The organism is Microbacterium sp. PAMC22086 (genome assembly GCF_019443525.1).
Lineage (GTDB): Bacteria > Actinomycetota > Actinomycetes > Actinomycetales > Microbacteriaceae > Microbacterium > Microbacterium maritypicum.
Map to the genome: position 1 here is coordinate 2,038,133 of NZ_CP080380.1, position 112,853 is coordinate 2,150,985.

At 68.2% G+C, this 112,853-nt stretch carries 105 protein-coding genes, 1 tRNA gene, 1 other RNA gene and 4 pseudogenes (2 of these 111 running past the window's edge); 77 read left to right on the forward strand and 34 right to left on the reverse strand.

The annotated features are described in order from the left end of the window. The 3 genes from KY497_RS10170 to KY497_RS10180 form a co-directional block, all read right to left on the reverse strand. Nucleotides 1-302: the beginning of a Mur ligase family protein gene (locus KY497_RS10170; protein WP_055868844.1), read on the reverse strand. The gene continues 1,321 nt to the left of window position 1, outside the view; only the first 302 of its 1,623 coding nucleotides appear in the window; the start codon lies at nucleotides 300-302; the stop codon falls past the left edge of the window. Between the two features lie 93 nt (nucleotides 303-395). Then, nucleotides 396-1,079 (reverse strand): YcnI family protein, encoded by a 684-nt coding sequence (locus KY497_RS10175; protein WP_219868977.1) that lies wholly within the window; start codon nucleotides 1,077-1,079, stop codon nucleotides 396-398. Between the two features lie 104 nt (nucleotides 1,080-1,183). After that, nucleotides 1,184-1,768, reverse strand: coding sequence for a hypothetical protein (locus tag KY497_RS10180; protein ID WP_141386391.1), 585 nt, complete (start codon nucleotides 1,766-1,768; stop codon nucleotides 1,184-1,186). Between the two features lie 64 nt (nucleotides 1,769-1,832). On the opposite strand from KY497_RS10180, the gene KY497_RS10185 reads away from it, so the two are divergent. The 3 genes from KY497_RS10185 (at nucleotide 1,833) to KY497_RS10195 (ending at nucleotide 4,813) form a co-directional block, all read left to right on the forward strand. After that, nucleotides 1,833-3,146: an RIP metalloprotease gene (locus KY497_RS10185; RefSeq protein ID WP_219868978.1), complete on the forward strand. Its 1,314-nt coding sequence runs from the start codon at nucleotides 1,833-1,835 to the stop codon at nucleotides 3,144-3,146. Between the two features lie 69 nt (nucleotides 3,147-3,215). Then, entirely contained in the window at nucleotides 3,216-3,584 is a 369-nt protein-coding gene (locus tag KY497_RS10190; protein ID WP_055868837.1) for a YciI family protein, read from the forward strand. Further along, nucleotides 3,581-4,813 (forward strand): RNA polymerase sigma factor, encoded by a 1,233-nt coding sequence (locus KY497_RS10195; protein WP_219868979.1) that lies wholly within the window; start codon nucleotides 3,581-3,583, stop codon nucleotides 4,811-4,813. The genes KY497_RS10190 and KY497_RS10195 overlap by 4 nt, the downstream gene beginning before the upstream one ends. Nucleotides 4,814-4,832: 19 nt before the next feature. On the opposite strand, the gene KY497_RS10200 is transcribed toward KY497_RS10195, so the two are convergent. Continuing rightward, nucleotides 4,833-6,716 carry a chorismate-binding protein gene (locus KY497_RS10200; RefSeq protein WP_141386388.1) on the reverse strand — a complete coding sequence of 628 codons (1,884 nt, stop codon included), beginning with the start codon at nucleotides 6,714-6,716 and terminating at the stop codon, nucleotides 4,833-4,835. A gap of 172 nt (nucleotides 6,717-6,888) precedes the next feature. After that, the gene (locus tag KY497_RS10205) at nucleotides 6,889-7,515 is read right to left on the reverse strand and encodes a pyroglutamyl-peptidase I (protein WP_141386387.1); all 627 of its coding nucleotides are present in this window, start codon (nucleotides 7,513-7,515) and stop codon (nucleotides 6,889-6,891) included. A 60-nt stretch (nucleotides 7,516-7,575) separates the two neighbouring features. On the opposite strand from KY497_RS10205, the gene ispG reads away from it, so the two are divergent. The 3 genes from ispG (at nucleotide 7,576) to KY497_RS10220 (ending at nucleotide 10,007) form a co-directional block, all read left to right on the forward strand. Beyond that, nucleotides 7,576-8,727, forward strand: a complete 1,152-nt coding sequence (gene ispG, locus KY497_RS10210; protein ID WP_174233197.1) for a flavodoxin-dependent (E)-4-hydroxy-3-methylbut-2-enyl-diphosphate synthase — start codon at nucleotides 7,576-7,578, stop codon at nucleotides 8,725-8,727. A 17-nt stretch (nucleotides 8,728-8,744) separates the two neighbouring features. Then, on the forward strand, nucleotides 8,745-9,077 hold the full coding sequence (locus tag KY497_RS10215) for a nuclear transport factor 2 family protein (RefSeq protein ID WP_055868827.1): 333 nt from the start codon (nucleotides 8,745-8,747) through the stop codon (nucleotides 9,075-9,077). Between the two features lie 63 nt (nucleotides 9,078-9,140). Then, nucleotides 9,141-10,007, forward strand: a complete 867-nt coding sequence (locus KY497_RS10220) for a hypothetical protein (protein ID WP_219868980.1) — start codon at nucleotides 9,141-9,143, stop codon at nucleotides 10,005-10,007. On the opposite strand, the gene KY497_RS10225 is transcribed toward KY497_RS10220, so the two are convergent. Both KY497_RS10225 and KY497_RS10230 read right to left on the reverse strand, forming a co-directional pair. Then, nucleotides 9,976-10,482 (reverse strand): hypothetical protein, encoded by a 507-nt coding sequence (locus KY497_RS10225; RefSeq protein WP_218682447.1) that lies wholly within the window; start codon nucleotides 10,480-10,482, stop codon nucleotides 9,976-9,978. The two genes, KY497_RS10220 and KY497_RS10225, sit on opposite strands and share 32 nt — an antisense overlap. 213 nt (nucleotides 10,483-10,695) lie before the next feature. Continuing rightward, nucleotides 10,696-12,111: an RNB domain-containing ribonuclease gene (locus KY497_RS10230; protein WP_218682446.1), complete on the reverse strand. Its 1,416-nt coding sequence runs from the start codon at nucleotides 12,109-12,111 to the stop codon at nucleotides 10,696-10,698. 80 nt (nucleotides 12,112-12,191) lie between these two features. On the opposite strand from KY497_RS10230, the gene KY497_RS10235 reads away from it, so the two are divergent. Together KY497_RS10235 and KY497_RS10240 are read left to right on the forward strand one after the other, a co-directional pair. Beyond that, entirely contained in the window at nucleotides 12,192-12,962 is a 771-nt protein-coding gene (locus KY497_RS10235; protein WP_141386383.1) for an isocitrate lyase/phosphoenolpyruvate mutase family protein, read from the forward strand. A gap of 42 nt (nucleotides 12,963-13,004) precedes the next feature. Beyond that, entirely contained in the window at nucleotides 13,005-14,762 is a 1,758-nt protein-coding gene (locus tag KY497_RS10240; protein WP_219868981.1) for a proline--tRNA ligase, read from the forward strand. Nucleotides 14,763-14,780: 18 nt separating this feature from the next. Here KY497_RS10240 and KY497_RS10245 read toward each other — a convergent pair whose 3' ends face one another. Beyond that, entirely contained in the window at nucleotides 14,781-15,284 is a 504-nt protein-coding gene (locus KY497_RS10245) for a pyridoxamine 5'-phosphate oxidase family protein (protein WP_141386381.1), read from the reverse strand. A 141-nt stretch (nucleotides 15,285-15,425) separates the two neighbouring features. Between KY497_RS10245 and KY497_RS10250 the strand changes: the two genes are divergently transcribed. Continuing rightward, complete coding sequence (locus KY497_RS10250; RefSeq protein ID WP_218682280.1) at nucleotides 15,426-16,466, forward strand: TIGR00730 family Rossman fold protein; 1,041 nt, start codon at nucleotides 15,426-15,428, stop codon at nucleotides 16,464-16,466. On the opposite strand, the gene KY497_RS10255 is transcribed toward KY497_RS10250, so the two are convergent. Then, the gene (locus tag KY497_RS10255) at nucleotides 16,435-17,790 is read right to left on the reverse strand and encodes an FAD-dependent oxidoreductase (RefSeq protein WP_141386379.1); all 1,356 of its coding nucleotides are present in this window, start codon (nucleotides 17,788-17,790) and stop codon (nucleotides 16,435-16,437) included. The two genes, KY497_RS10250 and KY497_RS10255, sit on opposite strands and share 32 nt — an antisense overlap. Before the next feature lie 131 nt (nucleotides 17,791-17,921). Here KY497_RS10255 and nusA point away from each other — a divergent pair, with 131 nt between their 5' ends. From nusA to KY497_RS10280, 5 genes are all read left to right on the forward strand, one after another. Then, nucleotides 17,922-18,905 carry a transcription termination factor NusA gene (gene nusA, locus KY497_RS10260; protein ID WP_055868799.1) on the forward strand — a complete coding sequence of 328 codons (984 nt, stop codon included), beginning with the start codon at nucleotides 17,922-17,924 and terminating at the stop codon, nucleotides 18,903-18,905. Nucleotides 18,906-18,966: 61 nt separating this feature from the next. Then, on the forward strand, nucleotides 18,967-19,221 hold the full coding sequence (locus KY497_RS10265; RefSeq protein WP_081603931.1) for a YlxR family protein: 255 nt from the start codon (nucleotides 18,967-18,969) through the stop codon (nucleotides 19,219-19,221). 94 nt (nucleotides 19,222-19,315) lie between these two features. Beyond that, the gene (gene infB, locus KY497_RS10270; protein ID WP_219868982.1) at nucleotides 19,316-22,075 is read left to right on the forward strand and encodes a translation initiation factor IF-2; all 2,760 of its coding nucleotides are present in this window, start codon (nucleotides 19,316-19,318) and stop codon (nucleotides 22,073-22,075) included. Between the two features lie 95 nt (nucleotides 22,076-22,170). Beyond that, complete coding sequence (rbfA, locus tag KY497_RS10275; RefSeq protein ID WP_021199404.1) at nucleotides 22,171-22,596, forward strand: 30S ribosome-binding factor RbfA; 426 nt, start codon at nucleotides 22,171-22,173, stop codon at nucleotides 22,594-22,596. A 162-nt stretch (nucleotides 22,597-22,758) separates the two neighbouring features. Beyond that, nucleotides 22,759-24,837: a helix-turn-helix transcriptional regulator gene (locus KY497_RS10280; RefSeq protein ID WP_219868983.1), complete on the forward strand. Its 2,079-nt coding sequence runs from the start codon at nucleotides 22,759-22,761 to the stop codon at nucleotides 24,835-24,837. Between the two features lie 25 nt (nucleotides 24,838-24,862). Here the strand turns inward: KY497_RS10280 and KY497_RS10285 are convergent, their stop codons facing one another. Further along, nucleotides 24,863-25,729: an A/G-specific adenine glycosylase gene (locus tag KY497_RS10285; RefSeq protein ID WP_055868794.1), complete on the reverse strand. Its 867-nt coding sequence runs from the start codon at nucleotides 25,727-25,729 to the stop codon at nucleotides 24,863-24,865. A 127-nt stretch (nucleotides 25,730-25,856) separates the two neighbouring features. On the opposite strand from KY497_RS10285, the gene truB reads away from it, so the two are divergent. From truB to KY497_RS10315, 6 genes are all read left to right on the forward strand, one after another. Then, nucleotides 25,857-26,750, forward strand: coding sequence for a tRNA pseudouridine(55) synthase TruB (gene truB / locus KY497_RS10290; protein ID WP_219868984.1), 894 nt, complete (start codon nucleotides 25,857-25,859; stop codon nucleotides 26,748-26,750). Next, nucleotides 26,747-27,115, forward strand: coding sequence for a hypothetical protein (locus KY497_RS10295; protein WP_141386375.1), 369 nt, complete (start codon nucleotides 26,747-26,749; stop codon nucleotides 27,113-27,115). The genes truB and KY497_RS10295 overlap by 4 nt, the downstream gene beginning before the upstream one ends. Before the next feature lie 57 nt (nucleotides 27,116-27,172). Beyond that, the gene (locus tag KY497_RS10300) at nucleotides 27,173-27,610 is read left to right on the forward strand and encodes a hypothetical protein (protein ID WP_371861290.1); all 438 of its coding nucleotides are present in this window, start codon (nucleotides 27,173-27,175) and stop codon (nucleotides 27,608-27,610) included. Further along, on the forward strand, nucleotides 27,607-28,557 hold the full coding sequence (locus KY497_RS10305) for a bifunctional riboflavin kinase/FAD synthetase (RefSeq protein WP_055868787.1): 951 nt from the start codon (nucleotides 27,607-27,609) through the stop codon (nucleotides 28,555-28,557). The genes KY497_RS10300 and KY497_RS10305 overlap by 4 nt, the downstream gene beginning before the upstream one ends. 237 nt (nucleotides 28,558-28,794) lie before the next feature. Further along, nucleotides 28,795-30,939, forward strand: a complete 2,145-nt coding sequence (locus KY497_RS10310; RefSeq protein ID WP_055868785.1) for a DEAD/DEAH box helicase — start codon at nucleotides 28,795-28,797, stop codon at nucleotides 30,937-30,939. 202 nt (nucleotides 30,940-31,141) lie between these two features. Continuing rightward, nucleotides 31,142-32,170 carry a 6-phosphofructokinase gene (locus KY497_RS10315; RefSeq protein ID WP_017830949.1) on the forward strand — a complete coding sequence of 343 codons (1,029 nt, stop codon included), beginning with the start codon at nucleotides 31,142-31,144 and terminating at the stop codon, nucleotides 32,168-32,170. Between the two features lie 50 nt (nucleotides 32,171-32,220). Here the strand turns inward: KY497_RS10315 and KY497_RS10320 are convergent, their stop codons facing one another. Then, nucleotides 32,221-34,320 (reverse strand): S9 family peptidase, encoded by a 2,100-nt coding sequence (locus KY497_RS10320; RefSeq protein WP_219868985.1) that lies wholly within the window; start codon nucleotides 34,318-34,320, stop codon nucleotides 32,221-32,223. Nucleotides 34,321-34,476: 156 nt separating this feature from the next. Here KY497_RS10320 and KY497_RS10325 point away from each other — a divergent pair, with 156 nt between their 5' ends. From KY497_RS10325 to KY497_RS10340, 4 genes are all read left to right on the forward strand, one after another. After that, a complete protein-coding gene (locus KY497_RS10325) occupies nucleotides 34,477-35,856 on the forward strand; it encodes an inorganic phosphate transporter (RefSeq protein WP_219868986.1) in 1,380 nt (459 codons plus the stop codon). After that, entirely contained in the window at nucleotides 35,853-36,188 is a 336-nt protein-coding gene (locus tag KY497_RS10330) for a hypothetical protein (RefSeq protein WP_017830946.1), read from the forward strand. Before KY497_RS10325 ends, KY497_RS10330 begins: the two co-directional genes overlap by 4 nt. Nucleotides 36,189-36,241: 53 nt before the next feature. Beyond that, entirely contained in the window at nucleotides 36,242-37,162 is a 921-nt protein-coding gene (locus tag KY497_RS10335) for a phosphodiesterase (protein ID WP_218682700.1), read from the forward strand. A gap of 61 nt (nucleotides 37,163-37,223) precedes the next feature. Then, complete coding sequence (locus tag KY497_RS10340) at nucleotides 37,224-38,684, forward strand: aspartate ammonia-lyase (RefSeq protein ID WP_219868987.1); 1,461 nt, start codon at nucleotides 37,224-37,226, stop codon at nucleotides 38,682-38,684. Nucleotides 38,685-38,748: 64 nt separating this feature from the next. On the opposite strand, the gene KY497_RS10345 is transcribed toward KY497_RS10340, so the two are convergent. Then, the gene (locus KY497_RS10345; RefSeq protein WP_219868988.1) at nucleotides 38,749-39,618 is read right to left on the reverse strand and encodes a fumarylacetoacetate hydrolase family protein; all 870 of its coding nucleotides are present in this window, start codon (nucleotides 39,616-39,618) and stop codon (nucleotides 38,749-38,751) included. A gap of 322 nt (nucleotides 39,619-39,940) precedes the next feature. Between KY497_RS10345 and KY497_RS10350 the strand changes: the two genes are divergently transcribed. The 3 genes from KY497_RS10350 (at nucleotide 39,941) to KY497_RS10360 (ending at nucleotide 42,341) form a co-directional block, all read left to right on the forward strand. After that, nucleotides 39,941-41,011, forward strand: coding sequence for a PrsW family intramembrane metalloprotease (locus tag KY497_RS10350; protein WP_174799550.1), 1,071 nt, complete (start codon nucleotides 39,941-39,943; stop codon nucleotides 41,009-41,011). Nucleotides 41,012-41,238: 227 nt separating this feature from the next. Then, nucleotides 41,239-41,607 (forward strand): FKBP-type peptidyl-prolyl cis-trans isomerase, encoded by a 369-nt coding sequence (locus KY497_RS10355; RefSeq protein WP_141386367.1) that lies wholly within the window; start codon nucleotides 41,239-41,241, stop codon nucleotides 41,605-41,607. Between the two features lie 179 nt (nucleotides 41,608-41,786). Continuing rightward, a complete protein-coding gene (locus KY497_RS10360; RefSeq protein ID WP_017830940.1) occupies nucleotides 41,787-42,341 on the forward strand; it encodes a YceI family protein in 555 nt (184 codons plus the stop codon). A 34-nt stretch (nucleotides 42,342-42,375) separates the two neighbouring features. Here KY497_RS10360 and KY497_RS10365 read toward each other — a convergent pair whose 3' ends face one another. Continuing rightward, nucleotides 42,376-43,668: an MFS transporter gene (locus tag KY497_RS10365; protein WP_219868989.1), complete on the reverse strand. Its 1,293-nt coding sequence runs from the start codon at nucleotides 43,666-43,668 to the stop codon at nucleotides 42,376-42,378. A gap of 186 nt (nucleotides 43,669-43,854) precedes the next feature. Here KY497_RS10365 and rpsO point away from each other — a divergent pair, with 186 nt between their 5' ends. The 3 genes from rpsO (at nucleotide 43,855) to KY497_RS10380 (ending at nucleotide 45,394) form a co-directional block, all read left to right on the forward strand. Continuing rightward, entirely contained in the window at nucleotides 43,855-44,124 is a 270-nt protein-coding gene (rpsO, locus tag KY497_RS10370; RefSeq protein ID WP_017830938.1) for a 30S ribosomal protein S15, read from the forward strand. Nucleotides 44,125-44,280: 156 nt separating this feature from the next. Continuing rightward, complete coding sequence (locus tag KY497_RS10375) at nucleotides 44,281-45,072, forward strand: hypothetical protein (protein ID WP_219868990.1); 792 nt, start codon at nucleotides 44,281-44,283, stop codon at nucleotides 45,070-45,072. After that, nucleotides 45,065-45,394: a transcriptional regulator gene (locus KY497_RS10380; protein ID WP_219868991.1), complete on the forward strand. Its 330-nt coding sequence runs from the start codon at nucleotides 45,065-45,067 to the stop codon at nucleotides 45,392-45,394. Before KY497_RS10375 ends, KY497_RS10380 begins: the two co-directional genes overlap by 8 nt. An 8-nt stretch (nucleotides 45,395-45,402) precedes the next feature. Here the strand turns inward: KY497_RS10380 and KY497_RS10385 are convergent, their stop codons facing one another. Continuing rightward, entirely contained in the window at nucleotides 45,403-46,407 is a 1,005-nt protein-coding gene (locus tag KY497_RS10385) for an isopenicillin N synthase family oxygenase (RefSeq protein WP_219868992.1), read from the reverse strand. A 150-nt stretch (nucleotides 46,408-46,557) separates the two neighbouring features. On the opposite strand from KY497_RS10385, the gene efeU reads away from it, so the two are divergent. The 3 genes from efeU to efeB are packed head-to-tail and all read left to right on the forward strand — an operon-like array spanning nucleotide 46,558 to nucleotide 50,074. Next, a complete protein-coding gene (gene efeU / locus KY497_RS10390) occupies nucleotides 46,558-47,502 on the forward strand; it encodes an iron uptake transporter permease EfeU (protein WP_219868993.1) in 945 nt (314 codons plus the stop codon). Further along, a complete protein-coding gene (efeO, locus tag KY497_RS10395; protein ID WP_141386362.1) occupies nucleotides 47,499-48,731 on the forward strand; it encodes an iron uptake system protein EfeO in 1,233 nt (410 codons plus the stop codon). Before efeU ends, efeO begins: the two co-directional genes overlap by 4 nt. A 38-nt stretch (nucleotides 48,732-48,769) precedes the next feature. Continuing rightward, entirely contained in the window at nucleotides 48,770-50,074 is a 1,305-nt protein-coding gene (gene efeB / locus KY497_RS10400) for an iron uptake transporter deferrochelatase/peroxidase subunit (RefSeq protein ID WP_219868994.1), read from the forward strand. Between the two features lie 4 nt (nucleotides 50,075-50,078). Here the strand turns inward: efeB and KY497_RS10405 are convergent, their stop codons facing one another. Beyond that, nucleotides 50,079-50,948 (reverse strand): serine hydrolase, encoded by an 870-nt coding sequence (locus KY497_RS10405; protein ID WP_219868995.1) that lies wholly within the window; start codon nucleotides 50,946-50,948, stop codon nucleotides 50,079-50,081. A gap of 23 nt (nucleotides 50,949-50,971) precedes the next feature. Beyond that, nucleotides 50,972-52,102: an acyltransferase family protein gene (locus KY497_RS10410; protein WP_219868996.1), complete on the reverse strand. Its 1,131-nt coding sequence runs from the start codon at nucleotides 52,100-52,102 to the stop codon at nucleotides 50,972-50,974. A gap of 110 nt (nucleotides 52,103-52,212) precedes the next feature. Here KY497_RS10410 and KY497_RS10415 point away from each other — a divergent pair, with 110 nt between their 5' ends. From KY497_RS10415 to KY497_RS10430, 4 genes are all read left to right on the forward strand, one after another. Next, on the forward strand, nucleotides 52,213-53,439 hold the full coding sequence (locus KY497_RS10415; RefSeq protein ID WP_219868997.1) for an LLM class flavin-dependent oxidoreductase: 1,227 nt from the start codon (nucleotides 52,213-52,215) through the stop codon (nucleotides 53,437-53,439). A gap of 1 nt (nucleotide 53,440) precedes the next feature. Then, a complete protein-coding gene (locus KY497_RS10420) occupies nucleotides 53,441-54,085 on the forward strand; it encodes an FMN reductase (protein WP_151486242.1) in 645 nt (214 codons plus the stop codon). Between the two features lie 51 nt (nucleotides 54,086-54,136). Next, on the forward strand, nucleotides 54,137-54,505 hold the full coding sequence (locus KY497_RS10425; RefSeq protein WP_219868998.1) for an FAD-binding oxidoreductase: 369 nt from the start codon (nucleotides 54,137-54,139) through the stop codon (nucleotides 54,503-54,505). A 117-nt stretch (nucleotides 54,506-54,622) separates the two neighbouring features. After that, complete coding sequence (locus tag KY497_RS10430; protein ID WP_219868999.1) at nucleotides 54,623-55,489, forward strand: hypothetical protein; 867 nt, start codon at nucleotides 54,623-54,625, stop codon at nucleotides 55,487-55,489. Between the two features lie 3 nt (nucleotides 55,490-55,492). Here the strand turns inward: KY497_RS10430 and KY497_RS10435 are convergent, their stop codons facing one another. Together KY497_RS10435 and KY497_RS10440 are read right to left on the reverse strand one after the other, a co-directional pair. Next, a complete protein-coding gene (locus KY497_RS10435) occupies nucleotides 55,493-56,182 on the reverse strand; it encodes a response regulator (protein WP_055868751.1) in 690 nt (229 codons plus the stop codon). Continuing rightward, entirely contained in the window at nucleotides 56,179-57,462 is a 1,284-nt protein-coding gene (locus KY497_RS10440; protein WP_219869000.1) for an ATP-binding protein, read from the reverse strand. The genes KY497_RS10435 and KY497_RS10440 overlap by 4 nt, the downstream gene beginning before the upstream one ends. A gap of 146 nt (nucleotides 57,463-57,608) precedes the next feature. Between KY497_RS10440 and KY497_RS10445 the strand changes: the two genes are divergently transcribed. Then, the gene (locus tag KY497_RS10445; protein ID WP_258185661.1) at nucleotides 57,609-59,048 is read left to right on the forward strand and encodes a cation:dicarboxylate symporter family transporter; all 1,440 of its coding nucleotides are present in this window, start codon (nucleotides 57,609-57,611) and stop codon (nucleotides 59,046-59,048) included. 54 nt (nucleotides 59,049-59,102) lie between these two features. Here the strand turns inward: KY497_RS10445 and KY497_RS10450 are convergent, their stop codons facing one another. Both KY497_RS10450 and KY497_RS10455 read right to left on the reverse strand, forming a co-directional pair. Then, complete coding sequence (locus KY497_RS10450) at nucleotides 59,103-59,279, reverse strand: DUF5302 domain-containing protein (protein WP_017830923.1); 177 nt, start codon at nucleotides 59,277-59,279, stop codon at nucleotides 59,103-59,105. A gap of 31 nt (nucleotides 59,280-59,310) precedes the next feature. Then, nucleotides 59,311-59,889 carry a DedA family protein gene (locus tag KY497_RS10455; protein WP_218683153.1) on the reverse strand — a complete coding sequence of 193 codons (579 nt, stop codon included), beginning with the start codon at nucleotides 59,887-59,889 and terminating at the stop codon, nucleotides 59,311-59,313. Nucleotides 59,890-60,035: 146 nt separating this feature from the next. Between KY497_RS10455 and KY497_RS10460 the strand changes: the two genes are divergently transcribed. Continuing rightward, nucleotides 60,036-61,976 carry a GDSL-type esterase/lipase family protein gene (locus KY497_RS10460; RefSeq protein WP_219869001.1) on the forward strand — a complete coding sequence of 647 codons (1,941 nt, stop codon included), beginning with the start codon at nucleotides 60,036-60,038 and terminating at the stop codon, nucleotides 61,974-61,976. 19 nt (nucleotides 61,977-61,995) lie between these two features. Here the strand turns inward: KY497_RS10460 and KY497_RS10465 are convergent, their stop codons facing one another. Continuing rightward, nucleotides 61,996-63,306, reverse strand: coding sequence for a UDP-glucose/GDP-mannose dehydrogenase family protein (locus tag KY497_RS10465; RefSeq protein WP_141386352.1), 1,311 nt, complete (start codon nucleotides 63,304-63,306; stop codon nucleotides 61,996-61,998). 359 nt (nucleotides 63,307-63,665) lie between these two features. Between KY497_RS10465 and KY497_RS10470 the strand changes: the two genes are divergently transcribed. From KY497_RS10470 to KY497_RS10490, 5 genes are all read left to right on the forward strand, one after another. Continuing rightward, nucleotides 63,666-65,942 (forward strand): polyribonucleotide nucleotidyltransferase, encoded by a 2,277-nt coding sequence (locus KY497_RS10470; RefSeq protein WP_141386351.1) that lies wholly within the window; start codon nucleotides 63,666-63,668, stop codon nucleotides 65,940-65,942. 220 nt (nucleotides 65,943-66,162) lie between these two features. Beyond that, nucleotides 66,163-67,191 carry an aldo/keto reductase gene (locus KY497_RS10475; RefSeq protein ID WP_219869002.1) on the forward strand — a complete coding sequence of 343 codons (1,029 nt, stop codon included), beginning with the start codon at nucleotides 66,163-66,165 and terminating at the stop codon, nucleotides 67,189-67,191. A 69-nt stretch (nucleotides 67,192-67,260) separates the two neighbouring features. Continuing rightward, on the forward strand, nucleotides 67,261-67,863 hold the full coding sequence (locus KY497_RS10480; RefSeq protein ID WP_055868738.1) for a histidine phosphatase family protein: 603 nt from the start codon (nucleotides 67,261-67,263) through the stop codon (nucleotides 67,861-67,863). A gap of 83 nt (nucleotides 67,864-67,946) precedes the next feature. After that, a complete protein-coding gene (gene dapB / locus KY497_RS10485) occupies nucleotides 67,947-68,687 on the forward strand; it encodes a 4-hydroxy-tetrahydrodipicolinate reductase (RefSeq protein WP_055872742.1) in 741 nt (246 codons plus the stop codon). Beyond that, nucleotides 68,687-69,121: a hypothetical protein gene (locus KY497_RS10490; RefSeq protein ID WP_017830915.1), complete on the forward strand. Its 435-nt coding sequence runs from the start codon at nucleotides 68,687-68,689 to the stop codon at nucleotides 69,119-69,121. The genes dapB and KY497_RS10490 overlap by 1 nt, the downstream gene beginning before the upstream one ends. Before the next feature lie 14 nt (nucleotides 69,122-69,135). Here KY497_RS10490 and KY497_RS10495 read toward each other — a convergent pair whose 3' ends face one another. The 3 genes from KY497_RS10495 to KY497_RS10505 all read right to left on the reverse strand — a co-directional run bounded on the left by KY497_RS10495 (nucleotide 69,136) and on the right by KY497_RS10505 (nucleotide 70,643). Continuing rightward, nucleotides 69,136-69,561 carry an OsmC family peroxiredoxin gene (locus KY497_RS10495; RefSeq protein WP_017830914.1) on the reverse strand — a complete coding sequence of 142 codons (426 nt, stop codon included), beginning with the start codon at nucleotides 69,559-69,561 and terminating at the stop codon, nucleotides 69,136-69,138. An 81-nt stretch (nucleotides 69,562-69,642) separates the two neighbouring features. Further along, nucleotides 69,643-70,212 carry a DUF4395 domain-containing protein gene (locus KY497_RS10500; RefSeq protein ID WP_219869003.1) on the reverse strand — a complete coding sequence of 190 codons (570 nt, stop codon included), beginning with the start codon at nucleotides 70,210-70,212 and terminating at the stop codon, nucleotides 69,643-69,645. 20 nt (nucleotides 70,213-70,232) lie between these two features. Then, nucleotides 70,233-70,643 carry a thioredoxin family protein gene (locus tag KY497_RS10505; protein ID WP_055868733.1) on the reverse strand — a complete coding sequence of 137 codons (411 nt, stop codon included), beginning with the start codon at nucleotides 70,641-70,643 and terminating at the stop codon, nucleotides 70,233-70,235. A 119-nt stretch (nucleotides 70,644-70,762) separates the two neighbouring features. Between KY497_RS10505 and KY497_RS10510 the strand changes: the two genes are divergently transcribed. The 3 genes from KY497_RS10510 to KY497_RS10520 are packed head-to-tail and all read left to right on the forward strand — an operon-like array spanning nucleotide 70,763 to nucleotide 72,806. Further along, entirely contained in the window at nucleotides 70,763-71,572 is an 810-nt protein-coding gene (locus KY497_RS10510; protein WP_055873172.1) for a thymidylate synthase, read from the forward strand. Next, a complete protein-coding gene (locus KY497_RS10515) occupies nucleotides 71,569-72,045 on the forward strand; it encodes a dihydrofolate reductase (protein ID WP_219869004.1) in 477 nt (158 codons plus the stop codon). The genes KY497_RS10510 and KY497_RS10515 overlap by 4 nt, the downstream gene beginning before the upstream one ends. Beyond that, nucleotides 72,045-72,806 (forward strand): SDR family oxidoreductase, encoded by a 762-nt coding sequence (locus tag KY497_RS10520; RefSeq protein ID WP_141388003.1) that lies wholly within the window; start codon nucleotides 72,045-72,047, stop codon nucleotides 72,804-72,806. The genes KY497_RS10515 and KY497_RS10520 overlap by 1 nt, the downstream gene beginning before the upstream one ends. A 25-nt stretch (nucleotides 72,807-72,831) precedes the next feature. Here KY497_RS10520 and KY497_RS10525 read toward each other — a convergent pair whose 3' ends face one another. Then, nucleotides 72,832-73,407, reverse strand: a complete 576-nt coding sequence (locus tag KY497_RS10525) for an NUDIX hydrolase (protein WP_219869005.1) — start codon at nucleotides 73,405-73,407, stop codon at nucleotides 72,832-72,834. A gap of 83 nt (nucleotides 73,408-73,490) precedes the next feature. Here KY497_RS10525 and dapA point away from each other — a divergent pair, with 83 nt between their 5' ends. From dapA to dapF, 14 genes are all read left to right on the forward strand, one after another. Beyond that, a complete protein-coding gene (dapA, locus tag KY497_RS10530) occupies nucleotides 73,491-74,468 on the forward strand; it encodes a 4-hydroxy-tetrahydrodipicolinate synthase (RefSeq protein ID WP_017830907.1) in 978 nt (325 codons plus the stop codon). A 53-nt stretch (nucleotides 74,469-74,521) separates the two neighbouring features. Then, a complete protein-coding gene (locus KY497_RS10535; protein ID WP_055868726.1) occupies nucleotides 74,522-76,198 on the forward strand; it encodes a ribonuclease J in 1,677 nt (558 codons plus the stop codon). A gap of 73 nt (nucleotides 76,199-76,271) precedes the next feature. Then, nucleotides 76,272-76,766, forward strand: coding sequence for a GNAT family N-acetyltransferase (locus KY497_RS10540; protein ID WP_219869006.1), 495 nt, complete (start codon nucleotides 76,272-76,274; stop codon nucleotides 76,764-76,766). Between the two features lie 73 nt (nucleotides 76,767-76,839). After that, the gene (locus KY497_RS10545; protein ID WP_219869007.1) at nucleotides 76,840-79,575 is read left to right on the forward strand and encodes a DNA translocase FtsK; all 2,736 of its coding nucleotides are present in this window, start codon (nucleotides 76,840-76,842) and stop codon (nucleotides 79,573-79,575) included. Further along, nucleotides 79,575-80,150 carry a CDP-diacylglycerol--glycerol-3-phosphate 3-phosphatidyltransferase gene (gene pgsA / locus KY497_RS10550; protein ID WP_017830903.1) on the forward strand — a complete coding sequence of 192 codons (576 nt, stop codon included), beginning with the start codon at nucleotides 79,575-79,577 and terminating at the stop codon, nucleotides 80,148-80,150. The genes KY497_RS10545 and pgsA overlap by 1 nt, the downstream gene beginning before the upstream one ends. After that, a complete protein-coding gene (locus KY497_RS10555) occupies nucleotides 80,147-80,632 on the forward strand; it encodes a CinA family protein (RefSeq protein WP_141388011.1) in 486 nt (161 codons plus the stop codon). The genes pgsA and KY497_RS10555 overlap by 4 nt, the downstream gene beginning before the upstream one ends. Nucleotides 80,633-80,773: 141 nt before the next feature. Next, a complete protein-coding gene (locus KY497_RS10560) occupies nucleotides 80,774-81,082 on the forward strand; it encodes a helix-turn-helix domain-containing protein (protein ID WP_017830901.1) in 309 nt (102 codons plus the stop codon). A gap of 18 nt (nucleotides 81,083-81,100) precedes the next feature. Beyond that, nucleotides 81,101-81,325 (forward strand): DUF3046 domain-containing protein, encoded by a 225-nt coding sequence (locus KY497_RS10565; RefSeq protein WP_055868718.1) that lies wholly within the window; start codon nucleotides 81,101-81,103, stop codon nucleotides 81,323-81,325. Between the two features lie 269 nt (nucleotides 81,326-81,594). Further along, nucleotides 81,595-82,641: a recombinase RecA gene (gene recA / locus KY497_RS10570; RefSeq protein WP_055868716.1), complete on the forward strand. Its 1,047-nt coding sequence runs from the start codon at nucleotides 81,595-81,597 to the stop codon at nucleotides 82,639-82,641. Nucleotides 82,642-83,036: 395 nt separating this feature from the next. After that, complete coding sequence (locus KY497_RS16730; RefSeq protein ID WP_229779048.1) at nucleotides 83,037-83,510, forward strand: regulatory protein RecX; 474 nt, start codon at nucleotides 83,037-83,039, stop codon at nucleotides 83,508-83,510. Between the two features lie 48 nt (nucleotides 83,511-83,558). Further along, a complete protein-coding gene (gene miaB / locus KY497_RS10580; RefSeq protein ID WP_219869008.1) occupies nucleotides 83,559-85,106 on the forward strand; it encodes a tRNA (N6-isopentenyl adenosine(37)-C2)-methylthiotransferase MiaB in 1,548 nt (515 codons plus the stop codon). Next, complete coding sequence (gene miaA, locus KY497_RS10585; RefSeq protein WP_219869009.1) at nucleotides 85,103-86,014, forward strand: tRNA (adenosine(37)-N6)-dimethylallyltransferase MiaA; 912 nt, start codon at nucleotides 85,103-85,105, stop codon at nucleotides 86,012-86,014. The genes miaB and miaA overlap by 4 nt, the downstream gene beginning before the upstream one ends. A 37-nt stretch (nucleotides 86,015-86,051) precedes the next feature. After that, on the forward strand, nucleotides 86,052-86,582 hold the full coding sequence (locus tag KY497_RS10590; protein ID WP_219869010.1) for a dihydrofolate reductase family protein: 531 nt from the start codon (nucleotides 86,052-86,054) through the stop codon (nucleotides 86,580-86,582). A gap of 30 nt (nucleotides 86,583-86,612) precedes the next feature. Beyond that, nucleotides 86,613-87,485, forward strand: coding sequence for a diaminopimelate epimerase (gene dapF / locus KY497_RS10595; protein ID WP_055868710.1), 873 nt, complete (start codon nucleotides 86,613-86,615; stop codon nucleotides 87,483-87,485). A gap of 43 nt (nucleotides 87,486-87,528) precedes the next feature. Here dapF and KY497_RS10600 read toward each other — a convergent pair whose 3' ends face one another. Beyond that, nucleotides 87,529-88,170, reverse strand: a complete 642-nt coding sequence (locus KY497_RS10600) for a class I SAM-dependent methyltransferase (protein ID WP_055868707.1) — start codon at nucleotides 88,168-88,170, stop codon at nucleotides 87,529-87,531. 293 nt (nucleotides 88,171-88,463) lie between these two features. Here KY497_RS10600 and hflX point away from each other — a divergent pair. After that, nucleotides 88,464-89,750, forward strand: a pseudogene (hflX, locus tag KY497_RS10605) (GTPase HflX); the annotation flags it as partial. 7 nt (nucleotides 89,751-89,757) lie between these two features. On the opposite strand, the gene KY497_RS10610 reads toward hflX, so the two are convergent. Beyond that, complete coding sequence (locus KY497_RS10610; protein WP_141388020.1) at nucleotides 89,758-90,423, reverse strand: SIMPL domain-containing protein; 666 nt, start codon at nucleotides 90,421-90,423, stop codon at nucleotides 89,758-89,760. 141 nt (nucleotides 90,424-90,564) lie between these two features. Between KY497_RS10610 and ssrA the strand changes: the two genes are divergently transcribed. Next, nucleotides 90,565-90,934: a transfer-messenger RNA gene (gene ssrA / locus KY497_RS10615) on the forward strand. A gap of 152 nt (nucleotides 90,935-91,086) precedes the next feature. Continuing rightward, nucleotides 91,087-93,968, forward strand: a pseudogene (locus KY497_RS10620) (HAD-IC family P-type ATPase). Between the two features lie 23 nt (nucleotides 93,969-93,991). Here the strand turns inward: KY497_RS10620 and KY497_RS10625 are convergent. Then, on the reverse strand, nucleotides 93,992-94,558 hold the full coding sequence (locus KY497_RS10625) for a hypothetical protein (RefSeq protein ID WP_055868701.1): 567 nt from the start codon (nucleotides 94,556-94,558) through the stop codon (nucleotides 93,992-93,994). 20 nt (nucleotides 94,559-94,578) lie between these two features. Beyond that, nucleotides 94,579-95,376, reverse strand: coding sequence for an inositol monophosphatase family protein (locus KY497_RS10630; protein ID WP_127482461.1), 798 nt, complete (start codon nucleotides 95,374-95,376; stop codon nucleotides 94,579-94,581). Nucleotides 95,377-95,532: 156 nt separating this feature from the next. Between KY497_RS10630 and KY497_RS10635 the strand changes: the two genes are divergently transcribed. Together KY497_RS10635 and KY497_RS10640 are read left to right on the forward strand one after the other, a co-directional pair. Beyond that, nucleotides 95,533-95,605: transfer RNA gene (locus tag KY497_RS10635), tRNA-Lys, on the forward strand. A gap of 331 nt (nucleotides 95,606-95,936) precedes the next feature. Continuing rightward, nucleotides 95,937-97,436, forward strand: a complete 1,500-nt coding sequence (locus KY497_RS10640; protein WP_219869011.1) for an Ig-like domain-containing protein — start codon at nucleotides 95,937-95,939, stop codon at nucleotides 97,434-97,436. A 103-nt stretch (nucleotides 97,437-97,539) separates the two neighbouring features. On the opposite strand, the gene KY497_RS10645 is transcribed toward KY497_RS10640, so the two are convergent. The 4 genes and pseudogenes from KY497_RS10645 to KY497_RS10660 all read right to left on the reverse strand — a co-directional run bounded on the left by KY497_RS10645 (nucleotide 97,540) and on the right by KY497_RS10660 (nucleotide 100,545). Then, nucleotides 97,540-98,022, reverse strand: coding sequence for a YbaK/EbsC family protein (locus KY497_RS10645; protein ID WP_219869012.1), 483 nt, complete (start codon nucleotides 98,020-98,022; stop codon nucleotides 97,540-97,542). Between the two features lie 38 nt (nucleotides 98,023-98,060). Beyond that, nucleotides 98,061-99,209 (reverse strand): annotated as a pseudogene (locus tag KY497_RS10650) (MFS transporter). 77 nt (nucleotides 99,210-99,286) lie between these two features. Continuing rightward, nucleotides 99,287-99,724, reverse strand: coding sequence for a MarR family winged helix-turn-helix transcriptional regulator (locus KY497_RS10655; RefSeq protein WP_017830827.1), 438 nt, complete (start codon nucleotides 99,722-99,724; stop codon nucleotides 99,287-99,289). A 35-nt stretch (nucleotides 99,725-99,759) separates the two neighbouring features. Then, entirely contained in the window at nucleotides 99,760-100,545 is a 786-nt protein-coding gene (locus KY497_RS10660) for an IclR family transcriptional regulator (RefSeq protein WP_127482457.1), read from the reverse strand. Between the two features lie 104 nt (nucleotides 100,546-100,649). Here KY497_RS10660 and KY497_RS10665 point away from each other — a divergent pair, with 104 nt between their 5' ends. Genes KY497_RS10665 through KY497_RS10675 form a run of 3 tightly spaced genes read left to right on the forward strand, consistent with a single transcriptional unit; the run spans nucleotide 100,650 to nucleotide 103,270 of the window. Beyond that, nucleotides 100,650-101,423: a CoA transferase subunit A gene (locus KY497_RS10665; protein ID WP_141388032.1), complete on the forward strand. Its 774-nt coding sequence runs from the start codon at nucleotides 100,650-100,652 to the stop codon at nucleotides 101,421-101,423. Between the two features lies 1 nt (nucleotide 101,424). Further along, nucleotides 101,425-102,093 carry a CoA transferase subunit B gene (locus KY497_RS10670; protein WP_174799603.1) on the forward strand — a complete coding sequence of 223 codons (669 nt, stop codon included), beginning with the start codon at nucleotides 101,425-101,427 and terminating at the stop codon, nucleotides 102,091-102,093. Beyond that, nucleotides 102,086-103,270, forward strand: coding sequence for an acetyl-CoA C-acetyltransferase (locus KY497_RS10675; RefSeq protein WP_141388034.1), 1,185 nt, complete (start codon nucleotides 102,086-102,088; stop codon nucleotides 103,268-103,270). The genes KY497_RS10670 and KY497_RS10675 overlap by 8 nt, the downstream gene beginning before the upstream one ends. 24 nt (nucleotides 103,271-103,294) lie before the next feature. Here the strand turns inward: KY497_RS10675 and KY497_RS10680 are convergent, their stop codons facing one another. Then, nucleotides 103,295-103,594 (reverse strand): hypothetical protein, encoded by a 300-nt coding sequence (locus tag KY497_RS10680; RefSeq protein ID WP_141388036.1) that lies wholly within the window; start codon nucleotides 103,592-103,594, stop codon nucleotides 103,295-103,297. 300 nt (nucleotides 103,595-103,894) lie between these two features. On the opposite strand from KY497_RS10680, the gene KY497_RS10685 reads away from it, so the two are divergent. From KY497_RS10685 to KY497_RS16900, 8 genes and pseudogenes are all read left to right on the forward strand, one after another. After that, the gene (locus KY497_RS10685) at nucleotides 103,895-105,151 is read left to right on the forward strand and encodes an MFS transporter (RefSeq protein WP_219869013.1); all 1,257 of its coding nucleotides are present in this window, start codon (nucleotides 103,895-103,897) and stop codon (nucleotides 105,149-105,151) included. A 63-nt stretch (nucleotides 105,152-105,214) separates the two neighbouring features. Next, nucleotides 105,215-106,627 carry a trehalose-6-phosphate synthase gene (locus tag KY497_RS10690; RefSeq protein WP_219869014.1) on the forward strand — a complete coding sequence of 471 codons (1,413 nt, stop codon included), beginning with the start codon at nucleotides 105,215-105,217 and terminating at the stop codon, nucleotides 106,625-106,627. Nucleotides 106,628-106,677: 50 nt separating this feature from the next. Next, complete coding sequence (gene otsB / locus KY497_RS10695; RefSeq protein ID WP_219869015.1) at nucleotides 106,678-107,475, forward strand: trehalose-phosphatase; 798 nt, start codon at nucleotides 106,678-106,680, stop codon at nucleotides 107,473-107,475. Nucleotides 107,476-107,484: 9 nt separating this feature from the next. Further along, a complete protein-coding gene (gene ilvD, locus KY497_RS10700) occupies nucleotides 107,485-109,203 on the forward strand; it encodes a dihydroxy-acid dehydratase (RefSeq protein ID WP_017830818.1) in 1,719 nt (572 codons plus the stop codon). A 51-nt stretch (nucleotides 109,204-109,254) separates the two neighbouring features. Next, the gene (locus KY497_RS10705) at nucleotides 109,255-111,057 is read left to right on the forward strand and encodes an acetolactate synthase large subunit (RefSeq protein WP_219869016.1); all 1,803 of its coding nucleotides are present in this window, start codon (nucleotides 109,255-109,257) and stop codon (nucleotides 111,055-111,057) included. Between the two features lie 3 nt (nucleotides 111,058-111,060). Continuing rightward, nucleotides 111,061-111,570, forward strand: coding sequence for an acetolactate synthase small subunit (gene ilvN, locus KY497_RS10710; RefSeq protein WP_017830816.1), 510 nt, complete (start codon nucleotides 111,061-111,063; stop codon nucleotides 111,568-111,570). 79 nt (nucleotides 111,571-111,649) lie between these two features. Next, on the forward strand, nucleotides 111,650-112,678 hold the full coding sequence (ilvC, locus tag KY497_RS10715) for a ketol-acid reductoisomerase (protein WP_017830815.1): 1,029 nt from the start codon (nucleotides 111,650-111,652) through the stop codon (nucleotides 112,676-112,678). 139 nt (nucleotides 112,679-112,817) lie between these two features. Beyond that, nucleotides 112,818-112,853 (forward strand): annotated as a pseudogene (locus tag KY497_RS16900) (alpha-L-fucosidase); its annotated part runs 279 nt beyond the window's last position; the annotation flags it as partial.

Below are 112,853 nucleotides of genomic sequence, written 5' to 3' on the forward strand. Positions count from 1 at the left end.
ATCGGGAGTCCCGCCGCTTCTGCGATCTCCGCGCCGGCCTCGTCCGTGATGACGGCGACGGCGCCCTTCTCGGCGGCGGTGACGGCGAAGTCCGCACCGTGCCGATTGACGCCCTGGATCGCGACGAACGCCTCGCCGGGGCGGAGATCCGCCGTCGCGAGGGTGATGCCGGTGAGGGCGATCCCGTCGACGTCACCGCGAACGGTGCGGGCGAAACGGGAAGCGAGTTCGGACAGCTCACGCCGGGGCGGGTTCGCGGGGCGGAGCACGGGAGGCAAGCTCGGTTGTTGTTCAATCGACATGGCGGATCCATGATCTCACGACCGCGGTGGGAACCACTCGCGGCACGGCCCCTCGCGCTCCGGAGAGCGCAGCGCGAGGGGCCGTGCAGGCCGTCAGGCGCGGCGTCGGTAGGCGAGGATCGCGACCACGAGGGCGGCGAAGCCGGCGACGAGACCGCCGGCGCCGAGAGCCACCCCCAGGGGGTCGGAGACCGCGGACCTGGCGGTGGCCTCGTCGCCCTTGTCGGCATCTTCGGTCTCGGCGTGCTCGCCGTGCCCGCCGGCGGCGGCCGCGGTGACGGAGACGACCGGAGCGGGTGCGTCGAGGCTGTGCGGGTCCTCGCCGTTCTCGGCGAGCTGCGTCCACTCGGTCGAACCCTCGACGCACTCCTGCACGACGGGGAACGCCAGCGTGTCGGGCGTGTTCTCGTCCAGGCCGACTCCCATGCTCACCGCGCCGCGAAGGTCGGTGGGCACCGGCGTGACTGCAGTGTACGTCACGGCGCTGACGAGGCCGTCATCACCGCGTTCGACCTCGATGTTCCAATTGCTGTCCATGGTCGGTGCCACCGAGGCGAGGCCCTCGGGCATCGTGATGCGCAGAGCGGTGGTGGGGGAGTTCTCGCAGCCGTGGGAGAACGAGAAGGTGAGCACGCCGTGGTCTCCTGCGGCGAGCTCGTCGGGGCTGACGCCCACGTGGGCGCTGGCCATGGCGGGGACGGCGAGGGCGAGGGTGGCTCCGCCGAGGACGCCGAGGGCGGCGAGGCTGAGACGACGGGTACGGGTGTTGCGGGACATGAGAGATCTCCTGGTGCTCGAAGTGCGGGCGCGCCACGACGGCGCGTCTCCGCGAAAGGGGTGATGCCGCCCCGTCGGGGGTCGGCGGACTCCGGTGCGACGGATCAGTCGCGGGCGAGCGCAGGAGGACCGCGTCTGGGCACAGCGGCCGAGACGGCGGCGTCGAAGGAGACGACGGTGACCGAACGCAGTCGAGGCGGTCGGCGATGCATCGCGGGCGCCAGCGCGGATGCGCGTCGGAAGAGTGCGTCGACCCAGCGGGCGACGATCCGCACGACCGCTTCCGCATGCCACACCAGGATCGTGGTGAGCACGGCCGCGACGACGTGCGCGAACAGCATCAGTGCGCCGGGGGCCGCTGCGGGTGCCGTAGACCCGAGAAGCGCCACGTCGAGATGGTGGGAGTGTGCGCCGCCGGCGATCGGCGTCGTACCCGTCGGGGCGCCCAGCAGCTGGAACAGGACGTGGAAGGCGCCCTGGGCGAGGAAGACCGCCAGGGCTACATGGCCGCGCGACTGCCTGACGCCGACCAGCACGGCGGACAGCGGTGTGACCAGAGTCGCGATCGCGAGGATCAGCAGCGCATGCGGAGCCGCTCCGCCGCCCAGAGTGTGGGACAGTGCGGCGAGCAACGTCGCCACCGAGGATACGGCGGCAGCGCGCACGAGTCGCAGCTGCCGGGCATTCACCCTCTCAGCCTAGCTGCGCCGCGGCGCCGGGCGGATTCCTAGCTGGGGGCACTAACGTTGGCACGTGGAATTCCTGCTCTATCTGGCCGGCATCCTGTTCATGCTGATCGGCCTCGGGCTGTCGATCGGCCTGCATGAGGTCGGGCATCTCGTCCCCGCGAAGCTCTTCGGCGTGCGCGTCGGTCAGTACATGATCGGCTTCGGCCCGCGGCTGTGGTCTCGGCGCATCGGCGAGACGGAGTACGGGTTCAAGCTGCTTCCGCTGGGGGGCTTCATCTCGATGTCGGGCATGTACCCGGCGTCGAAGAGCTCCGGTCCGGCCTCCGGCGTCTTCCGCTCATTGATCCAGGATGCGCGTAGCGCGAACGACGAGACCATCGCGGAGGGCGCGGAAGATCGCGTCTTCTACCGCCTGCCCGTGTGGAAGCGCGTGGTCGTGATGCTCGGCGGTCCCGCCATGAACTTCGTGCTCGCCACGGTGATCTTCACCGTGCTGCTGTCGGGGATCGGCCTGGAGCAGGGAACCACCACCATCGCCTCGGTGACCGAATGCGTGGTGCCCGCGGGCTCGACGGCAACCGAGTGCACACCGGATGACCCGGCCTCACCCGCCGCGGAAGCCGGGATCAAGCCGGGAGATGTCATCGTGTCCGTCGACGGACAGCCGGTGTCGACGTTCGCCGAGGCCACCACGATCGTGCAGGCGGCACCGGGCGAGACGCTCGACATGGTGGTGCGACGTGATGGGGCGGAGAAGTCGCTGCGTCTCACGCCGATCGCGGCAGAGCGCACGATCACCGACGCCAGCGGCCAGCCGGTCCTCGACGACGCGGGAAAGCCTGTCGTCAAGGAGGTCGGCTATATCGGGATGGGGGCGCAGATGGGCTACGTTCAGCAGCCCCTCACCGCCGGCCCCGAGATGGCCGCGGACAGCACCGCTCGGGTCGCATCCATGATCGTCACGCTCCCTGTGCGTCTGTGGGACGTCGGCGTCTCCCTCGTCACCGGCGGAGAACGCGACCCGAATGGACCGCTGAGCGTCGTCGGGGTCGGACGCCTTGCAGGTGAGGTCGCCGCGACCGATGCGCCCATCCTCAACAGGTTCGCCTTCCTGCTCGGTCTGCTGGGCTCGCTGAACATCGCGCTGTTCGTCTTCAACCTCATCCCGCTGCTCCCGCTCGACGGTGGTCACATCGTCGTCGCGCTGTGGGACGGCATCAAGCGCGCGTGGGCCAAGCTCTACCGCAGGCCGCCCCCGGCGCCCGTCGATGCGACGAAGCTCGTGCCGCTGACCGTGGTCGTCGCGGTGCTTCTGATCGCGATGGGAGCGCTGCTGCTCGTCGCCGATCTGTTCAACCCGGTGAATCTTCTCGGCTGAGGTGTCGAATTCGTCCTTGCCCGTTCGCTGAAGGGGTGAAACGGTTCTCAAGACGAAAGGACGAACCTCATGAAGTACGTCATCATGTTTACATCCACCCCCGAGCACGACGCCGCCGTCTCGCCGGAGGTCGCTCAAGACGTGTACGCGCGTGTCTACCAGTGGTTCCAGGACAATGCCGACTCGATCGAGGACAGCGGCGCAGAACTGCAGCCGGTCGATGCGGCGACCACCGTGCGACACGGGGCCACGGGCGCAGTCGTCGTCGACGGTCCCTTCACGGAGGCGCGTGAGGCCGTCGGCGGCTTCACTCTCATCGATGTGGCCGACCTCGACGCCGCGATCGCCCTGGCGCGGACGTGGCCGATGCTCGAGCTCGAGGGCACCTCGGTCGAGATCCGTCCGATCGTGACGGACTACAGCCAGTTCGAGCAGTGAACGCCTCGGATGCCGCGTCATCGGGGGACGCGGCGTCCGATCGCGCCCTGGAGCGGGTGGTCCGAGCCGAATCCGCCCGGATCGTCGCGGCCCTCACCACGTCGCTCGGCAACCTCGATCTCGCGGAGGAGTCCGTGGCCGAGGCTGTCGCCGAAGCTCTGGTCGGATGGCGCGTGAGGGGAGTCCCGCCGAATCCGGCCGCGTGGCTCACTACGGCTGCGCGTCACAACGCACTCGATCGGCTGCGCCGCGACAAGCGCTACCGCCAGAAGCTCGCGATCCTCTCCGACCGGGCGCCGCTGGTCGACACCGAAATGGATGAGCGACTGCCTCTGCTGTTCGGATGCTGCCATCCGGTGCTGTCCGAGCCCGCACAGCTCGCGCTCACCCTGCGCGCGGTGTGCGGCCTCACGACCGAGCAGATCGCCAGGGCGACGATGAGCACTCCGACCGCTGTCGGACAGCGCATCGTGCGCGCCAAGCGCAGGATCGGCGCGGCAGGGATCCCGCTGCGTGTGCCGGAGGGCGGGGAGCGGGCACCGCGCCTGGACATGGTCCTCACCGTGATCTCGGTCATGTACAACATGGCGCATCTCCTGCCGGGCGCGGACTCCGGGGCGGATCGCGACGTCGCAGAAGACGCACTGTGGCTGGCGGAGGTCGTGGCGCACGCCCTCCCTGGTGAACCCGAAGCATGGGGGCTGGTGGCGCTGCTGAAGTTCCATCGCAGCAGGGAGCCCGCGCGAGCGCTCGAGGGTGAGATGGTGCTGCTCGCCGACCAGGACCGGACGCGGTGGGACGCCGCGCTTCAACGCGATGCCCATCGAGCGCTCTCGCGCGCTGCCGGGATGCGGCGGTCAGGTCGTTGGCAGTTGCATGCGGCCATCGCCGCGTGCCATTCCGATGCGCAGCACTTCGCCGACACGGACTGGGCCCAGATCGTCGCGCTCTACGATCTGCTTCTCGTCCACGATGCGTCGCCCGTGGTTCGTCTCAATCGCGCCGTCGCGGTCGGGCAGACCGGCGACGTGAAGCACGCGCTCGCAGAGGTGGAGGTCCTTCATGATGATCTGGTGCGCTTCCACCTCTGGCATGCCGTGCGCGGTGACCTGCTGCGGCGAACTGGACGGGAAGAGGAAGCTCTCGCGGCACTCCGCGATGCCCACGAGCTCGCGGTGAACGACGCGGAGCGACGCCTGCTCCGCTCCCGAGTATCGCTCGAGCTCTGACCGACCCCGGTTCGACGGATCAGGCGAGGGCGTGCGACACGAGGCGCTCGAGCGTGCGGATCCCGTCGCGCGAGAGGATCGACTCGAGATGTCCCTGCACCGAGGCGAAGTGCGCCCCGCGGAGCGCGTACACATCGCCGGAGTCGGGATCCGCTGACACGTCGGCATCCCCGACGGTCATCGTGCCAGGGCTGACCCGCGCGGTGAAGGTGTTATAGAAGCCGATCGATGCGTCCTCTCCGAACACCGGCACGGACTTCTGCAGACCCTGATGCGGGGTATCGAGCGGAGTCAGCGAGATGCCGAGCCTGTCGGCGAGGATCTGGTGGCTGAGGCACACCGCGAGCAGCGGTGCGTCGGAATCGAGCCGACGCGCGACCACGGCGCGCATCCTGGCGATGCGGGCGTTCTCCGTATCCCGCGGATCTCCGGGACCTGGGCCTGCGACGACGAGGTCTGCGGCATCCAGATCGGCGTCCCGCACCTCGCTCCAGGGGGCGATGGTCACCGCGAGACCCAGATGGCGCAGCTGGTGGGCGAGCATGGTCGTGAAACGGTCCTCGGCATCCACGACGAGGGCCGAGTGTCCGGCGAACGGGCCCGTGAACTCCTCGCCCTGCGGGTTGAGCCAGAACTCGGCCAGACGGGCGTTGCGCGACGAGAGCAGCTCGGAGATCGCGGGGTCGTCGGCGAGGGCACGTGCCGCGCCCGGAGCGTCCGCATCGCTGCGTGCCTCGGCGACGCGGTCACGGTCGATCGCTCCGATGGCACCCAGCACACCGGCGGCCTTGCCGTGCGTCTCGGACACCTCGCCCATCGGGTCGGAGTGCCGAACGAGCGTCGCACCGACCGGCACGCGGAGGGTGCCGTCCTGGAGGTACACGGTACGGATGAGGATCGGCGCGTCCAGGTCGTGGCCGCCGTCGGCGTTCGGGGTGAACAGGGCGGCGACTCCGGAGTAGTAGCCGCGGGGCTCGCGCTCGTGGCGACGGATGACGGCGCACGCGTTCTGCATGGGCGACCCGGTGACGGTCGGCGCGAACATGGTCTCGCGCAGGATGTCGCGCGGATCGAGGGAGCTGCGTCCGCGAAGCATGTACTCGGTGTGCGTGAGCCGCGACATCTCCTTGAGGTGGGGGCCGGTGATCCGCCCACCGTCGGAGCACACGGCGCTCATCATCTTGAGTTCCTCGTCGACGACCATGAACAGTTCCTCGGTCTCCTTGGTCGAGGCGAGGAAGTCGATCAGCGTCTCCTTCGTCGAACCACCGGCCGGGTGACGGAACGTTCCGGAGATCGGGTTCATCGTGACGATGCCTTCGCGGGCGACCACATGGGCCTCCGGGCTGGCGCCGACGGCGATGTGCCCGGGAGTGACGACGGCGAAAGTCCAGTAGGCGCCGCGTTCGTGCGTGAGCAGCGCACGGAACCAGGTGAGGGCGGCCGTCCGGTCGTCGACGTCGATGCCGGCGGTGAAATCGCGCCGGATGACGAAGTTCGCACCCTCCCCACGGCCGATCTCCTCGGCGATGACCTTCTCGACGATCGCGGCGTACTCGGCGTCGGCGATGTCGAAGCCGTCGTCGTGAAGCGCGACGGGTGTGCGGGGGAGGGCCGTGAGAAGTTCCGCGGTGGGCAGGTGCAGGTGCTCGTCGACGACCACGCACCGCAGCGGGGCACCGTCGTCCTGGGCGACGAACCCGCGTTCACGCACCTGGCGATAGGGGACCATCGAGAACACCTCGCGAGGGGTGCCGTCGATGGTCAGCGGGATGTCCGCGAGCAGATCGACGTCGACGACCTCCCCGCTGAGCAGCTCGACGGTGTCGGCGCCGTCACGTGCGATCAGCACGAAGGACGCCGTCGGATCGGCGCTGAGCTCGGCGAGTCGTGAGAGGGTCATCGATGTCTCCTGTGCTGTGCTCCGGCTCGGCGCAACGAAAAGACCGCCGAGGTCGGCGGTCTGAATTCGTGGGAACGCGAACACACCGCCTAGAAGGCGGGCCACCAGGTGAAGTTCGCGAGCATGGGGCCGAAACTACCACATCGCGCGTGGCGGCCCGAGCGCGATGACGTCACCAGATGCTGCCGCCCGGCTCTTTCGTCTCGGTGTCGAGGGCGTGATCGACGACGAGACGCACCGCGCGAGCCAGCTGCGCCTCGGCGACATGCGGAGCGTCTGCGGGAGCGGTGCCGGTCGACCAGGGGAGGTGCACGAACCCTGCGATGGCATTCGGCCCGATCGCACCCAGCGCGGTGTACAGCACGTGGTTGCACACGTACGCGCCCGCCGACAGCGAGAGCCGCGCCGGGAGTCCTTCGGCGATCAGCTCGTCGACGAGACGCTTGACGGGAAGCGTCGAGAACCGCGCCGCAGGGCCGCCGGCCTCGCTGGGCACGTCGACGGGCTGTGCGCCGTCGTTGTCGGGGATGCGCGCATCGATCAGGTTCACCCCGATGCGCTCGAGGGCGATGTGCGAGCTCCCACCGGCGAGTCCGGTGGCGATGACGACATCAGGGGAGTGGCGCTCGATCAGGGCGCGCAGGCGGCGCGCCGAGGCGTCGAATGCGACGGGAAGAGTCGCGACGACCAGGTCGTGCGGGCCGTCGTAGTCGGCCACGACGGCGTTCACCGCATCCGCAGAGGGGTTGCGCGCGGCGCCGTCGAAGGGTTCGAAGCCGGTGAGGAGGACGACTGCCATTCATCCAGCGTAGGTGCGTCCGTCCAGCCCACTTGCATCCTGGCGGCGTAGGCTTGAGGGGTGCCAGCAGTGAACCTCGGAATGCCGAAGATCCCCGAAGTCCTCGCCCCGCGCCGTAAGTCCCGGCAGATCAAAGTGGGCAAGGTGCTCGTGGGCGGCGACGCTCCGGTCAGCGTGCAGTCGATGACGACCACGAAGACGACCGACATCAACGGGACTCTCCAGCAGATCGCCGAGCTCACGGCCTCCGGCTGCGAAATCGTGCGCGTCGCCGTGCCGCATCAGGACGATGCCGACGCGCTGAAGATCATCGCGATGAAGAGCCAGATCCCTGTGATCGCCGACATCCACTTCCAGCCGCGCTACATCTACACGGCGATCGACGCCGGATGCGGCGCGGTTCGAGTGAACCCCGGGAACATCCGGGAGTTCGACGGCAACGTCGGCAAGATCGCGGAGGCGGCGAAGGCCGCGGGCGTTTCGCTGCGCATCGGTGTCAACGCCGGATCGCTCGACCGCCGCATCCTCACCAAGTACGGCAAGGCGACGGCCGAGGCGCTGGTCGAGAGCGCCGTCTGGGAGGCGTCGCTGTTCGAGGAGCACGACTTCCACGACTTCAAGATCTCGGTCAAGCACAATGACCCGATCGTGATGGTCAAGGCGTACCGGCTGCTGGCTGAGCGGGGCGATTGGCCTCTGCACCTCGGCGTGACCGAGGCCGGCCCGGCGTTCCAAGGCACGATCAAGAGCGCCACGGCGTTCGGCATCCTGCTCGGCGAGGGCATCGGCGACACGATCCGGGTGTCGCTGTCGGCGCCGCCGGCCGAAGAGGTCAAGGTGGGCCACCAGATCCTGCAGTCGCTGAACCTGCGCGAGCGCAAGCTCGAGATCGTCTCGTGCCCCTCGTGCGGTCGTGCGCAGGTCGACGTATACACGTTGGCCGAGAACGTCACCGAGGGACTCAAGGACATGACCGTCCCGCTTCGGGTCGCCGTGATGGGCTGCGTCGTCAACGGACCCGGTGAGGCCCGAGAGGCCGACCTCGGCGTCGCCTCGGGCAACGGCAAGGGGCAGATCTTCGTGAAGGGCGAGGTCATCAAGACCGTGCCTGAGGCGGACATCGTCGCCACGCTGATCGAAGAAGCCAACCGCATCGCCGCAGAGATGGGACCGGAAGCGCCGCTCGGCACCGCCCAGGTCGTCACGGTCTGAGCCAGGAGGAGCACCACATGTCCGATCACACACTTCCCGCTCCTGTGCAGGCGATGATCGACGCGATCAACGCCGCCGACACCGAGGCATTCGTGGATGCCTTCACCGCCGACGGTTTCGTCAGCGATTGGGGCACGGTCAAGGCCGGCCCCGCTGGGGTGCGCGACTGGGCGGGCAGTGACGCGATCGGCGCCGGTGCGCAGATGACCGTGCTCTCGGCCGAGACCGAGGGCGACACCACGCGCCTCCGTTTCGGATGGGCGAGTCGCGTCTTCAACGGTGAGTCCGACGGCATCTTCGTCGTCGAGGGCGACAAGCTCGCCAGCTTCACGATCCCCCCGTCCCACTGACACGTCAGCTGCGGGCTGTGGAGCCCGCGCGCCGACTGCGTGCCGTCGAATCCTAGGAGAACCATGTCGACGCCCACCATCGTGACCTTCGCGGCAGGGGCCATCGCCGGAGATGGCATCGTCACCCGTGTCGAGAACCACCCGGACGGCCCCGTCGTGGTCGTGGACACGACACCCTTTCACCCCGTCGACCACACCTGGCCGGATCAGCCGGGCGACACGGGGACCATCGCGGTCGCCGGCGACACCGTCCAGGTGACGGAGGCGCTGATGGCCGCGATCTCGGATGAGGGCGAGTTCGCCGTCGGGAGCGACATCCCCGTCAAGCGCGGGGCCGACGGCTGGACCTGGCTCGTCGGGCATCGGATCGAGGCTGCCGCTCCGGCTGCTCTCGTCGAGGGTGCGCGGGTGACGCTCTCGGTCGAGGGTGCGCGTCGTGTCGGCCTCAGCCGCGGCCACACCGCATGTCACCTCGCCTCTCTCGCGCTCGACCGGGCCCTGGCGGACCTCTGGCGCAAGGACCCCGGTGTCGACGCCCTCGGTGCCCCCGACTTCGAGGGCCGCGCCAATCAGTCGAGTCGGATCCACGAGGACGGGGCCGTCGACGAGTACCGTCTGGGCAAGAGCCTGCGCAGGGCCGGGTTCGACACCGAGACGTTCGCGGCGACGCTCACCGATCGGGAAGCACGCGTCAACGACCAGCTCGCGGCATGGGTCGCCGCCGGTGTCTCCAGCAGCGTCGAGACCGAGGGCCCGTCCATCGTCGACCGTCGTCGTTGGCACTGCGAACTCCCCGAGGGCGAGGCCGTGATCCTCTGCGGAGGAACGCACGTCGACTCGCTCGCCGCGTTCGCCTCGATCACGGTGTCGCTCGACCTGAGCGATCCTCAGCTCCTGGTCATGACGACCGTGGCGACGCCGGCCGACTGACGTCAGCCTCACGCCGCGCGACGGTGTGGCGATACGAGGCGTGACCGTAGGCGACCAGCACGACAGCCGCTGCCGTCATCGCGGAGAAGGACCGACCAGCTTGATGCAGATCGCTCGTCGGAGCGGTGGACAGGAACGGTGGTGTCATGATCAGCGCCATCCATCCCCAGAAAGCCGCCACCACCGCGGTGGTCGTGAGCAGGAGCAGGACCTGCGGGTCGCTGTTCACCCCCGGTGTCATGCCTGCTGCCACCGCTCCGAGAGCGAGCACGACGACGAAGAGGACGGAAAGCCCCAGCATCGCATTGCTGATCCAGTGGCGGACCCTTCGCGCGAACCGGGTCACCTTCGTGTAGGCATCGGCTGTCAGGAGCGTCAGCATGAGGATCACTGAGGCGACAGCGCAGGTGACTCCCGCACCGATGAACATCGTGACACCGGGCTCGCGCTGGCTCGGCGCCAGAGCGAAGACCACGACGGACGCACAGGAAAGGGGGACGGCGAGGCAAAGTCGAAAGAACCACCACGGTGCTGATCGCCAGGACGATACCGGGACTTCGATGAATGCAGACGCCAGTGCGAACAGATCGGGCTGGGTCTGTGACGAGGGATCGACGAGTGCGGACGGTGAAGGCATCCCGCCAGTATGGCCGTGGGGACAGACGACGTCAGCAGGCCGACAGGATGTTCAGATCGCGAACTCGACCTCTCCCTTCGCGATGTCAGCCCGAGCCACCCGGAGCTGGACGACATCGCCCGGCTTCGCCCCCATGGGCAGGGGTGCCGTCGCCGTGACCGCGGGGTCGGCGAGTTGGATCGCCGCACGCTCGCCCCGCAGCTCGATCACGGTCGCCTCCATCGTCGAGCCGACCAGCGGCGTCAGGAGCGCGGCTTCGACGCTGTTGATCGTGGCGGCGTTCAGTCGTGAGGCGCGCTGACCGGACTCCTGCATCAGCGCGGGCAGCTCTGCGAGTGAGGCGCGTGCCCATTCGGGGGCAGGCGTGCCGTTCGAGGCGGCGAGGCAGATCGCGAGGGCCCACCGATCGACCAGCCGGCGCAGGGGAGCGGTCGCGTGAGCATAGGGCGCGGCGATGGCGGCCTGCACAGCATCCTTCGGCGTCTCGCCGTCGAACACCAGATACCCCGCTCCGCGGAACAGTGACGAAGCGGCCTCCAGCACGGGGAGCGTCATCGGGTCGGCGCGGTCGAGGTTTCGCAGGTACTCGCCGTAGGTGCCCGTCGTCCACGGTCGACCGAGGGCTTCCGTCTGGTGCCGGAACGTCTCGAACGCAGCGTCATCCGGTTCCGGCATGGTCCGAAGGATCCCCACCCCGGCATCGAGCATCAGGGTCGCGGCTGCCATCCCCGTCATGAGCGAGAGCTGAGCGTTCCATTCCTCCACGGGCAGCGGACTGCGACGCTCGATCGCATAGGTGCCGTCCTGGGCGCGCACGACCTCTTCATCGGGCAGGTTCAGGCTCGCTCCGCCGCGCAGGCGCTCCTGCTCCATCCGCAGGGCGCCGATCTCGGGCAGCAGCGCGGCCGGCCCGTCTTCGCCGAGATCGAGCGACATCTGGGTCGTGGCGTAGTCGAGCTGGGCGCGCGAGCGGATCAACGCGCGCTCCAGACGGAAGGTCGAGACCACGCCGGCGGAGTCGAGGGCGAATGTCCACACCAATGCCGGTCGATCGACATCGGCGAGCAGCGACGCGCGATCCTCGCTCAGGACCCGCGGATGCAGGGGGATCGAGCCGTCGGCGGCGTACAGGGTCTGTCCGCGCCGCCGAGCCTCGGCGTCGACGGCGCCACCTGGGACGACAAAGCCGGGGACGTCGGCGATCGCGTAGCGAACCGTGTAGCCGCTGCCGTCGCGCTCGAGATGAAACGCCTGATCGAGGTCGCGAGAACCCTCGGGATCGAGCGTCGCGAAGGGGATGTCGCGAAGGTCGAGTTCGGGCACGGTCGCCGTCGATGCCTCAGCTTCGGCGATCACATCCTCAGGGAAGTCGACGGGGGCTTCGGCCGACTCGCGCAGAGCGGCGAGCGCCGTGGCCAGTTCGGTCTGGGCGGCAGACGGGGCGACGTGTGATCGGCGCTGAGGCATGGCTCCACCCTAGGCGCGAGTGATCGGGAGGAGGTCGGCGAACCGGCCCTGCGGATGGCAACCCGCGTTAGCGTGGACTCATGACCACTGCAGCCAAGGCCCAGACCCTTGTCGGACTCTATGACGCACCGGAGATCCTCCGCGTCGTGAATGTGTGGGACGTCGTCTCCGCACGGGCGGTCGCCGCTCTCCCCGAGACGAAGGCGATCGCCACGGCCGGCCACGGCATCGCCGCGTCGTTCGGGTATGACGACGGCGCCACCCCACGCGAGATCATGATCGACATGGTGGGTCGCATCGCGGCTGCCGTCGCGGTGCCGGTCTCGGCCGACCTCGATGACGGATACGGCGACGCGGGCGAGACCACGCGCCTCGCTATCGGCGTCGGGGTCGTCGGCGCGAACATCGAGGATCGCCTCAAGCCGCTCGACGAGTCCGTCGCCGCTGTCGCAGCGATCGTGAAGGCGGCGGAGGACGAGGGCGTCCCGTTCGCCCTCAACGCCCGCACCGACGCGTTCGTGCGCGCCGGAGGGCGCCCGGTGCCGGAGAGCATCGCCGACGCCATCCAGCGCGGTCGGGCGTACCTCGACGCGGGAGCGACGGCTGTGTTCATCCCCGGCATCCTCGACATGAACGTCACCCGTCAGCTCGTCGAGGGCATCGGAGAGCGCAAGGTCAGCGTCATCGGGCTCCCCGGTGCCCTCGCCGCCTCCGAGTACGAGAAGCTCGGCGTCGCGCGCATCTCGTACGGGCCGCTGCCGCAGCGCGTCGCGTTGACCGCGCTGCAGGAGCTCGCCGCCGACCTCTACGCGGGCGGTGTGGTCCCGGGAAACCTTCCGGCGCTGAACTGACACGGTCGAAGACGAGTGACCGCGGCTCACTAGACTTGCTCCGTGGTCACTCGTCTTTCGAACTTCTTCCTCCGCACGCTCCGTGAAGACCCTGCAGGCGCAGAGGTCGCCAGCCATCGGCTGCTGATCCGGGCCGGATACATCCGCCCGCAGGCCGCCGGCATCTTCGCGTGGCTGCCACTGGGGCTGCGCGTCAAGTCGAAGATCGAGACCGTCGTCCGCGAGGAGATGGCTGCTGCCGGCGCGCAGGAGGTGCACTTCCCGGCTCTCATGCCGCGTGAGGCCTACGAGGCCACCGGCCGCTGGGACGAGTACGGCGATCTGCTCTTCCGTCTTCAGGATCGCAAGGGAGGCGACTACCTCCTCGCGCCCACGCACGAGGAGGCCTTCACCATGCTGGTGAAGGACCTGTACTCGTCGTACAAAGACCTGCCGCTCACGATCTACCAGATCCAGGACAAGTACCGTGACGAGGCGCGCCCCCGGGCGGGCCTGCTCCGCGGCCGCGAGTTCACGATGAAGGACGCGTACTCCTTCGACTCGTCCGACGAGGGTCTCGACGCCAGCTACCAGGCGCAGCGCGACGCGTACGAGCGCATCTTCCAGCGGCTCGGACTCGAGTACGTGATCGTCCAGGCCGACGCCGGCGCCATGGGCGGATCCCGCAGCGAGGAGTTCCTGCACCCGACACCGGTCGGAGAAGACACCTTCGTGCGCAGCGCCGGTGGATACGCGGCCAACGTCGAGGCGTTCACCACTGCGGTTCCGGAGGCGATCGCCTACGACGCCGACGCGACCCCGGTGATCTTCGATTCCCCGGACACGCCGACCATCGAGACGCTGGTCGTGCACGCGAACCGTGAGCTCGAGGGCGAGTACACCGCGGCCGACACCCTCAAGAACGTCGTGCTCGCACTCACGCACGTCGACGGCACGCGCGAACTGGTCATCGTCGGCATCCCCGGCGATCGCGAGGTCGACGAGAAGCGCGCCGAGGTCGCCTTCGCGCCCGCCGAGGTCGAGACGGCGACCGCCGACGACTTCGAGAACAACCCGCTGCTCGTGAAGGGCTACATCGGCCCCTGGTCGCCCACAGGGGCGGTGCTCGGCGAGGAGTCCGCCACCGGGATCCGCTACCTGGTCGACCCGCGTGTGAGCGAGGGCACGAGCTGGATCACCGGGGCGAACATCGACCAGAAGCACGCGCACTCCGTCGTCGCCGGACGCGACTTCGCCGCCGACGGCGTCGTGGAGATCGCGAACGTGCGCGCGGGGGACCCGGCGCCCGACGGCTCGGGGCCGGTCGAGCTCGCGCGAGGCATGGAGATCGGACACGTCTTCCAGCTCGGCCGCAAGTACGCCGAGGCCCTGGGGCTGAAGGTGCTGAACGAGAACGGCAAGCTCGTCACTGTGACGATGGGTTCGTACGGCATCGGTGTGACCCGCATCCTCGCGATCATCGCCGAGCTCAACAACGACGACAAGGGCCTCATCTGGCCGGCGTCCGTCGCGCCGTTCGACGTGCAGGTCGTCGCCGCGGGTCGCGATCAGGTCGCGTTCGAGGTGGCGGAGAGCATCTCCGCGCAGCTCGAGGCCGCGGGACTCGACGTGCTCTACGACGACCGCCCCAAGGTATCGCCCGGTGTGAAGTTCGGCGACGCCGAACTCGTCGGCGTCCCGAAGATCGTCATCGTCGGACGTGGGGCCGCCGAAGGCCAGGTCGAGCTGTGGGACCGCGCCACGGGGGAGCGTGACGCGGTCAACGTCGACGAGGTCGTCGGGCGGCTCTCCACCCGCTGAGCCCGTGCGGCCGCGTCGTCAGCAGACGATGCGGCCGTGGTTCATGATGTCGTCGTCAGGCGTGTCGCGGGTGACGAGGGACTTGAGCGCACCCGCAGCGAGCGCGAGCCTGCCCTTCGCGGGTTCCCAGAACTCCGTGACCTTCGGGGTCACCTTCAGAAGCGCGATGCCGGGAGTGTCGAGGCCGTCGGCGAACCAGATCTCCAGAGACGCGGAGTAGAGCTCCTCCATCTTCGCGCGGTCATGCACGACCTCTGCCGTTCCCGCGACGGACACGTAGCGCATACCCTTCGCATCGCAGTAGGCGAGGCCGACGTCACGGTGCTTGCGCGCTTCATCGACCTTCTCGGTGTCTTCGGAGGTGAAGAACCAGATGTCGCCGGCATCGTCCATCTGCCGGGTCGACATCGGTCGACTCACGAGGTTGCCGTCGTCGTCGGTGGTGGTGAGCATCGTGATGTCGATGTCCTCCACGAGCTCGGCGACGCGGGCGAGGGCTTCGGGTCCTGTGATCTCGGTCATGGCATCAGCGTGCCGCCTGCCGTGGTGGTGGTCACGGGCATTGACACCGTGGCGGTGCCGTGACAGGGAGGTGCCGGCGTCTCGCAGCGACACCCCGGCGTTGCGGCCCGCGGTCGCACCGTCGCATGACACCCTGGTGACATGATCGACGAACCACTCCCCGAGGCCCTCAGCTCCGAGATCAACGCCGTGCTCGACGACGCGGGAGTGCACGCCGATCGACGATTGATCATGCGCATGGTGCGCACGGCGATCCTGCTCGGCGTGGACGGTGCCGATCGTCTCGACCTCAAGATCGCCTCGGCGGCTCTGGCTGAGATGCGCGATGCGTTCCGGCTGTTCGCGCCGTTCCGCGGAGTCCCCAAGGTGACCGTCTTCGGATCGGCCCGCACCCGGCATGACGATCCGCTCTACCTCACGGCTCGCGATGTGGCGGCGGCCCTGGCGGGCGACGGCTGGATGGTCGTCACGGGTGCCGGACCCGGCATCATGCAGGCGGCGTCGGAGGGAGCGGGCCCCGCTCTCTCGCTGGGCGTCTCCATCCGGCTGCCCTTCGAGGAGAAGCCGAACGGCTTCGTGACCGGTCAGGACCACGTCGTCGCGATGAAGTACTTCTTCACACGCAAACTCATGCTGATCAAGGAATCGCGTGGATTCATCTGCCTTCCCGGCGGATTCGGCACTCTCGACGAGATGTTCGAGCTGCTCACCCTTCAGCAGACGGGGAAGGCCGAGCCGACCCCCATCGTTCTCCTCGACGAGCCCGGGGGCACCTTCTGGCAGGGTCTGCGCAGCTTCATCGACGATCACCTCGCTCCGACCGGGGTGATTTCGGAGGGTGACTTCGACCGCGTCGTGATCACGGATTCGGTGGAGGCGGCGCGCGCGGAGATCACCGGGTTCTGGCACAACTACGACTCGTTGCGGTGGGTCGGCGACGCCTTGGTGCTGCGCCTGAAGGCCGTGCCGACGGATGACGAGATCGAAACGCTCAACCAGCAGTTCGCCTCGATGCTCTCGACGGGCCGGATCGAGCGGACGGCTCCGCTGCAACCCGAGGTCGCCGACGACGACAAGCTCGACCTGCCGCGTCTGATCCTGCACCTGGATCAGCGGCAGGTGGGCAACCTGTTCCGGCTGATCGGAGCGATCAACGCGCTTCCGTCTGCTCCCGCGCGGTGATGCGGGCCGCGAAGTCCGTGAGGTCGACGGGGCGATCGAGGATGCGCTCCGCGGCCCGGTGCCCGGAGTAGAACGCCGCACCGACCGTTGCCGGTTCGTCGCCCCAGGTGGCTTCGCCGGCGAAGTGCAGTACCCCGTCGACGGGCCCTGCGAGCACGTCGTGGTCGTGATGCGTGGAACCCAGTGCGAGGTGCGAGTAGGAGCCGTTCGAGAACTCGTCCTCACCCCAGCGGGTGACCCAGTGGGCGAGCGGCTCGCCCACGGCATCCGGGTAGAGGACCCGGAGCGCACTCACCGCGTCGGCGACGATCTCCGCATCGGGAAGCTCCTGAATACGGCGACCGAAGGGTCCGGCGGCGAAGGTCAGCAGTGTCGGGATGCCGCTGACGGCGGAGACGTCGTACCAGGAGTGCCAGTGCTCGCCGGCCTCGCCGAGGGCACGGATCACGTAGGTCCCCTCGTTCCAGAAGCGCTCGGGGAACTGGACGAACACCTTGTTGAAGACGCCCATCCCGAGCCGGGAGACGGGGCCTGCGACCGCGTCGGGCAGTGCCGGCTCGAACGCGATCGTCCCCGCCTTGAGCACCCCGAGGGGCACGGTCACGATCGCCCTGGCGGCCCGGTACTGCGTCTCGCCCGCGTGCACGACGACGCCGTCGCCCGACCGGCTCACCCGCGTCACGACCGTCTCCAGGCGCACATTGAGGCCGGAGCCGATGCGTCGGGGCAGTTCGTCGTACCCGCGGGGGAAGATCACCTCGTCGCCCTCGATCGCGTCCTCGTCGAGGCCATGGGCGTCGAGGTCGCCGATCCAGGCGCCGCACTGCTCCTCGACCCGATGGCGGAAGAACTCGCGGATGTCGTCGATGCGCTCCGGGGCGAATCCCGACCGGTCGAGGGCACGCTCGGTCACATCCAGGTAGGTGTCGCCGGGGGAGGAGGCGGCGATCTCCTCCACGAGCAGACGATCGGCCATGTCGACGTCGGCGATCCACTGCGCGGTGGCCCCCTCGTCCATCGGATGCCCGTCGCCGTCGAAGTTCTCGATCGGGCGCCCGCCCACCTGGAAGCTGCCCACGGTGTATTCGATCGCCGGGATCCTCAGCGCGTGGACGAGGTTCCACAGAGGCGAGTCCTCGATCCCATGGATCCACGACGCGCCGAGGTCGACCGGGAATCCGGCGCCGCGGTCGGTGTGCATCCGACCGCCGATGCGGTCGCGTCCTTCCAGGACCACGACGCTCTGGCCCGCGTCGGCGAGCATCCGGGCGCTCGTGAGCCCCGACATCCCGGCGCCGATCACGATCGTGTCGAATGTGCTCACGTGCTCCTCCTCGAGCGGCTCCCGTATCCCGACGACGCCGCCGCCGTGCGGGAGCCGGTGGGCACAGGGTATCGTGGTACGGATGTCGCGCGTGCGAACAGGCGCGACGAGAGCTGAATAGAGAGGCCGTCATGGACATCGAACTGAGTCTGCTGCGAGGGATCGAGAAGGAGAAGGCGATCCCCTTCGAAGAACTCGTCGCCATCATCGAGCAGGCGATCCTGACCGCGTACTCCAAGCACGTCGCCGCCGACGGCGTCACGCCCGAGGGCGTTCGCGTCGACCTCGACCGCAAGACCGGCCACGTCGCCGTGCTGCAGGTCGTCAAGGACGAAGAGGGCGCGATCATCGGCGAAGAGGACGCCACGCCGGACGATTTCGGGCGTATCGCGGCCTTCGCCGCCAAGCAGGTCATCAGCCAGCGTCTGCGCGACATCGCGGACGACGTCGTGCTCGGTGACTTCAAGGACAAAGAGGGCGACATCGTCGCCGGCGTGATCCAGCAGGGTCCGAACCCTCGCATGATCCACGTCGATCTCGGAGCCGTCGAGGCGATCCTGCCCCCCGAGGAGCAGGTGCCGGGCGAGGAGTACACCCACGGTTCACGCCTGCGCGTGTACGTCACGAGCGTCGCCAAGGGACTCAAGGGCCCGCAGATCACCGTCTCCCGCACCCACCCGGGGCTCGTGCGCAAGCTCTTCGCGCTCGAGGTGCCGGAGATCGCGGCGGGACTGGTCGAGATCGTCGCGCTCGCCCGCGAGGCCGGCCACCGCACGAAGATCGCGGTCAAGGCGAACGACCCGTCGATCAACGCCAAGGGCGCCTGCATCGGCGAGATGGGCCGTCGCGTGCGCGCCGTGACCGAGGAGCTCGCGGGGGAGAAGATCGACATCGTCGATTACGACGCCGATCTGCCGACCTTCGTCGCCCACGCCCTCTCGCCGGCGAAGGTCACGAGCTCCTTCGTGCTCGATGCCGGCACCAAGGCCGTCCGCGCCCTGGTGCCCGACTATCAGCTGTCGCTGGCGATCGGCAAGGAGGGTCAGAACGCGCGTCTGGCCGCCAAGCTCACCGGTGCGAAGATCGACATCCAGCCGGACAGCGTCCTCGACTGATCCCCTTCGGCCTTCCGCCGCGCCCGGGAACGGGCGAGGCGGGGTGAAACGCAGGTGTAAGATGGAACCCGTACGAACGTGCGTCGGTTGTCGCACGCGTGCTCCCCGCTCCGCCCTTCTTCGGGTGGTGGCCCAGAACGACACCCTCATCCCCGATGAGAGTGCTGTCCTGCCGGGGCGCGGCGCGTGGGTGCATCCGACACCTGATTGCATCCAGGCCGCTCTGCGGCGACGAGCTTTCGGACGAGCACTGCGTGTGACCACTCAGCTGGACACACGGACCTTCGAACAGCACCCACCAAGAAACAAAGGCTGAACAGCTATGGAAACAAAGTGAACGGCTCGAAATGAGACCCGTCCGCGACTAGTGGTCTGCCCTGTCTGGGTGGACCGACTCAGACAGGAGAATTGTGGCTGGTAAACCACGCGTACATGAGATCGCCGCCGAACTCGGCGTCGACAGCAAGATCGCACTTGCAAAGCTCAAGGAACTCGGCGAGTTCGTGAAGAGCCCGTCTTCGACCATCGAACCGCCGGTGGCGCGCAAGCTGCGCGCGGCGATCGAGGCCGACAGCTCGCTCAAGGGCGCAGCCCCCGCCGCTCCTGCGGCGAAGCCTGCCGCGGCGTCCGCGACGAAGCCCGGTACGGGCTCCGCTGCCAAGCCGGCGCCGACCCCGGGTCCGAAGCCTGGTCCCAAGCCTGCCCCGGAGGTTCCGGCCCCCGCGGCGCCCGCGCCTGCCGCGCCCGCTCCTGCCCCCGCGGCAGAGGCTCCTGCGCCGGCAGCCCCGGAGGCATCCGCGCCCGCTGAAGGCGGCGCACCCACCCCCGGCGCTCCGCGTCCGGGCAACAACCCCTTCTCATCCGCGCAGGGCATGGGCCAGCGTCCGGCCGGTCCCCGTCCGGGCAACAACCCCTTCGCGTCCGCACAGGGCATGGGCCAGCGTCCGACGCCTGGCAACATCCCCCGTCCGCAGGCTCCGCGTCCCGGCGCACCCCGTCCGGGTGCACCGCGTCCCGGCTCGCCTCGTCCCGGTGCACCTCGCGGTGGCCAGGGCGGTCGTCCCGGTGCTCCGTTCCAGCAGCGTCCCGGCGGCCCCGGTCGCCCCGGCGGTGCCGGTGGACCCGGCGGTGCCGGTGGTCCCGGAGCACGTCCCGGTGGCGGCGGCGGCTTCGCCGGTCGTCCTGGTGGCGGCGGCGGTCGTGGCCGCGGCCCCGGCGGTGGTACCGCAGGTGCCTTCGGTAAGGGCGGCGGCAAGAGCAAGCAGCGCAAGTCGCGGCGGGCGAAGCGGCAAGAGTTCGAGATGCGGAGTGCTCCGGTCGTCGGTGGCGTCAACGTCACCCGCGGTAACGGAGAGATCATCCGCATGCGTCGCGGCGCATCGATTGCGGACTTCGCCGACAAGATCGAGACGCTGACCGGCTACACGGTGCAGCCCGGAACCCTCGTGACGATCCTCTTCAACCTCGGCGAGATGGCCACGGCCACCGAGTCGCTGGACGAGGCGACGTTCGAGGTCCTCGGTGCCGAGCTCGGCTACAAGATCCAGATGGTCTCGCCCGAGGACGAGGACAAGGAGCTCCTCGAGGGCTTCGGTCTCGACCTCGAGGCCGAGCTGGAAGCCGAGAGCGAAGACGACCTCGAGATCCGTCCCCCGGTCGTCACCGTCATGGGTCACGTCGACCACGGTAAGACGCGACTGCTCGACGCGGTCCGTCAGACCAACGTCATCGAGGGAGAAGCCGGCGGCATCACCCAGCACATCGGTGCCTACCAGGTGTGGACCGAGCACGAGGGCATCGAGCGCGCCATCACGTTCATCGACACCCCGGGTCACGAGGCGTTCACCGCCATGCGTGCCCGTGGTGCGCAGGTCACCGACCTCGCGATCCTCGTGGTCGCAGCCGACGACGGCATCATGCCGCAGACGGTCGAGGCGTTGAACCACGCGCAGGCGGCGAACGTGCCGATCGTGGTCGCGGTGAACAAGGTCGACAAGCCCGACGCCAACCCCTCGAAGGTGCGTCAGCAGCTGACCGAGTACGGCCTGGTCGCCGAGGAGTTCGGTGGCGACGTCATGTTCGTCGACGTGTCCGCTCGTGCCGGCACCGGTATCCAGGAACTGCTGGATGCCGTGTTGCTCACCGCCGACGCTGGTCTCGACCTCACCGCCAACCCGAACAAGGGTGCTCGCGGTGTCGCCATCGAGGCGAAGCTCGACAAGGGCCGCGGTTCGGTCGCCACGGTGCTGATCCAGTCCGGAACGCTCCGGATCGGTGACGCGATCGTCGCAGGCACCGCCTATGGCCGCGTGCGTGCCATGGCGGACGAGAACGGCGAGCAGGTCCTCGAGGCCTACCCGTCGCGTCCGGTGCAGGTGCAGGGTCTGAACTCGGTGCCCCGTGCCGGTGACGTCTTCATCGTCACCGAGGAAGACCGCATGGCCCGCCAGATCGCTGAGAAGCGTGAAGCAGTCGAGCGCAACGCCCAGCTGGCCAAGGCCCGCAAGCGCATCTCGCTCGAGGACTTCACCCGTGCTCTCGAAGACGGCAAGGTCGAGTCGCTCAACCTCATCATCAAGGGTGACGTCTCCGGTGCCGTCGAGGCCCTGGAGGAGTCGCTGCTCAAGATCGAGGTCGATGATTCGGTGCAGCTGCGCATCATCCACCGCGGTGTCGGTGCGATCACCGAGTCCGACGTGAACCTGGCGACGATCGACAACGCGATCATCGTGGGCTTCAACGTGCGCCCCGACACGAAGGCACGCGAGCGTGCCGCCCGTGAAGGCGTGGACATCCGCTTCTACTCCGTCATCTACAACGCGATCGACGAGATCGAGAGCTCGCTCAAGGGCATGCTCAAGCCGGAGTACGAAGAGATCCAGTCGGGTGTGGCCGAGATCCGCGAGGTGTTCCGCTCCTCGAAGTTCGGCAACATCGCCGGTGTCATCGTGCGATCGGGAACGATCACGCGCAACGCCAAGGCCCGCGTCATCCGCGACGGCGTCGTGCTGGCCGATGGCCTTGCCATCGAGTCGCTGCGTCGTTTCAAGGACGATGTCACCGAGGTCCGTACGGACTACGAGGCCGGTATCGGACTCGGAAAGTACAACGACATCCAGATCGGTGATGAGATCGAGACGACCGAGCTCGTCGAGAAGCCTCGCGGCTGATCAATTCGAAACACCTTCGGGCGTCTCCCTCTCCTGCTCCTTCCGGAGCACGGAGACGGGGGACGCCCTGAGGGTTCCTGGACAGGGAGAGAACAATGGCAGGCGAAAGACAGGCCCGTCTCGCGGATCGAATCCGCGTGATCCTCGCCGAACGGCTGGAGAAGGGGCTGCGCGACCCGCGCCTCGGCTTCGTCACCATCACCGACGTCCGCGTGAGCGGCGACCTCCAGCACGCATCGGTGTTCTACACGGTGCTGGGCACGGAGGAGGAGCGCATCTCCAGCGGTGCGGCGCTCACCTCGGCGACCGGAATGCTGCGCAGCGAGGTCGGACGGCAGCTGAGCACCAGGCTCGTGCCGACCCTCGAGTTCATTCCCGACGCGCTTCCGGAGAACGCCGACCACATCGGCGCGCTGCTGCGTGAAGCGCAGCAGCGTGATGCCGATGTCGCCAAGCTCGCGTCCTCGGCTTCCCACGCCGGCGACGCCGACCCGTACCGTACCGACGACGACGCGGAGTAAGCGCCGTTTGATACGCTCGGCTTCGCGGGACGGCGTCCCGCGAAGCTGAGGGGGATCGGCATCGAGGGTGCGAACACGTCTGGGGGGCCGTTTATCGCGCCCGCTGCCGTCGGGCTCCTCCTGGAGCAGCTGCTCGAGCAGGATCTCGGTTGCGCGCCCCACGTGCTCGCTCGCCTCGCCGATGATCTGGACGCGGACGCGGCGACGATCCGTGAGGTCGTCCAGCGGTTGACGCCGGATCAACGACACGGTCTGCGCCCGGCGCCGACGCCCCTGCCGCTGGTGCCTGCGATCGCGCAGAGGTTCGAGGGAGTGGCATTCGACGAACGCGATCGCAGGCTGCTTCTCGCACTCGCCGTGTGCCTGGACGATGCTCTCGATCCGATTCTCGAATTCGATGGGCGCTCGGCGGCCGAGGTCACCTCCGCCCGCGTCGGTGCCCACCTCGCCGTGCACGCCGGCCGGGTGCGCTTCATCGACGCCCGACTAGCGATCTGGCTGCGGGCGACCACCAGTGCGGCAGAGACGGCGGCGGTGCACGGGCGACTGAGCGCGGTCTTCCGCCGTCGCGGCGAACGAGTGAGCGCGGACTGGCATCGGGCGCGGGCGTCGCTCGAGGCAGAGCCGACCACCGCGCCGGAACTCACCCTCATCGCCAGGGAGCTCAGCGAGGCGGGGTACCCGGATCGTGCGTTGCTGCTCGCCAGGGAGGCCTGCGAGCATGCGGTGGGCGAAGACCAGGACGAGGCGCGCCTCGTCGCCGGCGCGTCGGCGGTGGGCGCCGGGTTCGCTGCGGAGGCGGCCGCGTGGCTGGGGGCACTGTACCCGCACGGTACCGAGCGATACCGGTTGGCAGGTCTGGGGGCGCTGATCGTCGCCCAGACCGTCGTGCAGGGTGCTGTTCCCGAGATCGATCCGACGTCGCTGCGGCCGGAGACACCTGACGAGGACGACTGGCATCACTGGACCAGGGCGGCCGCCCTCGCCGCGATACTCTGCGCCGAACGCGGCGACCGTCGCGGTATGCGCACGTGGCTCGACGCGCTCCGCGATGGCGCATCCCGGATCGGTGCCGAGCATGAGCTGAGGGATCCCGTGGTGGCGCTGAGCTGGCTCCTCGTGGGGGACCACGACATCGAAGAAGTCGCGGGGTCCGGCCCGGTGAGCGGCGGGATGCTGCGCACCCTGCGCGCCGCCGTGGAGGGGGACGTCGATCTGGCGCTGCGTCTCATCGCGACCGACGAATCGGCGTTGTCCGGCGAGCCCGACCCGTTCGTGCCGGGATACGAGCACAGCCCGGTCGTTCAGGCGTATCGCGCCGTCGTCGAGGTACTGCTGCTCGTGTGGCGGGGCGACATCGGTGTCGCGCGGGACCGGCTGATCCAGGCGGCGCTCTCCTTTCCGATCGCGATGCCCTTTGCCGGATTGGGAGTGGTGCTCGCCAGACGCCTCGACCTGGCGGTGCTCGGCGAGCTGGGACCCTTCGCCCGATCACTCACCGTCGCCCTGCCCGGGGGAGCGAAGATCGACCTCCTCGTGGACCGCGGCATCCAGTCATTCCTCGCCGGCTCGTTCGACGATGCCGCCGCCACGGTTCGGCTGTGGTCCGATCTCGGTGGGCCGCAGACCACGATGGCGGTACCGGGTTTGGACGAGTTGGCCTTCATCTCTGCCGGTCGCACCACGACGGAGGCGTCCATCGAGCCTCCGGAGATCGCGCTCGCCCAGCGCCTGCGGGTCCGTGTCGCGACGGCAGGCGACGGGCGGTGGCGTGCCGAGAGCGATGAGGTCCGCGACATCGCACGCACGTTGACCTCGCCGTTCGCCAGGGCGCGAGTGGAGACGATGCTCGGAACACAGCATGCGATTCGCGACGATCACTCCTCGGCGAGGATCCACCTCCAGTACGCCGAACGGCTGTTCGAGCTCTCGGGTGCGACGGCGTGGGCGAGGGCGGTGCGCGGCAGACTGGATCGGCTCGAGGCGAGAGAGGGGAGCATCGTCTCCTCGGTCGGCGCTCTCTCCGCGTGCCGCGCGGCCTGGTCGCCTCAGCTCACGGCGCGCGAGCTGGAGGTGGCGATGCGCGCGGTCGGCGGTGCGGCGAACCGCGAGATCAGCGAAGCCTTGAACGTCTCCGTCCGCACCGTCGAAGTCCACCTCGGCCGGGTCTTCACCAAGCTCGGCGTGCGGAGCCGGGTCGAGCTGACTGTGCTCGCCCACCGCACAGAGCAGCACCTCTGAGCCGTCGCGCCTGAGCCGGTCGTCGTCACCGCGGCAGGAACAGAGAGACCCCATCGGCTTCGGCGAGTCCGTCGGCGATGAGCGAGTCGATAGCCCGATCACGCTGCCCGGGATCGGGCCAGTCCGGCAGGACGGCGTCGAGCGGGACGGCGTCTGGGTCGATGTTCCGCAGCAGCTTCAGCACCGCGCCGCGGGCCTGTCGGTCGGACCCCTCGTATGCGGCCTGGCGTCGGCGCTCATCACCCGTGTCCGGTCTCCCGGCGGCCAGCCATGCGCAGCTGCCGGCGAGAGGGCACAGCTCGCACCGCGGCGCCCGGGACGTGCACACCGTGGCGCCGAGCTCCATCGCTGCGGCATTGAACACCGCAGCTTCGGCGACATCGTCCGGCAGCAGGTCGGCCATCAGGTCGAGGTCCCGGCGCGAAGGGGGTCCCGGCTGTGCCCTGCCCTCGACGGCGCGCGCGAGCACCCGTCGGGTGTTCGTGTCGACCACGGGATGCCGGTCGCCGTAGGCGAACACCGCGACGGCGCGAGCGGTGTAGTCGCCGATACCGGAAAGGGCCAGCAGGGCGTCCACCTCGCGCGGAACGATCCCCCCGTGTCGCTCGGTGATCTCGACCGCGGCACGGTGCAACCACAGCGCGCGCCGGGGATATCCCAGGTTCGCCCACTGCTGCACGACGTCCGCTGTCGATGCGGTGGCCATCTCCGAGGGCGTCGGCCACCGCTCCAACCACGCCTCGAGGTGAGGGATGACCCTCGTGACGGGCGTCTGCTGCAACATGAACTCGCTCACCAAAACGCCCCAGGCGCCGAACTCGTCATGGAAGGAAGGTCGACGCCACGGCAGGTCGCGAGCGGTCGCTCGATACCACGTCGGCAGGGGCGACATCAGCTCGAGAGAGGCCGGTGGGAGAGGCACCCGTCCAGCCTATGCGAGCGGATCGACGGCCAGGAGAGGGGAGCCACCGGGCATCCGCACGCGCAGATCCCGCTCGCGCGCTCGGTAGGCTGGGGGGATGGTCTCGCCCGGCATCCTCCTCGTCGACAAGCCCGCAGGGCTGACCAGTCACGACGTCGTCGCCCGCACGCGACGCGCGTTCGGCACCCGCAAGGTGGGGCACGCCGGAACACTCGACCCGATGGCGACCGGACTGCTGGTGATCGGCATCGAGGGCGCGACCAGGCTCCTGACCTACATCGTCGGTGCGGACAAGACCTACGTGGCGACGATCCGTCTCGGCCAGACGACGGGCACGGACGATGCGGAAGGGGAGATCCTCACCACGGCCGCGCCCGAAGCGTGGGACGCGGTGACCGATGAGGCGGTGTCGGCCGGCATCACGCAGCTCACGGGTGAGATCTCCCAGGTTCCCAGTGCCGTCTCGGCGATCAAGGTGGACGGTCGTCGCGCTTATGAGCGCGTGCGCGCCGGCGAAGAGGTCGTGCTCGCCGCACGCGATGTCGTCGTGTCGCGCTTCGACCTGCTCGCAACCAGGCGAGGCGACGGCCATCTCGATCTCGACGTCGTCGTCGACTGCTCGTCCGGAACGTACATCCGCTCCCTCGCCCGCGATCTCGGGGCCTCGCTCGGCGTCGGCGGTCACCTCACCGCGCTGCGCCGCACGCGGGTCGGTCCGTTCGATGTGTCCGATGCGGTCGGTCTCGACGCGCTGGAGGGCGCCGCGACTCTGACCCCGGGCGAGGCGGCCGGCCGGATCCTCCCCGTGCTGGAGATGTCCGGTGACGAGGCACGCGACCTCCGTCACGGCAAGCGGCTGAGCGGCCAGGCCGCGCGCCTCGAAGAGACGATCGGTGCAGCGATCGACCCGGAGGGGCTCCTGATCGGCATCGTCGAGAAGCGCGGTGCCGACCTCAAGAGCGCCATGAACATGCCGGAGGGCGACCGATGATCCTGTGGCTCACGATCGCGCAGATCGTCATCGCCGTCGCCGCCGGCATCTTCTGTCTCGTCGCGGGTCTGATCGGCAGACGGCCGAGCGACTTCAGCGTCGGCGCCCTCGCCCTCGTCGAGGTGCTGCTCATCGTGCAGGTGATCGTCGCCATCGTTGCGCCGCTGATCGGGAACCCTCCGACCGGAGACCTGCTCGAGTACTGGGTCTACCTGGTCTCCGCGGTGCTCCTGCCCGTCGGCGCGGTGCTGTGGGCGCTCATGGAGCGCAGTCGCTGGAGCACGGTGATCCTCGGGGTGGCGGCGCTCGCGATCGCGGTGATGCTGTGGCGTATGCAGGTCATCTGGTCCGTCCAGATCGCGTGACGCGGCGGGTCGGAGCGCAGACCCGACCTCTTCTGCGGCTCTAGGATGGAATGCGCTATGAGCTCCACCGCCCCCTCCTCTCGGATGACCGGAATCGGTCGCGTCCTCGTGATCGTCTATGCCGTGATGGCGCTGGCCGCGACCGGACGCAGCTTCGTGCAGATCGTCCGTCGCTTCGACGAGGCGCCGCTGGCGTACGCGCTCTCCGCACTCGCCGCCGTCGTGTACATCCTCGCCACACTCGCCCTCGTCCTGGCCCGCCGCCGCGGCTGGTACTCGGTCGCTTGGGTCGCGATCGTCTTCGAGCTCACCGGCGTCCTCGTGGTGGGGGTGCTGAGCCTTCTGATGCCCGACCTGTTCCAGCATGAGACCGTGTGGTCGCTGTTCGGGCGCGGTTACCTGTTCATTCCGCTGGTCCTGCCCGTCTTCGGCATCTGGTGGCTGCGCACGCACCGCCCGGCCGACGTCGTGCGTCCGGTCGAGGTCGGCGCGTGATCGTCTTCCGCAGCCCGGAAGAGGTGCCGGACGACTTCGGACCGAGCGCGGTCGCGATCGGCAAGTTCGACGGCGTCCATGCCGGCCACCGAGCCGTGATCGAGCGCCTCGAGGAAGCGGCCGCAGCGACGGGCAGCCGGTCGGTCGCCGTCACGTTCGACCGCAACCCGCTGGCCGTGATCCGTCCCGACCGCTGCCCGGAGAACGTCGTCACGGTCGAGCGCAAGCTCGACCTCCTGGGCGAGCTCGGGCTCGACGCCACTCTGGTGCTCACGTTCGACGAGGAACTCGCCGCCCGCAGCGCTGAGGACTTCGTCGTCGACATCCTCGTCGGAGCCCTTCGGGTCTCCACGGTCCTCGTCGGGCAGGACTTCCGGTTCGGCGCTCGGGGAGCCGGCACCCCCGAGCTTCTGCGCGAGCTCGGTCCTCGTCACGGCTTCTCGGTCGAGGTCATCGACGACGTGTACCTCCCCGGCTCCACGCGACGCGTGTCGTCGAGCTGGATCCGCGAGCTGCTGATGGAGGGCGACGTCGCTGCGGCGACGACCGTGCTCGGACGCCATCCCGATGTGCGCGGAGTCGTCGTGCACGGACTCAAGCGCGGGCGGGAACTCGGGTTCCCCACGGCGAACCTCTCGACCATCGTCGATGCGTTCGTGCCGGCGGACGGCGTGTACGCGGGATGGCTCGTCGACCACGACACCGGGATCCGGCATCCGTCGGCGATCTCCGTCGGGACCAATCCCACCTTCGACGACGTCCTCGTGCGACAGGTCGAGGCTCACGTGCTGGGAGAGACGGGTCTCGACCTCTACGGGCACGACGTCACGGTCGAGTTCGTGGAGCGGCTGCGGGGCATGGTGGCCTTCGAGGGCATCGACAAGCTGATGGTGCAGATGGGTGCCGATGTCACGGATGCGGCGCGGGCTCTCGGGCTCTCGTCCTAGCCGAGAGCGGATCGCCGGTTCGACCGTGCGGGATGGACGGCTCGGCGTGGGCGATCTCCGCTGAGCGAGCGAGATGGCATAGAATGATCATCGGCTCCCGCCGAACTTCGCGACTCTCGCGTTCCCCGGCGGGAAGAAGATCCACTGTTCGCACGGTCCTGGCTCACGCCACACGCGGACAACGAGAACGGCTCATGGTTTCCTGGGGAAGCCGGAGCCTTCACGCTCAGGAGGAGCATGCCGACTACGGCAACCGCCGCCACGCGGCGCAAGAAGACGTCCCGTCGCGACGATGAGGCACCCCTCATCCCGATCCTCGCGCGCAAGGTGCGCGAGATCGAGGCGAAGTCGCAGCGAGGGAAGCTCGGTCCCACGAATCGAGTGAAGTTCCAGGTGATCGCCTTCCTGGTGCGCGAAGAGCGCGCCAGGGTGAAGGCGGATGCCGAGATCGGCGATCCCGCACGCGCCGAGTTGCTGAAGCGGCTCGACGGCGTGGCCACGATCCTCGCGAAGACGGCCGCCCGTGACACCTCACTGATCCAACTCCTGGAAGCCGACCAGGCGACATCGCCGGTGGCCAAGCGCATGCGCCGGGACTGGCTGCTCGAATCCGGAGCCGAACTCGCCCCGGAAGAGCTCATCATCGCCGACGCCGCACCGGTGCAGATCTCCGCGATCCCGGCGGCGATCGCGGAGCGCCAGGTCACTCCGCCGTCCGTCGAGGCGCGACAGTTGGCCAACCCCTTCCTCGCTCCCGACCTGACGCCGCGTTCGACGGCCACGCCGCGCCGCCGTCTCGACGGCTGGGAGCTCATGGGTCCGCTGTACAAGGCTTTCGAGACCGGGGCCGGTGGGTCCGCCGCGTCGATGGATCTGCCGCCGGCGCCGGAATTCGACCACATCTCGCCCAAGGGCCTCGAGGTCATGGTGCATCAGTCCCGGTTCCTCGAGGCCGTCAAGGCCGGACACCGCAGCTTCCTCCTCGCCGACGAGCCCGGTCTCGGCAAGACCGCGCAGTCGGTGCTCGCCGCTTCCGTCGCTGGTGCATATCCGCTGCTGGTGGTCGTGCCCAACGTCGTCAAGATGAACTGGGCGCGCGAGGTCGAGCGCTGGACGCCCCAGCGCCGGGCGACGGTGATCCAGGGCGACGGCGATGACATCGACGCGTTCGCCGACGTGTTCATCGTGAACTACGAGATCCTCGACCGGCACATGTCGTGGCTCGCCTCCATCGGTCTGCGCGGGATGGTCGTCGACGAGGCGCACTTCATCAAGAACCTCTCCTCGCAGCGGTCGCAGAACGTGCTGTCGCTGGCCGCCCAGGTGCGCGAGCGCACTCCGGGGCACGATCCTCTGATGCTCGCCCTCACCGGTACGCCGCTGATCAACGACGTCGAGGATTTCGACGCGATCTGGCGCTTCCTCGGCTGGACCACCGGTGAGAAGCCGGGCCCTGAGCTCATGGAGAAGCTCGACGCCACAGGATTCACCCCGGCAGACAAGGCGTTCTACCCCGAGGCCCGCGATGCGGTGATCTCCATGGGGATCGTCCGTCGCAAGAAGAAGGACGTCGCCGCCGATCTCCCGGACAAGCTGATCGCCGATCTGCCGGTGCAGCTCGACGACGAGTTCGGGCGCAGCATCCGCCAGGCCGAGCGCGAGCTGGGGGAGCGGCTCGCCGCTCGCTACCGCCGTATCATCGAGGCTCGCGGAGACCGTGGGCTCGCGTCGGGAGAGATCGACGAGGACATCGTGCGGCTGGTCGCCCAGAACGAGCTCGAGGAGTCCAAGGCCGCCGGCACCGGGGGAGACAACGTCTTCACCATGGTCCGTCGCATCGGTCAGGCCAAGGCGCCGCTGGCTGCAGACTATGCCGCTCAACTGCAGCGCTCGGTCGGCAAGGTCGTGTTCTTCGCGAAGCACATCGACGTCATGGACCAGGCCGAGGCGCACTTCGCCGCGGCAGGCATCCGCTCGGTGTCGATCCGTGGCGACCAGACCTCCACGGTCCGGCAGCAGGCCATCGACGATTTCAACGGCGACCCCGAAGTTGGCATCGCCGTCTGCTCGCTCACCGCGGCAGGCGTCGGGCTCAACCTGCAGGCCGCGTCGAACGTCGTGCTCGCCGAGCTGTCGTGGACGGCCGCCGAGCAGACGCAGGCGATCGACCGTGTGCACCGCATCGGCCAGGGCGAGCCGGTCACCGCGTGGCGGATCATCGCCGCGCACACGATCGACACGAAGATCGCGGAGCTGATCGACCAGAAGCAGGGGCTCGCGGCGCGCGCTCTCGACGGTGAAGCGGTCGAGGAGTCGGCCGCAGAGCCGGTGCAGCTGGCGGCACTCATGCACCTGCTGCGACAGGCACTGGGCGGAGCATAGGCGTCAAGAATCGCCGTTCTTAACGTCGGATCCGGTGCGAGAACACTCGAGACCGGGAAGTTCGACGATATCGGTGAATCAGGTCGTCAAGATCGACGTTTTTCGCCGCTCCCGAATGGCGCCCGAGCGTGCCGGGGCGCTAGTGTCGATCGAAGGCAGCGTCGCCTGTTCCCCCATCTCCCGAACGTCTGAAGGCACCAGCATGAAGATCGGCATCCTGACGAGCGGCGGCGACTGCCCCGGCCTCAACGCGGTCATCCGCGGCATCGTGCTCAAGGGCACGACGTCATACGACCTCGAGTTCGTCGGCATCCGCGACGGATGGCGGGGCCTGGTCGACGGTGACTTCATGCCGCTGACCCGACACGAGGTGAAGGGGCTGTCGAAGGTCGGCGGCACGATCCTCGGCACCAGCCGCACGAACCCGTACGAGGGCGAGCGTGGGGGAGCCGACAACATTGCCAAGACCCTCTACGGGCACAAGATCGACGGCATCATCGCGATCGGTGGTGAGGGCACGCTGGCCGCAGCGGACCGTCTCGCCAAGGACGGCATCAAGGTCATCGGGGTCCCCAAGACGATCGACAACGACCTGCAGGCGACCGACTACTCGTTCGGCTTCGACACCGCGGTGAACATCGCCACGGATGCGATGGATCGGCTGCGCACGACCGGCGACTCGCACCAGCGCTGCATGGTCGCAGAGGTCATGGGCCGTCACGTCGGCTGGATCGCACTGCACGCCGGAATGGCTGCCGGAGCTCACGTCGTCTGCATCCCCGAGGTGCCGATGTCGATCGACGAGATCACGGAGCTGGTGACCAGCGCGCATGATCGCGGTCGCGCGCCTCTGGTCGTCGTCTCCGAGGGGTTCAAGCTCCTCGGAATGGACGAGGCCTACAGCGACAAGGGCCTCGACGCCTTCAACCGCCCCCGCCTCGGCGGCATCGGCGACCTGCTCGCGCCCGAGATCGAGCGCATCACCGGCATCGAGACGCGGGCGACGATCCTCGGTCACATCCAGCGCGGCGGATCGCCCTCGGCGTTCGACCGCGTGCTCGCGACACGACTCGGTCTGCACGCTGCCGACGCGATCGTCGACGGCGCCTGGGGCCAGATGGTCGCCATGCAGGGCACGGATATCGTCCGGGTGCCGTTCGCCGACGCACTGGGCGAACTGAACACGGTCCCGCGCTACCGCTACGACGAGGCGGCGGCGCTCTTCGGCTGAGCCGCCTGAGGCTGAGTCCGCCCTCCGCGGACGAGCTCAGCCTCAGCGATTCACTCCGCGGCGAGGCCGAGAGTGTCCAGCAGCCAGGCGAGTTCGAACGCCCGCTCCTTCCAGGAGTTGTAGCGCCCGCTCACCCCACCGTGTCCGGCGACCATCTCGCACTTGAGGAGCACGTCCTTCGCCCCGGCCTCGCGCAGGCGTGCGACCCACTTCGCGGGCTCCACGTAGAGCACCCGCGTGTCGTTCAGGGACGTCACGGCGAGGATCCGTGGGTAGTCCACGCCGTCGCGGACGTTCTCGTAGGGGCTGTACGACTTCATGTAGGCGTAGACGTCCGGGTCATGGAGCGGGTCGCCCCACTCGTCCCATTCGATGACGGTCAGCGGCAACGACGGATCGAGGATCGTCGTCAGGGCGTCCACGAACGGCACGCCGGCGAGGATGCCGGCGAAGAGCTCGGGCGCGAGGTTCGTCACCGCGCCCATCAGCAGGCCGCCGGCGCTGCCTCCCTCGGCCACCATCCGACTCGGCGTGGTCACACCCGACTCGACCAGGTGCTCGCCGCAGGAGACGAAGTCCGTGAACGTGTTGCGCTTGTGCAGGAGTTTGCCGTCCTCGTACCACTGCCGGCCCATCTCGCCGCCTCCGCGCACGTGCGCGACCGCGAAGATCACACCCCTGTCGAGTTCGGAAAGGCGTGCCACGGAGAAGCCGGGGTCGATCGAGTGCTCGTACGATCCGTAGCCGTACAGGTGCACCGGACGCGGCTCGACGCCTGGTTCGCCGAACGAGCGCTTCCACACGAGCGAGATCGGCACGCGCACGCCGTCTGATGCGGTCGCCCACTCGCGTCGCTGGCCGTAGTCGGCGGGGTCGTAGCCCCCCAGCACCGGCACCTGCTTGCGCAGCACCAGCTCCCGGGTCGCGAGGTCGAGGTCGTACACGGTCCCCGGCGTCACGAACGAGGTGTAGCCCAGACGCAGGAACGGCGAGTGCCATTCGGGGTTCCCGCTCACGCCGGCCGAGTAGAGCGGTTCGTCGAACACCAGCTCGTCGACCGCATCCGTGGCGTAGTCGAGCAGACCGACGCGCTCGAGTCCCTCGCTGCGGTACTCCACGGTGGCGAAGTCGCGGAACGCATCGACACCGAGGAGTCGTCTGCCCTGCTCATGCGCGAGCACCAGGTGTCGCTCGCCCTGCGGCTCGGACGCTGACACCGAGACGAGCTCGAAGTCGAGCGCTCCGTCGTTGTGCAGCACGAGCAGGCGATCCTCGCCGTCTACGACCGCATGCTCGACCGAGTACTCCACGCCTTCGCGACGCGGCCACACGAGCTGCGGCTCCGCGGTCAGCTCGCCCGTCAGATCGACGAGGTACTCCTCGCTCGTGATGCTCGAACCGACCGCGATGACCAGATACCGGCGGCTACGGGTGATCCCGGCACCGAGCCAGAACTTCTCATCCGGCTCGTGGAAGAGCTTCACGTCGTCGGTGACGGGCGTGCCGAGGCGGTGCAGCCACAAAGTGTCGGGCCTCCACGCCTCGTCGCGGGTCGTGTAGATCACACCCCGACCGTCTGGTGTGAAGAAAGCGCCGCCCGTGTTCGGGATCTCGTCATCGAGCGTGGTGCCGGTGGTGAGGTCGCGCACGTGCACGGTGTACAGCTCGTCACCTTCGAAGTCGGTGGACCACAGCAGCTTCGTGGCGTCGTCGGACGTGTCGAACGCTCCGAGCGAGAAGAACTCGTGCCCCTCCGCCTCGATGTTGCCGTCGAGGAGCACGACCTCGCCGGGAACCGGGACACCGGGCTCGAGACGCGGAGGAGTCCAGTCGTCGGGCTCGGCCGCGGCGCGGCACTGGATGCCGTACTGCGCGCCCTCCTCGGTGCGGCTGTAGTACCACCAGTGGCCACGGCGGGTGGGAACGGAGAGGTCCGTCTCCTGCACGCGGCCCTTGATCTCTTCGAAGAGCCGCTCGCGCAGAGCGGCGAGGTGTGCCGTCTGGGCATCCGTGTGGGCGTTCTCGGCCTCGAGGTGGGACACGACCTCCGCCGACTCCTTTGCGCGGAGCCATTCGTACGGATCGTCGAAGGTGTCACCGTGGTGGGTGCGGAGGGAGGAGCGGCGGTCGGCGGTAGGAGCGTCAGTCACCGTCTCACGCTATCCCAGGTCGAGTTGACCGGCACGGGGGAGGGTGGGAGGATCTACCGGGGCCGGTTAACGGAAGTCAAACCCACGGTGAACTCTTCGTTCATCACATCGATCACGTCGACATCTCCTTCTTCCTCAAACGACCGAAAGCGAACGGTGGAAACCGCAGCCCTCATCGTCGTGCTTGTCATCGCGCTGGCACTCTTCTTCGACTTCACCAACGGCTTTCACGATACGGCGAACGCCATGGCGACGCCGATCGCCACCGGCGCGCTGAAGCCCAAGACAGCCGTCCTCCTCGCCGCCGTTCTCAACCTCGTCGGCGCCTTCCTGTCGACCGAGGTCTCCAAGACCATCTCCGGCGGGATCATCCGCGAGGATGCGATCATCGAGGCCGGGGCGGATCTGTTCCTGTCGTTGATCTTCGCCGGTCTGATCGGTGCGATCACCTGGAACATGCTCACGTGGCTTCTCGGTCTTCCCTCGAGCTCGTCGCACGCGCTCTTCGGTGGGCTCATCGGCGCCACCCTCGTCGGCGCAGGCATCGGCGGCATCGACTTCGGCATGGTGCTCTCCAAGATCGTGCTCCCCGCGCTGATCGCTCCGGCCACGGCAGGCCTGATCGCCTTCGCCGCGACGAAGATCGCCTACTCGATCACCCGTCGCTACGACGGAAAGCCCGACGGTCGCGACGGATTCCGGTGGGGGCAGATCTTCACCTCCTCGCTGGTCGCGCTGGCTCACGGCACCAACGACGCCCAGAAGACGATGGGTGTGATCACCCTCGCGATGATCACGATCGGCTGGCAGTCCGGCGCTCACCACGAGCCCGAGCTGTGGGTCATCATCGCGTGTGCGTTCACGATCGCGCTCGGCACCTACCTGGGCGGCTGGCGCATCATCCGCACCCTCGGCAAGGGCCTGACCGACGTCAAGCCCGCACAGGGCTTCGCGGCGGAGAGCTCGACAGCCGCCACCATCCTCGCCTCCAGCGCCCTCGGATTCGCACTCTCGACCACGCAGGTCGCCTCCGGATCGGTCATCGGATCCGGCCTCGGTCGCCGCGGGTCCACGGTGCGCTGGCGGACCGCCGGCCGCATCGGCATCGGCTGGCTGCTGACGCTTCCCGCCGCCGGTGGAGTGGGAGCGCTCGCTGCGCTGCTCGTGGTCTGGCTGGGCAACTGGGGCGTCGCGATCGACGCCGTGATCGCGGTCCTGATCATCCTCGGTCTGTACATGCGCTCGCGTCGCAACGCCGTCACGCCCGCCAACGCGATGAGTGATGTCGCCGAGTCCGGCATGGCCATCGAGCTTCCCGACACGCCCCCGCCGACGCGTCGTCAACAGCGCATCGAGCAGGCCAAGGCTGAGGCCAGGGCCCGTGCCGAGGCCAGGGAGAAGGCGAAGGCGCAGGCGAAGAAGGATGCCGCGGCCAAGGCCAAGAAGAAGGCGGAGGCCAAGGCGGGCGCCGGTGCGTCCAAGTCTGCGGCATCGAAGAAGAAGGCAGATGCCGATCGGAACGGGGAGTCCGCATGAACGTCGTGATCGACTGGTTCGCGTTCCTCCAGGTTTTCGCGGCAGCCCTCATCGGCGCCGCGGCCATCGTCACGTTCTACGCGCTGGGTCTGCGTCTGCTCGTGCGCAGCGGTCGGGCTCCGGTGGTGAGCCCGGCGGAGTTCACGGACGCCATCACGGTGATCACCGAGAAGGAGCTCAAGCGCGCCGAGAAGCAGGCGGCGAAGGCCGCGCGCAAGAGTCCGTTGACCGAGGGGCAGAAGTCGCTGGCCCTCGTCGGGGCCTACGGCTGCTTCGCGCTCTGCGCCGCCGCAGTGGTGAGCGGCATCCTGCTCCTCGTCATCGGTCACTGACGACGGCGGAACGGGGCCCGGTGCGGGGGCCGGTGCGGCCATAGGCTGATGTCATGTCCGCAGGAACCGGCACTCCCTACGTCTTCGGCAGGCACGAGCCCGCGTCGCACGTGCTCATCCACGTCAGCGACCCGCATTTCCTCGCCGGGGGAGTGCGGCTGGGCGGACGCTACGACGTCGAGGAGAACTTCGCCCGCACGTTGGAGGCGATCCGCACCGTGCATCCGCACCCCACGGCCATCGTCGTCACGGGGGACTTGGCCGACCTGGGGGAGCCCGACGCCTATCGTCGCCTTCGGGCCGCGGTCGAGCCGGTGGCCGAGGCGCTGCGGGCCCCGGTCATCTGGGTGGCAGGCAACCATGATGAGCGGCCGGCTCTGCGAGAGGGCCTGCTGGATCTGACGCCGACCGAGGAGCCGGTGACCGGTGTCTGGAACCTCGACGGCCTCCGACTCATCGCGCTGGACACCAGTGTCCCGGGGTGGCATTACGGAGATCTCGATGACGGTCAGCTCGCCTGGCTGGCGGAGGTGCTCGCCGAGCCCGCCCCGCACGGGACGCTGCTGGCGATGCACCATCCGCCGATCCCGAGCCATCTGCCGCTGTTCGACATCCTGGAGCTGCGGCATCAAGACGAGCTCGCAGACATCGTGCGGGGGAGCGATGTGCGCGGCATCCTCGCCGGGCATCTGCACTATTCCTCTCACGGCCTTTTCGCCGGGGTTCCCGTGAGCGTCGCCTCGGCGACGTGCTACACGATGAACGTCGCGTGTCCGTCGGCCGAGGTCAACGGCATGGACGCCGCGCAGGCCTTCCAGATCGTCCACGTCTACCCCGACACGATCACGCACACCGTGGTCCCGGTGACCGAGGCCCCGACCGGCGACTACTTCTCCGAGGCCTGGCTGGAGCGCATGGCGAAGCTCAGCCCGGAAGGGCGACTCGAGGCCTTCTCCCGCAAACCCGGACGCTGAGCGGCGTAGACTGGGGGCATCCCCCACCCTTCTCACCCGCCACGACCCACGAGGATGTGACATGGCTTCTGCCGCGCCTACCCCGACCCGCACCGAGACCGATTCGCTCGGGAGCATGGAGATTCCCGTCGACGCGTACTGGGGGATCCACACCGCCCGCGCCGACGCGAACTTCCCGATCACGAAGCGACCCATCTCGGTGTATCCCGACCTGGTGGTCGGCCTCGCGATGGTCAAGCAGGCCAGCGCCCGCGCGAACCGCGAGATCGGAGTGCTCGACCCCGAGCTCGCTGACCTGATCGATCGTGCCGCGCAGCGAGTGATCGACGGCGAGTTCCACGAGCAGTTCACGGTCGGTGTCATCCAGGGCGGCGCCGGCACCTCGACCAACATGAACGCGAACGAGGTCATCACCAACATCGCGCTCGAGATGGCCGGCCGCGAGAAGGGCGACTACGCCTTCCTGTCGCCGATCGATCACACCAACCGCAGCCAGTCCACCAACGACGTGTACCCGACGGCAGTGAAGATCGGCCTCTCGCTGACGCTGCGCTCGTTGCTCGAAGAGCTCGACCTGCTGCGGCTGTCGTTCCTGGGCAAGTCGCGCGAGTTCCACGACGTTCTGAAGGTCGGGCGCACCCAGCTGCAGGACGCCGTGCCCATGACGCTGGGCCAGGAGTTCAACGGCTTCGCCACCACGCTCGGCTACGACCACACGCGCCTCACCGAGAACGCCTCGCTGATGTTCGAGATCAACATGGGCGCCACGGCTATCGGCACCGGCATCACGACCCACCCCGGTTACGCGCCCGCTGTGCTCAAGCACCTGCGTGAGATCACCGAACTCGACCTGCGCACCGCCGGCGACCTCGTCGAGGCCACCAGCGACACCGGATCGTTCATGTCGTTCTCCTCGACGCTCAAGCGCAACGCGATGAAGCTGTCGAAGATCTGCAACGACCTCCGGCTGCTCTCGTCGGGCCCCCAGGCGGGCTTCGGCGAGATCAACCTCCCCGCCATGCAGGCGGGCTCCAGCATCATGCCCGGCAAGGTCAACCCGGTCATCCCCGAGGTCGTGAACCAGGTGGCGTTCGCCGTGGCCGGTGCCGACATGACGGTGACGATGGCGGCGGAAGCCGGGCAGCTGCAGCTGAACGCCTTCGAGCCGGTGATCGCGCACTCGATCTTCCAGTCGATCACCTGGATGCGTCAGGCCATGTGGACCCTGCGCGTGAACTGCGTCGACGGCATCACCGCCAACCGCGACCGCCTGGGGGCGATGGTGGGAGCCTCGGTCGGTGTCATCACCGCACTGACGCCCTTCATCGGCTACGCAGCAGCGGCAGCCCTGGCGAAGACCGCGCTGTTGACCAACCGCAGTGTCGCCGATCTGGTGGTGGAAGCCGGTCTGATGTCCCGCGAAGAGGTCGTCAAGCAGCTCTCGCCCGCACGCCTGTCCGGGCTCGAGACCATCACGGCGGCGATCCCGGTGATCGCGTCGGAGGACCTGATCGAGATCTGATCACGCGGATACGAAGAGAGGGACGGATGCTCCGGCATCCGTCCCTCTCTTCGTGCCGGTGAGGTCAGTCGGTGATCCGGCAGTGGGTGGTGAGTTCACCGATGCCGTCGATGCCGACCGTGACGGTGGAGTGGTCGCGGAGGAAGATCTGCGGGTCGCGCGAGTAGCCGGCACCTCCGGGGCTGCCGGTCGAGATGAGCGTGCCGGGGAGCAGAGTGAGCGACTGCGAGAGGTGCGTGATCAGCTTCGCCACCGAGCGCACCATCTGGTCGGTGCTCGCATCCTGCACGGTGTGACCGTCGACGACGGTCCAGATGTGGAGGTCCTGCGGGTCGGCGATCTCGTCCGCGGTCACGGCGAAGGGTCCGGTCGGGGTGAATCCGTCGAACGACTTGCAGCGGGACCACTGCGCCTCGGAGAACTGGATGTTCCTCGCGGTGATGTCGTTGACCACCGTGTATCCCCAGACGTGCGACAGTGCGTCGGCTTCGGCGGCGTCCTTCGCGGGCGAGCCGATGAGCACGCCGAGCTCGGCCTCGTAGTCGACGGCTTCGCTGAGAGCGCGCGGCCACGACGTGGTCTGCTCGTGTCCGGTGAGCGAGTTCGGCCAGAGCGTGAACACCGTGGGTGCGGCATCCGTCTTCAGGCCCAGCTCGCTGGAATGCGCGGCGTAGTTGAGGCCGACGGCCAGCACGGCCGGGGGAGCGAGCACGGCCGAGGCGAACGCCCAGCCGTCGAGAGGGTGCCGCCGGGCGGAACCGGTCGCCAGCGCTGCGCGCAGGGCCTCGAGCGCGTCGTCTCCTCCCTCGATCAGCTGCTGCAGCGTGGCAGGAGGGTCGTTCAGGAGGTCAGAGACGAGGATGGCGTCCGAGCCCTCGACCACGGCGAGAACCGCGAGAGGGGAGTCAGGACGGCGCAGGTGAGCGAACCGCATGCTTCTACGCTACCGGGTGGCTGGTGGTCGCCGGGTGGAGGGCGTCGCCATATCCGGACCGTCTGCGTTGTGCCCATAAGCTTTGCCTATGAGTTCCGGAGGACCGTCCCAGCCGCAGCAGCCCTCGCCCTACGCCCCTCCGCAGGCATCGCCGCAGGTGTCGCGGCAGCCCTACATGCCCGCGCCATCCGCGAGCCCCCTTCCCGCGCCTGCGACCGGGGCGCCTTCCACCGGGTACGCCTCGTCTCTCGCGCAACCGACCCCGTACACGCCACCGGCTCCCGTGGCCCCGTCGCCTGCGGAGTCTCTTCCCGCGTTGCCCGTGCCCACCAGGAAGGGGCGCACGGTGTCGCTCTGGCTCTTCGGAGTGCTCGGGTTCCTGCTGATCGCCCTCGTGGGGTATTTCGTCTGGGCGCTCGGATCCTTCGCATCGGTCGTCGGCCTTGTGCTCGCGCTGATTCCGCTGACGATCGTGTTCCTCGGCGTGCGCCTGATCGACCGATGGGAGCCCGAGCCCAAGCGACTCGTCGCGTTTGCCATCGCCTGGGGTGCGGTGGCGGCGGTCGGGCTCACCCTTCTCGTCGACACGGCACTGACCCTGCTGCTCGACATCCGATCGGAGGAGTTCACCGCCGTCGTGCAGGCGCCCATCGTGGAAGAGCTCTGGAAGGGGCTCGGCGTCTTCCTCATCTTCCTGCTCGCCCGACGAGCCTTCGACGGCCCCGTCGACGGCATCGTGTACGGGGCGCTGGTCGGGGCGGGATTCGCGTTCACCGAGAACATCCAGTACTTCGGGTTGAGCCTGATCGAGGGCGGCGGTGAACAGCTCACCGTCACGTTCGTGGTGCGTGGGCTCTTCTCGCCCTTCGCGCATGCCATGTTCACCGCGATCACCGGCTTCGCGATCGGTCTCGTCGCCCGCCGGCACGGTTCGGCCCAGGCGGCGCTCGGCGCCGGGGCGCTGGGCCTGGTCGGGGCGATCCTCCTGCACGCGCTCTGGAACGGCTCCGCGACGTTCGCGGACTTCTTCGGTCTCTACTTCACCCTCCAGGTGCCGCTGTTCATCGGGTTCATCCTGTGCATCGTCGCCCTGCGTCGCGAGGAGGCCAGGCTCACCAGAGCACGCCTGGAGGACTACGCCGCCGCGGGGTGGTTCACGCCCGAGGAGGTCACGATGCTCGCGACCCCCGCCGGACGAAAGGTGGGACTGGCCTGGGCCTCGCAGCTGCGCGGGGACCGACGGCCTCTGATGCGCGCGTTCATAAAGGACGCGACCGCACTCGCCGCCGTGCGCCAGCGCGCGATCACCGGTCGGGATCCTCTGGCCGTGGACGACGAGCGCGCTCTCCTGATCCGCACCAGGGCGACCAGGGCGGCTCTGCTCTCCTACTGACACGGAGCGAGGCAGCGGGCCCGCCCCCGGCAAGACTCAGCGCCCGGTGCTGCGGCGATGCCTGCGAGTCTCCCGGGCGCTGAGTTGATCTGTAAACAGGGTGCACCCGGCCCCGTGCGGGTGTCAAGAGCGTCTTGCCGAGGTTCTACGGTGCGTGCATGAGGTGTTCGCTGTGAGCAGGTGCGCGCGCGTTGACCCCGTCCGTCGGCCTCGGGTTTGATGGAGACATGACTGAACGCACAAAGCCTGAGTTCGACGCCCCCAGCACCCCCGCTCCGGCGGACCTCGTCATCCGCGACATCATCGAGGGTGACGGCACCGAGGCGAAGCCCGGCGACACGGTGACGGTCCACTACGCCGGTGTGGAGTTCGACTCCGGCGAGGAGTTCGACTCCTCCTGGGGCCGCGGCGAGACTATCCAGTTCCCCCTGCGCGGCCTGATCCAGGGCTGGCAGGACGGAATCCCCGGCATGAAGGTCGGCGGGCGCCGCGAGCTGATCATCCCCCCGCACCTCGCGTACGGCCCGGCCGGTGGAGGGCACTTCCTCTCCGGCAAGACGCTGATCTTCATCATCGATCTCGTCGCCGTCGGCTGACTTCGATCTTCTCCACGAGGCGCCCCTCTCCTTCGGGAAAGGGGCGCCTCGTGGCGTTCCGGAAGAGATTCTCCATTCAGGGGAATACATGCGACTGAATGTAGGTTGTCACAGTGGTCGCGGCAACGCGGCCCCTGTCCCTTGCCGCAGCAGCGGCTGAAGTCTCCAGAGGAGAAGCAATGACCAGCATCGACATCCCCGGCTACCGTCCCGGCACCTGGGTCCTGGACCCTTCGCACAGCGAGGTCACCTTCAGCGTGCGCCACATGATGATCTCGAAGGTGCGCGGCACGTTCGGCGTCAAGAGCGCGACGCTCGTGGCCCCGGAGAACCCCCTCGAGGCCAAGGTCGAGGCGACGGTCGACGTCACCTCGATCGACACCAACGACGAGGGCCGCGATGCGCACCTGCGCTCGGGCGACTTCTTCGACACGGAGAACTTCCCGACCATGGAGTTCGTCTCCACCGGTGCGCGCGTCAAGGGCGATGACCTGTACGTCGACGGAGACCTCACCATCCGCGGCATCACCAAGCCGGTCAGCTTCGAGCTCGACTTCGGTGGCTTCGGCACCGACCCGTACGGCAACTACAAGGCCGGTGCTTCGGCCAAGACGGTCATCAACCGTGAGGACTTCGGCCTCACCTGGAACGCGGCGCTGGAGACCGGCGGCGTGCTCGTCGGCAAGGACGTCACGATCAGCCTCGACCTGCAGGGCGCGCTGCAGCAGGACTGACCCCGTTCGCGCGGTCGCCAGAACCCCGAGCCCGTCAGGGCTCGGGGTTCTCTGCGTCGTAGTCGTGGAACCGACGGCTGCGGCGCGCGAGCATGGCGACGAGTGTGATGACCAGGACCCCGCCGAGAAGCGGCGGGAACCAAAGGGTGGTCAGGGTCGCGAGCGTCCCGGCGTAGAGAGCCCCGACTCGCGGGCCCCCGGCGACGACGACGATGAACAGGCCCTGGAGGCGTCCGCGCATCGCGTCGGGGACCGCGGCCTGCATCATCGTGTTGCGGTAGATGGAGCTGACGTTGTCCGAGGCGCCGGACAGGGCGAGCGCGACGCACGCGGCGACGATCAGCGCGACGTGCGGCGCGGTCTCGCTCGCCGGCGCGGAGAAGGCTCCGATGAGCAGCACCAGGCCGAACAGCAGGATGGACGCGCCGTACGCCTGCACCGCCCGAGCGATGCCGCGGCCGTGCCAGCGGTACTGCACGACGCGGCCCGAGAACAGGCTCGAGGCGAACGTGCCGACCGCGACGGCGGCGGTGAGGATGCCGGTGGTGAGCGCACCGCCACCGAGGAGCACCGTGCCGAGCGCAGGGAAGAGCACGAGAGGCTGTCCGAACGTCATCGCGATGATGTCGATGATGTACTGCATCCGGATGTTGCCGGCCTTGCGCAGGAATCGCCAGCCGTCGACGAGCGACTCGAGGCCCGGACGGACGACCGCGCCCTCCGGCCTCAGTGACGGCAGTGTCCACAGTCCGAGGAACATCGACAGCATCAGCACGACGTCGATCGTGTAGGTCCACCCGTAGCCGGTGAGGGCGACGAGCAGGCCGGCCAGCGCCGGCCCCGCCATCACCGTGAGTCCGAAGGCCACACCGTTGAGGGCGGATGCGGCCGCGAGTTTGTCGCGAGGGATGAGGCGAGGCACGATGGCGGTGCGAGTGGCCATGCCCACCGAGTTGGCGGCCGAGTTGATCATGCTCAGGACGTACAGCCACCAGATCGTCTCCATGCCCGTCCAGGTGAGCGCGGCGAGCAGGGCGGTGGATGCGAAGGTGATCGTCGCCGCGATCAGGGCCACACGGCGTCGGTCGAACGCGTCAGCGAGCATGCCGCCGTACAACCCGGCGAGGATCATCGGCACGAGGCCGGCGACCGCGATCATGGAGACGGCGAAGGTGTTCTGCGTCAGGGCGAACACATGGAGCATCACCGTGACGATGGTGAGCTGGCCGCCGATGCCGGCGAGGGTGGATCCGGTCCACATCCGGGCGAATGCCGGGCTGGACCTCAGGGGGGAGAGGTCGATCAGGTGGCCGCGGCGGGCGCTCACTCGTCGAACTTCTTCTGCACCTTTCGAGCCTAGTTGAACCGTGAGGGCCTCCCTCCCGGCCGGTGGCGCCGGAGGCAGTCGCCGGCTGGTAGACTCGTCAGGTTGCCGTTTGATCGGCCGCGGATAAAGAGAGCCCACGTATCAGGCGTCGGGCGCCGCGCAACAAGCAGAGAGGGGATCGAATCTATGGCACTGGAAGCAGACGTCAAGAAGGCGATCATCGAAGAGTACGCGACGCACCCCGGTGACACCGGATCCCCCGAGGTGCAGGTCGCAATGCTGACGCAGCGCATCAAGGACCTCACCGAGCACCTCAAGGAGCACAAGCACGACCACCACTCGCGTCGTGGGCTGTTCCTGCTCGTCGGTCAGCGCCGTCGTCTGCTCGGCTACCTCCAGGACATCGACATCGCGCGCTACCGCTCGCTGATCGAGCGTCTCGGACTCCGCCGCTAAGGCACTGCAGACCTGCGTACAATCGCGCAGAACATTCTTGAGAAGGCCGCCCCACGGTGTGGGGCGGCCTTCGTCATGTAACGAGGGGTTGATCCCCTCCCGGTTTTCCGATAGGAAAGTAGAAAGCTTTCCACACGGAAAGTGGAGGAGGTTCGCGTGGATGCGGTGGTGGAGCGCCGGGACCGTGCCACCGACCGACGCGCGCTCGCCGGGCTCCAGATGGTCAATGCGGCTGTCACGGCCGGGTATCTCGTGGCGTTCGCGCTCGTCCTCCGGCAGGACGACGTCCTCGCCTCCCAGGTGATCCTGTTCACGTTCCTGGTGTGGGGGCAGCTGGCGAGCGGGATGGCTCAGCGCCACGGGATGCAGTGGCGCTGGAGTGCTTCACGGTGGCCGCTTCTTCTGGGTGGCGGCGTCGTTCTCGTCGGCGCGGTCCTCGTGTTCGGATTCGTGGCGTTGGATACGAGGCTCCCCGTCGGCATGGTGCTCATCCCGGCGGGCTTGGTCCTGGTGGGTATAGGAGGTTACGGCGCGGTTCAGCTCGTGCGCGCGGCCGGTGATCCGCGACCCCCGCGGCCTTCACCCCTCGCGCTCCCCACCGCCCTTCGGTGGGGGACTGTTCTCGTCGGCGTCGTGCTCGGTGTGCTGACCATGCTCGCCGGAGCGCCCGACGGTGTGCTCAGGAGCGTGATCACGCTCCTGGTGATGCTGGCGCTGTTCACCTGGCTGGTGGTGTTCAACACACCCGTGGGCCTGCCCGCCGTCGGGGCCTCGTGGCGCTGGCCGCACGTCACGGCCGTCCTTCTGGCGGCCTGCGTCCCCGTGGCACTCGTGCTCGGCGGAGACGTGCTCGGTGATCGGGGGCTCGCGGGCGTCGTCGGCGGCGCGGTCGTGATGGTGCTCGTCATTGTCGCGTCCTTCATCCCCGGGCGGGCGAGCCGTGGCTGAGTCGCCCCCGAGGCCCCATCCGCGGACGCAGCTGGACGACAACTTCGCCTCACCGATCCGGTTCTCGCTCATGGCCGCGCTCGGTGACGGCATGGAGCTCGACTTCCCGGCGCTCCGCGACATCCTCCAGTGCGGCGACTCGCCGCTGAGCAAGGCCATCACGCATCTGCAGGCAGCCGGCTACGTGCTCGCGCGCAAGGGCACCGTCGGGGGCCGTTCGCGCACCTGGGTGCGGTCGACGAAGACGGGACGTGACGCCTTCGCGGCGCATCTCCAGGCGCTGCGCGAGATCGTCGCCCTCGGCGGCGCACAGATACTGTGACCCTTCGGTCAGACCGGGGCGCCCACGAGGTCAGCGTGGTGGATGGCGGCGACGTCGGGGTGCGCGCGCAGACGTGATTTGAGCGCGTTCTCCCCGTAGAGGGCGTGGATGGGGTTGCTCGGGTCCTCGGTCACCCCTTTCGCCTCCGCCGCCAGTTCCTCCGGCAGCTCGATCAGCGGCAGGCCCTTGTCGAGCGCAGGGTTGAAGAAGAACGGGATGGAGATCCGCTCGTCCGGTGCCTGCGGCGACACCACGCGGTGGTTCGTGGCCTTCAGGTAGCCGCCGGTGGCGTACTCCAGCAGCTCTCCGATGTTGACGACGAACGCGCCGGGCACCGGGGGAGCGTCGACCCACGCTCCGTCGCGTTCGACCTGCAGGCCGCCCTTGCCCGGCTCCACCCAGAGCAGGGTGAGCACGCCGGAATCCTTGTGTGCACCCACGCCCTGCTGCGGCTCCGGCTCGTGGGTTCCCGGGTAACGGACGATCTTGATGAGCGTCGACGGCTCACCGAAATGCTCGTCGAAGTAGGACTCTTCCGCGCCCAGAGTCTGCGCCCAGGCGCGCAGGAGCTTGCGCGCGACTTCGGACAGCGTTTCGTGCCACTCGGCGACGACGTCCTTGAGCTCGGGCTGCGCCGACGGCCAGAGATTGGGGCCGATGAGCCGGTTGAAGGCGGGGCCGTCGTCGACGGGCTGGCGCTCGGGGCCGATGTCGATCTGCTCGCGCCAGTCGACCTTCCCCTGTGTCCGCTCGCCGCCGATGCGGGTGTAGCCGCGGAAGTGCGGGCTGTTCACGTTCTCGATCGCGAGCTTCTCCTCGTCGGGAAGCGCGAAGAAGTCCAGGGCCGCCCGGTGCAGTCGCTCCTCGAGTTCGGGGGAGATCCCCGTTCCCGTGAGGTAGAAGAATCCGACGTCGTGCGTCGCCGCACGGAGGTCGTCGCGGAATCGTGCCGCGGCATCGGGGCCTTCGTCGAGCTGCGAGAGGTCGAGGATGGGGAGCGAGAGTTCAGCCATGGACAGAGGCTACGTCGCTCGCCCGGGGGTGCGATCCTCTGTTGCGCTCCGTTACTTCCGGTGCCTGCGTTCGGAGCGCTGTCGTGACGGTGCTAGAGTCTCTGAGGTAAGGGCTGCCTTACCTCAGTCACCGCCAGAGAGTGTTCTTCCGTGCTCGCCACTTTTCTCATCGGGCTCCGCGAGGGTCTCGAAGCCGCGCTCGTCGTCGGCATCCTCGTCGCCTACCTCCGTCGCCTCGGCCGGCAGGATGCGCTGCCGAAGATGTGGGCCGGGGTCGGCCTCGCGATCGCGCTGGCGCTGGGCATCGGTGCGGTACTGACCTTCGGCGCCTATGAGCTCACGTTCCAGGCGCAGGAGCTGATCGGGGGAGGGCTCTCGCTGCTGGCCGTCGCGATGGTCACCTGGATGATCTTCTGGATGCAGCGTGCCGGTCGCAGCATGAAGGCGACCCTGGAGGGCGGTATCGACCGCGCCCTCACCGCGGGCGGCCTGTGGGCACTCATCGCCATCGGCTTCGTGTCCGTCGCTCGCGAGGGCATCGAGACGACCCTGCTGCTGTGGTCGATGGTCCAGTCGTTCGGCGATGCCCCCTCGGCGCTCCTTGGCGCCCTGCTCGGGCTCGTCGCAGCCGTGATCATCGGCTGGCTGATCTCGCGCGGTGCGCTGCGCCTCGATCTGCGTCGCTTCTTCGCCTGGACCGGCGGCTTCCTCGTCATCGTCGCGGCCGGCGTCCTGGCTTACGCCTTGATGGACCTGCAGGAGGCGGGGGCCCTTCCCGGGCCGTTCACGGCGCTGGCGCCCATCGACGCCGTGAGCGGCGGCGTGGCCGTGGGCCGGGCCGCGTTCCCCTTCGGGTGGGCGTTCGACGTCTCGGCGACGATCGCCCCCGGTGGGCCGCTCGCCTCGATCCTGCAGGCGACCGTCGGCTTCATGCCCGCGATGACGTGGCTTCAGGTCATCGGATGGGTGCTCTACATCTCGATCGTCGGATGGCTCTACATCCGCGGTCTCCGCTCGATGCGTCCGTCGAAGCCGCGCGGCTCGACCGAACCCTCATCCGAATCCCCCTCTCTCTCACAACAAGGAGCAGCATGACCACCTCGCACCGGATCCTGGGGGTGCTCGCCGCCACGGGAGCAGCCGTCCTCGTCCTGAGCGGCTGCGTCGCGAAGAGTGACGCGCAGGCCACCGCGGCCTTCGACGTCTCGTCGACCGCCACCGACTGCGCCGTGTCCGCGGCGACGGCGAAGAGCGGGACGCTGACCTTCAATGTCAAGAACGACACCGATCAGGTCTCGGAGTTCTACCTGCTGGCCGAGGACGGGCTGCGTATCGTCGGAGAGGTCGAGAACATCGCCCCCGCGGCATCGCGCACGCTCACGGTCGTCGCGCAGCCGGGAGACTACTTCACCCTCTGCAAGCCGGGCATGATCGGCGACGGTGTCGGCAAGACGGCGTTCACCGTCACCGGAGACCGCGTCGCGGTGGACGGCCCTGATGCCGAGCAGAAGCAGAAGGCCGTCGATCTCTACGCCGCGTTCGTGAAGGACCAGGTGGGTCAGCTCGTCCCGGCCGTCGAGGACTTCGTCGCCGCCTACGAGTCCGGTGACGACGAGACCGCGCGCACGCTCTTCCCGCAGACCCGCGCGTTCTACGAGCGCATCGAGCCCGTGGCCGAGGCGCTGGGCGACCTCGACCCGCGCATCGACTACCGCGAGGTCGACGCGGTGGCCGAGGGGCTGGACTGGACGGGCTTCCACCGCATCGAGAAGGACCTGTGGGTCCCGGCGCAGGATGCGCTGAACGCCGACGGCGAGACCCCGGCATGGCAGGACTGGGCGCCGTCGACGCCGCAGGAGCGCGCCGACTACGGCGACCTGCTGCTTGCCGACGTGCAGGAGCTGTACGACTACGTGCACTCGGACGCCTTCACCACCGCGCTCGACGATCAGGGCATCGGCGGCATCTCGAACGGAGCGATCGCGCTGCTCGACGAGGTGGCCACCGGGAAGATCTCCGGTGAGGAGGACTGGTGGTCGGGCACCGACCTCTACGACTTCGCCGCGAACGTCGAGGGCTCGAAGATGGCGTTCTCGCTGGTGCAGGACTTCGCCGTCGCGCAGGGTGATGACGGCGAGGCTCTGGTCGCTCAGATCGAGTCGGGCTACGCCGCCCTCGAGGAGTCCCTCGCCGCCCATGGTTCCCTGACCGACGGTTTCGTGGGTTACTCGGAGCTGACCGAGGCGGACAAGCGCGAGTTCACCGATCTGATCAACGCCCTGGCCGAGCCGCTGTCGCAGCTCACCAGCACGGTCCTCGACTGACCAGCGTCGCGCTGGACTGACCGAGTACGATCACGGACGTGAACGAACCAGAAGCGGGTGCCGCACCCGAGGAATCATCGACGGGCGCGGCATCCGCTCCCTCCGGGCTGAGCAGGCGAGGCCTTCTGGGCCTCGCCATCGGCGGGGGCGTCGCAGGGCTTGCAGTCGGCGCCGGCGCCGGGCTCACCGGTGGGGTGGCGATCGGCCGGGCGCGCGCAGCGGAAGACGCGCATTCCGCGTACGAGTTCTTCGGCGCCCACCAGGCGGGCATCACCACTCCGGTGCAGGATCATCTGCACTTCGCGAGCTTCGACATGATGCCGCGGACCGATCGCGAAGACCTGATCTCGCTGCTGCAGGACTGGTCCTATGCCGCATCGCGCATGGTGCAGGGCCTCGAAGTGAGCGCGACGGGTGCGGTGGGCGGGCCGGCCGAGGCTCCGCCGGACGACACGGGAGAGGCTCTCGGGCTTCCGGCGGCCGGACTCACGCTCACCTTCGGCTTCGGGCCCGGACTCTTCGAGAACGAGGACGGCGACCGATACGGGATCGCCGCGAAGCGTCCGGCAGGCCTCGAACGTCTGCCCGCCTTCCTCGGAGACGATCTCGATCCGCAGACCTCCCACGGCGACCTCTGCATCCAGGCGTGCGCCGACGATCCGCAGGTCGCGGTGCACGCGATCCGCAACCTCAGCCGCATCGCCTTCGGGCGCGCACGCCTGCGCTGGTCGCAGCTCGGGTTCGGCAAGACCTCCCGCACCACAGCGGCGCAGGCGACGCCGCGCAACCTCTTCGGGTTCAAGGACGGCACGGCGAACATCCTGGCCGACGACACCGAAGCGCTCGCCGACCACGTCTGGGTGTCCTCGAACGACGAGCCGGCGTGGCTGGCCGGCGGCTCGTATCTCGTGGCGAGGAAGATCGCCATGCTCATCGAGACCTGGGATCGTGTTCGTCTCTCCGAGCAGGACAACATCATCGGTCGCGACAAAGGCGAGGGGGCGCCGCTCTCGGGCGGGGACGAGTTCACCGCCCCGGTCTTCGACTCCACCGCGATCGATGCGAACAGCCACGTGAGCCTCGCGCATCCCGATCAGAACGACGGCATCCGCATCCTCCGCCGGGGCTACAACTACGTCGACGGGAACAATGCGCTCGGCCGGCTCGACGCCGGACTCTTCTTCCTGTCCTATCAGCGCGACCCTGCGCAGTTCATCTCGTTGCAGCGGCGGCTCTCGACCGACCTGATGAACGAGTACATCCGCCACGTCGGCTCCGGGATCTGGGCTGTGCCGGCGGGGGCGAAGCCGGGATCCTTCGTGGGCGAGGCCCTGTTCGCCTGACGGGTCAAGACGCGCGGGTGAGCGTCTCGACCGCGAAGGCGGCGATGTCGTCGGCGCCGAAGTGGTCGTCGGCGGTGATCGTGACCACAGCGTCGTCGAGGAAGATCAGCAGCTGACCGTGGGCGCCGTGCAGTCGCCAGGCCGGGCCGGGGCCGCCCCATCCCGCGAGAGCGTATCTCTCATAGATCGCACCTTCGCCGGCGGCGCCCCAGTTGCTGTGCATCTGGTCGATCCACCCGGAAGCGACCAGCCGGCGCCCCTCCCATACGCCGCGATCGCGGATCAGCAGGCCGAGACGGGACAGTTCCTCCGTGCGCAGAGGAAGGCCGCCCCCGGCGACGATGCGACCGCGGGGGCTGCGCTCCCACTCCACGTCGTCGATGCCGAGCGGAGCGAACAGACGGGGGACCAGATAGTCGCCCACGTCGCCCACGCGTGCGGCCAGGGCGGCCATCGCGGTGTAGGTGCTCGCATTGGAGTACTGGAACGTCCGTCCGCGCGATGGCCGCCGCAGGAACTCGCGTGCGAGGTCGGGCCAGTCGGTCATCATCGTCTCGGACCAGGGCAGGTCGACGCCGCTCGTCATCGAGAGCAGGTGCCGCAGAGTGACCTCGTCGTTGCCCTCTCCGAGCTCGAAGCCGGGAAGATACGTCGACACGGGTTCGTCGAGGGACACGGCGCCATCGTCCGCGGCCATCCCCGCGGCGAGCACGCAGACGCCTTTCGCGATGGAGTGGACGTCTTCGCGCACATCGGCGGTCCACCGGTGCTGGGCGGTGTCGGACGCCACGCGCACATGCAGACCGTGGGCGACGAATCCCGAGGACTCCACCTGTTCGACGATGCGGTCTCGGACGGTCTGCGCGCGGGTCACGCTCTCGAGGTTATCGCCCGCCTCTAGCGCGGTCGCCGCGATCCGGTCGGGTCATTCCTGCGGCCCTCCTTGGAGGCGAGCTCCGGATCGGCGAACAGCCAGCCCGGCCGCGGTTCGACCAGCGGGCGGAACACCCGTCTCACCGGTCTCGTCGCCAACGCGAGCGCGATCACGACCGACAGGATGGTCACGAGCGGGAGCCAGATCCAGGTGGGCTCCAGGTCGCGCAGGATCCCGCTCTCCCGGAACGGGTAGAGCACGAACGAGTGCAGCAGGAACACGTACATCGTGTACTGACCGAACGTCGTCCACCAGTGCGCGCCTCGGGGGACCAGGCAGAAGAAGGCGGCGCTGAGGATGACGGCGAGCAGCATCAGGAGGATACGGACACCGCCGGCCCACCACTGCTCACCACCGAGGTCCGCATAGGAGTCCTCATAGAAGAGCCAATGGCGCAGGTCGATGGCCTGCCACACGGGAAGCCAGTTCCAGGCGGCCCAGCCGATCGCCGCGAAGATCGCGACGCTACCGGCGCGCAGCCACCACGGACGGAAGTCGAGGAGTCTGAACCTGTCGACGATGTCGTGCTCGCGAAGCCACCAGCCGAGTGCGAAGAACGGCAGCAGACCCAGGGTGCGCGAGAGCGAGAAGGTGCTGTCGATGTTGGGCAGGTAGCCCACGCCGACCGAGATCACGATGGTCCACAGCAGGGGCCAGCGCAGCAGGGCGAGGTAGGGGAGCACGAGTCGGAAGATGCCGAGGGCGAGCAGGAACCACAGCGTCCAGCTCGGCCGGGTGAGGTTCGGGTCGGCCTGGCCTTCCACGAGCCATTTCGTGAGCGTCCAGAGCGTCTCGAAGATGACGTAGGGGAGGATGATGTCGGTGATCACCCTGGCCATCTGCGTCTTGGTGGGGGAGCCGGACTTCGAGAAGTAGCCCGAGATGATCGCGAACGCCGGCATGTGGAACGCGTACAGCGCCAGGTAGAAGGCGAAGGCGATGTCGGAGTCGTAGATGAGGCGCTGGATGGCATGACCGAGGACGACGAGGACGATGCAGACGTAGCGGGCGTTGTCCCAGAACGGCACGCGCCTGCGCTTGCGGGGAACCGATCCTGTGGGGGGACCAGCGATGTCGGCGCCGGCACTGCTCATCGTTCGAGGGTACAGGCCGGGAATAAAGTTGCTGTGAGCGCGTTGACACAGATACATTCAAATGAATAGAAGCGGATGCGAGTCGTCCGGTTCGGAGACACGGAGCAATCATGAGCGAGCAGTCAGGCGCGCAGGCGATGCAGTTCGGCATCATGTCGGTCAGCGACATCACCCGCGATCCCACCACGGGGATCACCCCGAGCGAGCAGGAGCGCATCAAGGCCACGACGGCGATCGCGGTGCACGCGGAAGAGGTCGGGCTCGACGTCTTCGCGATCGGCGAGCACCACAATCCGCCTTTCTGGTCCTCCAGCCCCACGACCTTCCTCGCGGCCCTGGCCTCGCAGACCGAGCGTCTGATCGTGTCCACCTCCACGACGCTCATCACCACGAACGACCCGGTGCGCATCGCCGAGGAGTACGCGATGCTCCAGCACGTGTCCGACGGTCGCATGGACCTCATGCTCGGTCGTGGCAACACCGGCCCGGTGTATCCGTGGTTCGGCCAGGACATCCGCCAGGGACTGCCGCTCGCCATCGAGAACTACGCGTTGCTGCACAAGCTGTGGCGTGAGGACGTCGTCGACTGGGAGGGCAAGTTCCGCACGCCACTGCAGGGCTTCACCTCGACCCCGCGTCCGCTCGACGGCATCGCACCGTTCGTGTGGCACGGCTCGATCCGCACGCCCGAGATCGCCGAGCAGGCGGCCTACTACGGCGACGGCTTCTTCGCGAACAACATCTTCTGGCCGAAGGAGCACTACCAGCGTCTGATCGAGCTGTACCGTCAGCGCTACGCGCACTACGGACACGGCACGCCCGAGCAGGCGATCGTCGGGCTCGGCGGTCAGGTGTTCATGGCAGCGAAGTCGCAGGACGCCGTGAACCAGTTCCGGCCGTACTTCGACAACGCACCTGTGTACGGTCACGGTCCGAGCATGGAGGACTTCACCGAGATGACGCCCCTGACGGTGGGATCACCGCAGCAGGTCATCGACCGCTACGCCGCCATGCGCGAGCACTACGGCGACTACCAGCGTCAGCTGTTCCTCATCGACCACGCCGGTCTGCCGCTGAAGACGGTGCTCGAGCAGCTCGACATCCTCGGTTCGGAGGTCGTTCCGGTGCTCCGCAAGGAGCTGGCGAAGGACCGCCCGGCATCCGTGCCCGACGCGCCGACCCACGCGGCGCGGGTGACGGCCCAGTTCGGCGACGGCCCGACCCGACAGGCGCGTCCCGGTGTGAACCGCGGCGACAACCTGACCGGCGACTCGCCCTACCAGGACAGCCCGGCCCCCGCCGGTGCGGCGTTCGGGCTCGCCCGGAAGGAGGCGTGAGATGACCACGCGTCGCATCGCGGTCATCTCGGCCGGCCTATCGAACCCGTCCTCCACGCGGATGCTCGCTGATCGACTCGCGGCGGAGACCGTGAAGGCGCTCGCCGGGCACGACGTCGACGCGAGCGTTGACGTGATCGAGTTGCGCGACTACGCGCACGACATCACGAACAACATGCTCACGGGGTTCGCGCCCCCGGCGCTGGAGACGGCGATCAACACGGTGGTCTCCGCCGACGCTCTGATCGCGGTGACGCCGATCTTCTCGACGAGCTACTCGGGTCTGTTCAAGTCGTTCATCGATGTGCTCGACCCCGATGCTCTCACCGGCACACCCGTGCTGATCGGTGCGAACGCCGGCACCGCGCGGCACTCGTTGGCGATCGACTACGCGATCCGACCGCTCTTCGCCTATCTTCACGCGGAGGCCGTGTCGACCGGCGTGTTCGCGGCGTCGAGCGACTGGGGTGGCGCCGGTGACGACGTCGCCCCGCTGGCGAAGCGCGTTGAGAAGGGTGCCAGAGAGCTCGCGGAGGCGATCGTGCGTCGTGAGGCTTCGGCTGTCGTCGATCCGTACGATCCCGCGACGTACCTGGGCGAGGGACGCTCTTTCGGTCATCTGCTGGGCGGTCTCGCAGGCGAGTGAGTCGCGCATGACGCCATCGACGATGTCCGAGGGATGTCGTACGGTGGCGTCATGCCCACGCCCCCCGCGATCATCGCGCTCCAGGAACGATTCACCGGCACCCTCCTCCTTCCCGATGACGCCGGCTACGAAGAGGCTCGACGGCCGTGGAACCTCGTTGTCGAGCAGCGTCCGGAGGCGGTCGCGACGCCCGCCGACGTCGAAGACCTCCGCGCACTGCTGATCGCCGCCCGGGAGTCGGGCGTGCGGATCGCGATCCAGCCCGGCGGGCACGGAGCCCTCGACTCTCTGCGCGGCGCCGTGCTGGTGCGCATGGGGGCGTTCGACGCTCTGGAGGTCGACGTCGAGAGCGGCATCGCGAAGATCGGTGCCGGCGTGCGCTGGGGATCGGTCGTCGAGGCCCTGGAAGGCACCGGATGAGTCGCACCGGCCGGCACCAGCCCCGTCGTCAGCGTCGCCGGGTACACCCTGGGCGGCGGACACTCGTGGTTCAGTCGCACGGCGGGTCTCGGCTCGGACAACCTCCGTGCGGCCTGGGTGCTGCGCACAGACGGCACGCACGAACGCGTCGATGACGATGTCGACCCCGACCTCATGTGGGCACTGCGAGGAGCCGGCGGCCTCGTGGGCGTGGTGACCGCACTCGAGATCGACCTCATCAGCGCGCCCGCCGTCTGGGGTGCGAATCTCACCTTCGACGTCGCGGATGCCCCGGCGGTCGTCCGTGCCGTCCGCGACCTCGCCGCCTCCGCTCCGCCCACGCTGAACGTCTTCCTGGACTCGATGCGCATGCCCGATGCCCCCCAGCTCCCCGAGCAGATCAGGGGGCGCAGCTTCCTCACCGTGCAGGCCCTGTCTACGGACGGGCCGCAGGAGGAGCTGATCGACACGGTGCGCCGGGCCGGCGAGGTGCGCAGCGACGTCACCGGTCCGACCTCGCCGTCGGCTCTCGCTGCCGCCTCCGGCGAACCCACGGACCCGACGCCCGGGGGCGGCGCATCGATGGCGTTGAGCGTCCTCGACGATGCGACCATCGACGCGCTGCTCGAATTCCGCGAGCTCCCGGAGCAGTGGCCGATCATGGGCATCGGCATCCGCATGCTCGGCGGCGCGCTCGACGCACCGCGACGCCAGGGCCTCGCCTCTCTGGAGTCCGTGGGGTGGCTGCTGCACGCTCTCGTGCCGATCATCCCGGGAGTGCCCACCGCACCGGGAGAGGCGAGTCTGGTCGCGTTCCGGGAGCTGCTGGCACCGAACGAGGCCCCGCAGACCGTGACGACCTTCCTCGATCCGGAGCAGACGCTCCAGAACTGCGGGTCGGCCGACGAGATCGCCCGGCTTCGCGATCTGCGGATGCGCTTCGATCCTGGCGCCGTCCTGCACGACGGGCGCCTGCCGCGCTGAGGATCAGGTCGCGGGTCCGCGGCTCCGCTTCCAGTGGTACTCGGTCTCCGGCCGTCCGCGGGTGCCGTACCGTGCGGACCGGGTGAGCACGCCTTCCGCGACCAGATGCTCCAGGTAGCGGCGCACCGCCACCCTGGACATGCCCAGACGCTCGGCGGCCTCGCTCGCCGACAGGGGACCGTCGGTGCGCAGTTCTGCGGTGACCCTGTCCAACGAGGCCGCCGAGAGCCCCTTGGGAAGCACGATCGTTCCGGTGGAGCGGCCGAGCAACGCGTCGATCTCCGCCTGCGTGGCTTCGCCGTCTGTGGCCCGGGCCTGCTCCCGATGCGTGCGGTACTGCTCCATCCGCTCGCGGAACACCGCGAAGGGGAACGGTTTGACGAGGTACTGGAACACACCGAGCGCCGCCATCTGCCGCACGGCCTCCGCGTCGCGCACGCCGGTGATGGCGATCACGTCCACGGCGGCGGAGCGGCCGCGCAGCGCGCGGAGCACATCGATGCCGGAGCCGTCGGGCATCGTGATGTCGAGCAGAACGAGGTCGAACGTGCCAGGGCGCTCGAGCACGGCCGTCACGGCGGCACGGGCACCCGTGCATTCGCCGGCGACCTCGAACCCTTCGAGACGTGCCACATAGTCGCGATGCAGTTCGAGGGTCAGAGAATCGTCGTCGACGATGAGGGTGCGGATCATTGCTGCGACCTCCGCGGTGACGCGGCCGGAAGGATGACCCGGAATGTCGTCGGGTCGTCGCTCACCGTCACCGAGCCGCCCGCTCCGATCACCACGGAACGCACGAGCGCCAGGCCGACGCCGCGTCCCTGCGCATCGGCGGGCTTCGTGGAGTAGCCCTGGTCGAAGATCCGCTCACGCACGGCCGGCGGGATTCCGGGACCGCTGTCCGAAACCTCCAGCACGATCCCCGCACCCTCGTGCGAGCGGAGAGAGACCTGCACCCAGCGGTCGTCCGACTCGACGGCGGCATCCATGGCGTTGTCGACGAGGTTGCCGAGCACCGAGACGGCATCGACGGGCGACAGCGGCGTGCGGGGTGTGTCCGGCTCGATGTGCACCCGCCAGTCGATGCCGCGCTCCTTGGTCTGGGAGGCCTTGCCCAGCAGGAGCGCGCCGACAGCGGGATCACCGTGACGTCGCGCGGTCACCTGATCGACGAGCGACTGGCTCTGTCGAGACGTCTCCGTGAGGATCTCGATCGCCTCGTCACGGCGTCCGAGCTCGAGCAGCGCCACCGCCGCGTGCATCCGGTTCCCGTGCTCGTGGGTCTGTGCACGCAGGGCCTCTCCGAGGGTGCGGATCGACTCGTACGAGGACACCGCATCACGCACCTGCCCGGGCGGCAGGTCGCCGGCGATGCGACGGGTCACCCGACGGGCGATCACCGCGCCGCCGGCGCCGAGCGCGACGAGGCCCACCGTGATACCGAGCGTGAGCGGCAGGCGGCGGATCAGGGTATCGGTGATGGATTCTGTCGTCACACCGGCGGCGACCCAGCCGATCAGTTCTCCATCCGCTGCGGTGACGGGAGTGATCGTGCGCACGGAGGGTCCGAGGGTTCCGGTGAACTCCTCGGTCAGAGTCTGCGGTGACGCGGGGATCGTGCCCAGGTAGATCCCGCCGATCTGGTCGGCGTCGGGGTGGGTGATCCGCGTGCCGTCCGGGGTCATGACCGTGATGAAGTCGAGCCCCGCGCCGGCGATCACGTCGAGGGAGTACGGCTCGAGCACCTGGGTCGCCGCGCCCTGATCGTTCGAGCGCAGACCGTCGATCACCAGAGGCGAGGCGGCGAAGGAGGCCGAGGTGGCCGCCGTCACCCGTTCGGCCTCGGCGCGGATCGATCGTTGCGCTTCGATGACGAGGAAGACCGCCACGAGGGCGCCGATCACGACCGCCGCGACAAGCAGCACCACGAAGACGCGTGAGGCGGTGCTGCGGCTGCGGGAGGTGTGCGCCATCGCTTCCTCCGATCGTCGATGCTCAGGTGCCGTGACCAATACGACCACAACTCGCCCCGATGCGTGAAGTCGGACACCGTGATCACTGATCGGCGGCGAAGCAGCCGCCCACCCGGACGAAGACGTCGAAGATCGAGGAGGACGCGATGGCGCTCACAACAGGATTCTCACTGCCGAAGTTCAATTGGCGCCGAGGGAAGCAATCGTGGGATCGGCACACGTGGCTGTATGTGTCCGTGCTCCTCGCGGTCGTGCTCGGCGCCGTCGTCGGCCTCGTCTGGCCGGAGGTCGGACAGGCGTTCGAACCGCTGGGCAAGGGTTTCGTCGCGCTGATCAAGATGATGATCGCGCCGATCATCTTCTGCACGATCGTGGTCGGGGTGGGTTCCATCGCAAAGGCGGCCACCGTCGGCAAGATCGGGGGGCTGGCGCTGCTGTACTTCATGATCATGTCCACCTTCGCGCTCGCGATCGGACTCGTCGTCGGCAACATCATCCACCCCGGCGCGGGACTGGACATGGCCTCCTCCACCTACGACGCGGTCGAAGCGGAGGCCAAGACGACGCAGGAGTTCATCCTCGGCATCATCCCGACCACGTTCTTCTCGGCTTTCACCGGGGAGAGCGTGCTGCAGGTGCTGTTCATCGCGCTGCTCGTCGGCTTCGCCCTCCAGGGGCTCGGGGATCGCGGCGCCCCGATCATGGAGGCGGTCAAGCAGCTCCAGAAGCTGGTCTTCCGCATCCTCGGAATGATCCTGTGGCTCGCGCCGCTCGGAGCGTTCGGCGCGATCGCGGCCGTCGTGGGCAAGACCGGCGTCGCGGCGATCTGGAGCCTGGGCACGCTGATGATCGCGTTCTACATCACCTGCATCCTGTTCATCGTCGTGATCCTCGGGGTGCTGCTGTGGACGGTGACCCGCGTGAACATCTTCGCCCTCATGAAGTACCTGGCCAGGGAGTACCTGCTCATCGTCGGCACCTCCTCGTCGGAATCGGCGCTTCCTCGACTGATCGCGAAGATGGAGTTCGTCGGCGTCTCCAAGCCCGTGGTGGGCATCACCGTCCCGACCGGGTACTCGTTCAACCTCGACGGTACGGCGATCTACCTCACGATGGCCTCGCTGTTCATCGCCACGGGGATGGGGCAGCCGATGACGATCGGTGAGCAGATCGGTCTGCTGGTGTTCATGATCATCGCGAGCAAGGGCGCAGCGGGGGTTACCGGTGCCGGTCTTGCCACCCTCGCCGGTGGTCTCCAGGCCTATCGTCCCGATCTGGTTGACGGCGTCGGCGTGATCGTGGGCATCGACCGGTTCATGTCGGAAGGGCGCGCGCTCACGAACTTCACGGGCAACGCGGTGGCGACGCTCCTCATCGGCACCTGGACGAAGCAGATCGACCGCGCCCGCGTGCGTCGGGTGCTCAGCGGCGAAGTCCCCTTCGACGAGTCGCTGCTCGACGGCGTGGACGCCCACGGGCAGGTGGATGCCCCGCAGGCCGCTGACGTGCAGGAGCTTCGTGAGGCGGCCGTCGCAGAGATGGCGGCGAAGGAGGAACGGGCCAGAGCTCGCGCAGAACGCGCCTGAGGAGAGGGTGAGGGATGCGGGAGACCGGCTGAGCCGGCTCCCGCATCCGCGCGGTCAACCGCTCTTGCGTCGGAACTCGCGCCGGGTCTGCGGGGCGTTCGCACTGTGCACGGCGGAGTCGCCGTCGAGGTGTGCCTCGCCCTGCCGGTGGTGCGCGTTCTTCTTCTCGAGCGCTTCCTTGAACTTGCGCTTCATCTCCTCGGAGGAGGAGGCGCCTTCTTCGGTGCTCATGCCCCGAGCCTAGAGCACGCGCTCTGGCGGGTCACCCTCGCCGGTGTCGCACACACACGTCGATCAGCGCTCCGAGCCCGATCGCGAGCACGATCGACACGGGCACCGCGACGAGCGGTCCACCGGGGAGGATCGCCGCGACGGCCGCCCCTACGGCGGCCTGGTACAGCGCCCACCCGGTCGCAGCGAGGGCGACGAGGGCGAGGTAGCGGGAAGGAGGGATGCGCGAGGCCCCCGCGACCAGGTTGATCGCCAGTCGCGCGAAGGGCACGAACCGGGCGGTGAACAGCACCGTCGCCATCCCGCCGTCCAATCGGCGTCGGGCCCACGCCAGAGCCTGTTGCACGCGGGGGACCCGCATCCACCGCCATCGCTGCGTACCCACCGATCGCCCGATCAGGTAGCAGCACGCGTCTCCGACGGTCGCGGCGACCGCGGCACACAACACCACGGCCCAAAGTGGTGGTGAACCGGTCGTCACCGCGATGGCACCGAGTGCGGTCACCGCGACCTCGCCCGGCACCACGACGAAGAAGGCATCCCCGACCACCAGCAGGCTCATCAGCACCAGACTCCACGGGCTCGAGAGCGATGCGGTCAGCAGATCCATCGGCACGTCGCCCACTGTGCCCGCAACGGGTGAACGGGAACCAAAGACCGGATAGCCGGTGACCCGCTCTCCAGCATCCGGTGAACATCTGGTGCGCAGGGGCGTCTGCGGCGAACACGGCCCCCGAGGCCCGTCATCCTGGGGCTGTGAGAGTAGCGATCGTCACGGAGTCCTTTCTTCCGCACATGAACGGCGTCACCGGGTCGGTGCTGCAGATCCTTCGCCACCTCGAACGGCGAGGACACGAGGCGCACGTGATCGCGCCCGCCGCCGTCGGCGCACCGACCGAGATCAGCGGGGCCAGGATCGAAGCGATCCCCAGCCTCCCGCTCCCGGGGTACCGTCACGTCAGGGTCGGCACGTCGAGCGCTCGCCGCGTCGCCGCCTCGCTCGCGCGCTTCCAGCCCGATGTGGTGCACCTCGCCTCTCCGTTCGCTCTGGGCTGGCGAGGGGTGCTCGCGGCCGAACGCCTGGACCTCCCCGCCGTCGCCGCGTATCAGACCGACGTCGCGGCGTACACCGAGCGCTACGGGATCGCCGCCACCACAGGTATCGCCCACACTCACATCACCCGTCTTCACCGGCGCGCGACGATGACTCTGGCGCCATCGGCGGATGCGGCCCAACAACTCGCCGCGCTCGGCATCGATCGCGTCCGACGCTGGGGGAGAGGAGTCGATGCCGAGCGTTTCCACCCCTCCCGGCGAGAGAGCGCGCTCCGCGCGGGCTGGGGCGCCGAAGTCGTCATCGGCTACGTCGGACGCCTCGCTCCCGAGAAGCAGGTCGAGGACCTCGCCGCGCTCCGTGGCATCCCGGGGACGCGTCTGGTGATCGTCGGGGACGGACCCAGCAGAGCGCGGCTGGAGAGCCGGCTCCCCGATGCCCTGTTCCTCGGCCACCTCGAAGGCGGAGCGCTGGCGGCGGCGATGGCGTCGTTCGACCTGTTCGTGCACCCGGGAGAGAGCGAGACCTTCGGACAGACCCTGCAGGAAGCGCACGCGAGCGGCGTCCCCGTCGTCGCCACGGGTCGCGGCGGCCCGCTCGACCTCGTGCGCATGGGGATCGACGGATGGCTGTATCGGCCGGGAGACCTCGACGACCTGCGGATGCGCGTGGCCGACCTCGCCGGAGATACGCGCAAGCGACGCGCGTTCGGCGAGGCGGGCCGCGACGCCGTGCAGGAACGCAGCTGGGAGAGCGTCTGCGATCAGCTCCTCGACCACTTCGCGGAGGCACGACGGTTGCACGCGGCGGACACCGGGGCTCGCGCTCGCCGCATCGTGCGCCCCGAGTCGCCCGCACCGGTCGCCGCCCGCCGATGGCAGCGCTACGTCGCGCTCGGGGACTCCCTCACCGAAGGACTCTGCGACCCGGCCCCGGACGGAGCCCTGCGAGGGTGGGCCGACCGCCTCGCGCTGCTGCTCGCTGCCAGGGGAGGCCTGCACTACGCGAACCTGGCCATCCGCTCGAAGCGCGTGCAGGACCTGTCCGGCCCCCAACTGGCGAGGGCGCTCGAGCTGCGGCCCGACCTCGTGTCGATCCTGATCGGAGCCAACGACCTCGTGAAGCGCCGTGTCGATGTCGCCGCGCTCGCCGCCGAGGTCGAAGGGGCGGTGCGGCAGCTGCGGGGGATCGGCGCCGACGTGCTCCTGGTCACCCCGTTCCTGCCCGGCCGACGCGCTGCAGCCCTCTACACCCGGCGGTTCTCCGCCTTCGCCACCGCGCTGACGGGGATCGCGACCCGCACCGGGGCGATCCTGATCGATACGGATCTGCACCCCTCGCTGGCCGAGCGTCCGAACTGGGGGGAAGACCTCGTGCACCTGAGCAGCCGAGGCCACCGCTTCCTCGCCTACCGGGCCGGTGAGATGCTCGGGGTGCCCGATGCCGACGCGCTCGGAGCGCTCGATGCCGCGATGCACGAGCACGAGCCCATCGGCGCGGGGGTGTGGTGGCGTCGGCACGCGCTGCCCTGGGTCTGGCGTCGTCTGCACGGTCGGGCAGCCGGTGACGGGAGGGTCGCGAAGCACGACGACTACGTCTACCTCGGTCGGTCGTCCGCTGCGCGTTCCGCGTTCGTGGGGTGACCTCGGCCAGGGCGGGCGGTCAGCGTCGCCCCATGCCGTGGTACTGCCAACCGGCGGCGCGCCAGGCGGCGGAGTCGAGACAGTTGCGGCCGTCGACGATGATCCGTCCGCGCACGAGAGCGCCGGCATGTTCGGGGGAGAGGTCGCGGCGGTACTCGTCCCACTCGGTGACGACGACGACGGCATCGGCTTCCCTCAGGGCGTCGTCACGGTCGCGGGCATAGCCGAGCTGAGGGTGAAGAGCCGCCGCGTTGTCGAGTGCGGCCGGATCGGTCACGACGACGTCCGCGCCCAGCCCCCGCAGGCGGACGGCGACGTCGAGGGCAGGGGAGTCGCGGATGTCGTCGCTGAAGGGTTTGAAGGCGGCGCCGAGCACGGCGATCCTGCGGCCGAACACCAGTCCGCCCAGGGCGTCGACCACGATCTGCACCGCTCGGTCGCGACGCCGGAGGTTGATCGCGTCGACTTCGCGCAGGAAGCCGACCGCTTCCCCTCGACCGAGTTCCTCCGCCCGGGCGGTGAACGCTCGGATGTCCTTCGGGAGGCAGCCCCCGCCGAAGCCGATGCCCGCGCCCAGGTATCGTCGCCCGATCCGGGTGTCGTGGCCGAGCGCGTCGGCGAGCAGTGCGACGTCGGCGCCCGACGCTTCCGCGATCTCCGCCATCGCGTTGATGAACGAGATCTTGGTGGCGAGGAAGGCATTGGCAGCGCCCTTCACGAGTTCGGCCGTCGCGAGGTCCGTGACCAGGAAGGGCGTCCCGGCGTCGATGCTCGAGGCGTACACCTCTCGGAGCACACCGACGGCGCGCTCTCCGGCGGCATCCGCCTCGGCGCCGACCACGAGGCGATCCGGTGTCAGGGTGTCGTGCACCGCCCATCCCTCGCGGAGGAACTCGGGGTTCCACACGAGTGCGGCTCCGGCGGCGACGACGCGCTCCGCCAGTCCTGCGGCGGTTCCCACCGGCACGGTCGACTTGCCCGCCACCACGTCTCCCGCACGCAGGTGGGGGAGCAGGCCGTCGAGCGCCGCGTGGACGTAGTGGAGGTCCGCGGCGTGACCTCCAGGAATCTGAGGGGTCCCGACGGCGAGGAAGTGCACCTGCGCACCCGAGGCGTCCGCCATCCGGCTGCTGAAGCGCAGCCGTCCCGAGCTCAGGCCGTCGGCGAGGAGCTCCGAGAGCCGCGGCTCGAAGAACGGCGCCGATCCGGCGGCCAGAGCGCTCACCTTCTGCTCATCGACGTCGATGCCGATGACGTCGTGTCCGATCGAGGCCATGGCGGCGGCGTGCACGGCACCGAGGTACCCGCAGCCGATCACTGACAAGCGCATGGCTCCACCACAGCGGATGCTCCCCACGCTGGAGCATCCGCGCGGTGAACGGGCTGTGACCGGCCGATGTCGTATCCGCGATGCGTGACGACGCGCAGGATTCGAGGTCCGCGCTGGTAGGGTGAATGAGGTTGACGTGTGTCAACTGCACAATTTCACATCGACTCATGGAGCGATCGGCGGAGAAGCTGGTCCCCTGTGGTGGGTTCCTCGGCGCGTGTCGGGTGGCTTTCTACTGGTGGCCAGCGCAGGCGAGATTCGCGGGAGTGCCCGCGCGCCCGAACCCTTCCGTTCCGCTCCTTTGAACACGCTCGCGCGTCACATGGATTCGCGAGTCTAAACAAAGAAGGAGAGACCTCTTGGAAGGTCCTGAAATCACCGCCACCGAGGCCGTTCTCGACAACGGCCGCTTCGGCACCCGCACCATCCGCTTCGAGACCGGCCGCCTCGCGCAGCAGGCTCAGGGCGCAGTCGCCGCGTACCTCGACGGCGAGACCATGCTCCTCTCGGCCACCAGCGCAGGGAAGCACCCGCGCGAAGGCTTCGACTTCTTCCCGCTGACGGTCGACGTCGAGGAGCGTTCCTACGCTGCCGGCAAGATCCCGGGCTCGTTCTTCCGCCGTGAGGGTCGTCCCTCCACCGAGGCGATCCTGGTCTGCCGTCTGATCGACCGCCCGCTGCGCCCGTCGTTCGTCGACGGACTGCGCAATGAGGTCCAGGTCGTCATCACCGTCATGTCGATCGCACCGGGCGAGTTCTACGACGCGCTCGCGATCAACGCGGCTTCCGCGTCGACCCAGATCTCGGGTCTGCCGTTCTCCGGCCCCGTCGCCGGTGTGCGCCTCGCGTTCATCCCCGGCCAGGGCGAGCACGCCGACCAGTGGGTCGCGTTCCCGAACGCGGAGCAGGTCAGTGAGGCTGTGTTCGACCTGATCGTCGCCGGTCGCGTCGTCACCAAGTCCGATGGCTCGGAAGACGTCGCCATCATGATGGTCGAGGCTGAGGCCACCGAGGGCAGCTGGAACCTGATCAAGGCCGGCGCCACCAAGCCCGATGAGGCTGTCGTGGCCCAGGGCCTCGAGGCATCGAAGCCCTTCATCGCGCAGCTCGTCAAGGCTCAGGCCGAGCTCGCCGCCACCGCGTCGAAGGAGCCGGGCGTGTACCCGGTCTTCCCGGCATACAGCGACGAGGTCTACAGCTTCGTCTCCGAGCGCGCGTTCGCCGAGCTCAGCGACGTCTACCAGATCGCCGACAAGGTCGAGCGTCAGACCGCTGACGATGCGATCAAGGACCGTGTCAAGGCAGAGCTCATCGAGGCCACAGAGGCGGGTTCGCTCCCGGCTGCGGCTCCGCTCGAGTTCTCCGCCGCGTACAAGTCCGTCACGAAGAAGATCGTCCGCGGACGCATCCTCACCGAGGGCGCTCGCATCGACGGTCGCGGACTCGCGGACATCCGTCCGCTCGACGCCGAGGTGCAGGTCATCCCGCGCGTGCACGGCTCCGCGATCTTCCAGCGCGGCGAGACCCAGATCCTGGGTGTCACCACGCTGAACATGCTCAAGATGGAGCAGCAGATCGACTCGCTGTCGCCCGTCACGAGCAAGCGCTACATGCACCACTACAACTTCCCGCCCTACTCGACCGGTGAGACCGGCCGCGTGGGTTCGCCGAAGCGTCGCGAGATCGGGCACGGCTTCCTCGCCGAGCGCGCGCTCGTGCCGGTTCTGCCGAGCCGCGAGGAGTTCCCGTACGCGATCCGTCAGGTGTCCGAGGCGCTGAGCTCCAACGGTTCCACCTCGATGGGTTCCGTCTGTGCATCGACGCTGTCGCTGCTCAACGCTGGTGTGCCGCTGCGTGCGGCCGTCGCCGGTATCGCCATGGGTCTCGTCTCCGACGAGGTCAACGGTGAGACCCGTTACGCCGCGCTGACCGACATCCTGGGTGCTGAGGATGCTCTCGGCGACATGGACTTCAAGGTCGCGGGTACCAGTGAGTTCGTCACGGCCATCCAGCTGGACACGAAGCTCGACGGCATCCCGACGTCGGTGCTCACCGGCGCGCTGACCCAGGCCCGTGACGCTCGTCTGACGATCCTCAACGTCCTGAACGCCGCGATCGACGCTCCTGACGAGATGGCGCCCACCGCGCCCCGCGTCATCAGCGTGCAGATCCCCGTCGACAAGATCGGCGAGCTGATCGGCCCGAAGGGCAAGACGATCAACGCGATCCAGGACGAGACCGGTGCGCAGATCTCCATCGAGGAGGACGGCACCGTCTACATCGGCGCGACCGATGGTCCGTCGGCCGAGGCCGCTCGTGCCCAGGTCAACGCGATCGCCAACCCGACTAATCCGGAGATCGGCGAGCAGTTCCTCGGAACCGTCGTGAAGATCGCCACCTTCGGTGCGTTCGTCTCGCTGCTCCCGGGCAAGGACGGCCTGCTCCACGTCACCGAGGTGCGCAAGCTCGCCGGTGGCAAGCGGGTCGAGAACGTCGATGACGTGCTCTCGGTCGGCCAGAAGATCCTCGTGAAGATCACGAAGATCGACGACCGTGGCAAGCTCTCGCTCGAGCCCGTCCTCGACGACGCTCCGGCCGCTGACGCAGCGCCCGCAGAGGACGCTGCCGCCGAGTAAGCGCACGCTCTGAACCGGAACCCGGGTTCCTCCGCACAGGAGGGGCCCGGGTTCTGTCGCGCCGTGGTGTGATCAAATCGTTATCGGACGTTTCCGCGCCGTTCCCTGGATTGGTCGGGACGTTCGGCGAATTCGCCTACTCTCGAAGTACGCACCGGGGGGTGCAGATCCAGCAGGTACGCAGGTCGGCACGCACCGATCGATGCGGGGGTGAGAGAGTATGCGGTTGTTCAGCGTAGGCGCAGGAGCGTCGGATGAACGCGCCCGACAGGGTGTCGCCGAGCATCCCTCTGCACCCATCCCGATCGTCGGTCCCGGCATAGGGGAGACCATCCGTGTCGCCCTCGGCGAAACCGGCTTCGAGACGTTCCCGCTCATGCTGGGTGCTGCGGAATTCGGCTGGAACGTCGATCTCGAGACCAGCCACGGCATTCTCGACCGCTACGTGGAGTTCGGCGGCAACGCGATCCACACCGCCGACGGCTTCTCCGGCGGGCGCAGCGAGCACATCATCGGGCAGTGGCTGCGTTCGCGGGGGCAACGTGATCGCAGCGTCGTCAGCGTTCGGGTCGGGGCGCATGCCGACAACCCGGGTCTCGGCTCGGTCAACCTCGTGCGCGCGGTCGAGGGTTCTCTGACGAGGCTGGGTGTCGATCGCATCGACGTCCTCTATCTCGATGCCACGCTCGATGCGACCACCAACCTCGAGGACACGCTGGCGACCGTCGAATGGATGACCGAGGCCGGGAAGATCGGTGCCGTGGGTGCCTTCGGCTTCGCGCCGGAGCGTCTGGTGGAGGCCCGTATCCTCGCTTCGGCCGGCTATCCGCGCATCCAGGTGATCGACGCGCCGTACAACCTCGTTCGTCGCCAGCCGTTCGAAGGCGATCTTCGACTCGTCGCCGGTGCGCAGAACCTCGCCGTGACGCCCTCCCATGCGCTCGAGCACGGTTTCCTCTCCGGGCGACACCGCAGCAAGGCGCTGACCTCACGCGGTGTGCGGGGCGAACAGCTGCGCGGGCATCTCAACCGTCGCGGGATCAAGATCCTGCGGGCGCTCGATCAGGTCGCCGAAGAGGTGAGCGCTCCCGTCGCGGCGGTCTCCATCGCGTGGCTGCTCGCTCAGCGCACGATCGCCGCCCCCATCGTGAACGCCTTCGCGAGCGATCACGTCGACGAGCTCATGCAGGGAGCCGGCGTGTCGCTCTCACGCAGCCAGGTCGCCGAGCTCACCCGGGCAGGGAACTGAGCATCGTCCCACCCGTGACATAGGGTGGAAGGGAGGCCCGGCGGATGCTGGCGATGAAGCGAGCGAGTTGTGACGCACTACATATATCTGGTCAGACACGGTGAACATCAGGATGCAGAGCATGGTCTCGCCGACGGACCCCTCTCCCCTCGGGGACAGCGTCAGGCGGAGTTGATCGCCGACCGGCTGTCGGGGCTTCCTCTCGATGCGGTCTGGCATTCGCCTCTGCTGCGCGCCAACGAGACGGCGCGGGCGATCGCGGCTCGTCTGCCGTCGGTCGACCCGGAGCCGACCGCACTGCTGTTCGACTGCGTGCCCACCGGTATGACCGATGAGACCCCGTCCGTGTTCGAGCCGTTCTTCGGCTCCATCACCGAGGCGGAGATCGAGGCGGGCCGGGCGCAGATGTCCGACGCCGTGAACGAGTTCCTCGTGCGCAAGACCGGCGACGTGCACGAGGTGCTCATCACGCACAACTTCGTCATCTCCTGGTTCGTCCGCGAGGTGCTGGCCGCCCCCGAATGGCGATGGATGACGCTGAACCAGTCGCACTGCGGCCTGACCGTCATCGCCCAGAAGCAGGGGCGCCCGTGGACGCTGCTCACCCACAACGACACCGGGCATCTTCCGGTCGAACTGCGCACGGGCATCCCCGACGCGCTCCTTGTCTGAGCCGACCGCTCGCGGCGGACGACTGCGTGACGGACCCGCGCGCCCCGGGCCTGACTCGGTCGCCCGCGAAATAGACTGAGCGCATGACCACGCAGGTAGCACTCGTCGGCGGAACCGGGAAACTCGGCTCGATCATCCGTGCGGTGATCGACGAGCTCGAAGGCTTCGAGGTGAGCCGCGTGCTCACCTCCTCGAGTGATCTCTCCGAACTCGACGGCGCCGACCTGGTGGTCGATGCGTCGACGCCCCAGGTGAGCGTCGAGGTCGTGCGGGCCGCGGTCGAGCACGGCATCAACGTGCTGGTCGCCACCTCGGGCTGGTCCTCCGAGCGCATCGCCCTCGTGCGTCCCCTCGTCGAAGCCGCCGGCACCGGCGCGGTCTTCATCCCCAACTTCTCGCTGGGCTCGGTCCTCGGATCCGCACTGGCTGCTGCCGCAGCGCCTTTCTTCGGATCCGCGGAGATCATCGAGGCACACCGTGAGACCAAGATCGACTCACCGAGCGGGACAGCCGTGCGCACCGCCGAGCTGATCGCCGCCGCTCGCGCGGATCAAGGCCCGGTCAGTGCACCGCACGCCGATCAGCGCGCACGTGGACAGCAGGTCGGCAGCGTGCCGATCCATTCGCTGCGCCGTCCCGGCGTCGTCGCCAAGCAGGAGGTCATCCTCTCCGGCCCCGGTGAATCGCTCACGTTCACCCACGACACGATCGACTCGGCGCTCGCCTACGCCCCCGGCATCCGGCTCGCCGTGCCGTTCGCGGTGAAGGCCACCGGTGTGTTCGTCGGTCTCGAGCACATGATCGACATCGGCATCCGGTCGTGATGTCGCGCATCGGCGTCGCGCTCATGGCAGCGGCGCTGCTGGTCTACCTCGCCGTCGCGATCTGGCTCGCCGTGATGTTCATCTCGGTCGGCACCCCGGTCTCGATCGGCATGGGCATCACTCTTCTCGTGCTGGCACCGATCGGAGCCTGGGCACTCGTCCGCGAGATGATGTTCGGCTTCGGTGCCGACCGGCTGGGGCGCCTTCTCGACGCGGAAGGCGGGATGCCACCGGTCGAGACCGAGTTGACCCCCAGCGGGAGGATCGCTCGCGCCGACGCGGATCCGCTCATCGCGCGGTACACCGCGGAGGCGGATGCCGCAGGCGACGACTGGCGTGCGCGCTACCGGCTCGGCGTGGTCCAGGATGCGGCCGGCCGCCGCAAGGATGCCAGGGCCAGCATCCGCGAGGCGATCCGCCTCGCGCGACGCTGACCCCGACGGCATGCTCAGGCGAGCGTGGCCTCGAGGGTGATGTCGATCCCGGCGAGCGCCTGAGACACCGGGCATCCGGTCTTGGCGCCGTTCGCGATCTCCTGGAACGCCTCGGGCGTGAGGTTCGGGACCGTCGCGTTGACATTGAGGTGGCTGCCGGTGATGCCGACGCCGGGCTTGAAGGTGACCGATGCCGTCGTGTTGACGCGCTCCGGCGGGGTTCCGTTCTCGGCGAGGGCGTGCGAGAGCGCCATGCTGAAGCACGACGCGTGCGCGGCGGCGATGAGCTCCTCCGGCGTCGTCGTGGTGTCGCTGCCTTCGCTGCGGGCCTTCCAGTTGATCGGGAAGGTGCCGAGGCTCGACGACGAGAACGCGACCGTGCCGGATCCCTCCATGAGCGATCCGGTCCAGGTGCTGGCGGCTTCGCTGGTGACGGGCATGATTCCTCCGGTTCTCGCACTGCGGGCGCAGCATCGACTCGTGGTCAGCCTAGCGATCGTCCCTCTGCCGGGGAACAGTCGTCAGGAGGCGGGCGCTTCACGTCCGATGAGGCCGGCGCGCTGCAGCAGGAGGTAGAGCTGGCAGCCCAGGCAGAACGCGAACGCGGCGTTGAGGAAGGCGGCCAGGAACGCGGCCGCCGTCGCGATCGGGAGAGCCCACGCGACGCCGAGGAGGTGAAGGACGAGGCCGATTCCCACGACGAGGAGTCCGACACCCTGCGAGAACCGCGGCGGACGCGGATCCTCGAGTTCGGTGGGCGGCGTCAGGCGTGGTCGCACCACTGAGCGGAAGAGCGCACCCCAGGGCGCCGTCCGCGGCGACACGAGCCCCCACAGGAACAGCAGTGCGATGACGAGTGCCAGGAGGAAACCGGGGTCGAGGGCGCGCTGGGCGAGGGATGCCGAGGCGATCGCCCATCCGGACGGCGTGAAGGTGGCATCGGCGAGCGGCTGGTAGGCGAACCAGCCGGTGCCGCCCCTGGCCGTCGAGATCCCGATCAGTGCCAGGAACGTCGCCAGCAGCAGCAGGACCGCGGTGATCGCAGCGGCGAATCGTGGGCCTCGGGGGTCGATGCCTGCGGGAATGCTCATGGGGGCTCCAGTCTTTCCGCTCAGACGGCGGCGAGGGCGTCGGTGAGGGCGTGGCGGTCGGGGACACCGTGGAACCGTGCGCGGACGGCGCCGGAATCGTCGACCACGAAGGTCGTCGGCGTCTGCAGGACTCGGTAGCGAGCCGAGAGATCCGGGCGGTGCGTCAGATCCACCTCCAGATGACGGAGGTCGTCGTGCTCGGCCGCGTAGGCGCCGAGCAACCGTCTCACCTGGGGGCACCGTGCACACATCTCCGTGCTGAACTGCACCAGTGTCGCTCGCGAACCGAGTTCGGCGGCGGCATCTGCGGGGTCGAAGAGGAGGGCGCCGCCGTCGCGTCGTCGTCCATCGCGACGACGCAGCACGATGCCGACGATCGTCGCGAGCACGAGGAGTGCGGCGGCGATCCCCAGGGCGGCTGCGGGCGACATAGGTCGAGAATATGTCGTGCGGTGAAGGGTCATGGCCGATGTTTCCGACCATGACGAACGTCCCACGCCCGGGAGCTCATCCGCCCGTGGGAGGTGAGGGTGGCGGTATCGTGGCTTTCATGAGCGCAGCCGTCCCGACTCCTTACGAAGACCTGCTCCGCGACGTGCTGGAGAGCGGCACGCACAAGTCCGATCGCACCGGAACGGGAACGACGAGCGTCTTCGGTCGACAGATCCGCTTCGACCTGTCGAAAGGATTCCCGCTCATCACCACCAAGCGCGTGCACTTCAAGTCCATCGCGTACGAGCTCCTCTGGTTCCTGCGTGGCGATTCCAATGTGGGATGGCTCCGCGACAACGGCGTCACGATCTGGGATGAGTGGGCAGACGAGTCCGGCGACCTGGGGCCGGTCTACGGGGTGCAGTGGCGGTCGTGGCCCACCCCGGACGGTGGGAGCATCGACCAGCTCTCCGAGGTCATCGAGCAGATCCGCCGCTCGCCCGACTCCCGGCGGCTCATCGTCTCGGCCTGGAACCCCGCTGACATCCCCGACATGGCTCTCGCCCCCTGCCACGCCCTGTTCCAGTTCTACGTCGCCGACGGCAAGCTCTCCTGCCAGCTCTACCAGCGCAGCGCCGACATGTTCCTCGGCGTGCCCTTCAACATCGCCTCGTATGCGTTGCTCACGATGATGATCGCCCAGCAGGTCGGCCTGGAGCCCGGAGACTTCGTCTGGACGGGCGGCGACTGCCACGTCTACGACAATCACGTCGAGCAGGTGCGTGAGCAGCTCAGCCGAGACCCCTACGAGTATCCGACGCTGCGCTTCGCTCGGAAGCCGGAATCGATCCTCGACTACCGCTACGAGGACTTCGTGGTGGAGAACTACCAGCACCACGCGCCGATCAGGGCGGCGGTGGCGGTATGACCTGGGTCGGGCTGATCTGGGCCGAGGCCCACGGCGGCGTGATCGGCGCCGAGGGCGGGATGCCCTGGCACGTGCCGGAAGACCTGGCGCATTTCAAGGACGTCACCCTCGGTGCGCCCGTGGTGATGGGCCGCAAGACCTGGGATTCGCTTCCGGAGCGCTTCCGACCGCTCGCCGGCCGCGACAACATCGTGGTGACTCGGCAGCAGGACTGGTCCGAGGACGGTGCGCGCCGAGCGGCCACGGTCGCGGAAGCCGTGCGCGGGCTCGACAGGGCATGGATCATCGGCGGTGCGGAGATCTTCCGCCAGGTGATCGGTGACGCGGATCGGCTGGAGGTCACCGAACTCGATCTCGACGTCGCCGGCGACACCTACGCACCGGCCAAGACGGGCTGGCGACTCGTCGACAAGGGGGAGTGGCGCACCTCACGCACCGGCGTCCGCTACCGCTTCCTCGGATACGAGCGCTGATGCCCACTGCACTGATCACCGGAGCCAGCGCCGGACTGGGCGCAGAGTTCGCTCGTCAGCTCGCGCGGCGTCGCGCCGATCTCGTCTTGGTGGCGAGGTCGGAGGAGGCTCTCTCGGAGCTGGGTGCGCAACTGCGGAGCGAGTACGGTGTCGCGGTCGAGATCATCGCCGCCGACCTGGCGGATGAGAGCGGTGTGGAGAAGGTCGCCGAGCGGCTGCGCGACGCGGCTGACCCGGTCGACCTCCTGGTGAACAACGCCGGGTTCGGTCTTCCCCTGCAGTTCGCCGACAACGACATCGACGACGAGGTGCGTCACCTGCGGGTGCATGTCGAAGCATCGATGCGTCTCATGCACGCGGCGCTGCAGTCCATGCGCGGCCGCGGCGGGCGCATCATCAACGTGGCGTCGGTCGCGGGGTTCATCTCGCGGTCGACGTACTCCGCCTGCAAGGCGTGGTTGATCGGTTTCAGCCGCTGGGCGAACGCCGAGTACGGCCGTGACGGCGTCTCCGTGACGGCGTTGTGCCCGGGATTCACTCATACGTCTTTCCACGAGCGCATGGGGCTTGCGGTCGGTGAGGAGGGTGTTCCCGCCATCATGTGGCTGAACGCGCGCGACGTCGTGCGCGTCGGCCTGCGCGATGCGGCCCGTGGCAAGGCCGTCTCGGTGCCGTCGCTGCGCTACAAGGTGCTCGTGGCGCTGACGCGCGTCCTGCCGAGCTCGCTGACATCTGGTGTGGCGCGTCGGGGCCGCGTCTGACCTTGGCGCGTGCGATCCGCAGAGGTCAGCGGAAACGGCCGAGCCGGATCCCTGCCTTCGCGATCGCGGCTATCGACTCCCCATCGGTGATCGTGCCGTCAGCGATCATGCCCAGCACGGTCTCGAACGGAACCCATGAGACGGCCTGGATGCCCTCTTCGGCCTGAGTCTCAGCAGTGCGCGCGTCGCCCTCGCCGGATGCCTCTTCGTCTTCTGCGGCAGGTTGGAGGTCGCGTGCGAGGAAGACGTGTTCGGCGGCCTCGGCGATACCGTTCAGCGCGTGCATGGTGCCCAGCGGCACCCAGTCACCGGCATCGAAGCCGGTCTCCTCGCGAAGTTCCCGCCGGGCCGCGACGAGCGGAGCCTCACCGTCGCTGCCTCCCGCAGGCACCTCGATGGTGGTGCCCACGGTGTAGCGGTCGATCGTGACGAGACAGATGCGGTCGTCGTCGTCCACAGCGACGATGAAGACCGCCGGATGCTGCATGGTGACGACACCGTAGATGCCGTCGTCACCGGCCGGTCCTGTGACCCGATCCTCACGCACACGGATCCAGGCGTTCTCGTACTTCGTCTCGCTGTCTCGTGTGACCCATGCCATCCTTCGAGCGTACGGCGCACCTGCGACCTCATCCGCGTCACCGCGTCCGCATGAGCGGCAGTCGAACCGATACGCTTGGGTCTATGACGCATTCGGGCAACCCTTTCGGACAGGTTCTCGTCGCGCTCGTCACTCCGATGACGGCCGACGGTGAAGTCGATTGGCCCGCCGTCGAGAAGCACATCGATGACGTGATCACCGCGGGAGCGGACGGCATCGTCGTGACGGGGACGACCGGCGAGACCTCGACCCTGACGGACCCCGAGAAGCTCAAGCTCGTCGAGGTCGGCAGATCCGTCTCCGCTGGTCGCGCCAAGATCATCACCGGCGGTGGCTCCAACGAGACCGCCCATGCGATCGAGCTCTACAAGGCCAGCGAGAAGGCCGGCGCCGACGGCATCATGATCGTCACGCCGTACTACAACAAGCCGACTCAGGCCGGCATCCTCACGCACTTCCGTCTGGTCGCCGACGCGACCGACCTCCCGGTGATCCTTTACGACATCCCCGGCCGCACGGGTGTGCCGATCAAGTACGAGACCATCCTGCGTCTCGCGAAGCACCCGAACATCCTCGCCGTGAAAGACGCCAAGGGCGACTTCTCCGAGGTGAGCCGCGTGCTCAACCAGACCGACCTGATGTACTTCTCAGGCGACGACGCGAACGTGCTCCCGCACCTCGCGATCGGGGCCACCGGCCTCATCGGTGTGACGGCGAACGTCGCCGCTGCGCCGTACCGCACGATCATCGACGCGGTGAACGCGGGCGATCTCGCCACCGCCACCGCAGAGCACAAGCGCCTCGAACCGCTCGTGCGCGCGGTGATGACGCATGTTCCGGGAACGGTCGCGGCCAAGTACATCCTGCACGGACTCGGCCGCATCTCGAGCCCGCGCGTCCGACTTCCCCTGGTCGGCCCCGAGGAATGGGAGGCCGCGCTCATCGAAGATGAACTCGACCTCGTCCAGAACGTCCCCGGAGCCGACTTCTCGAACTTCCGCCCCGACCGCAACGCGGCCGCGGGTGGTGCCCTGCCCAAGGTGCACGGCACGACGCGCTGAGTCGCGTCGCCACGAACGAACGGACGCGCGGAGTGTCCGACTGAGGAGACAGCATGTCCATTCCCCTGGTAGAACCGACCGCTCTCGAAGACGGGACGCTGCGGGTCGTCCCGATCGGCGGCCTCGGCGAGATCGGTCGCAACATGACCATGTTCGAGTACGACGGCAAGATCCTGATCGTCGACTGCGGCGTGCTCTTCCCTGAGGAGCACCAGCCGGGTGTCGACCTGATCCTGCCGGACTTCGAGCCGATCCGCGATCGCCTGGATGACATCGTCGGCGTGGTGCTGACGCACGGACACGAGGACCACATCGGCGCGGTGCCGTATCTGCTGCGTCTGAAGAGCGACATCCCGCTGATCGGATCCGGGCTCACCCTGGCACTGGTCGAGGCGAAGCTCAAGGAGCATCGCATCAAGGCCTTCACCCTCACTGTGAAGGAAGGTCAGCAGGAGCGGGTCGGTCCGTTCGACCTGGAGTTCGTCGCGGTCAACCACTCGATCCCGGATGCGCTGGCCGTGGCCATCCGCACGCCCGCAGGCATGGTGCTCGCCACCGGTGACTTCAAGATGGATCAGCTGCCGCTGGACGGCCGCATCACCGACCTGCGCGCATTCGCCCGCCTCGGTGAAGAGGGCGTGGATCTGTTCCTCGTCGACTCGACGAACGCCGATGTCCCCGGCTTCACGCCGACGGAGCGCTCCATCGGTCCCGTGCTCGACCAGGTGATCGCGAAGGCGCCTCGTCGTGTCATCGTCGCGAGCTTCTCCAGCCACGTACACCGAGTGCAGCAGGTGATCGACGCGGCGCACGCCAACGGTCGCCGCGTCGCATTCCTCGGCCGCAGCATGGTGCGCAACATGACGATCGCCGAGCAGCTCGGCTACCTGAAGGTGCCGGACGGAGTCCTCATCGACTTCAAGAAGGCCCGCGACCTCCCCGACGAGCAGATCGTCTACATGTCCACCGGCTCCCAGGGCGAGCCGATGGCGGTGCTCAGTCGTATGGCGAACATGGACCACGCGATCGAGATCAGTGAGGGCGACACGGTCATCCTCGCCTCCAGCCTCATCCCGGGCAACGAGAATGCGGTCTATCGCGTGATCGACGGGCTCACCAAGCTCGGTGCCAATGTCGTCCACAAGGCCAACGCGAAGGTGCATGTCTCCGGGCATGCCGCGGCGGGCGAGCTGATCTACTGCTACAACATCCTGAAGCCGAAGAACGTCCTCCCGGTCCACGGCGAGTACCGGCACCTGATCGCCAACGCCAAGCTGGCGCAGGACACCGGCGTCCCCGAGGAGAACACGATCATCGCCTCCAACGGCACCGTGATCGATCTCAAGGACGGGGTCGCGAAGGTCACCGGTCAGCTCGACCTCGGATTCGTGTACGTCGACGGCTCCACCGTCGGCGAGATCACCGATGCCGACCTCAAGGATCGCCGTATCCTCGGCGAGGAGGGCTTCATCTCGGTGATCGTGGTGGTGGATGCCGGCACCGGCCGTATCATCTCGGGACCGGAGATCCACGCGCGCGGCGTCGCCGAGGATGATTCGGTGTTCGACGACGTCACGCCGAAGATCATCGCGGCGCTCAAGGAGGCATCGGGCAACGGCGTTCGTGACACCCATGCGCTGTCGCAGGTCGTTCGACGCACGATCGGTCGCTGGGTGAACCAGCGGCTGCGTCGTCGTCCGATGATCGTTCCGCTCGTCATCGAGGCGTGACGCTGGGGGAGTCCGCTCCCCGCTCACGGGTGGCCGTCACGTCGATGTAACACCGCGGACCTATGCTCGCGTCATGTACAGGGACTTCTCCCTTCGCAGGGCGGCGCAGACGGATGCGATGTTCCTCGGCGACATGCTCGTCGAGGCCGCCAATTGGCGTGCCGGGGGAGTGCGTCCGCGGCACGAGGTGCTGACCTCTGCCGACCACAGGCGTTACCTCGCGGGGTGGAAGCGCATGGCCGACGACGGACTGGTGGCCACCGCTTCGGACGACGTCCCGGTCGGGGCCGCGTGGTATCGGGTGCTCCCGCAGGACGCCCCGGGATTCGGCTTCATCGGCGTCGCCGTCCCGGAGCTGATCATCGGAGTGCATCCCCTCTGGCGTGCGCGTGGCGTCGGACGCTCGCTGCTGCGCGGCATCGTGCACCTCGCCGGCTCTCAGGGACATGCGCGCATCAGCCTGAGCGTCGAACGGGACAACTTCGCGCGCAACCTGTATCGCGCCGAGGGCTTCGCCGTGGTGAGGGAGGGCGAGAGCCGGGACGCGATGGCGCGCGGCACGGCGTAGCCGCGCCCTCTCGGATCCGGGGAAAGCCGCGTCATTACGCGGAGATGTCGGCTGGTGGACGTAACGTGAGAGCATGGCCAGGAGTACCACGAAGACAGAGAGCGCGTCGACCAGCGCACCGTCGCGCCCGAAGCGGCAGACGGCTCCCAAGGCCCCACCCGCTCGCAAGGCGCAGCCCGCTCCCAAGAAGTACATCGACGAGGCAGACAAGCCGCCGGTCGCCGTCCGGGCCTGGGTCGGGCTGGCGCACGGTGTCGGCGGACTCTTCCGCGCGTTCGGCCCTGAGACCCTCGAGAAAGACGATCGTCGCGACGGTTTCCCCTTCCTCCTCGTGCTCCTCGCCGTGCTGGGCGCGGTCAACGAGTGGTTCTTCATCGGCAACGAAGTCGCTGCGAACATCAGCGCGTACTCCGTCGGGCTGTTCGTCGGGCGTGTGGCCTTCATCATGCCGGTGCTGCTTCTGCTGCTCGCCGGCTGGCTGTTCCGTCACCCTTCGTCAGTTCATGACAACGGGCGAATCGGAATCGGATTCGGAATGTTCGTCCTGGCGCTCGCGGGGATACTCCACGTCGCCGGGCCCCGCCCGCATCCGAACCAGGGGATGCCAGCGCTCAGTGAATCGGGTGGGCTGCTTGGCTGGCTCGTGGGACAGCCCCTGACCTACCTCACCGACATTCCCGCGTACATCGTGCTGTCGCTGCTTGCGGCACTCAGCATCCTGATCCTCACCAAGACACCGCCGAACCGCATCGGCGCCCGCCTCGGCGACCTGTACGCCTGGATGTTCGACGCCGAACGCCCGGAGAAGCCTGCCAAGGACGCTGCGGCGATCGACGACGCCGACAAGGTCGACGACCCCGACGTGCTGCCCTGGTGGCGGCGCAACAAGACCGGTCGGGAAGAAGATCCCGACGAGGGCACCCTCGGCTCGGATGACATCACGGCGCTGCTCACGACCTCCGATCCGACTCCCGCCTACGACCAGGCGGTCGTCGTCGAGAACCCGTATGACGCGGCCACCGAGGTGCTGTCCGATGTGAGGTCCGTCGCCGACTCCCTCGCGGAGCAGCAGACCACGGCGCTCCTCGACGACTCCTCCGACACCGGAGAGGTGCCGGAGCTTCCCGGCCTCGACGGCTTCGGCACCGAGGGCCCTGGCGACCGCGGACCGCAGGCTCCCGTGACGCCGTACATCCTGCCCTCTCCCGGCCTCCTGGTCGAAGGTCCGCCGCCGGTGATGCGCTCCGAGGCCACTGACAAGGTGATCGAGCAGATCACCAGTGTGCTGTCGCAGTTCAAGGTCGATGCGAAGGTCACCGGGTTCTCCCGCGGACCGACGGTCACGCAGTACGAGGTCGAGGTCGGCCACGGCGTCAAGGTCGAGAAGATCCTGCAGCTGAGCAACAACTTCGCCTACGCGGTGGCATCGAACGACGTCCGCATCCTCTCGCCGATCCCCGGCAAGAGCGCGATCGGCATCGAGATCCCCAACGCCGACAAGGAGATGGTGGCGCTCGGCGACGTGCTGCGCTCGCCCGTCGCGCAGAAGAGCACGCACCCGATGACGATCGGCGTCGGCAAAGACGTCGGCGGCAACATCGTCATCGCGAACCTCGCCAAGATGCCCCACCTCCTGGTCGCCGGTTCCACAGGCTCTGGTAAGTCGAGCTTCGTGAACTCCATGATCACGAGCCTGCTGATGCGCGCTCGCCCGGCCGATGTACGCATGGTGCTGATCGACCCGAAGCGCGTGGAGCTCACCAGCTATGCCGGTGTCCCGCACCTGATCACGCCCATCATCACGAACCCCAAGAAGGCGGCGGAAGCGCTGCAGTGGGTCGTGAAGGAGATGGACATGAGGTACGACGACCTCGCATCCTTCGGCTTCCGTCACATCGACGACTTCAACCGAGCCGTGCGTGCGGGCGAGGTCGAGCTGCCGGTGGGCAGTGAGCGCGTTCTGAAGCCTTACCCGTACCTCCTGGTCGTGGTCGATGAGCTCGCCGACCTCATGATGGTCGCCCCTCGCGACGTGGAGGACTCGATCGTGCGAATCACGCAGCTGGCGCGAGCCTCCGGCATCCACCTCGTCCTCGCGACGCAACGTCCGAGTGTGGACGTCGTCACCGGACTCATCAAGGCGAACGTGCCCTCTCGTCTGGCCTTCGCCGTCACCAGCGTCACCGACAGCCGCGTCATCCTCGACAGCCCCGGCGCCGACAAGCTCATCGGTCAGGGTGATGCGCTGTTCTCGCCCATGGGCTCGTCCAAGCCGTTCCGTCTGCAGGGCGCCTGGGTCGACGAGAAGGAGATCGACGCGGTCGTCAAGCACGTCACCCGTCAGGCACGTCCGGACTACCGTCCCGATGTGCAGGAGGCGATGGAGCCGACCAAGAAGAAGGAAGTCGACGAGGATATCGGCGACGACCTGGAGCTGCTGCTCGCGGCCGCCGAGCTCATCGTCTCGTCCCAGTTCGGCTCGACGTCGATGCTCCAGCGCAAGCTTCGTGTCGGCTTCGCGAAAGCCGGTCGCCTCATGGACCTGCTGGAGTCGCGCGAGATCGTCGGTCCGTCCGAGGGATCCAAGGCGCGAGACGTGCTGGCCACGGCCGAGCAGCTCCCGCAGGTCATGGCGAAGCTCCGCGGCGACGACGTGCCGGCCTCGCCGTCGCCGTCCGCAGCCCCGGTCGCTCCGCCCGTCCCACCTCTTCCTCAGACACATGATCCGATCGCGGCCCAGTACGAGGGGCTTCCCGAGGTGGAGGCCGAGGGCGACGAAGACGCCTGGGGCCTGACGGGACGCGACTGATGGCCATTCCTCGGCAGCTTCCCAACGCCATCACCGTCGCGCGCATCCCGCTGGCGGTCGTCTTCTTCATCCTCTTGCTGCTGGGCGGCCAGTACGGCCTTCCCGACCCCGGCCTCCGTTGGGCCGCCGCGATCATCTTCATCGTCGGTATCTCGACGGACTGGGTTGACGGCTACCTCGCACGCAAATACGACATCGTCAGCGACTTCGGCAAACTCTGGGATCCCATCGCCGACAAGATGCTCACGGGCGCTGGATTCATCGGGCTCGCCATCCTGGGCGAGGTCAGCTGGTGGATCGTGGCGATCATACTGGTGCGCGAGTGGGGGATCACGATCCATCGACTCATGGTCGCCAGCGAGCATGTCGTCGCCGCGGCCTGGATGGGCAAGATCAAGACGGCATTCCAGGGGGTGGCGCTCGGCTGGGCACTGCTTCCGTTGCACTACCTCATCGGTCTCGACGCCTGGACGCTGATCACCTTCATCCTCATGCTCATCGTCCTGGTGCTCACGGTGGTGAGCGGCATCGACTACATCGTGGCGCAGGTGCGGGGTTCGCGCCGGAAGCCATGAGCGAAGAGAGCGCCGCGGTCCTCGCAGCGCTGGGTCGGCGCGGGTGGACGCTCGGGATCGCCGAATCGCTGACAGGTGGCGCTCTGTGCGCGGATGTCGTCGCCATCCCCGGCGCATCCGCGGTGCTTCTCGGGGGCGTCGTGGCCTACGCGACGCCGGTGAAGGCGACCGTGCTGGGAGTGGACGCGGCTCTTCTGGCCGCACACGGACCGGTGCACCCGCAGGTCGCTCTGCAGATGGCCGACGGCGTCAGAGACGTGGTCGGTGTCGGGGGCGCGCCAGCCGATGTAGGCGTGTCGACGACGGGGATCGCCGGCCCGGACTCCCCGGACGGCCAGCCGGTCGGCACTGTGCACATCGGAGTCGTGACCCCTGTGGCGTCGCGGACCACGGCCTTCCACTTCAGCGGGGACCGCGACGCGATCCGGGCGCAGGCCGTGGCGGCAGCACTCCGAGAGGTGCTTGCGGTGGTGGCGGAATAGTGACGCCCTCGGCCTGGTTATCTCTCTTGTGCTCACACTAAAACCACAGAGTGCAGGGGTAGATTCTGTGCAGGCCAGGGGTACTAGACTGGCTGTCTCATCGGGGGAAACCTCGAACGATCACATGGGGAGGAGGTTCCGATGATTCTTGTTCGACAGGAAATCGGCGATGTGCTGAGGGACTTCCGCCTGCAGAAGGGGCGCACGCTCCGGCAGGTCGCAAGCAAGGCATCGGTTGCCCTCGGCTACCTCAGTGAGGTCGAGCGCGGGCAGAAGGAGGCGTCGAGCGAGATCCTCGCATCCGTCGCCGATGCGCTCGACGTTCCCATCTCGACGATCATGCGCGAGGTCGGAGATCGCATCTCCGTGCTCGAGGGCATCCAGGTGTTCCCGGATGTCGTTCCGGACGACCTCGTGGCCTCGATCGAACCCCAGCTCTCGCTGCACTGAACCACGGTCAGACCAACGATGCGTCGTAGCGAGTTCCTCCGCGCCGTCGAGACAGAGTTCCAGGCGCGTGCCTCCTCTCTGGTGAACGACCTCGGTCTCAGCGCCGTCGGCGGCCGTACGGCTGTGGAAGCGCTGGCCGACGGCACTCCACCGCGCGAGATCTGGTTGGCGCTGTGCGCCGAGATGGATGTGCCGGAGAACAGGCGGCATGGCGTCGGCAGGCAAGAGCCGCGCGGGCGCTGATCCGTCCCTCGATGTCCGATGCCTACGGGACACGCGATGAGATCCACGGCGTGTCGTCGAAGATCTGTTCGAAGCGGACGTAGTCTTCTGCACAAGTGGTTCAGGGAATCTGTTCTCCACGGTATGTGAGCTCGCGGCGTCGATGTCGGTGGCCTCTCCTACGGTGGAAAGCGAGCCGAAGAGCCATTACGCCTTGTCGGAGAGTTTCTCCCAACCGGGAGAGCCGCGACAGCCTACAGGCGGCATCACGCGCGCAGAAGGAGCACATCATGCCATCACCCGCCGACCGCGAGAAGTCCCTCGAGACCGCCCTCGCCCAGATCGACCGCCAGTTCGGAAAGGGCTCGGTCATGCGGCTGGGCAGCGATGAGCGTGCCCCCGTGGCTGTCATCCCCACCGGCTCCATCGCCCTCGACGTCGCCCTCGGCGTCGGAGGTCTCCCGCGTGGTCGAATCGTCGAGATCTACGGACCGGAGTCCTCGGGTAAGACGACTCTCACCCTGCACGCGATCGCGAACGCTCAGCGCGCCGGCGGCATCGCCGCCTTCATCGACGCCGAGCACGCGCTCGACCCGGATTACGCCGCGAAGCTCGGTGTCGACATCGACGCACTTCTGGTCTCCCAGCCCGACACCGGTGAGCAGGCGCTCGAGATCGCCGACATGCTCGTGCGCTCGGGGGCCATCGACCTCATCGTCATCGACTCCGTGGCCGCGCTCGTCCCTCGCGCCGAGATCGAGGGTGAGATGGGCGACTCGCACGTGGGTCTGCAGGCGCGACTCATGTCACAGGCGCTGCGTAAGCTCACGGGTGGTCTGAACCAGACCAACACCACGATGATCTTCATCAACCAGCTTCGCGAGAAGATCGGTGTGTTCTTCGGCTCGCCCGAGACCACCGCCGGTGGTAAGGCGCTGAAGTTCTACGCCTCGGTCCGCATGGACATCCGTCGTATCGAGACGTTGAAGGATGGCACCGACGCCGTCGGAAACCGCACCAGGGTGAAGGTGGTGAAGAACAAGATGGCACCGCCCTTCAAGCAGGCCGAGTTCGACATCCTCTACGGCGTCGGCATCTCCCGCGAAGGCAGCCTGATCGACTTCGGTGTCGAGCACGCCATCGTGAAGAAGTCGGGCTCGTGGTACACCTACGACGGAGATCAGCTGGGCCAGGGCAAGGAGAACGCGCGAACGTTCCTGCTCAACAACCCCGACATCGCGCTGGCCATCGAGACGCAGATCAAGCAGAAGCTCGGCATCGGCGGCGCGGCTGTGCCGGCGGCTGCAGACGAGCTCGCCGAGCGTCGTCCGGCCTGATGAACGACACTCGTGGGGGCGATCCGGATCGGGTCGCCCCCATCATCCCTCTCTTCGGCGGTGCATCGAAGAAGCCTGCCTCGACGCGACCGGCTCAGAACCCGGAGCGTGGCCAGGAGGCGGAAGAACCTTCGTCACGTACCGGCGATGCGGCCGTATGGCGTACGACCTGGGACGCGCCGCCCGCGGGGGTTTCCCGTATCGACGAGAGCGACGCAGGCACACCCAGCGATCGGCACCCCGCACGAGGAGTCAGGGGCAGCTCTGCCACAGCGTCTCGCTCGGCAGGTTCCGCTCCTCGTCTCCGTGCGCTCGGCGACGAGCCGAGAGACGGCATCGACAGCGGAGAGACGGCGTCGCTCGACGAGATCCGAGTCTCTGCAGAAGAGTCGCTCGTGCGCAAGCTGCGGGCTCGGTCGTTGTCCATCTCCGAGTCGCGGCAGGTGCTGAGGGGTGTGGGGCTCGACAGCGGCATGATCGACGATGTGATCGACGACTTCTGTCGTCGTGGCTATCTCGATGATTCCGCTCTCGCGGGGGTCCTCGTGACGTCGGGTGTGGAACGGAAGGGCCAGGGAAGAGTGGCCCTGTCGCGCGCGCTCGCCCAGCGGGGCATTCCGCGCGACGTGATCGACGCTGCTCTCGACGAGCTGCCTGACGATGATGACGAACGCGCGCTCGAGTTCGCACGAGGCAAGGCGCGATCGATGGGGCGGCTCGACCATGACACGGCTCTCCGGCGATTGGTGGGCCAGCTCTCCCGTCGCGGCTACAACGGAGCTGTGGCGATGAAGGCCGCGAAGTCCGCGCTGCGGGAGTCCTCCTTCGGCGGTCCGACCTCCGGTGTCCGCTTCGTCGATTCCGACTGAGGTGGCGACACGCCCCTGCTCAGCAGCGGCTCGTACAATGGGGTGATCATGACTATCCCGCGCAGTGAACCGACGATCATCGGCGCGTCCTCGGCAGCCGTCGACGACGACGGACGACAGCGATCGTATGAAGTGCGCACCTTCGGGTGCCAGATGAACGTGCATGACTCCGAGCGTCTTTCGGGGTCGCTGGAGAGCGCGGGCTACGTACGTGCGCTCGACGGCGCCGAAGCCGACGTGGTGATCATCAACACGTGCGCGGTCCGCGACAACGCCGCGGGCAAGCTGTACGGCACGCTCGGACACCTCGCATCCGTCAAACGGCGCAAGGACGGCATGCAGATCGCGGTCGGCGGTTGTCTGGCGCAGATGGACAAGCAGGCGGTCCTCGACAAGGCCCCCTGGGTCGACGTCGTGTTCGGCACGCACAACATGGGCTCGCTCCCGGGGCTTCTCGAGCGCGCACGGCACAACGGCGACGCCGAACTCGAGATCCTCGAATCGCTCGAGGTCTTCCCCTCCACACTGCCGACCAAGCGCGACTCTGCACACAGTGGCTGGGTCTCCATCTCGGTCGGATGCAACAACACGTGCACCTTCTGCATCGTGCCGAGCCTTCGCGGCAAGGAGAAGGATCGACGTCCCGGCGACATCCTGAACGAGATCCGCCTCCTCGTCGAAGACGGCGCGATCGAGGTCACGCTCCTCGGCCAGAACGTGAACTCCTACGGGGTGGAGTTCGGTGATCGTCAGGCATTCGGCAAGCTGCTGCGGGCGGCTGGCGAGATCGAGGGGCTGGAGCGCATCCGATTCACGAGCCCGCATCCTGCGGCGTTCACCGATGACGTGATCGACGCCATGGCCGAGACCCCGAACGTGATGCCGCAGCTGCACATGCCGCTCCAGTCGGGAAGCGACCGCATCCTCAAGGCGATGCGCCGCTCGTACCGCAGCGAGCGATTCCTCGGGATCCTCGACCGGGTTCGCGCCCGCATCCCGAATGCCGCCATCACCACCGACATCATCGTCGGCTTCCCTGGCGAGACCGAGGAGGACTTCGAGGACACGATGCGGGTCGTCGAGCAGGCTCGTTTCTCCAGCGCTTTCACCTTCCAGTACTCGATCCGCGAGGGCACGCCCGCCGCGACGATGGAGGACCAGGTGCCGAAGGAGATCGTGCAGGCGCGCTACAACCGCCTGATCGCGCTCCAGGAACGCATCTCTCTGGAGGAGAACCAGAAGCAGGTCGGTCGCGAGATCGAAGTCCTGGTCTCCACGGGCGAGGGTAAGAAGGACACCGAGACCCACCGCCTCACGGGGCGTGCCGAAGACAACAGGCTCGTGCACTTCGAGGTCACGGAAGACTCTGAGCTGCCCCGCCCCGGTGATGTCGTCACCGTGACCGTCACGCACGGCGCCCCGTTCCATCTGCTGGCCGACGATCCGACGGGGGCGCCGCTGAAGATCCGTCGCACTCGCGGTGGAGACGCCTGGGACCGCTCGCAGTCCGAGTCGTGCGCCGTTCCCGCTCCGAGTGGCGATGGAGGGCCGAAGGCCGTCTCGCTCGGGCTGCCCACGCTGCGTGTCGGCGTGTGACCGGACCACGACTCTGGGCGATCGTCGGGGCGACCGGCACCGGCAAGAGTGATCTCGCGATCGACCTGGCGGAGGCGCTGCGGGAGCAGGGCAATCCGGCCGAGATCGTGAACGCCGACGCCATGCAGCTCTATCGCGGAATGGATGTCGGCACCGCCAAAGTGCCGATGGGCGAGCGGCGGGGCGTTCGGCATCACCTCTTCGACGTCCTCGAGGTCGATGAGGACGCGGCCGTCGCGTGGTACCAGCCCCGGGCACGTGCTGCGGTGGAGGATATCCACCGCAGAGGCGGTGATGCGATCCTCGTCGGCGGTTCTGGCCTCTACGTGTCGAGCGTCGTGTTCGACTTCCGGTTCCCTCCTCGCGATGCGGAACTGCGTGAGCGCCTCGAGCGGGAACTCGAGACCCATGGAACCGCGCAGCTGCTCGAACGTCTGCGCATACTCGATCCCGAAGCGGCCGCGCGTGTCGATCCGCGTAATCCTCGTCGTGTCGTGCGTGCCCTCGAGGTGCTCGAGCAGGGGAGCGCGACACACGGTGCGGCCCTCCCCGAACGTCCCGTCCTCTGGCATCCGCACACGCGTCTCATCGGTCTCCGCGTCGACCGCGCAGCTCTCGTCGAGCGCCTCGATGCCCGCGTGGAGCGCATGTGGGACGGCGGGATCCTCACCGAGGTGGAGGAGCTACGCGCACGGGGGCTCGAACGCGGTACGACGGCGCCGCGTGCGATCGGCTATGCGCAGGCGCTCGCCCAGCTCGAGGGGTCCCTCACCGAACGCGAGGCCATCGCACAGACCCAGGCGCTCACACGGCGGTATGCCCGCCGGCAGGTGTCGTGGTTCAAGCGCTATCCCGACCTCGAATGGTGGGATGCTCCGGCGGAGGCCGACACGCTCCTGCGCGCCTGACCCTCTCCATGTCGGTGCCTCCTGCGATGCTGGCCGCATGACGAAGACCCACTTCTATACCGCTTCCAGTCTCGACGGGTTCATCGCCACCGAGGAGCACTCCTTGGACTGGCTGCTCACGCAGGACATCGACCAAGACGGACCGATGGCGTACACAGGGTTCGAGCGCAGCATCGGAGCTCTGGCGATGGGGTCGTCGACCTACGAGTGGGTGATGCGCCACGAGGAGGGACGGTGGGGCTACACGCAGCCCACGTGGGTGTTCACGCACCGTGAGCTGGAGCTGCCGGCCGGTGCTGACGTCAGACTGACCCAGGCCGATGTCAGCATGGTGCATGCAGAGATGGAGCAGGCGGCAGAGGGGAAGGATCTCTGGGTCGTGGGCGGGGGAGACCTGGCCGGCCAGTTCGCCGACGCGGGGCTGCTCGACGAAGTGTGGGTGCAGTACGCACCGGTGACGCTCGGCTCGGGCGCTCCACTGCTTCCGCGCAGGCTCGACCTCGAGCTGCTCGAGGTGGCTCGCAACCGCAACTTCCTCTGCGGGCGTTACCGACTCGCGCGGCACTGAGTGGTCGTGCGTGATCCCTAGACTGGAGCCATGGTCGCATTCACCAAGGGTCACGGCACGGGCAACGACTTCATCATCATCGCTGACCCGGACGGCGAGCTCGATCTGACCGTCGAGCAGGTCGCGGTGCTGTGCGATCGTCATTTCGGCATCGGCGCTGATGGAATCCTTCGCGTCGTGAGGTCCTCGGCCATTCCCGAAGGCGGTGCGACCCTCGACGAGGAGCCGCAGGCGGAGTGGTTCATGGATTACCGCAATGCCGACGGATCGATCGCCGAGATGTGCGGAAACGGCATCCGCGTGTTCGCTCACTATCTCGTGCGCTCCGGTCTCGCGACGATCGAACCCGGCTCGACCTTGCCGATCGGCACGAGGGCGGGTGTGCGCGACGTCACCCGAAGCGCCACCGGATACCAGGTGGATCTCGGTCGCTGGAAGCTCTCCGGTGACGACCCGCTCGTACGCGTCGACGGGCTGTCCGTCACCCGGCCGGGGCTCGGTATCGACGTGGGTAACCCGCACGTCGTTGTGGCCCTCGCCTCGGAGGCCGAGCTCGCGTCTCTGGAGCTGCACCGCGCGCCTGACCTCGACCCGCTGCTTCCCGCGGGCGCCAACATCGAGTTCGTGGTTCCCGGTGAACCGCTCGTCCGCGACGGCATCGGCCATGTGAGCATGCGCGTCTACGAGCGTGGCGTGGGAGAGACGCTCAGCTGTGGCACGGGGGTCGCCGCGACAGCCCTGGCGGTGCGGTACTGGGCGGGCGAGAAGGCTCCGAACAACTGGCAGGTCGAGGTGCCGGGAGGTACGCTCGGCGTGCGCATGTTCCCTGCGGAGGACGGCGAGCACGTCGCCCTCTCGGGGCCCGCGCAGCTCGTGTTCCAGGGCGAGGTCGACCTCGCCTGAGCACCCGACTCGGGGTGCCACCGAGAATCGGAGAACCGCGGGCTCAGCTGAGGATGATCGGCTCCGTCGGCGGGTTTCCGTGCTTGCGTACCTTGAGGATGCGGTAGCCCTTGCCCGTGGCGGTGCGGAAGACGCTGTAGCCGGGGTGGAAGGTCGATCCGATCCATCGCTGAAGCGAATCGGCACCGAGGTTGCGCTGCACGACGAGCCACGCGTCGCTGCGCTCATCGAGGCGCGGGATCCAACGCTCGAGAAGCCCGTGCAGCTCGTTCTTCCCCACGCGGATCGGCGGGTTCGAGCGGATCGTGCGGAAGGTGACGTGCTCGGGAACATCGTCGGGCAGAGATGCGTTGACATTGGTGAGCCCGAGAGCTGCCGCGTTTCGACGCACCAGATCGAGGGCACGCTCGTTCACATCGACGGCCCACACCGTCGCGTGGGGAGCGGCCAGGGCCATCGAGAGCGTCACCGGACCCCAGCCGCTGCCGAGGTCGAGAAGATCGCCGCCCGGGGGAACCGGGGGCATGTTGGCGAGGAGCACTGCAGTGCCGGCATCCAGACGATCCGGGCTGAAGACTCCACCGGCGGTGGTGACTTCCAGCTCTCGACCTGCGAGCGATACGCGGATCTTACGCAGATTCTCGGGGCTTGCCGGGGCCGCAGTGAAGTAGTGATCTGACCCCATACGGTGAGCGTACCGGACAGCGCGGGCTAAGGTTAAGGCTCGCAACAAATCCCAGAGACAAGGAACGGATGACGGAGACCACCACACCCTCCACCGGCGACCACACGGTCGATCGTGTGCTCGCGCACGCGGAGAAGCGCTCGGACGTCCACGTCTTCGGCGCTGCGCAGGCGCTGCAGGATGAATCGACGGCATCGCACACGAGCTCGGACGGCGCGCAGTGGGATCTCGAGGACCGTCATGCGCTTCGACGCGTCGGGGGGCTCTCGACGGAGCTCGAAGACGTCACCGAGGTCGAGTACCGACAGTTGCGCCTGGAGAACGTCGTCCTCGTGGGCGTATATCCCCAGGGAGCTCAGGAAGACGCGGAGAACTCACTCCGGGAACTCGCCGCGCTGGCGGAGACCGCTGGTGCGGTCGTGCTCGACGGTGTGCTGCAGCGTCGTCCGCACCCCGATGCCGCGACCTACCTCGGCCGAGGCAAGGCCCAGGAACTCAAGGACATCGTCGCCGCCGTCGGAGCCGACACCGTCATCGCCGACACCGAGCTCGCACCGAGCCAGCGTCGCGCACTCGAGGACGTCGTCAAGGTCAAGGTCATCGACCGGACCACGGTGATCCTCGACATCTTCAGCCAGCACGCGAAGAGCCGCGAGGGCAAGGCCCAGGTCGAGCTGGCCCAGCTCGAATACCTGCTGCCGCGTCTGCGCGGCTGGGGCGATTCGATGAGCCGCCAGGCCGGTGGCCAGGTGGGCGCCGGCGGCGCCGGAATGGGCTCCCGTGGCCCCGGTGAGACCAAGATCGAACTGGATCGCCGACGGATCCGCACCAAGATGGCTCTGCTCCGACGGCAGATCCGCGACTTCGGTCCTGCCCGTGACGCCAAGCGCGCGGAGCGCAAGCGGAACACAATCCCCTCCGTGGCGATCGCCGGATACACGAACGCGGGCAAGTCCAGCCTCCTCAACGCGCTCACCAGCGCGGGAGTGCTCGTGGAGAACGCGCTGTTCGCGACGCTGGATGCGACCGTGCGTCGCACTGAGACGGAGGACGGCCGCGTCTACACCTTGACCGACACCGTCGGATTCGTGCGCAACCTCCCGCATCAGCTCGTGGAAGCGTTCCGTTCGACGCTGGAAGAGGTCGGCGAGGCCGACGTCGTCCTCCACGTCGTCGACGGGTCGCACCCGGATCCGGCAGGTCAACTGCAGACCGTGCGAGATGTGCTCGGCGATGTCGGCGTCCGCGACCTCCCGGAGATCGTCGTCTTCAACAAGGCGGATCTGATCGACGAGGACGAGAGGCTCGTGCTTCGCGGTCTCCAGCCCCACGCCCACTTCGTGTCGTCACGATCGGGCGAGGGAATCGCGGAGCTTCGCGCTGCGGTGGAGGAAGCTCTCCCGAAGCCTGCCGTCGAGGTGCATGCCGTGATCCCCTACGATCGCGGCGACCTGGTCGCGGCGATCCACGAGTCCGGCATGCTCCTCTCCGTGGAGCACACGGAGGACGGCACTGCTGTGCACGCTCGCGTGTCGGAGCGTCTCGCCGCCGAACTCGCTCCGTTCGCCGCGCAGAGCTGAGCGGATCTCATCGGGCGAGGAAGCGCGCCTCCACCGTGGCGGAGATCACGATCTCCTCGGGTTCGTATTGCATGGCCGGTGCCGCGTCGGCGGCGAACGCCACCCCACCACGCGCTTTGAGCATCGGAGCACCCGGTGACGGCTGTCCGCTGGAGATGAGACCGACGTCGGCGATCTCCAGGGGAGTGACCTCATCCAGGCCGAGCGCGCCCGCGTAGGCCTCGGCTCGTGTGACCGCGACACCGACGGCTGCGGCGGCCACATCGCGCTCGATCTGCGCGCGCGTGGCGGTCGTCAGATGCCAGTCCACCCAGCCCACCTCGACCCCGTCCCAGGGGGAGATGTCGGAGACCCAGATGGACAGGTCGGAGGCCTCCGCGAACGTGGCGGTGAAATCGATGCTCGCGTAGTACACGGGAGCGAGACGCTTGCCGTCGTTGCTCCACGGGCGTTCGGCCCGCACCGAGAGCCGCTTGCTCGTCCACTCGACGACGCTGCCCGTGTCCGCACGGTCGGTGATGCTGCTGCGCACAGGTTCGGCAAGGCGCATCACGTTCTCGACGACGGCTGTGCGCTCGGGCCCATCCGCACGCACTCCGACGCGGATGGTGGCGCGCTCAGGGGCGACCCGCGCCTCGTGCTCGCCGCGGACGGTGACGGTGACTTCGCTCATGGGGCGACTCTACGCCAGCCGTCGGACCGGATGCGGAATGGCGTAGCCGCGGAGAACGTTGTAGTCTGTGATGCTCGGGCGTTCACCGCTCGGGCTGGTAATTCCACAGTGTGACAGCGGCTCCTTCGAGAGAAGGACCACGGGGCTGATCGGTTTCGACAGCGCCTGTGAATCCACGAGAAGCGGGCCGAGGATGCAGAGTTATCTCGTAAACGCTCTCTGCAAAACAATAGTTGCCGAAACCAAGCGCAACGACTTCGCCCTCGCTGCATAAGCGAGCCCGATAGTCCGTCAGGCCGTATGTGATTCCGATACGGATCCTGGCGTCATCTAGGAATCTTGCTGCGTGATGGCGTCTGGACGTCACGTGGGACTCTTCCCAGGCTGGGCTTGTCGACTTAGGTGTCTGTGACAAAGGTCGGAGCCGAGTAGAACGTCTTCACAGACTGCGCCCGGAGAAGGCGTGGAGACTCAGCGTTGGACGGGGGTTCGATTCCCCCCAGCTCCACCACGTCGCTGTCACACAGGAATGAGGCCCGCCTCTCCCAGGAAACTGGGGGAGGCGGGCCTTTCTGCGTCGGGGCGGCAACACGATAACGACCCCGCGCCGTCCCTCCGGCGCGATGGCATCGCGACGCACTCGAAAACGGCCGGGGGCGCTCCATATTGAGGTCTGTGGACAACACTTCGGAACCACCCACGATCGGTCTCACCAGGACCGAGGTCGCCGAACGCGTCGCCGCCGGCAAGACCAATGCGTTCGTCGCCGACACCAGCCGCAGCGCGTGGAGCATCGTACGCGCGAACGTGTTCACCCTCTTCAACGGCATCGTCTTCGCCTGCTTCTTCGTGTTGTTCCTCGTCGGGCGACGGCAGGATGCCCTCTTCGGACTCGCGGCGTTCGCGAACGCGATCATCGGGTGCGTGCAGGAGTTCCGGGCGAAGTCCGCACTCGACCGTCTCGCGCTGATGAACGCACCGCGCGCGCTGGTCCTCCGAGACGGTGAGGAGGTCGAGGTCGCGCCGGGAGAGGTCGTCCTCGACGATGTCCTCGTGTTCCGGGCCGGAGAGCAGGTACCGGCCGACGCGCGGGTCCTCACCGCGCGGGGGCTCCAGATCGACGAGTCGATGCTCACGGGGGAGTCGGACCCGGTGGAGAAGCAGCCCGGCGACGACGCGCTCTCCGGAGCCGTGGTCGTTGCAGGAGAAGGAACCGCGACCGCGACACGCGTGGGCGCCGACTCCTATGCGAACCACTTCGCGGGTGAGGCCAAGCGCTTCTCTCTCGTCTCCAGTGAGCTGCGCACATCGGTCAATCGGGTCTTGAAGTGGGTCAGCTGGATCATCGGCCCGGTCGGGCTTCTCGTCCTCAATGCGCAGATCATCGTTCTCGGCGGTTACTCCACGGTCTTCTCGAGCGGTGCCTGGGTGCAGGCGGTGGTGAACACGATCGCGTCGTTGACGGCGATGATCCCGCTCGGCCTCGTGCTCATGACGAGCATCGCGTTCGCGGTGGGAGCGTCACGGCTCGCCCGCAGGCAAGTGCTGGTGAACGAGCTGCCGGCGGTGGAAGGCCTCGCGCGCGTCGACGTGGTATGCCTCGACAAGACCGGCACGCTCACAGTCGGCGAGATCGGGTTCGACGAGGCGCACCGCCTCGACGGGCTCTCCTCGCCGCAGGAGGAGGACGCGGCGGCGGTATTGGCGTGGTACGCCGCGTCGCCCGATGCGAACGCGACCGCACGGTCGATGCGAACGGCCTACCCTGTGATCTCGCCTGTCGTCGTCTCGGGCTACATCCCGTTCTCGTCCGCACGCAAGTGGAGCGCGGTCTCGTTCGCCGAGGTCCCTGGGACATGGGTCATGGGGGCGCCGGAGATGGTGTTCGGCGATGCGGCGACGTCGTCGGCCACGCAGCTCGGTCGCACCGTGACCGCGTTGGCCGAGACCGGCCGACGCACGCTGGTCCTCGGTCATGCCGACGCGGTGCTCTCCGAGGCCGATGTCGATGCCGAGCGGCTCCCTGAGGGTCTCAAGGCCATCATCGTGCTCACGTTCCGGGAGCAGGTGCGCCCCGACGCCGCACAGACCCTCGCGTACTTCGGGCGCCAGCAAGTCGGCATCCGCATCATCTCGGGCGACAACCCTCGCACCGTCGCAGCCATCGCGCGCGAGGTCGGTCTCGACGTCGCCGAGGGTTCGATGCCAGAGGGCTTCCCGACGATGATGCCGAACTCGCCTACGTGCTCGACCGGCACACGGTGTTCGGACGCGTCACCCCCGAGCAGAAGAAGCGCATGGTCACGGCGCTGCAGAGCCACGGGCACACCGTCGCGATGACCGGCGACGGCGTCAACGACGCCCTCGCCATCAAAGCGGCCGACATCGGGATCGCGATGAACTCGGGATCGCCGGCCACCAAGGCCGTCGCAAGGCTCGTGCTGCTGGACGGACAGTTCTCGCACCTGCCGGATGTCGTCGCCGAGGGGCGCCAGGTCATCGCGAACATCGAGCGCGTGTCGATGCTGTTCCTGAACAAGACGGTCTATGCGACGCTCTTGGCGATCATCTTCGGCGCATTCGTCCTCGAGTTCCCGTTCCTGCCGCGTCAGCTCTCCATCACCGACGGCCTCACCATCGGCATCCCCGCGTTCTTCCTCGCGCTCATGCCCAACGCGGCGCGCTACGTCCCGGGGTTCCTCCGGCGCTCGCTCAGCTTCGCGATCCCTTCGGGCATCGTCGTCGCCCTGGGACTGACCTGGTACACGTTCGTCGCGCACGGACTGGGCGTGCACGAGGAGCAGCTGCGCACAGGAGCCACGGTCATCCTCGCCGTCGTGGGCATCTGGGTGCTGGCCGTCCTCGCGCGCCCGCTCGATCGGTTCAAGGTGGCCGTCGTGGGGGTGATGTTCATCCTGCTCATCGCCGTGTTCAGCATTCCGCTGGCCAGACAGTTCTTCGTGCTCGTCGATCCCGGGCCGGAGCTCGCCGTCGCGCTCACCGGGATCACGATCGTCATGGTCGCAGCGATCGAGGTCGTGCGGCTGCTGCACCGCCGCCTCGTGCTGTCACCGCCGCCGCGGAAGGATCCGAGCGTCGCCACCAGCGCATCCGAACCGCCGGTATCCGCTCCCCGTGTCGTCGCCGGCGTCATCATGACCGTGGTCGCCGTCCTGGCGTACGCTTTCGGCGCCCTGGCGACCGGGTTCGGCATCCTGGTGTTCCTGGGGCGCTACGACCCGGATGTGAGCGCCTCGGTGTTCTCCCTCACCGGGGCGGCCATCGCGCTGTTCGGCCTCCTCGTCTTCGCGGTCGCCGCCGGCATCCGCCGGGGGAGCGGACTCTCGCGCCTCATGCTCACGATCTTCCTCGGGCTCGCGATCGCGCTCAGCGTGATCGTGCTCGTATTCGGGGACCGCTGGGACTGGGGAGCCGCCCTGACCGCCGCGTTCGCAGCCGGGATCATCGTTCTGCTGTGGACTCCGCCGGTGTCGCGAACCTTCGGACGCATCCTCGAGAGCTCGATGGGCTCAGCGGCCCCGTAGCGGGCGCTGACGTCGGCTCATCTTCAGCGAGGCCACTCGATGAGGATGAGTCCCTGCCGAGTGTCGGCGAGGCGCACCCAGCCGTCGCCGAACAGGTAGGTCATCCCGTAGCCGTCATCATCCGTACCCATTGCGTATCTGGGGTCTTCGGTGAAGTAGACACCGTCCGCTCCGTCCTCGCGCTTCCAGCCCTCGGCGAGGAGAGCGGACTGCGCCGAGGCGGCATCGGCGTCGTCGATGGCCGACCAGCCGTAGAGCTGCCCGTGGTCGGAACCGACGGTGTAGTCGGCCCAGAAGCACAGCAGCCCCTCGGTCAGCTCGACGCCCCCGGCGACGAACTCCTTCGTCTCGGCCGTCCAGCCGGCCTCGGCGAGGGCCGCGACCGTGCCCGCCGAGATCATCGATTCGCAGGTCAGCTCCGTCTCGGGCGCCTCGGGTGTCGGAGAGCTCACGGGGGCGGTGGTCTCGGTCGGGCGGGGGTCGACGGCTTCAGGCGTCGACGAGGGCCGTGGTTCCGGTGCAGAGCACGCGCTGAGGGCTGCGGCGAGCAGCAGCACGCCCGCAGCGGCGGACATGATCCGGGAGTTCATCGCGGTCCTCGTCGTTCGGTTCAGCTCTGCATCAGGGTCAGGAAGTCACCGTGAAGGGTTCCGTTGGTGGCAAGTGTCGAGCGCGCGGAGATCGTCTCGGTTCCGTCGACAGCCGTCATCCGTCCGCCGGCTTCGCGGACGATCGGCACCGCTGCGGCGATGTCGTACTCCTTGACGCCGAACTCGGCGACCATGTCGATGCGCCCCTCTGCGAGGAGCATGTAGGAGTAGACGTCTCCGTAGGCGCGGTCGCGCCAGACTCGTTCAGCGACGGTCAGGAGCGTGTCGAGGCGGTCGGCCTCCGCCCACTGCGCGATGCTCTGGAAGCTCACACTCGCGTCGTCGAGAGAGGAGACGGACGAGGTGCGCAGCCGGCGCGCTTCGCCCTCGACGGTCGTCCAGGCGCCTTGTCCTTCTGATGCCCACCAGCGTCGTCCGAGCGCCGGCATGCTGACGACACCGATCTGGGGGACGCCGTCGATCGCGAGTGCGATCATCGTGCCCCAGAGCGGGACGCCACGAAGGAAGTTGGCCGTTCCGTCGATCGGATCGATGATCCACTGTCGCTGTGTGCTGCCCTGAGCGCCGAACTCCTCGCCGAAGATGCCGTCCTCCGGACGCTCGGTCTCGAGGATGCTGCGGATCGCACGCTCGGTGGCGAGATCGGCGTCCGTCACGTGGGAGTTGTCGGCCTTGGTCGAGATCTCGAGGTCCGAGGCATCGAACCTGGGGAGCGACTGCGCATCGGCGGCATCGGCCAGGCGGAGGGCGAGCTCGAGGTCGTGGCGCAGGGCTTCAGCGTGGGGGGAGGTGGTCACGGTCTAAGAATAGTCGTCGGGTCCACGCCGTCGGAGGGCCGAAAGGCCATGTTTCGACGCCGTTTCCGGGGCGGCGCGCCCGGGGTCCGAGCTCGATTTCACATGGACCCGGTCGGCTGGTAATGTAATTCCTCGGTCGGGGTTATCCCGGGCCACGCACCTCTAGCTCAATCGGCAGAGCAACTGACTCTTAATCAGTGGGTTCTCGGTTCAAGTCCGAGGGGGTGCACGGAATAGCCTCAGTAGATCTCGCCATCTACCGGGGCTTTTCTGCTTTCTGTGCTGCGTCACGCGATACGTCGAGTCCGACTCCGGTCGCGTCCGGTGCAGCCAGTTGCCTCCGCTCCTGCAGCGCTGTCGTCGATCCCGTCGTGGTTCCGAGTCGGTTCCGTGTGGGGAATCCGGCGGTATCGCGTAATGGATCGGTCCCGACGTGGTCTCTCAGGTGGGGACACACGCCTCGCGCCTTCGGAGGCACAGCTGCGCAGCAGCCGCGCCGGAGGAGTGGGGCCATCAAGAAACTGGGGAAGATCTTGCACGAGAGAAGAGGCGGCGCCGGCGTGCGCCGAAAGACGACCGCGATCATCGCCGCGGCAGCAGTGCTCACCACCGTGATCACTCTCGCGGGGGCGGGGGCCGCTTCGGCGGCGGAGTACGACTATCCCGCGGCCATCGATCCGTCGTCGATCACCGTGACGACCGTGGGCGGTGGTGGCGGCGTGTCGCAGTGGGACCGGGTGCGTGTCGACGCCGACTGGGCGGTGCCGGACGGGGCCGTCGGCGGTCAGACCTTCGGATTCACGCTCCCGAAGGAGTTCGCCAGCGCCGGGACGACGTTCTCCGTGCCCTCGGCCGAGGACTCGAGCAAGCCGATCGCTGAGTGCACCGTGAGCTCCGATGCCTCTCCGGTCGTGACATGCACGCTCACCGACTACGTGAACGGCCGCACCGGGGTGACCGGATCGCTGTGGTTCGTCGCCTCGGCTGACGAGCAGACGACGGAGAGCACGGTGGAGTTCACGGTCGACGGCGCCATCACGCCGGTCGAGATCCCCGGTGGCGGTATCGGTCCATCCTCGCCGCTGCCCACCGACCCGCAGAAGTGGTCGTGGCAGACCGCTGACGGCAGGATCGCGTGGCAGCTGATGCTGCCCGGTGCGAGCTTCGAGGGTGCGGAGTCGATCGTGGTCGACGACACCCTCACCGGTGCGGGCGACGGGCTCGCGGAGCATCACAACGAAGACGGTCAGCTCGTGGTGTGGAGCACGACGATGCAGGACCAGGATCCGCAGCCGATCACGAACTGGACCGGATCCTGGAACGCCGACGGAACCTCCTTCCACCTCGAGATCCCTGGACCGGTCGACCCGACGCGGATGTACTTCGTGAAGTACTTCACCGTGCCGAGTTCGCAGGCGGACGGGGCGACCTTCGCCAACACGGCCGACGTCAACGGCGTCAAGCTCGAGGAGACGAGGGCGTGGACGGTCACGGGCGGAGGGACCGGGGACGGTGACGCGACCGGTGCGTTCACCGTGACCAAGCTCGTCGGCGGATCCGGTGCGTCCGGCGTGCCGGCCGATGCCGAGTACACGGTGCGATACAGCTATGGTGATCCGGTCGTCGAACGCACCGTCACCGTCACGGCCGGGGCCACTGCGCCGCTCATCCACCTGCCGGCGGGGACCGTGGTGACGTTGTCGGAGCTGACTCCGCCGGCCCTCGACGGAATCGAGTGGGGTGCGCCCGTGTTCTCAGGAACCGGGGTCACCGCGCTGGCCGATGGGGGAGCCCAGCTCACCGTCGGAGCCGGCACCACGCTCGCAGTCACCCTCACCAACACAGCCACCACGACGCCGCCGGTGATTCCGCCGACGACACCGCCGACCGTCGTCACGCCACCGACCGAGCTGCCGCTCACGGGTGGATCGTCGCTGGCCACCACGGGAGGGAATGTACCCGCCGGGATGCTCTGGGCCGGGGGCGCGGCGCTGGTGCTCGGTATGGCGCTCACCGTTCTCGGAGCCGTGCGCGCTCGTGCGCGCGTCACCCAGGACTGATCGATCGCACGAGGCCGGTGCCGAGGAGCCTCCGCTCCTGGGCGCCGGCCTCGCCGTTTCCGCGGGTGCCTGCGGCTCGCGAGGGACCGTGGTGCTGCGCCAGTCAGACCACAGAGATGACCGTGCCGTCGGTGATGGTGCGGAGCTGTGCGAAGGTCAACGGCATGACGGTGTGAGGGTGCCCCGCGGCCGCCCAGAGCGTCTCGTGGTGCTGCAGGTCTTCGTCGATGTAGGTGCGAAGCGGTGCGGGGTGTCCGACGGGCGCGACGCCACCGATCGCCTGGCCCGTGGCAGAGCGGACGACTGACGCGGGGGCCATGGCCACCTCGGCCACCCCGATACTGCTCGTCAGGGTGACGAGATCCACGCGGTGTCCGCCGCTGGTCATCACCAGAACTGGCACGCCGTCGGCGAGGAACACGAGGCTGTTGGCGATCGCCGATACCTCGCATCCGATCGCCGCTGCGGCCTCCGCCGCCGTGCGCGCCGAATCGGGGAGCACACGGATCACGGTGTCGATGCCCGCTTCCACGAGGTGTCGCTGCACGATCCTGCTGCGTTCGGGGAGAGAAGCCGTTTCACTCATCGCCCCACGATATCCAAGGAGCGTTCGGCCGTGCCGACTCAGGATGCGTCACCGACGAGGATCGCTGCGGCGTCTTCCGTCGTGGTGTCCGCGGGCTCGTCGTCGATGTGGGCCAGTGCCCGGCGTCCGAGGAGGACGCTGAGGGCGGCGAGCAGCACCGAGGCGGCGGCGAACAGGTAGGGCACCGTCGCGTTGAACGCATGCCACAGCAACGCCGCGATCGGGGGAGCCATCGCGCCGCCGAGGAAGCGGACGGCCGAGTATGCCGAGGAGGCGACGGAGCGGGGGAGGTCGGTCGCCTCCATCACCGCTTCGGTCAGCACGGTGTTCATCACGCCGAGGAGGAGTCCGCCGACCACGATGCAGGCGACCAGCGCGGCGGCGTTCGCCACCAGGAGTCCCGCGGCGATGAGATCGATCGCCAGCAGGGGGAGCACGACCAGGATGATGCGGGTGCGGGCCATCCGGCGCATGAGGAGCGGTGCGACCCAGACGCTGGTGACGGCGAGCGCGACACCCCAGCCGAAGAACGTGAGGCCGATGCCCATGGCCCCGAAGCCTAGGGGGAACGGTGAGAACGCGAGCAGGACGAAGAAGCCGATGTTGTAGAACAGGGCCGTGATCGCCAGTACCGCGAGTGCGGGGCGTCGCAGGGCGGTGAACGGGGCGGAGAACTTCACGGGGACTCGCTTCTCCCGGGGGCCGCGCAGGAGGACGAGCACGGCGACGAAGGCGATCGCCATCAGCACGACGACGCCGAAGAACGGTCCGCGCCAGCTCTGCTCACCGAGGAGACCGCCGAGGAGCGGACCGATGGCGATGCCGAGGCCGAGCGCCGCTTCGTACAGGACGATCGCCGCGCTGCTGCCCCCGGAGGCTGCGCCGACGATGGTCGCCAGCGCCGTCGAGATGAACAGGGCGTTGCCGAGACCCCAGCCGGCTCGGAATCCGATCACCGCATCGACGCTGCCGCTCAAGGCGCACAGCAGCGCGAACACCACGATCAGCGCCAGTCCGATGAGCAGGGTGGCCTTCGCGCCGATGCGGCTGGAGATTTAGCTGGTCACGAGCATCGCGAGCCCTGTCACCAACAGGTAGCTGGTGAACAGCAGCTCCGTCTCGACCGGGGATGCCTGGAGCGACTCGGCGATCGCGGGAAGGATCGGGTCGACCAGTCCGATTCCCATGAAGGCGACGACGCAGGCGAAGGCGACGGCCCAGACCGGTGCCGGCTGCTTCCACACCGAGGGGGTGGCGGGGGTGTTCACCGAGATTCTCCTGTTCGATCAGTGGCGGTGTGCGCGGCGAGGATCTCCGCCGCGCGGGTGAGGGCAGACCATTCCGCATCGGTCAACGCGGCGAACCTCGGCGCGAGCGTCTCGCGGAACTCGGCGCGCCACGAGGCGAGCGCAGCAGTGCCCCGGGAGGTGATGTCGACGACGGTCGCGCGGGAGTCGTCGGGATCGGGGGAGCGGCGCACGAGTTCCTCGCGCTCGAGCGCACCGAGCAGACGCGTCATGCCCGGTTGCGTGGTCCGCGCTGCGTGGGCGAGTTCACCCACTCGCCTGGCTCCTGCCTGCTCGAGCAGACTCAGCACCCGCCACTGCGCCGCAGGGGCGTCGTTTCCGGCGTCCTGAGCGGCGATGCGGCCGAGTGCGTATCCCGAGAGGACGAGGGAGGGGATGACATCCGCACGATTCATACCAGCGAGTATATACCCGATGGTATGTAATCGGATCACCGCCTCGTGCTGGAGATCCGCGCGGAGAGCTGATGTGCGTGCGCGAGGAGGGTCCGCCCGAGCTCGGCCATGCGGTCGGGGCCGAAGCGGAACGCGACGCCGGTCAGGCTCAGCGCCCACTCCGGGCGGCCGGAGCGATCGAAGACCGCAGCGCCCAGGCCCCAGCTGCCCTCGACGATCAGACCGGGGTTGACCGCGTATCCCCGTTCCTTGGTCTCGGCGAGACGTGTCCGAAGGGGCCGCTGACCGTGGGCGCGTCCCCAGGAGCCCTCGAGCTCGGGATGACGTTCCAAGTAGGCATCCACATCGTGGTCAGGGAGGAAGGCGAGGATGGCGAGCCCGGCGCTGGCGACACCGAGGGGGAAGCGCACTCCTTCACTGAGGACGAAGGATCGGATAGGGAAGGAGCCCTCTTCGCGGAGCAGGCACACCGTCTCGTCTGCGCGCCGGACGGAGAGGAACGCGCTCTCCTCGGTCTTGACCGCCAGTGAGCGCACGATGTCCCGGGCCAGTGCTGTCACGTCGTACCGCGCGGCCGCCACCGATCCCATGAGGAACAGCTCCGGACCCGGCATCCACCTGGTGCTCGCGCCGTCGCGGTCGACGAGGCCCTCCGACTTCAGAGCGCTCAGGAGCCGGTGGGCGGTCGAACGCGAGAGGTCGGCGGCTATGGCGAGCTCCTGAAGTGAAGCCCCGTCGGAACCCGCGGCCGTGACCAGGCGCAGAAGACGTGCGGCCCTGGCGATCGCCTGAGTGCCGGGCACCGAGGTTGTGGGTTCCATAATGTGGACGCTACCTCTGGGGTCGGCCACATCGCAAGATCCGGCTTTCCCGGACGGCTGCCCCGGACGGATGCTGAGGAGAGCACGGAACCGAAGGAGCCGACGTGATCGACAAGCAGTGGGAGTCAGCGGAGGCGGCCGTCTCCGACATCGAGGACGGATCGTCACTGGCGGTCGGCGGGTTCGGCCTGTCCGGGAACCCGATCGCCTTGATCGAGGCTCTTCTGGCGCAGGGGACGAGAGACCTCAGCGTCGTGAGCAACAACTGCGGAGTGGACGACTGGGGCCTCGGCGTCCTGCTCGCCGCCCAGCGCATCCGCAAGATGACATCGTCGTATGTCGGGGAGAACAAGGAGTTCGAGCGCCAGTTCCTCAGCGGTGAACTCGAGCTCGAACTCACGCCGCAGGGCACCCTGGCCGAGAAGCTCAGAGCCGGCGGCTCGGGGATCGCGGGTTTCTTCACCCAGACGGGCGTCGGCACGCAGGTCGCCGAGGGGGGCCTGCCGCGCAGGTACAACCCGGACGGCACGATCGCGGTCGCCTCGCCGGTGAAGGATGTGCGCAGCTTCGAGGTGAACGGGGAGGCGAGGGACTTCGTGCTCGAGGAGGCGATCACCGCCGATTTCTCTCTGGTGCACGCCGCCCGCGGAGATCGCCACGGCAATCTCGTGTTCAACAAGGCGGCGCGCAACTTCAATCCGCTCGCCGCGATGGCCGGTCGCATCTGCATCGCCCAGGTCGAGCAGCTCGTGGAGCCGGGGGAGCTCGATCCCGACAGCATCCACCTCCCCGGGGTCTTCGTGCATCGCATCGTCGAGGTCGGCACCGACATCCCCAAGCGCATCGAGCGGCGCACGGTCGCCGCGGAAGGAGCCTGAGATGGCACTCACCCGTGAGCAGATGTCTGCCAGAGCGGCCGCGGAGCTGCAGGACGGCGCCTACGTGAACCTGGGCATCGGCTTGCCCACGCTCGTGCCCAACCACGTGCCGCGCGGCATCACCGTCGTCCTGCAGTCGGAGAACGGCATCCTGGGCGTCGGTCCCTACCCGAGCGAGGAATCCGTTGACCCCGACCTCATCAACGCGGGCAAGGAGACGGTCACCACTCTTCCCGGCGCCGCGTTCTTCGACTCGGCGACCAGCTTCGGCATGATCCGCGGAGGCAAGATCGACGCGGCGATCCTCGGGGCGATGCAGGTCTCCGCGACCGGCGATCTCGCGAACTGGATGATCCCGGGCAAGATGGTGAAGGGGCCCGGCGGTGCCATGGATCTCGTGCACGGGGCCGGCCGGGTCATCGTGCTCATGGAGCACGTCGCAAAGGACGGTTCGGCGAAGATCGTCGACGAATGCTCGCTGCCGCTGACCGGTCGCGGTGTGGTCGATCGGATCATCACCGACCTCGCCGTGATCGACGTGACCGCAGAGGGGCTGGTGCTCGTCGAGACCGCACCCGACGTCACGGTCGACGAGGTCATCGCCGCGACCGAACCACCCCTCATCGTCTCCCACGCTCTGCTCACCGGAAGGATCATGGACCATGACTGAGAACGACGTCGTCATCGTCGCCGCTGCTCGCACCCCGCAGGGACGCCTCAAGGGGCAGCTCGCCGCGTTCACCGCCCCCCAGCTCGGTTCCTTGGCCATCCGTGGAGCCCTGGAGCAGGGCTCCATCGCACCTGCGGACATCGACGCGGTGATCGTCGGTCAGGTGCTGGCCGCCGGATCCGGGCAGAACGCAGCCCGTCAGGCGGCCATCGGCGCGGGCATCGGCTGGGACGTCCCCGCGCACTCCGTGAACAAGGTGTGCCTCTCAGGGCTGACCGCGGTCATCGACGCGGCGCGGATGATCCGCACCGGAGATGCCGAGGTGGTGGTCGCCGCCGGGATGGAGTCGATGACGCGCGCACCCCACCTGCTCATGGGATCGCGCGACGGCTGGGCATACGGGAGCGTCGAGGTGCTCGACCACATGGCCTACGACGGGCTCACGGATGCGTACGACCGGGAGAGCATGGGGGCATCCACCGAACGGCACAACGCGCGTTTCGATCTCACCCGGCAGGCGCAGGACCGCGTCGCCGCGCTCTCGCATCAGCGCGCCACCGCCGCGCAGGAAGCGGGTGTGTTCGATGAGGAGATCGTCGCCGTGGACGTTCCCCAGCGCCGCGGCGAGCCCGTGCGTGTCACGAAGGACGAGGGCGTGCGCCCCGACACCACGGTCGAGACCCTCGCGGGGCTGCGCGCAGCTTTCGCGGAAGGCGGTTCGATCACCGCGGGGAACTCCTCACCGATCTCGGACGGCGCCTCGGCCGTGGTCGTGACCACTAGACGGACCGCCCAGGCCAAGGGATGGCCCGTGCTCGTGACCGTCGGCGCGAGCGGGCAGACGGCCGGGCCGGACAACTCCCTGCAGGCGCAGCCGGCGCGGGCGATCGAGCGCGCGTGCGAGAAGCAGGGCATCGCCCCCTCGGAACTCGACCTCGTGGAGATCAACGAGGCGTTCGGTGCGGTCGTCGCGCGTTCGCAGGTCGAACTCGGCCTCGACGAGGCCATCGTGAACATCCACGGCGGCGGCATCGCGATCGGCCACCCGATCGGCGCTTCCGGCAACAGGCTGGTGGTGCATGTCGCGCACGAGCTCGCGCGTCGAGGCGCAGGCACGGCAGCCGTCGGCTTGTGCGGCGGCGGCGGTCAGGGCGAGGCGCTCATCCTCACCCGGTGACGGGAGTCGCGGGCGGGACCGCGCTCAGGGACGCGCGTCCTTGGCGTGGTCCTGCGTGTCGGCGAGGGCCTTCTGCGAACGGAACTGCAGTCGCTGCGCTTTCTTCGCCTTCTTGACCGACTGCGGGGAATCGGCGTCGACCCGCACTCCGCGACGCTCGCGGTTCATGTCGACCACGGCGCCGACGGCGAGAGCCATGGTGATCGCCCAACTCACCCAGGACAGGACGGCGCGCCAGGTGACGGGCTGCTCGCGGGTGCCGCGCAGCAGGGAGACCCCGGCGGAGATCGCAGAGACAAGTCCGGTGCTGAAGAGGTAGCGCATTCCCCCACGGTACCTTCCCGCACCCCCGGTCGCACCGAGCCTTGACAAGCCCTCCCCGATCCTGGCAGGGGAGGGGCAGATGAAGCGCAGCGTCCGCAGACGAACGAGTCGAATGCGGCGTGCGTTTCGAGCGCGCGCGGAGAGCACGGACCCGGCGTCTCCCTGCCGATGCCCGGGTGCACCCGCTATCATGGCCAGGTCGCGGCTCGCCCGCGGCCGCACAACCGTGTATCTACCGGCCGTCGGCATTCCGACGGACAGCGGCGGCACCCGACATCGCGTCTTCGACGCGCGAGAGCCATGACACGCGCAACAACACCGCAGCAACTCGCCGAGCCGAGCCTTCTCCGTCTCGCCGGCCTTCCCTACTTCCTCATCGCCTTCATCGCGCGACTGCCGTTCGCCATGATGGTGGTCGGCGTGCTGACGGTGGTCGTCTCCGCTCGCGGCTCCCTGTCGCTGGGCGGGCTCACCTCCGCAGCCGTCGGCCTCGGCACCGCCTGCTTCGGGCCGCTGCTGGGAGCCGCGGCCGACCGGTTCGGACAGCGGACTGTGCTGCTGGTGCTCGCCCTGGCGAACGGGGCGATGCTCCTGCTGTTCACGTTCGTCGTCTACGGCACCGCTGCCGACGGCTTCGTGCTGCTCGCGGCGGTCGGCATCGGGGCCACGGCTCCGCAGGTTGCGCCGCTCTCGCGGTCGCGTCTGGTGACGATCATCAGCGACCGGATGCCCGAGGGGCGCCGCGCCAAGACGGTATCGGGCACGATGGCCTACGAGTCGGCCGCCGATGAGACCGTGTTCGTCTTCGGGCCCTTCATCGTCGGCATCCTCGCCTCGGCGATCGCGCCGTGGGCGCCGCTGGTGGGAGCCGCCGTGCTGACCGTGGTGTTCGTGGGGGCTTTCGCCCTGCACCCCAGCGGACGGCACGTCTCGCAGGATCGGGATGCGGATGGCAAGGCGCCGTCGACCGTCTCCGAGCTGTTCCGGCCCCAGTTGCTGATCGTGGTCGTCGGCATCCTCGGTGTCGGGATCTTCTTCGGAACGATGCTCACCTCGCTCACATCGTTCATGGCCGACCGCGGTGCACCAGAGCAGGCCGGCCTCCTCTACGGCGTCATGGGCGTCGGCTCCGCGATTCTCGCGCTCGGTGTCGCGTGGCTTCCCGCCGCGTTCTCGATGCGTGCGCGGTGGCTCGTCTTCTCGGGCATCCTGCTGGCGGGAACACTCCTGCTCGGCTTCGTCGACACGCCGGGAACCATGATGGTGGCGCTCGCGATCATGGGCATCGGCATCGGCCCCACACTCGTCACGCAGTACAGCTTCGGCGCCGCTCGCAGCCCGCGCGGGCGCTCGGCCACCGTCATGACCATGTTGGGCTCCGGCGTCGTGGTCGGGCAGTCGATCGGTGCCGCCTTCGCGGGCGAGATCGCCGAGAGCGTCGGGACTCCGGCTGCGCTCCTGCTGCCGATGGTCGCCGCGTTCATCGCGTTCGCCGCGGGAGTCGCGAACTGGATGCTCAGCGGTGAGAAGCGTCGAGCGGCTCCCGTCAAGCCCTGACGATCGATCCGCGGAAATCGAGGTTCCTCGATAGCCTGGAGGAAACCCCCGGGAGGAGCCCTCGTGGCCGCAGCAGATTTCGTCGTCGTCGCCAACCGCCTGCCCGTGGACCGCGTGGTGGGCCCCGATGGAGAGGAGGCGTGGCGCACATCCCCCGGCGGCCTCGTCGCGGCCCTCGAGCCGATGATGCGCAGCGTGCACGGCGCCTGGGTCGGCTGGGCCGGTCAGGCCGACCTGGAGCTCGCGCCCTTCGAGGCCGACGGCATCGATCTCATCCCGGTCGCCCTGAGCGCCCAAGAGGTCGCCGAGTACTACGAGGGCTTCGCGAACGACACCATCTGGCCCCTCTACCACGATGTGATCGCACCGCCGCAGTACCACCGCGAGTGGTGGGACGCCTACGTCACCGTGAATCGCCGTTTCGCCGAGGCGGCGGCTGCTGCTGCGGCGCCGGAGGGCACGGTCTGGGTGCACGACTACCAGCTGCAGCTCGTGCCGCAGATGGTGCGTGAGCTGCGCCCCGACGTCACGATCGGGTACTTCCACCACATCCCGTTCCCCGCGCACGGTTTGTACGCGCAGCTGCCCTGGCGTGATCAGGTCCTGCGCGGCCTGCTCGGTGCCGACGTGATCGGCTTCCAGCGCGCGCAGGATGCCACGTACTTCCTCACCGCCGTGCGCCGCCGACTGCGCTACGAGGTCAAAGGTCCGCACGTCGCCGTGCCCGAGGGGGAGGGCGAGGGCACGCGCACCGCGATGGCGCGGGCGTTCCCCATCTCCATCGACACCACTCCCTACCTCGAGCTCGCCGCCCGCGAGGACGTGCGTGCGAGGGCGGCGGAGATCCGCGCGAGCCTCGGCAATCCGAAGCGCATCCTGCTCGGGGTCGACCGGCTCGACTACACCAAGGGCATCCGCCACCGCATCAAGGCGTACGGTGAGCTCCTCGCCGAGGGGCGGCTCAAGGTCGAGGACGTGACGCTCGTGCAGGTCGCCAGCCCCAGTCGCGAGCGTGTGGACGCCTATGTGCACCTGCGTGACGAGATCGAGCTCGCCGTCAGCCGCATCAACGGCGACACCGACACCATGGGGCACTCCGCGATCCGATACCTCCACCAGGGATACCCGCGCGAGGAGATGGTCGCGCTGTATCTGGCCGCAGACGTGATGCTCGTCACCGCTCTGCGCGACGGCATGAACCTGGTCGCTAAGGAGTACGTCGCCACCCGCGTCGACGACCGCGGCGTGCTCGTGCTGAGCGAGTTCACCGGCGCGGCGGATGAGCTGCGCCAGGCCGTCCGGGTCAACCCGCACGACATCGAGGGGCTCAAGGACGCGATCATGACGGCGGTGGAGATGCCGCCCGCCGAGCAGGGTCGCCGCATGCGGTCGCTTCGCCGACGTGTGCTCGACAACGACGTGAACGCCTGGTCGTCGTCGTTCCTGAAGGCCCTCTCCGAGGTATGCGGCCGCTGAGCACCCGCGACACCGAACCCACAAGCACGACCCCTGTGATTGGAGCATCCATGACGCGCCCCTGGATCCCCGGAACCGCTGACGACGACCTCAAGGCCCTGGCCGCCACGCCGCGGCTGGTGGTCGCCCTCGACTTCGACGGCACAGCCTCTCCGCTGGTCGCCGACCCGATGGCGGCGCGGGCGCTCCCCGAGGTCGCCGTCCAGGTCGATCGTCTTGCAGCACTACCTGACACGGTCGTCGCCTACGTCTCCGGACGCAGCATGCACGATCTCCGCGTCATCACCGAGCACTCCGACGACTCCGCGATCGCCCTGGCAGGTTCGCACGGCGCGCAGTACTGGTTCCCGGGCGAAGGCGACGTCGACGCTCCGGGCGAGGCGACAGAAGACGGTGCGCGCGAAGAGCTCTGGGCGGCGGCCCAGCCGATCATCGAACGCTACGACGGTGCCGAGTTCGAGCCCAAGACCTTCGGCATGGGTGTGCACACCCGTCGCGCCGATGCCGAGACCGAGCAGCGCGTCTTCGCCGAGATCGACGCCCTCGTGGCCGAGCGCTTCCCGCACTGGAGGCGCCGCTCCGGTCACCGGGTGCTCGAGTTCTCCTCGCGGACCGAGGGCAAGGATGCCGCGATGGCGGCCCTCCGCGACCGGTTCGATGCGACCGGCATCCTGTTCGCCGGCGATGACGTGACAGACGAGGACGCGATGCGCGTGCTGGAGCCGGGTGACCTTGGCGTGCGCGTGGGGCCGGGGGAGAGCGTGGCGACCCTGCGTGTGGACACTCCACAACAGATCGCCGAGCTTCTGGAGGCGTTGGCGGACGAACGCACCTCCGCACGGCAATAGACTTCCGTCATGTCCTCGCATGATCCCGCCAGCAGCGCGCCCATCGACATCAAGCCCCGCAGCCGCGTCGTCACCGACGGCATCGAGGCCACGACCTCCCGCGGCATGCTCCGTGCCGTCGGCATGGGCGACGCCGACTGGGACAAGCCGCAGATCGGCATCGCCTCGAGTTGGAACGAGATCACTCCCTGCAACCTGAGCCTCGACCGGCTCGCGCAGGGGGCGAAGGAGGGTGTGCATTCGGGCGGCGGCTACCCGCTGCAGTTCGGCACCATCTCGGTCTCCGACGGCATCTCGATGGGCCACGAGGGGATGCACTTCTCGCTCGTGTCGCGCGAGGTCATCGCCGACTCGGTCGAGACCGTGATGATGGCAGAGCGCCTCGACGGCTCGGTGCTCCTGGCCGGGTGCGACAAGTCCATCCCCGGCATGCTCATGGCCAGTGCGCGCCTCGACCTGTCGAGTGTGTTCCTGTACGCCGGATCGATCGCTCCGGGCTGGGTCAAGCTCTCGGACGGCACCGAGAAGGACGTCACGATCATCGACTCGTTCGAGGCCGTGGGTGCGTGTCGCGCCGGCCTCATGAGCGAGGAGGACCTGAAGCGCATCGAGTGCGCCATCGCTCCGGGTGAGGGCGCGTGCGGCGGCATGTACACCGCCAACACCATGGCTTCGGTCGCGGAGGCCCTCGGTCTCAGCCTCCCGGGCTCGGCGGCTCCGCCCGCAGCGGACCGCCGTCGCGACTACTACGCTCACCGCTCGGGCGAGGCCGTCGTGAACCTGCTCCGTCAGGGCATCACGACCCGCGACATCCTCACCAAAGAGGCGTTCGAGAACGCGATCGCCCTCGCGATGGCCCTCGGCGGCTCCACGAACGTCGTCCTGCACTTGCTCGCGATCGCCCGCGAGGCCGAGGTCGAGCTGAGCCTGCACGACTTCAACCGCATCGGCGACAAGGTTCCGCACGTCGCCGACATGAAGCCCTTCGGCAAGTACGTCATGAACGACGTCGACCGTCACGGCGGCATCCCCGTGATCATGAAGGCGATGCTCGACGAGGGACTGCTGCACGGCGACGCGCTCACAGTCACGGGCAAGACGCTCGCCGAGAACCTCGCCGACCTCGACCCGCAGCCGATCGACGGCGAGGTCATCCACACGTTCGACAACCCGATCCACGCCACGGGCGGCCTCACGATCCTGCACGGCTCGCTCGCTCCCGAGGGTGCCGTCGTCAAGACCGCCGGCTTCGATGCGGCCGTCTTCGAGGGTCCCGCCCGCGTCTTCGAGCGCGAGCGTGCCGCGATGGACGCCGTCGCCGAGGGGGAGATCGAGCCCGGCACCGTCATCGTGATCCGCTACGAGGGCCCCAAGGGCGGACCGGGCATGCGCGAGATGCTCGCCATCACGGCGGCCATCAAGGGCGCTGGGCTCGGAAAAGATGTACTACTCTTGACTGACGGACGATTCTCAGGCGGCACAACCGGCCTGTGCATCGGCCACATAGCACCCGAAGCGGTGGACGCAGGTCCTATCGCCTTCGTGCGCGATGGTGATCTGATACGGGTCGATATCGCAGCTCGCTCTCTCGATCTACTCGTCGACGAGGCAGAGCTCGCCTCCCGCCGTTCTGGCTGGGAGCCGCTTCCCCCGCGCTACACCCGAGGCGTTCTTGCCAAGTACTCGCGCCTCGTGCGGTCCGCCGCCGAGGGCGCGACCACCGGCTGACCCGGACGCTCCGGCATCCGGCGTCCTGCACAGATCATCAGAAGGAAACTCATGACTGCTGATTCCGCCCCGGCCGTGCCGAGGCCGCCCGCCCGTCAATCCTCTGCGCCGGAGATCACCGGTGCGGAGGCCGTGGTCCGCGCGCTCGAGCTCCTCGGCGTGACCGACGTGTTCGGTCTTCCCGGCGGCGCGATCCTCCCGGTCTACGATCCGCTGATGGACGCCTCCGAGCTCCGCCACATCCTGGTGCGGCACGAGCAGGGCGCCGGTCACGCGGCCGAGGGTTACGCGTCGGCATCCGGCAAGGTGGGCGTGTGCATCGCCACCTCCGGCCCCGGTGCGACCAACCTCGTCACCGCGATCGCCGACGCGTACATGGACTCGGTACCCATGCTCGCCATCACCGGCCAGGTGTTCTCGACGCTGATGGGGACGGACGCGTTCCAGGAGGCCGACATCGTGGGCATCACGATGCCGATCACCAAGCACTCGTTCCTGGTGAAGGATGCGTCCGAGATCCCCGGTGCGATCGCTGCGGCCTACGAGATCGCCGGTACCGGACGCCCCGGTCCTGTGCTGGTCGACATCACGAAGGACGCGCAGCAGGCGACCGCCCCGTTCGTGTGGCCGCCTAAGATCGACCTCCCCGGCTACCGTCCGGTGACGAAGGCGCACGGCAAGCAGATCCAGGCCGCGGCAACGCTGCTCGCCGAGGCCAAGAAGCCGGTGCTGTATGTCGGCGGTGGCGTGATCCGCGGCAAGGCGTCGGCGGAGCTCCTCGAGCTCGCGGAGTCCACCGGTGCACCGGTCGTCACGACGCTGATGGCGCGCGGCGCGTTCCCCGACTCTCACCCGCAGCACCTCGGCATGCCGGGCATGCACGGCACGGTTCCCGCGGTGCTGGCGCTGCAGGAGGCCGACCTGCTCGTGTCGCTCGGCGCACGGTTCGACGACCGTGTCACGGGCAAGGCGGCACTGTTCGCGCCGAACGCGAAGGTCGTCCACGTCGACATCGACCCGGCTGAGATCTCCAAGATCCGCACAGCCGATGTGCCGATCGTCGGCGATGTGCGCGACGTGCTCACCGATCTCGATGCGGCCTTCCGCGGAGCGACTGCAGGCACCAAGCCCGACATCGACGAGTGGTGGTCGTACCTCGACGGTCTGCGCACCGAGTTCCCGCTCGGCTACGCGCCGACCACGGACGGCCTCCTCGCCCCGCAGTACGTGATCCAGCGGATCGGCGAGCTCACCGGCCCCGAGGGCATCTTCGCCTCGGGCGTCGGCCAGCACCAGATGTGGGCGGCGCAGTTCATCAAGTACGAGCGTCCGAACGCCTGGTTGAACTCCGGCGGCGCCGGCACGATGGGTTACTCGGTTCCCGCAGCGATGGGGGCCAAGGTGGCGCAGCCCGAGCGTCCGGTCTGGGCGATCGACGGCGACGGCTGCTTCCAGATGACCAATCAGGAGCTCGCGACCTGCACGATCAACAACATCCCGATCAAGGTCGCGATCATCAACAACTCGTCGCTGGGCATGGTGCGGCAGTGGCAGACGCTGTTCTACGACGGTCGTCACTCGAACACCGACCTCAACACCGGTCACGGCACGATCCGCATCCCCGACTTCGTCAAGCTCGCCGAGGCCTACGGCTGCCTCGCGATCCGCGTGGAGAAGGAGGAGGAGGTCGACGCCGCCATCCAGCTCGCGCTAGAGACGAACGACCGCCCCGTGGTGATCGACTTCGTCGTGTGCGCCGACTCCATGGTGTGGCCGATGGTGCCGCAGGGAGTCAGCAACAGCTATGTCCAGTACGCCCGCGAGCACGCGCCCGCATTCGACGAGGAGGACTGATCCATGTCGACCCACGTGCTGAGCCTGCTGGTGGAGAACACCCCCGGCCTGCTGACCCGTGTCGCGGGGCTCTTCGCCCGCCGCGGCTTCAACATCGACTCCCTCGCCGTCGGCGTGACGGAGGTGCCGGGGATCTCCCGCATCACCGTCGTCGTCGACGTCGACGAGCTCCCGCTCGAGCAGGTCACCAAGCAGCTCAACAAGCTGATCAACGTGATCAAGATCGTCGAGCTCGACTTCGCCACGTCGGTGCAGCGCGAGCACATGCTCGTGAAGGTGCGCACCGACAACGCCACGCGATCGAACGTGATCGAGGTCGTGAACCTCTTCCGCGCCTCGGTGGTCGACTACGCCTCCGACGCCCTCGTGATCGAGGTGACCGGCGACAAGGGCAAGGTCGACGCCATGCTGCGCGCGCTCGAGCCCTTCGGGATCAAGGAGATCGCGCAGTCGGGTCTTCTCGCGATCGGCCGTGGCGGCAAGAGCATCACCGAGCGCGTCCTGCGCGGCTGACCAACCTGAGTACCGAGTTTTCGCCGCTCATCGAGTACGCGAAGCCAGACGAAACGCAAAGAACAAGGAGAAACACAAAGTGAGCACCGAGATCTTCTACGACGCCGATGCAGACCTGTCCCTGATCCAGGGCAAGAAGGTCGCGATCGTCGGCTACGGCTCGCAGGGCCACGCCCACGCGCAGAACCTGCGCGACTCGGGTGTCGAGGTCGCGATCGCCCTCAAGGAGGGCTCCAAGTCGGCCGCCAAGGCCGAGGAGGCCGGCTTCCCGGTGAAGACCGTCGCCGAAGCCACCGAGTGGGCCGACGTCATCATGATCCTCGCGCCGGACCAGCACCAGCGCACGATCTACAGCGAGTCGATCGCGCCGAACCTCACGGCCGGCAAGACGCTCGCCTTCGCGCACGGCTTCAACATCCGCTTCGGCTACATCGACGCTCCCGAGGGCGTCGACGTGATCCTGGTCGCCCCGAAGGCTCCCGGCCACACGGTCCGTCGCGAGTTCGTCGCCGGCCGCGGCATCCCCGACATCATCGCCGTCGAGCGCGACGCATCGGGCAAGGCCTGGGACCTGGCGCTCTCCTACGCGAAGGCCATCGGTGGCACCCGCGCCGGTGTCATCAAGACCACCTTCACCGAAGAGACCGAGACCGACCTGTTCGGTGAGCAGGCTGTTCTCTGCGGCGGCGTGAGCCACCTGGTGCAGGCCGGCTTCGAGACCCTGACCGAGGCGGGCTACCAGCCGCAGATCGCGTACTTCGAGGTTCTGCACGAGCTCAAGCTGATCGTCGACCTGATGTGGGAGGGCGGCATCGCCAAGCAGCGCTGGTCGATCTCCGACACCGCCGAGTTCGGCGACTACGTCTCGGGTCCGCGCGTCATCGACGAGCGCGTCAAGGAGAGCATGAAGGGTGTGCTGGCCGACATCCAGTCCGGCGCCTTCGCGAAGCGCTTCATCGACGACCAGGACAACGGTGCCGAGGAGTTCCTGGCGCTGCGCGCCAAGGAGGAGCAGCACCCGATCGAGGTCACCGGCAAGGAGCTGCGTTCGCTCTTCGCATGGAAGCAGCAGGACGAGGACTACGTCGACGGCAGCGCTGCTCGCTGATTCGATTCTCGAAAGAACGGGCGTCCCCTCGGGGGCGCCCGTTCTTCGTTTTCTGATGAACCCCAAGGCGCAAACATCCGATGTCTATGCCGGGATGGGAGACATGCGACAGGAATGGTTTGACCGGGCTCGGTTCGGCATGTTCGTCCACTTCGGCCTCTACAGCGGCGCCGCC

Excerpts from the sequence above, each read along its gene's own strand:
- KY497_RS10175 (WP_219868977.1), bottom strand. The coding sequence starts at position 1,079 with ATGTCCCGCAACACCCGTACCCGTCGTCTCAGCCTCGCCGCCCTCGGC.
- KY497_RS10190 (WP_055868837.1), top strand. The coding sequence starts at position 3,216 with ATGAAGTACGTCATCATGTTTACATCCACCCCCGAGCACGACGCCGCC.
- KY497_RS10200 (WP_141386388.1), bottom strand. The coding sequence starts at position 6,716 with ATGACCCTCTCACGACTCGCCGAGCTCAGCGCCGATCCGACGGCGTCC.
- KY497_RS10205 (WP_141386387.1), bottom strand. The coding sequence starts at position 7,515 with ATGGCAGTCGTCCTCCTCACCGGCTTCGAACCCTTCGACGGCGCCGCG.
- KY497_RS10215 (WP_055868827.1), top strand. The coding sequence starts at position 8,745 with ATGTCCGATCACACACTTCCCGCTCCTGTGCAGGCGATGATCGACGCG.
- KY497_RS10220 (WP_219868980.1), top strand. The coding sequence starts at position 9,141 with ATGTCGACGCCCACCATCGTGACCTTCGCGGCAGGGGCCATCGCCGGA.
- KY497_RS10230 (WP_218682446.1), bottom strand. The coding sequence starts at position 12,111 with ATGCCTCAGCGCCGATCACACGTCGCCCCGTCTGCCGCCCAGACCGAA.
- KY497_RS10235 (WP_141386383.1), top strand. The coding sequence starts at position 12,192 with ATGACCACTGCAGCCAAGGCCCAGACCCTTGTCGGACTCTATGACGCA.
- KY497_RS10245 (WP_141386381.1), bottom strand. The coding sequence starts at position 15,284 with ATGACCGAGATCACAGGACCCGAAGCCCTCGCCCGCGTCGCCGAGCTC.
- KY497_RS10250 (WP_218682280.1), top strand. The coding sequence starts at position 15,426 with ATGATCGACGAACCACTCCCCGAGGCCCTCAGCTCCGAGATCAACGCC.
- nusA (WP_055868799.1), top strand. The coding sequence starts at position 17,922 with ATGGACATCGAACTGAGTCTGCTGCGAGGGATCGAGAAGGAGAAGGCG.
- KY497_RS10265 (WP_081603931.1), top strand. The coding sequence starts at position 18,967 with ATGGAACCCGTACGAACGTGCGTCGGTTGTCGCACGCGTGCTCCCCGC.
- rbfA (WP_021199404.1), top strand. The coding sequence starts at position 22,171 with ATGGCAGGCGAAAGACAGGCCCGTCTCGCGGATCGAATCCGCGTGATC.
- KY497_RS10285 (WP_055868794.1), bottom strand. The coding sequence starts at position 25,729 with ATGTCGCCCCTGCCGACGTGGTATCGAGCGACCGCTCGCGACCTGCCG.
- truB (WP_219868984.1), top strand. The coding sequence starts at position 25,857 with ATGGTCTCGCCCGGCATCCTCCTCGTCGACAAGCCCGCAGGGCTGACC.
- KY497_RS10295 (WP_141386375.1), top strand. The coding sequence starts at position 26,747 with ATGATCCTGTGGCTCACGATCGCGCAGATCGTCATCGCCGTCGCCGCC.
- KY497_RS10300 (WP_371861290.1), top strand. The coding sequence starts at position 27,173 with ATGAGCTCCACCGCCCCCTCCTCTCGGATGACCGGAATCGGTCGCGTC.
- KY497_RS10310 (WP_055868785.1), top strand. The coding sequence starts at position 28,795 with ATGCCGACTACGGCAACCGCCGCCACGCGGCGCAAGAAGACGTCCCGT.
- KY497_RS10315 (WP_017830949.1), top strand. The coding sequence starts at position 31,142 with ATGAAGATCGGCATCCTGACGAGCGGCGGCGACTGCCCCGGCCTCAAC.
- KY497_RS10330 (WP_017830946.1), top strand. The coding sequence starts at position 35,853 with ATGAACGTCGTGATCGACTGGTTCGCGTTCCTCCAGGTTTTCGCGGCA.
- KY497_RS10335 (WP_218682700.1), top strand. The coding sequence starts at position 36,242 with ATGTCCGCAGGAACCGGCACTCCCTACGTCTTCGGCAGGCACGAGCCC.
- KY497_RS10340 (WP_219868987.1), top strand. The coding sequence starts at position 37,224 with ATGGCTTCTGCCGCGCCTACCCCGACCCGCACCGAGACCGATTCGCTC.
- KY497_RS10345 (WP_219868988.1), bottom strand. The coding sequence starts at position 39,618 with ATGCGGTTCGCTCACCTGCGCCGTCCTGACTCCCCTCTCGCGGTTCTC.
- KY497_RS10355 (WP_141386367.1), top strand. The coding sequence starts at position 41,239 with ATGACTGAACGCACAAAGCCTGAGTTCGACGCCCCCAGCACCCCCGCT.
- KY497_RS10360 (WP_017830940.1), top strand. The coding sequence starts at position 41,787 with ATGACCAGCATCGACATCCCCGGCTACCGTCCCGGCACCTGGGTCCTG.
- rpsO (WP_017830938.1), top strand. The coding sequence starts at position 43,855 with ATGGCACTGGAAGCAGACGTCAAGAAGGCGATCATCGAAGAGTACGCG.
- KY497_RS10385 (WP_219868992.1), bottom strand. The coding sequence starts at position 46,407 with ATGGCTGAACTCTCGCTCCCCATCCTCGACCTCTCGCAGCTCGACGAA.
- efeO (WP_141386362.1), top strand. The coding sequence starts at position 47,499 with ATGACCACCTCGCACCGGATCCTGGGGGTGCTCGCCGCCACGGGAGCA.
- KY497_RS10410 (WP_219868996.1), bottom strand. The coding sequence starts at position 52,102 with ATGAGCAGTGCCGGCGCCGACATCGCTGGTCCCCCCACAGGATCGGTT.
- KY497_RS10415 (WP_219868997.1), top strand. The coding sequence starts at position 52,213 with ATGAGCGAGCAGTCAGGCGCGCAGGCGATGCAGTTCGGCATCATGTCG.
- KY497_RS10420 (WP_151486242.1), top strand. The coding sequence starts at position 53,441 with ATGACCACGCGTCGCATCGCGGTCATCTCGGCCGGCCTATCGAACCCG.
- KY497_RS10425 (WP_219868998.1), top strand. The coding sequence starts at position 54,137 with ATGCCCACGCCCCCCGCGATCATCGCGCTCCAGGAACGATTCACCGGC.
- KY497_RS10435 (WP_055868751.1), bottom strand. The coding sequence starts at position 56,182 with ATGATCCGCACCCTCATCGTCGACGACGATTCTCTGACCCTCGAACTG.
- KY497_RS10440 (WP_219869000.1), bottom strand. The coding sequence starts at position 57,462 with ATGGCGCACACCTCCCGCAGCCGCAGCACCGCCTCACGCGTCTTCGTG.
- KY497_RS10445 (WP_258185661.1), top strand. The coding sequence starts at position 57,609 with ATGGCGCTCACAACAGGATTCTCACTGCCGAAGTTCAATTGGCGCCGA.
- KY497_RS10450 (WP_017830923.1), bottom strand. The coding sequence starts at position 59,279 with ATGAGCACCGAAGAAGGCGCCTCCTCCTCCGAGGAGATGAAGCGCAAG.
- KY497_RS10455 (WP_218683153.1), bottom strand. The coding sequence starts at position 59,889 with ATGGATCTGCTGACCGCATCGCTCTCGAGCCCGTGGAGTCTGGTGCTG.
- KY497_RS10465 (WP_141386352.1), bottom strand. The coding sequence starts at position 63,306 with ATGCGCTTGTCAGTGATCGGCTGCGGGTACCTCGGTGCCGTGCACGCC.
- KY497_RS10475 (WP_219869002.1), top strand. The coding sequence starts at position 66,163 with ATGCGGTTGTTCAGCGTAGGCGCAGGAGCGTCGGATGAACGCGCCCGA.
- dapB (WP_055872742.1), top strand. The coding sequence starts at position 67,947 with ATGACCACGCAGGTAGCACTCGTCGGCGGAACCGGGAAACTCGGCTCG.
- KY497_RS10490 (WP_017830915.1), top strand. The coding sequence starts at position 68,687 with ATGTCGCGCATCGGCGTCGCGCTCATGGCAGCGGCGCTGCTGGTCTAC.
- KY497_RS10495 (WP_017830914.1), bottom strand. The coding sequence starts at position 69,561 with ATGCCCGTCACCAGCGAAGCCGCCAGCACCTGGACCGGATCGCTCATG.
- KY497_RS10500 (WP_219869003.1), bottom strand. The coding sequence starts at position 70,212 with ATGAGCATTCCCGCAGGCATCGACCCCCGAGGCCCACGATTCGCCGCT.
- KY497_RS10505 (WP_055868733.1), bottom strand. The coding sequence starts at position 70,643 with ATGTCGCCCGCAGCCGCCCTGGGGATCGCCGCCGCACTCCTCGTGCTC.
- KY497_RS10510 (WP_055873172.1), top strand. The coding sequence starts at position 70,763 with ATGAGCGCAGCCGTCCCGACTCCTTACGAAGACCTGCTCCGCGACGTG.
- KY497_RS10515 (WP_219869004.1), top strand. The coding sequence starts at position 71,569 with ATGACCTGGGTCGGGCTGATCTGGGCCGAGGCCCACGGCGGCGTGATC.
- KY497_RS10520 (WP_141388003.1), top strand. The coding sequence starts at position 72,045 with ATGCCCACTGCACTGATCACCGGAGCCAGCGCCGGACTGGGCGCAGAG.
- KY497_RS10525 (WP_219869005.1), bottom strand. The coding sequence starts at position 73,407 with ATGGCATGGGTCACACGAGACAGCGAGACGAAGTACGAGAACGCCTGG.
- dapA (WP_017830907.1), top strand. The coding sequence starts at position 73,491 with ATGACGCATTCGGGCAACCCTTTCGGACAGGTTCTCGTCGCGCTCGTC.
- KY497_RS10535 (WP_055868726.1), top strand. The coding sequence starts at position 74,522 with ATGTCCATTCCCCTGGTAGAACCGACCGCTCTCGAAGACGGGACGCTG.
- KY497_RS10540 (WP_219869006.1), top strand. The coding sequence starts at position 76,272 with ATGTACAGGGACTTCTCCCTTCGCAGGGCGGCGCAGACGGATGCGATG.
- KY497_RS10545 (WP_219869007.1), top strand. The coding sequence starts at position 76,840 with ATGGCCAGGAGTACCACGAAGACAGAGAGCGCGTCGACCAGCGCACCG.
- pgsA (WP_017830903.1), top strand. The coding sequence starts at position 79,575 with ATGGCCATTCCTCGGCAGCTTCCCAACGCCATCACCGTCGCGCGCATC.
- KY497_RS10555 (WP_141388011.1), top strand. The coding sequence starts at position 80,147 with ATGAGCGAAGAGAGCGCCGCGGTCCTCGCAGCGCTGGGTCGGCGCGGG.
- KY497_RS10560 (WP_017830901.1), top strand. The coding sequence starts at position 80,774 with ATGATTCTTGTTCGACAGGAAATCGGCGATGTGCTGAGGGACTTCCGC.
- KY497_RS10565 (WP_055868718.1), top strand. The coding sequence starts at position 81,101 with ATGCGTCGTAGCGAGTTCCTCCGCGCCGTCGAGACAGAGTTCCAGGCG.
- recA (WP_055868716.1), top strand. The coding sequence starts at position 81,595 with ATGCCATCACCCGCCGACCGCGAGAAGTCCCTCGAGACCGCCCTCGCC.
- miaB (WP_219869008.1), top strand. The coding sequence starts at position 83,559 with ATGACTATCCCGCGCAGTGAACCGACGATCATCGGCGCGTCCTCGGCA.
- KY497_RS10590 (WP_219869010.1), top strand. The coding sequence starts at position 86,052 with ATGACGAAGACCCACTTCTATACCGCTTCCAGTCTCGACGGGTTCATC.
- dapF (WP_055868710.1), top strand. The coding sequence starts at position 86,613 with ATGGTCGCATTCACCAAGGGTCACGGCACGGGCAACGACTTCATCATC.
- KY497_RS10600 (WP_055868707.1), bottom strand. The coding sequence starts at position 88,170 with ATGGGGTCAGATCACTACTTCACTGCGGCCCCGGCAAGCCCCGAGAAT.
- KY497_RS10610 (WP_141388020.1), bottom strand. The coding sequence starts at position 90,423 with ATGAGCGAAGTCACCGTCACCGTCCGCGGCGAGCACGAGGCGCGGGTC.
- KY497_RS10625 (WP_055868701.1), bottom strand. The coding sequence starts at position 94,558 with ATGAACTCCCGGATCATGTCCGCCGCTGCGGGCGTGCTGCTGCTCGCC.
- KY497_RS10645 (WP_219869012.1), bottom strand. The coding sequence starts at position 98,022 with ATGAGTGAAACGGCTTCTCTCCCCGAACGCAGCAGGATCGTGCAGCGA.
- KY497_RS10655 (WP_017830827.1), bottom strand. The coding sequence starts at position 99,724 with ATGAATCGTGCGGATGTCATCCCCTCCCTCGTCCTCTCGGGATACGCA.
- KY497_RS10660 (WP_127482457.1), bottom strand. The coding sequence starts at position 100,545 with ATGGAACCCACAACCTCGGTGCCCGGCACTCAGGCGATCGCCAGGGCC.
- KY497_RS10670 (WP_174799603.1), top strand. The coding sequence starts at position 101,425 with ATGGCACTCACCCGTGAGCAGATGTCTGCCAGAGCGGCCGCGGAGCTG.
- KY497_RS10675 (WP_141388034.1), top strand. The coding sequence starts at position 102,086 with ATGACTGAGAACGACGTCGTCATCGTCGCCGCTGCTCGCACCCCGCAG.
- KY497_RS10680 (WP_141388036.1), bottom strand. The coding sequence starts at position 103,594 with ATGCGCTACCTCTTCAGCACCGGACTTGTCTCTGCGATCTCCGCCGGG.
- KY497_RS10685 (WP_219869013.1), top strand. The coding sequence starts at position 103,895 with ATGACACGCGCAACAACACCGCAGCAACTCGCCGAGCCGAGCCTTCTC.
- otsB (WP_219869015.1), top strand. The coding sequence starts at position 106,678 with ATGACGCGCCCCTGGATCCCCGGAACCGCTGACGACGACCTCAAGGCC.
- ilvD (WP_017830818.1), top strand. The coding sequence starts at position 107,485 with ATGTCCTCGCATGATCCCGCCAGCAGCGCGCCCATCGACATCAAGCCC.
- KY497_RS10705 (WP_219869016.1), top strand. The coding sequence starts at position 109,255 with ATGACTGCTGATTCCGCCCCGGCCGTGCCGAGGCCGCCCGCCCGTCAA.
- ilvN (WP_017830816.1), top strand. The coding sequence starts at position 111,061 with ATGTCGACCCACGTGCTGAGCCTGCTGGTGGAGAACACCCCCGGCCTG.